Origin of the sequence: Sphingomonas sp. J344 (assembly GCF_024700005.1) — a bacterium.
In the GTDB taxonomy this organism is placed as follows: Bacteria; Pseudomonadota; Alphaproteobacteria; order Sphingomonadales; family Sphingomonadaceae; genus Sphingomonas.
The window spans coordinates 335,278-450,620 of sequence record NZ_JAJONB010000002.1 but is presented as its reverse complement, the minus strand read 5'-3'; the positions used below and the strand labels follow the sequence as shown (position 1 = coordinate 450,620).

Below are 115,343 nucleotides of genomic sequence, written 5' to 3'. Positions count from 1 at the left end.
TGAGCTGATCTACGCTAATACCGATGCCGGCTTCGCGCTCGCCTCGATGCGCTCGAAGACGCGCAGCCGCTATTATATCCAGGTCCCGCTGACCGATCGCGTGGAGGACTGGAGCGAAGATCTTTGTGGGACGAACTCGCGGCACGGTTCGACCCGATCAGCGAACATGGCGTGACGCGCGGTCGGGCGCTGGAGATGTCGATCGCGCCGCTGCGCTCCTATGTCTTCGAAACGATGCGGCATGGTCGGCTGTTTCTCGCTGGGGACAGCGCGCATATCGTGCCGCCTACGGGCGCGAAGGGGCTGAATCTTGCCGCTTCTGATGTCGCCTATCTGAGCGATGCGCTGGTCGGTGCGCTGAAGCAGGGGGGACGACGCAGGGCTGGATGGCTATCAGGCGAAGGCGCTGGCGCGCATCTGGAAGGCGGAGCGGTTCAGCTGGTCGCTGACCAAGCTGATGCACCGCTTCCCCGAGGATGGCGCGTTCGAACACCGGATGCAGGCGGCCGAACTGGACTATCTCGCCAGCTCGACCGCGATGCAGACCGCGATTGCGGAGAATTACGTCGGGCTGCCGCTTTAGGCCCTTGTTAGCTGCGGTCGGTTGGCGAGCAGGTGATCGACGACCGACGGATCGGCGAGGGTCGAGGTGTCGCCGAGGTTGCTGACGTCATTCTCGCCGATCTTGCGCAGGATGCGGCGCATGATCTTGCCCGAGCGGGTCTTGGGCAGAGCGGGGGGCGAACTGGATCACGTCGGGGGTGGCGATCGGCCCGATTTCCTGGCGCACCCATTTGATCAGCTCGGCGCGCAGCGCGGCGTCGGGCTCGACTTCGGCATTGGTGGTGACGAAGGCGTAGATGCCCTGGCCCTTGATGTCGTGCGACATGCCGACCACCGCGGCTTCGGCGACTTTGTGGTGGGCGACGAGTGCGCTTTCGATCTCGGCGGTGCCCATGCGGTGGCCTGACACGTTGATCACGTCGTCGATGCGGCCGGTGATCCAGTAATAGCCATCCGCGTCGCGGCGGCAGCCGTCGCCGGTGAAATAGCGGCCCTTGAACGTGCTGAAATAGGTCTGGAAGAAGCGGTCGTGGTCGCCCCACACGGTGCGCATCTGGCCGGGCCAGCTGTCGGTGATGACGAGGCAGCCGTCGCCCGCGCCGGTGATCTCGTTGCCGTCATTGTCGAGCAATGCGGGCTGGACGCCGAAGAACGGCTTGCTCGCCGACCCCGGCTTGAGCGCGGTCGCGCCGGGCAGGGGGGTGATCATCGCGCCGCCGGTTTCGGTCTGCCACCAGGTGTCGACGATCGGGCAGCGGCCCTCGCCGACGACGCGGTGATACCATTCCCATGCCTCGGGATTGATTGGCTCGCCGACGCTGCCGAGCAGGCGCAGGCTGCTGCGACTGGTGCGCGTCACCCAGTCGTCGCCCTCGCGCATCAGCGCGCGCAACGCAGTGGGGGCGGCGTAGAAGATCTCGACCCCGAACTTGTCGACCACCTGCCAGAAGCGACTGTGATCGGGGAAGTTGGGCACCCCCTCGAACATCACACTCGTCGCGCCATTCATCAGCGGGCCGTACACGACATAAGAGTGGCCGGTGACCCATCCGACATCGGCGGCGCACCAGTAGATCTGGCCGGGACGATAATCGAAGACATATTCGTGCGTCATCGACGTCCACACGGCATAGCCGCCGGTGGTGTGCAGCACGCCCTTGGGCTTGCCGGTCGATCCTGAGGTGTAGAGGATGAACAGCGGGTCCTCCGCGCCCATCGCCTCGGGCGCGCAGTCGGCGCTCTGGCTGGATGCTTCCGCCCAGTCGATATCACGGCCCGATATCATCGGCACGTCGGCACCGGTGCGGCGGAGCATGATGACCCGCTCGACCCCCGGACAGCGGGCGAGGGCCGCATCGACATTGGCCTTGAGCGGAATGCGCTTGCCGCCGCGCAGTCCTTCATCGGCGGTCAGCACGATGCGGCTGTCGCAATCCTGGATTCGCCCGGCGAGCGCGTCGGGGGAGAAGCCGGCGAACACGATTGAATGGATCGCGCCGATGCGCGCGCAGGCGAGCATCGCCACCGCAGCCTCCGGCACCATGGGGAGGTAGAGGGTGACGCGCTCGCCGCGCCTCACGCCCTGCGCTTTCAGCAGATTGGCGAAGCGGCAGACATCGACGTGCAGTTCGCGATAGGTGATGACACGGTGGGGCTCGTCGGGGCTATCCGCCTCCCACAGGATCGCGGTTGCGTCGCCGCGCTCGGCCAGGTGCCGGTCGAGCGCATTGGCGCTGATGTTGAGCGTGCCGTCGCTGAACCAGGCGATGCCGAAATCGGCCTCGTCGAAGCTGGTGTCCTTCACCCGCGTGAACGGCGTGATCCAGTCAATCCGCTGTGCCGCCTCACGCCAGAAGCCCTCGGGATCCTGGACCGAGCGCCGATACATGGCGTCATAGCCGTCCGCGTCGACCAGTGCATTCGCCGCCCATTGCTCGGGTACCGGGAAGATCGTCTGGGCCATCTCACTCTCCTGTTCGCGCCGGGCGCTTGGCTCCGCGTTAGCGCATCACGGGGCGCAGGTCAGTCCGACTCTCGTCGTAGAACTGCGACCTTTGTCGGGATAGCAGCGCGACACGGTCTGCGGCATGCTTCCCCGTCCGCGGCACCGTGCGCGGAAGGAATATAGGGGAGAAGGGCCGATGGCCACGGAAGCGGACGAATTGCCCAAGCATCACAAGGCGACCCAGAGCGAAAAGCTGGTCATCACCGCCTCCTCCCTCGGTACCGTGTTCGAATGGTATGATTTCTACCTGTACGGCCTGCTCGCCACGATCATCTCGGCGCAGTTTTTTTCGGGCGTAAACGAGACGACCGGTTTCATCTTCGCGCTCGCGGCATTCGCGGCGGGGTTCGCGGTGCGGCCGTTCGGCGCGCTGGTGTTCGGGCGGATCGGCGATCTGGTGGGGCGCAAGAACACATTTCTCGTCACCATGGGCTTGATGGGCTTTGCGACCTTCGTCGTCGGCCTGTTGCCGTCCTACGCCACGATCGGCGTCGCTGCCCCGGTGCTGCTGATCCTGATGCGGTTGATCCAGGGACTTGCGCTCGGCGGCGAATATGGCGGGGCGGCGACCTATGTCGCCGAGCATGCGCCGAACAACAAACGCGGGCTCTATACCAGCTTCATCCAGACGACCGCGACGCTTGGGCTGTTCGCGGCGCTGCTTGTCGTGATCGGCACGCGCACCTTGGTGGGTGAAGAGGCGTTCAGGGACTGGGGCTGGCGCGTGCCGTTTCTGATCTCGATTCTGCTGCTCGGCGTGTCGCTGTGGATTCGCCTTCAACTCGAAGAGAGCCCGGTGTTCGCGAAGATGAAGGCCGAGGGCAAGACGTCAAAGGCACCGCTGACCGAGGCGTTCGGCAAATGGGGCAACCTCAAATGGGTGCTGATCGCGTTGCTCGGCGCGGTCGCGGGGCAGGCGGTGGTCTGGTACACCGGCCAGTTCTACGCGATGTTCTTCCTTGAAAAGATGCTGATGGTCGATGGTGCGACCACCAATATCCTGATCGCCATCGCACTCGCCATCGGCACGCCGTTCTTCATCTTCTTCGGCTGGCTCTCGGACAAGGTGGGGCGCAAACCGATCATCATGGCAGGCTGCGCGCTGGCAGTGCTGACCTATTTCCCGGCGTTCCAGGCGCTGTCTTCGGCAGCCAATCCAGCACTCGCCCGTGCCGCCGCCGCCGCGCCGGTCACGGTGGTGACGAACGACGCCGATTGCTCGCTCCAGTTCGATCCGGTCGGCGGCAACAAGTTCGACAGCAAGAGCTGTGACATCGCCAAGGCATTCCTTGCCAAGAATGCGATCAGCTACAGCACGGTCGAGGCGGCGGCGGGGACGATCGCGCAGGTCAAGATCGGCGATGCGACATTCACCGCACCCGATCCGGCGCAGGTGACCGGAGCCGACCGCAAGGCTGCGATCAGCACGTTTCAGGGCGAGCTGAAGGCTGCTCTGACCGCTGCCGGCTATCCGTCCAAGGCCGATCCTGCGGCAATCAACAAGCCGTTGGTCGTGGCGATCCTCACCTGGCTCGTGCTGCTGGTGACGATGGTCTATGGCCCGATCGCGGCGATGCTGGTCGAACTGTTCCCGACCAATATCCGCTACACGTCGATGTCGCTGCCATATCATATCGGCAATGGCTGGTTCGGCGGGTTCCTGCCGACCACGGCGTTCGCGATGGTCGCGGCGACCGGGGATATCTATTACGGCTTGTGGTATCCGATCGTGGTCGCCGGGCTGACGCTGGTGGTCGGTCTGCTGTTCCTGCCCGAAACGTTCCGAAAGAATATCGACGATTAGGGTGTATGCCGACTTCCCCTCCCTGAAAGGGAGGGGCTAGGGGCGGGTTTAGCGGCGGACGAGGCTCGATGCCTTGTCCGCCGCTTCTGTTTCAGGCGACGAGTCTTTGGAGCGCGCAGACGCGCGCACCCACCCCCGGCCCCTCCCTTTCAGGGAGGGGAGCTATTGGTCAGCAGCCGCGCTCACCAGCCACCCGTTCGACCGCGCCCAGCTGGCGAACAAGCGGGGCCATGCTGCGACCGGCTCGCCGGGCTTGCCCAGCCCCCCAGCTATGCCCGCCGCGCTGGAACAAATGCATCTCGACCGGGCGCTTTGCCGCATGCATCGCCGCCGCGAGCCTCAGGCTGTGCGCGACATCGGCGGTTGGGTCGTCATAGGCATGGGCGAGGAAGATCGGCGGGGTCGTGCCAGTCACCTGCGCCTCGACCGAGAAGGCATTGCGCCAATCGGGCAGCTTGCTGACATAGCGCGCGGTCCGCGTCGTATCGATCGGCGCGCGCATCGAGATCACCGGATAGATCAGCCCGGCAAAGTCCGGCACGGCGCTGACAGTGTCCACCGCGTCGATCGCGGGGTAGAAATCATGCGCCCCGCGCGTCGCCAGCGTCCCCGCGAGATGCCCGCCCGCCGAGAAGCCGATGACGCCGATCCGCTTGGGGTCGATTCCCAGCGTTTTCCAGTTGCCGCGCAGCAGTCGCATGGCGCGCTGCCCGTCCTGGAAAGGCACCTCGGAGGCCCACCCGTCACCCGGGAGGCGGTAATAGAGCACGAAGGCGGTCACCCCGCGCTTCGCCAGCCACTCGGCCGTCGGCATTGCCGCACTGCCGATCTGGATGCGGAAATAGCCGCCGCCGCCGATCACCAGCACCGCCGCCCCGTTGGGCTTTTTCGGCCGCACCACCACCATGCGCGGGACGGTGACATTGGAGACCGCGCCGGTCGCAGCGCCCTCATTGCCGGTCTTTTTCCGGCCCCGCAGCGGTCCCACCGCCCGGCATCGCGCCCGGCCACAGCGTGATGACCTCACTCTGCGCCGCAGCCGGAACCGCGACGCAGAGCAGGGCAAGCGCGACGATCCAGCGCATCAGAACCGCTTGCCGATCGATGCGTAGAGATAGCGGCCATAGGGAACGTAGAGCGATCCCAGATAGCCATCAGCGACGATCGGCGGATCGGTGTCGAACACGTTACGTGCGCCGATGCGGAACCGGGTGTCCTCCAACGGTCCCTTGCGGATGCGATACTGGGCGTAGAGATTGAAGAACGCCTTGCCCTCGACCTTGTACGGGTTGCCGTTGGTGTCGAGGAAGTTGGTATCGTACACCGTGCCGATATAATTGCCGAACGCGCCGATCTGGAACCCCTGGTGGCTCCAGGTGAGCGATCCGGTGACGCGCCACTTCGGGCGCCCGCGCTGCTCGATCAGGTCGCTGGCGTCGGTCAGCGGAGTGGCGGCGTTGATCTGTCCCGCCGCGCGCGCGTCGAACAGCGCCTGCACCGCCGGCGGCGTCTCACGCGAGAACTTCGTCAGGCGCGCCGCGTTGAACGCCACATCGAACCGCCCGATATCGGTGCGGACATTGTAGAGTACGGCGAGATCGACGCCCTGCACCGTCTGGGGCAGCAAATTGACGAACTGGTCATTGATCCGCGTGACCGCACCTGCGGCGGGCAGATTGGTGCCCGCGAACACCGGTGTGTCATCGGCGGTGGGTGCGGCGCGGATCACGTTCGGGTTGCTCGACCCCTGCAGCCGCAGCAAATAGTCGAGCACCAGCGCGTTCTGTGCGCCGAACTGGCCGACGATCCCGGTCTGCTGGATCGACCAGAAATCCGCGGTCAGCGTCAGGCGGCCGAGATGGCTGGGGATGAACTTGGGCTCGATGACTGTGCCGACCGTCCAGTTGGTGCTCTCCTCCGGCTTCAGATCCGGGTTGCCGCTGATGAAGATCGCATAGCTGATCCCCCGGCTGCACGCCGAATAGGTGGCGATCCGTCCGGCGCGCAGATCGGCTTCGCAGCGATAATAATCGGTGTTCGAGTTGAGCCGCGAGTAGGCGACGGTCTTGGTCTGCTCCAGGTTCGGTGCGCGGAAGCCCTGCGACCACGAACCGCGCAGCCGGAGTCCGTCGACGATATCCCACGCGGCCGCGACCTTGGGCTTTGCCACCGATCCAAAGTCCGAATATTCCTCGGCCCGTCCTGCGATCTGCAGGTCGAGACGGTGGACCAGCGGTACGTCCATCTCCGGCGATACCAGCGGCACGGCGAGTTCGGCATAGGCGGACAGCACGGTCCGGCTGCCGAACACCGAAGGGGTCGGGCTGACCGCGGCGACGTTGGACAGGTTGGTTTCGCCGGTCACCATGTCGGTGAAGGTGATCTGGCCGTTGAGATTCGGATCGCGAATATCCCGCTGCGTCTCGCGCCGCCCTTCGACGCCGAACGCGATGCCGACGCCGCCGCCGGGCAGGTCGAACAGGCTGGAGTTTGACAGCTTGAAATCGCCGAGCAGCAGGGTCGTCTTGGACTTTCGGACGAGGTTGAAGCTGATCGCGTCGATCGTCGCCGCGCTGGCGGGCGAACAGTCGCCGAGCGAGGGCGTGGCCGAGCAGCCGCCGCTGAACGGGTTGTAGGCATCCGGGGTCGACAGCGCGAGGTTGCGCTGAAGCGCGGTCATGTCGATCGCGTTCGAACTGTCGCGCGCCTGCGCCTCCGAATAGAGGATGCCGGTGTCGTAATCGAACGTCCCGATCTTGCCGCGCGCTCCCAACAGGAAGCGCGACTGCCAATTCTCGACCTCGACCAGCTGATTGCCCGCATCGACGAAACGATAGGTTGTGAGGCGCACGGGCAGGCCCGCGGCGGGCACGTTGGTCAGGCCGGGAATGCGGTTCGGGTTGGCCTGTCCATTGGCGAAGGTCACCGGGCCGAACGGGTTCCAGTAATTGCTTGCCGGAATCACGATCGCGTTGAGGTTGATCGTCGGCGGCTGAATGCGCTGCGTGTCGGCGAGGTAATAGCCGAGTTCGGTATAGAGCTCGACTGCATCGCTCACCTCGTACCGCCCGGTGAAGAAGGCGTTGTAGCGGTTGAATGACGGGGTGACGGTGGTGCCGGGGCGGGTGTCGAACCGCTCGTTGCGCAGCGTCGTTGCAGTCGCGCGGGTGCCGGTGCCGAAGCAGACATCGGTGTTGACCGTGACCGCGCAACCGGGGTTGAGCGACGACTGGGTGTGGAACGCGCCCGCCGAGGAGGTCAGCGCCTGGTTGCCCGGGCTGCGCCGGATCGTGCCGGGGCCGCCGACCACCGCCAGGTTCGCCCACGGGCTCTGCGTGGCGCGTCCGTCTGCGGCGAGGTTGCCGGCATAGGCGGGATCGTTGGCGAAGAAGGACAGGAGATTGTCGGTTGCGGTATAAGGCTGGTCCTCGGCCAGCTGCGCGGTGCGGCGGACATAGTTGACGAAAAGCGAGAAATTCCCGCGCCCTTCGTCGAACGTCTTGCCGATCAGGCCGGTGCCCTCGAACTCCTTTCGGTGCGTCCCCTCGGCATAGCCATAGCGCAGGTTCAACTCGCCGCCGTCATAGTCACCCCGCGTCACGGTGTTGACCACGCCCGCGACCGCGTCCGCGCCATAAATCGCCGCCGCACCGTCGCGCAAAATCTCAAGCCGTTCGATCCCCGCGACGGGGAGCGCGTTCGAGTTGTAGCCGAGCACGGGCACGTTGCCGTCACCGGCCTGGCTGGTCGGGTGGCTGACCATGCGGCGGCCGTTGAGCAGAACCAGCGTGTTGCCCACGCCGAGATTGCGCAGGTTGATCGAATTGACGTCGCCGCGCGCGGCGTTGCTGGTCTGCGGGTTGTTGGCTTCGTTGAAGGTCACGTCGCCCGCCTGGGGGATCGACCGGATCAGGTCGTCGCCCGACAGCGCGCCGGTCGCGTCGATCTGCGCGCGGTCGATAACGGAGACGGGGAGGGCGGTGGTGATGTCCTTGCCCTTGATCTGGGAGCCGACGACGACAACCTCCTGCGCGGGCGCGGCTTCCTCGCTTGCCGGATCGGCGGGGAGTGCGTCCTGTGCGTGTGCGGGCAGTGCGATCGCCAGCGCGGCAAGTGCGGAGCCGGTAGCCAGCATGCGGAGCCTGTTGCGGTCGGTCATTGTCTTCTCTCCCTGTCCTGAGAAGGCGGCTTCGACGTCCGCCATTCCCCTTGTCTTCGATCAGTCCGGATCGGTTTCAGCGGCCGGCCATGCCGGTCCCGAGGGAGCATGGCCCGACAGCGCGCGGTCGAGCGCATCCTTGTCCAGGGCATTGTCCCAGCGCGCGACGACGACCGTCGCGACCGAGTTGCCGATGAAATTGGTGAGGCTGCGGCACTCGCTCATGAAGCGATCGATGCCCAGGATCAGTGCCATGCCAGCGACCGGAACCGACGGCACGATCGACAGCGTCGCGGCGAGCGTGATGAACCCCGCACCGGTCACACCAGCCGCGCCCTTGGACGAGATCATCGCGATCAGCAGCAGCGCGATCTGATCGCCCAGCGTCAGATCGACATTGCATGCCTGCGCGATGAACAACGCCGCCAGCGTCATGTAGATGTTAGTGCCGTCGAGGTTGAACGAATAGCCGGTCGGTACGACCAGCCCGACGACGGACTTTTCGCAACCGGCGCGCTCCATCTTGTCCATGAGGCTCGGCAGCGCGCTTTCGGACGATGAGGTACCGAGCACCAGCAACAGCTCGGCCTTGAGATAGCGAATCAGCTTGAAGATCGAGAATCCGGCGAGCCTCGCGACGATGCCCAGCACGACGACCACGAAGATCAGCGAAGTGAGGTAGAAGGTCGCGACCAGACCGGCGAGATTGGCAAGCGATTCGATGCCGTATTTGCCGATCGTAAAGGCCATCGCGCCGAATGCGCCGATCGGTGCCGCCCGCATCAGGATCCCGACCAGCTTGAATACCACCAGCCCGATCCGCTCGAGCATGTCACGCACTGGTGCTGCAGGTTCGCCGACCATCGACAGCGAAATTCCGAACAGGATTGCGACGAGCAGCACCGGGAGCAGCTGATCACCGGTCAGCGCCGACACCAGGGTCGTCGGGATGATCGCCATCAGAAATTCGATGATGCCGCTTTCATGCGCTTTGGCGACATAGCCTTCGACCGCCCCGGTATTCAGTGTGGCCGGATCGACATTCATGCCAGCGCCAGGCTGGACCGTGTTGGCGACGACGAGCCCAACGACCAGCGCCAGCGTCGAGAAGAACAGGAAATAGGCGAACGCCTTGCCCGCGACCCGACCGACCGAACGCAACTCGGTCATCCCGGCGATGCCCGTGACCAGCGTAAGAAAGATCACCGGCGCGATGATCATCTTGACCAGCTTGATGAAGGCATCGCCCAGCGGCTTGAGCGCTTCGCCAACGCCCGGCCAGAAGAAGCCGATTGCGACGCCTGCCGCGATCGCGATCAGCACCTGGACATAGAGCTGGGTGTACCAGCGCCCGGGCTTTGCGGGTTCCGCCGCGTAATCGAGTGCAACCGCCATCAACCATCCCCTCATGCGTGCCTTGATTGGCCCGTCTGGCTATAGTTGCTGCGAGTATGGTGGGGACAGGGGGGGATGGTGAAGCGTGGCATGATATCGCGCTAAAACAGATAGTTATGGCAATTGAGAGGGTCTCCTGCCTGAAAAAATGTGCGAATTTCCGCGCATTGATTTCTATCATTGTGTGATATCTCGCCCGCATGGAGATAGGGACGACTCGCCTTCCGCGCCGCCTGGCGCTCGTCGCGGCAATTGGATTGGCGCTGGTCGCGCTGGTCGGGTTCGGCGCGTCGCGCTGGGCACGGGGGCAGGCGGTCGCGACGACCGATGCGGCGGCGGCGGAGCTGGCGCGCGCCAACGCCGGGCTGTTGACCAGCGAGCTGCAAAAGTTCCGGTTGCTTCCGCTCGTGCTCACCGAATATCCCGATGTACCCGCACTGCTCGAAGCGCCGACGGCGGCGGTCGCCGGGCGGGTCAATGCGCGGCTTGAGCTGCTCGCCGAGCGAACCGACGCGGCGGCGATCTATGTCATCGATGCACAGGGCAAGACCGTCGCGGCGAGCAACCATCGCCTGCCGACCAGCTTTGTCGGCCAGAACTACGGATTTCGTCCCTATTTCCGTGACGCCATGCGCGACGGCAGCGCCGAGCTCTTCGCGCTCGGAACCGTCAGCGGGGTGCCGGGCCTGTATCTTGCCCAGCGGATCGGTAGCGCGGCGCGCCCGTTGGGCGTCGTCGTGGTCAAGATCGAGTTCGAGCGCGTCCAGTCCGCCTGGGCGGGGCAGCAGGGGGCGACAATCGTCACCGACCGGCACGGAGTAGTGATCGTCACCGGTCGCCCCGACTGGCGTTTCCGCACCCTCGCGCCGCTCTCCTCCGCCAGTCGTCAGGCGATCCGCACCACCCGCCAATATGGCAGCCTTCCGCTCGACCCGCTGCCGTTGACCATCGATGGCGCGGATGTGGGCGAAGGCGACGCGGCAGGGGATCGTCGCGTTGCGTCGGTCGCCGCTCCCCTGTCCGGTGCGCGGCTCCATGTCCTGATGCCGCTCCGCCCCGCGCTCGTCAGTGCCAACGCCAATGCCCGGCTCGTCACACTCGCTGCCTTCGTATTGATCGTCGGAGCGCTGTTGCTGTTGTGGCGCGCACGTGAACGGCAACTGCTCCAGGACGCCGCCCGTGCGGCGCTTGAAACCCAGGTTGCCGAGCGTACCGCCGAACTGCGCGACACCAACCGTCAGCTTGAGGCCGAAAGCGCCGAACGCGCGCGCGCGGACCAGCGCTACCGCGCCGCGCGGGAGGAGTTGGCGCAGGCCAGCCGCCTCGGCTCGCTTGGCCAGATCACCGCTGGCGTCGCGCATGAGATCAACCAGCCGGTCGCGGCGATCCGTACCTTTGCCGATAATGCGCGCCAGCTGCTCAACCGGGGCGATGCGGCTCGGGCGACCGACAATCTCGGCCGGATCAGCGCATTGACCGAGCGGATCGGCGCGATCACCGGCGAGCTGCGCAGCTTTGCGCGCAAGCGGACGCCCGAAGTCGGCGCGGTCGAGATCGGATCGGCGATCGACTCGGCCATGCTGTTGATCGGCGACCGCGTCCGCGCCGTCGGCGTTGCGCTGGATCGAACCGGGGACCCTGCGATCCGCGTCATCGCGGACCGCGTGCGGCTGGAACAAATTCTGATCAACCTTGTCCAGAACGCGCTCGATGTGCTCGCCGGGCAATCCGACCCGCGCATCTCGATCGCGGTGGAGGGGCAGGAGGACCGCGCGCGTATCGTCGTGACCGACAACGGACCTGGCGTGCTCGCAGACTTGCGCGACCAGCTTTTTACCCCCTTCGTCACCGGGCGTGAGGAGGGGCTCGGCCTCGGCCTCGCCATCTCGCGCGATATTGCCCGCGATTTCGGGGGTGAACTGACCTTGGCTGAGACGACGGAGGGCGCGCGGTTCGAGCTGACGCTGTTGCGCGCATGATTGCCGAAGCCGATCAGACCGTCTTTTTCGTCGATGACGACGCCCAGCTGCGCGAGGCGAATGTCCAGACGCTCGAACTGGCGGGGCTGCCGGTGCGGGCCTTTGCCGATGCAGCCTCGCTGCTCGCCACGATCGGTCCAGACTTTGCCGGCGTAGTCGTCAGCGACATCCGGATGCCCGGGATGGACGGGCTGCAGCTCTTCGCCCGCCTGCGCGCTCTGGATGTCGAACTGCCGGTCATCCTCATCACCGGCCATGCCGATGTGCCGATGGCGGTCGGTGCACTGCGTGACGGCGCGTTCGATTTCCTGTCCAAGCCGTTCGCGGCAGATCACCTCGTCGCCGCCGTCCGCCGCGCGCTCGCGCATCGCCGGCTGATCCTCGACAACCGTGCACTTCGCGCCGCTGCCGCCAGCCCGCCGGACAGCCCATTGATCGGTGACAGCCCGGCAATCGTGCGGTTGCGCGAAAGCGTCGCGCAAGTCGCCCGCGCCGAGGTCGACGTGCTGATCGAGGGAGAGACCGGAACCGGCAAGGAACTCGTCGCGGCAATGCTTCACCGCGCCTCCCCCGCGCCGCGCGCACCTTTGTCGCGGTCAACTGCGCAGCGCTGCCCGAGGCGCATGCCGAGATCGAGCTGTTCGGCCACGCCGCCGACGCCGTACCGCATGGCCGGTTCGAACGTAGCGGCCGGATCGAGGCGTCGAGCCGGGGCACGTTGTTCCTCGACGATATCGACGGCATGCCGCTCGACGTCCAGCCGCGCCTCCTGCGCGTGCTGGAAGAGCGCGAGGTATTGCCGGTCGGTGCCGAGCGTCCGATCCCGCTCGACTTGCGCGTCATCGCGTCGGCGAAGCGCGATTTGATGGCGCTATCGCGGGAAGGGGCGTTTCGCAGCGACCTTTATTTCCGGCTCAACGTCGTGCGGCTGTCGATCCCGCCCTTGCGCGAACGCCGGTCTGATATCGGCCAGCTGTTTGCCGCCTTCGTCGCCGAGGCGGTGGCGCAGACCGGGCAGACGGGATTCCGCATGACCGACGCGATCCGCCGCCATTTGCTCGACCATGACTGGCCGGGCAATGTGCGCGAGCTGCGCAATTTCGCGTTCAGTGCGGTGCTTGACCTGGTCGACGGCACCGGCCCCGTCGCGGCGAGCCAGAGCCTGCCCGATCGCGTGGCGGCCTATGAGGCGATGCTGCTGCGCGAAGCGTTGCAGGCGACGCGCGGCAATGTCGTCCGCGCGATCGAACTGCTCGGCATTCCGCGCAAGACCTTTTATGACAAGATGGCTCGCGCTGGCCTGGCGGCGGCCGACTTTCGGAAGGGACGTTGAGGCTGGTACGGGCGGGGGACTTGAACCCCCACGGGCCTTGCGGCCCAACGGATTTTAAGTCCGGTGCGTCTACCATTCCGCCACGCCCGCAGGATGAGCTGGCTCTATCCGTCTCAGGTTGATGTGCCAAGCACTTAGGCCGGGCACAGCGCTCAGACGTTGAGACGGACGCGCATTTCCTTGCCGGGCTTGAAATAGGGGACGCGCTTCGCATCCACATTGACCGCTTCGCCGGTGCGCGGGTTGCGACCGGTGCGGGCATCACGGGCGCGGGTGGAGAAGGCGCCGAAGCCGCGCAACTCGACTCGACCGTCCTCAACCAGACGTGTGGTGATTTCTTCGAAGAAGATATCGACGATCCGCTCGATCTCCCGCGCCGACAGGTCGGGATTGTCCGCGCCGAGCATGTGAACGAGTTCCGACCGAATCATGTGCGTCCCCAGTTTCCGCCGCGGCATGGTGCCGACCTGGCGATGTTAACATGGGTTTACGCGGGGTTTGAGCATCGCGGCAACGGAATATTGCTTGCCGCGACGGAATTTTTGAAACAATCGTCTGAAGCCGTTGAAAAGACAGGAAACGGGCGGGCGTCGAAACGCCCGCCCGCTGCCCGATCACTTCTTCTCTTCGCGCGCCTTGAGCGCTTCGCCGAGAATGTCGCCCAGCGACGCGCCCGAATCGGACGAGCCATACTGCGCCACCGCCTGCTTCTCTTCGGCGATCTGCATCGCCTTGACCGAGAAGGTCGGCTTCTTCGAACGGTCGAGGCCGGTGACCATCGCGTCGAACTTCTGGCCGACCTGGAAGCGCTCCGGACGCTGCTCGTCGCGGTCGCGGCCAAGGTCGGTGCGCTTGATGAAGCCGGTCACGCCATCGTCGCCCACCTGGACTTCGAGACCCGCGTCGCGGACTTCGAGCACGGTCACGGTGACCACCTCGTTCTTGTTGACGCGCGAACCTGCGCCGCCTGCTGCCGGGGTCGGCACGCCACCGCGCTCAAGCTGCTTCATGCCGAGGCTGATGCGTTCCTTGTCCGGCTCGACCGCCAGGACGACGGCCTTGACCATCTCGCCCTTGCGATGCAGCGCCAGCGCGTCCTCGCCCGAAATGCCCCACGCGATGTCCGACATGTGCACCATGCCGTCGACGTCGTTGTCCAGGCCGATGAACAGGCCGAATTCGGTGGCGTTCTTGACTTCGCCCTCGACTTCGGTGCCGACCGGGTGCGCAGCCGCAAAGGCTTCCCACGGATTCTGCTGGGCCTGCTTGAGGCCAAGGCTGATGCGGCGCTTGTCCTGATCGACCTCGAGCACCATCACATCGACTTCCTGGCTGGTCGACACGATCTTGCCCGGATGGACGTTCTTCTTGGTCCAGCTCATCTCCGACACGTGGACAAGACCCTCGATACCGGCTTCCAGCTCGACGAAGGCGCCATATTCGGTGATGTTGGTCACGCGACCGGTCAGCTTCGCGCCGACCGGATACTTCGAACCGGCACCATCCCAAGGATCGCTCTCAAGCTGCTTCATGCCGAGCGAGATACGCTGGGTGTCGCGGTTGATGCGGATGATCTGAACCTTGACGGTGTCGCCGATGTTCAGGACTTCCGACGGGTGGTTGACGCGCTTGTAGCTGAGGTCGGTGACGTGCAGCAGGCCGTCGATGCCGCCCAGGTCGACGAACGCACCGTAATCGGTGATGTTCTTGACGACGCCGTCGATCACCTGACCCTCGGCGAGGCTCAGGATCAGGCCCGAACGCTGCTCGGCGCGGTTCTCTTCGAGGACGGCGCGACGCGACACGACGATGTTGCCGCGCTTGCGGTCCATCTTCAGGATCTGGAAGGGCTGCGGCAGGTCCATCAGCGGCTGAACGTCGCGGACCGGACGGATATCGACCTGCGAACCCGGCAGGAACGCCACGGCGCCCGACAGGTCGACAGTGAAGCCGCCCTTGACGCGGCCGAAGATCACGCCCTCGACGCGGTTGCCCTGGCTGAATTCGAGCTCCAGCGTGTCCCATGCGGCTTCGCGGCGGGCGCGGTCGCGGCTGAGCATCGCTTCGCCGTTCGCATTCTCGACGCGGTCGACATAGACCTGGACTTCGTCGCCGACCTTCAGGTCGGCCTTCTGGCCCGGCGCTGCGAATTCGCGCAGCGGCACGCGGCCTTCGCTCTTGAGGCCCACGTCGATGACGGCGAGATCGTTTTCGATGCCGGTGACGGTGCCGATGACAACGCGGCCTTCAAAGCTTTCTGCGCCGCCGAGCGTCTGGTCGAGAAGCGCGGCGAAATCGTCGCGCGTGGGGTTTGCCGTAGAGGCCATAAAGGGTTCAGTCCTAACTATCGTTTTTCCGGCCGGCTGGTTGGATCCAGCGGTCTTTTAGGCCGAAATGCCGCGGCGGCCGAATGCCGGTCGCGGCATTCCGCAAACAGCCAAGGGGAGGGAGGAAACCGCTCTTTCCGAAAAAGCGAAAACGGCGCGTAGGCGTCAACGCCCCGCGCTTCCCTCCACAAGCACCGCTCGCAGAACGGGCGCGCCATAGACGGCGATTGCCCGAAAGGCAAGGAAATCTGGCAATTGCGCCCCGCACCCCGCTTACCGTTTGTTTACCACGCGTCGTCATGGTGCGGACCCAATACAACCTGTGGGGGAGAGGGCGTATGGTAACGGTAACAGTACCGGCCGCAGACGTGCAGGGGCGTGTCGTGGCATCCATTCCGGGGCAATATGAAATCGTCCGCGACGATCGTCTGGGCCTGATCCGGATCAGCTGCACCGGCCTGCGCCTTGGCGAAGAGGTCGATCGTTACCTCGCCGTGCTTGGGCCGATCGTCAACGACGTGCGCGCCTGCCATGGCCGCGTGCGCGTCCTTGCCGACCTGCGCAACGCGCCGGTCCGGACGCAGGAGGCGGCAGACCGGATGCGCGCGGGCAATCTGCGGCTCTATCGCGCCGGCGACCGCATCGCCTTGATCGTCGAGTCCAGCCTGCTCAAGATGCAGCTGCGGCGGACTTTGGTCGAGTATCAGAACATCTTCGTGTCGCCGAATGCGGCCGAGACCTGGGTTACGGCTGACGTCTGACCGGATGCCCGCCGTCCCCTGAAAGAGGGGGATCGGGGACGGCGAGCAAAATGATCAGGCGCTTATGCGCTCCACGCCTGGAAGGGCAGGTCGAGATCGTCGGCAACCGCCTTGAACGCGATCTTGCCCTGATAGACGTTGAGGCCGTTCGCGAGATGCGGATCTGCGGCCATTGCCTTTTCCGCCCCCAAATTGGCGAGCTTCATCACGAACGGCAGCGTCGCGTTGTTGAGCGCGAAGGTGCTGGTGCGCGCCACCGCGCCGGGCATGTTGGCGACGCAATAATGGATCACGCCATCGACTTCATAGACCGGGTCTTCATGCGTCGTCGCATGGCTGGTCTCGAAGCATCCGCCCTGATCGATCGCGATGTCGACGAGAACGCTGCCGCGCTTCATCGTCTTGAGCATCTCGCGCGTCACCAGCTTCGGTGCCGCTGCGCCGGGAACCAGCACCGCGCCGATCACCAGATGTGCGTTGGCCACCGCCGCCGCGATCGCCGCCTTGCTGGCATAGGCGGTCTTGATCTGGCTGCCGAAATGCATGTCGAGTTCGGCGAGGCGGGTGTTGTTGATGTCATAGATGGTGACGTCGGCGCGCAGGCCGGTCGCCATCTGCGCCGCATTGATGCCCGACACGCCGCCGCCAAGGATCGCGACGCGCGCAGGAGCGACGCCGGGAACGCCGCCCAGCAGCACACCGCGTCCACCCTGTTCCTTCTCAAGGTAATGCGCGCCGACCTGAACGGACATGCGGCCCGCAACCTCGCTCATCGGCTTGAGCAGCGGCAGGCTGCGGTCGTTGGCGGTCACGGTTTCATAGGCGATGCAGGTCGCGCCGGACTTCATCAGCCCTTCGGCCTGCGGCTTGTCCGCGGCGAGGTGGAGATAGGTGAACAGCGTGTGGCGCGGTTCGAGCAATGCGATCTCGCTCGGCTGCGGCTCCTTGACCTTCACGATCATGTCGCTCTGCGCGAACACTTCGGCCGGAGTGCCGACGATCCGCGCGCCCGCCGCCATGTAATCGGCGTCGCTGAAGTCGATGCCCATGCCGGCGTTGCTCTGGACGATCACCTCATGCCCGGCGGCGCTGAGTTCGGCGACGAGCGGCGGGGTCAGGCCCACGCGATATTCGTGATTCTTGATTTCCTTGGGGACACCGACGCGCATGGACACTCTCCGAATGATTTTGTTTCGGGGTGATCGTAGCGCAGGTTGCCACCGCAAATCCCTGCAAACTCATGCGCTGTTCAACGGCTTCATGCACGTTTATGACGTGGGAAGATCTTCAGCGGGAATTTTGTGCAAGATGGATCGAATCGACGGAGCAATCCTGAAACTGCTCGCACAAAACGCCCGCGCGCCGGTGAATCAGATCGCGGGCGAGGTCGGCCTGTCCCCCTCGGCCTGCACCCGCCGCATTCAGGCGCTGGAAGCATCGGGGCATATTCAGGGCTATGCAGCACGGCTCGGGTTGCGGCGGCTGGGCTATAGTGTGACAGCCTTTGTCGACATTACGCTGGGGACCGAAGTCGACGAGGACCTCGCCCGGTTCGAGGCTGCGGTTGGCCAGATCGACGGGATCGTCGAATGCGCGCTGGTGTCGGGCGGCTATGACTATCGGCTCAAGATACTGTGCCGTGATCTCGACGACTATGAGCGACTCCACCGCGAAAAAATGGGACGTCTGCCCGGGGTGGTGAAGATCAGCTCCAGCTTCGTCCTGCGATCGGTCCCGACGCGGAGTGAGGCGGATGCGCTGTTCGTAGGGGCGGACTAGGCGGTTGCGGGGCGTGCAGTTGCTACCCCATGCTGCACGTGCTAACCGCCCGCGCTGTTTCAACGGACAGGCATTGGTCGCATGACCCCTCGCTATCTCGCCACGGCACGCAAGTTCCTCCCGTGAGCGAGCCCAACGGTAGCCCCGAGCCGGCGGCCGACTCGACCCCCACCGACCAGCATCACACGCATGGCCGCGAGGCTGCGCTGTGGAAGCTCGCGGTCGGCGCGATCGGGATCGTGTTCGGCGATATCGGCACCAGTCCGCTCTATGCGTTCAAGGAAACCTTCGCGGGGCACCATCCCCTCGCGCTGGACCAGGAACATATCATGGGCGTCATCAGCCTGATGTTCTGGTCGATGATGGCGGTGGTGACGCTGAAATATGTCAGCATCATCATGCGCGCCGACAACAAGGGCGAGGGCGGGAGCCTCGCGCTGCTTGCGCTGATCAATCGGTCGAGCGGGCAGAAGCGCTGGACCGCAGGGATCGTGATCCTCGGCGTGTTCGCCACCGCGCTCTTCTATGGCGATTCGATGATTACGCCCGCAGTTTCGGTCCTGTCGGCGGTTGAGGGGATCGCGGTTGCCGCGCCGACCTTCTCGAACTGGATCCTGCCAATTGCGGTGGCGATCCTGGTCGCGCTCTTTTCGATTCAGCGCACCGGGACCGCGCGGGTTGGCGCGATGTTCGGGCCGATCATGCTTGGCTATTTTGCCACGATCGCGACGCTCGGCACGCTCAGCGTGATCAAGACACCCGAAGTCCTCTGGGCGCTGCTGCCGAGCTATGCAGTCCATTTCTTCGTGATTGACGGCTTTGCAGCTTTCCTTGCGCTCGGGTCGGTCGTGCTGGCCGTGACGGGCGCCGAGGCGCTCTACGCCGATATGGGACATTTCGGGCGCAAGCCGATCCGCGTGTCGTGGCTGTGGTTCGTGCTGCCCGCGCTGATGCTCAACTATATGGGGCAGGGGGCGCTGCTGATGCGCGACGCCAGCGCGCTGCAGAGTCCGTTCTATATGCTCGCGCCGGAGTATCTGCGGCTGCCGCTGGTCGGCATCGCGACGATGGCCGCGATCATCGCGTCGCAGGCGGTGATCACCGGTGCCTTTTCGGTGACTCAGCAGGGTATCCAGCTCGGCTTTATTCCGCGCCTGCGGATCAGCCATACCAGCGCGGATACCGCAGGCCAGATCTACATCCCGCTGATCAACTGGGCGTTGATGATCGCGATCATCCTGCTTGTGCTGACCTTCCAGACCTCGTCCAACCTGACCGCCGCCTATGGCATCGCGGTGACGGGCGCGATGCTGATCGACAATTTCCTGATCGCGGTCGTGCTGTTCGGGTTGTGGAAGTGGAAGAAGCGCTATGCGGTGCCGCTGCTCGCGCTCTTCTTCGTCGTCGACCTCGCCTATTTCAGCGCAAACCTGACCAAGGTGCCCGATGGTGGCTGGTTCCCGCTGCTGGCGGGTGTGGTGATCTTCACCCTGCTCACCACCTGGGCGAAGGGCCGCCGCCTGATGGTCGAGCGGATGCGTGAGGCGGCGATGCCGATCAAGGTGTTCATCCAGTCCGCCGCCAGCTCGGCGACGCGGGTGAAGGGGACGGCGGTATTCATGACCTCGACGCCGGAAGGCGTGCCGCACGCGCTGCTCCATAATTTGAAGCACAACAAGGTGTTGCACGAGCGGGTGATCCTGCTGACCGTCAAGATCGCCGACCAGCCCTATGTCGACGAAGCCGATCGCGTACATCTCGACGATCTCGGGCAGGGGTTCCACCGGATGAAGATCCTGTACGGGTTTATGCAGGAGGCCGACGTTCCGGCGGCGCTGGCCGCGTGCAGCGCGTGCGGCGGGGCGTTCAACATGATGGACACCAGCTTCTTCCTGTCGCGCCAGACGTTGCTGGCGTCGGACAATCCGGGGATGAAGCTGTGGCGCGAGAAGCTGTTCGCGTGGATGCTGCGCAACGCCGAAAGCGCGATGGAATTCTTCCGTCTGCCCACCAATCGCGTGGTCGAGCTGGGGAGCCAGGTGGAGATTTGAGGGCGTTTGTTTACGCGGCAATGCCGCGGCGGCACCAGCCCGCTCCCCCACCCCGCCACCCATATCATGCTACCGCTGGGTGGCCGGGTGGGGGAGCGGGCTGGTGCCGGAGACATCATGACTTCGGCACCTGTCATCGTGTCGGCGCTGTTCGGGCGGCAGGATCAGGCCGCGTTCGACGCGCTGCGGCGGGAGCATTTTCCGCCGTAGCGCAACGTCCTCGCGGCGCATCTGACGCTGTTCCATCACCTGCCGCCATCGGCGCTGGACGAGCTCAAGCACCGGCTCAACGCGGCGACGCGCGGCGTGCGTGCGCCGGCGGCGCGGGCGGCGGGGCTGATGTCGCTGGGGCGGGGCGTGGCGATCAGGATCGAGTCGCCCGGCCTGATCGAAATCCGGCGCGATCTGTGCGCGGCATTCGCGGGGTTGCTGACCCCACAGGACGCGGGCGGGTGGCGCCCGCATGTCACGATCCAGAACAAGGTGGCGCCGTCGATGGCAAAGCTGCGGCTTGGCGCGCTCAGCAAGGATTTCCAGCCGCGCGAGGTCGAGATCGCTGGCCTTGGCGCATACTATTATCGCGGCGGGCCATGGGAGCCGATTTCCCGCCACATGTTCGCTTGACCGGCCCGAAAACCCTGCCTATGTGCGCCGCTCTCGCCCGAAGGGGCCGCCTGGCATGGCGGAGTAGCTCAGTTGGTTAGAGCACGGGAATCATAATCCTGGGGTCGGGGGTTCAAGTCCCTCCTCCGCTACCATGCCATTATCCCCCCGCATCGCGGATTGTCTCCATCGCGACGAAGGTCGATGTGCTCGCGACATGCGGCAGGCTGGAGATGCGTTCGCCCAGCACTTCGCGATAGCGACGGATATCCGCCGTGCGGACCTTGAGCAGATAGTCGAAGCTGCTGGCGATCATGTGGCATTCCTCGACCTCGGGGATCCGCAGCACCGCCGCGCGGAACGCCTCCAGCGCATCCTCGCGCGTGTCGGACAGCTTGACCTCGGCGAAGGCGACGTGGTCGAGGCCGAGGCGCGCGGGGTCGACGATTGCGCGGAAGCCGCGGATCACACCGCTGGCGATCAGCCGCTTTACGCGCACCTGGCACGGCGTTTTTGACAGGCCGACACGGGCGGCGAGATCGGTGATCGAGATGCGGCCATCGACCCGCAAAATCTCGACGATCTTGCGGTCGAACAGGTCAAGATCGCTGTGATCGAGGATGTGAGCGCGCATTTCGCCTGCCAGATCGCCAAAATGAAGGCGAAATGCCAAGCATGGCGCGTTTCAAAAGTCCATCTGCCGCGACACTTTTTGATAGGATGCGCGGATGACCCAGCCCTTCGCCGATTTCGCTCCGCCCATTCGCCCCGCCACGCCGCTGCGCGCCGCGATCACCGCCGCCTATCGCCGCCCAGAGCCCGAATGCCTCGCCCCGCTGATCGAGGCAGCGACGCTGCCTACGGGCACCCGCGAGGCGGCCCGGGCGACCGCGACTGGGCTGATCACGGCGCTGCGCGCGAAGCACAAGGGCACCGGGGTCGAGGGGCTGGTGCAGGAATATGCACTGTCGAGCCAGGAGGGCGTCGCGCTGATGTGCCTGGCCGAAGCGCTGCTGCGCATTCCCGACGCGGCGACGCGCGACGCGCTGATCCGCGACAAGATTTCGGATGGCGACTGGAAGAGCCATGTCGGCGACGGGCGGTCGCTGTTCGTCAACGCCGCGACCTGGGGGCTGGTGGTCACGGGCAAGCTGACCGGTAGCGTCAACGATGCCGGGCTGGCGGCGGCGCTGACGCGGCTGATCGCGCGTGCGGGCGAGCCGGTGATCCGGCGCGGCGTCGACATGGCAATGCGGATGATGGGCGAGCAGTTCGTGACCGGCGAGACGATCGCCGAGGCGCTGAAGCGCGCCCGCCCGCTGGAGGCGCGCGGATTCCAGTATAGCTATGACATGCTGGGCGAAGCGGCGACGACGATGGCGGACGCCGACCGCTATTATCGCGATTACGAGAATGCGGTGAACGCGATCGGCACGGCGTCGCCGGGGCGCGGCGTGGTCGGCGGGCCGGGGATTTCGATCAAGCTGTCGGCGTTGCACCCGCGCTATGCCCGCGCACAGGCCGGGCGCGTGATGGCGGAGTTGCTGCCGCGGGTGAAGGCGCTGGCGGTGCTGGCGAAGTCCTACGACATCGGCTTCAACATCGATGCGGAGGAGGCCGACCGGCTCGAACTGTCGCTCGACCTGCTCGAAAGTTTGGCGCTGGATCCCGATCTGTCGGGCTGGGACGGGCTGGGGTTCGTGGTGCAGGCTTATGGCAAGCGCTGTCCGTTCGTGATCGACTGGATCATCGACCTCGCCCAGCGTGCCGGGCGGCGGATCATGGTGCGGCTGGTCAAGGGCGCGTACTGGGACGCGGAGATCAAGCGGGCGCAGGTCGACGGGCTGCCCGATTTCCCGGTCTATACCCGAAAGGTGCATACGGACGTCGCGTATATCGCCTGCGCGAAGAAGCTGCTCGCGGCCAAAGCCCATGTGTTCCCGCAATTCGCGACGCACAACGCGCAGTCGCTGGCGACGATCTATCACCTTGCCGGGCCGGACTTTACGATCGGCGACTATGAGTTCCAGTGCCTGCACGGCATGGGCGAGCCGCTCTATGACGAGGTGGTCGGTTCGTCGAAGCTGAACCGTCCGTGCCGCATATATGCGCCGGTGGGGACGCATGAGACTTTGCTCGCCTATCTCGTGCGCAGGCTGCTGGAGAACGGGGCGAATTCCAGCTTCGTCAACCGCATCGCCAATCCTGAAGTATCGATTGCCGAGCTGGTCACCGACCCGGTCGAGGTGGTGACCGCGATGGACGCGCCCGGAAGCAAGCACCCGATCATCGCGCTGCCCCGCGACCTTTATGGTGCTCGGACCAATTCGTCGGGGATCGACCTGTCCGATGAGACCGCGCTGGCTGCACTAGGCGATGCGTTGCGGGAGAGCGCGGACATCGGTTGGCTGGCTCAGCCTGCGAGTGGTTTGGGCAAGTCGCGTCCGGTCGCTAACCCGGCTGACGCGCTCGATATTGTTGGGACGGTGGTCGAGACGAGCGCAAAGGCCGCTGCGGACGCGGTGAAGAGCGCGCAGACCGTCGCTGCCGATTGGGCCGCTGTGCCGGTCGCCGAGCGCGCCGCCTGTCTCGACCGCGCCGCGGACATCATGGAATCGCGGATGCAGCTGCTGATGGGGCTCATCATGCGCGAGGCGGGCAAGTCCGCCCCCCAACGCGATTGCCGAGGTACGGGAGGCGGTCGATTTCCTGCGCTATTATGCGCAGCAGGCACGCGCGACGCTGGGCGTTGCCCATGCCCCGTTAGGTCCGGTGACCTGCATCAGCCCGTGGAACTTCCCGCTGGCGATCTTTATCGGCCAGGTCGCCGCCGCCTTGGTCACCGGCAACCCCGTGCTGGCCAAACCCGCAGAAGAAACTCCGCTGATCGCCGCGCAGGGCATCGCGATCCTCCACGCGGCGGGGGTTCCGGCGGACGTGGTTCAGCTGATCCCCGGCGACGGCAAGATCGGCGCGGCGCTGGTCGGTGCTGCGGGGACCCAGGGGGTGATGTTCACCGGATCGACCGAGGTCGCACAGAATCATCCAGAAGCAGCTTGCCACGCGGCTGGCCAGCGACGGCACGCCGATCCCGTTCATTGCCGAAACCGGCGGGCAGAATGCGATGATCGTCGATAGCTCCGCGCTCGCGGAGCAGGTTGTGGCGGACGTCATCGCATCGGCGTTCGACAGTGCGGGCCAGCGTTGCTCCGCGCTGCGTGTGTTGTGCCTGCAGAATGATGTCGCCGACCGGATCCTGACGATGCTGCGCGGCGCGCTGCACGAATTGTCGATCGGGCGCACCGACAGCCTGTCGACCGATATCGGCCCGGTGATCACCGCCGAGGCGCAGGGCAATATCCTCGCGCATATCGAGAAGATGCGCGCCAGGGGCCGCCGCGTCGAACAGATCGAACTGGCGGGAGAGACCGGGCAGGGGACGTTCGTGCCGCCGACGATCATCGAGATCGACGCGCTGAGCGACCTGGAGCGCGAGGTGTTCGGCCCGGTGCTGCACGTGATGCGTTACAAGCGCCGCGACCTGGACCGGGTGATCGATGCGATCAACGCTACAGGTTATGGCCTGACGTTCGGCCTCCACACGCGGCTCGACGAGACGGTCGAGCATGTCACCCAGCGGGTCGAGGCGGGTAACCTGTACATCAACCGCAACATCATCGGCGCGGTGGTGGGCGTGCAGCCATTTGGCGGGCGCGGCTTGTCGGGGACCGGGCCGAAGGCGGGCGGGCCACTCTATCTGGGGCGGCTGGTGAAGGCGCCGACGGTCCCCGCCGACCTTGCATCCGCAGCGTCCGATCCGGCGCTGCGCGATTTCGCGCTTTGGCTCGGCGATGCGGGCGAGTGCGCGCGCGAAGCGGGCGAGGCGTCGCTGCTGGGTGCTCAGGTCGAGCTGCCGGGCCCGGTGGGCGAGGCGAACCTGTACTCCATCCATCCGCGCGGGCGGGTGTTGCTGTTGCCGCAGACGCGCGCGGGGCTGATCGAACAGCTGTGCGCGGTGCTGGCGACGGGCAACCGCGCGGTGATCGGGAACATGGCCCTGCGCGTCTCGCTCGCGGGGCTTCCCGATCGTGTGGCGCAGCGGATTGACTGGGTCGCCGATTGGGGCAGTGCAGGGCCGTATGGCGGTGCGCTGATCGAGGGCGACGACGCCATCCGTTTGGCCGCGCTGGCCGACATCGCCGCGCTTTCAGGCCCGATCGTGCTGGCGCAGGCAGGAACGTCACGGCTCGACTGGCTGGTCGAGGAGGTCTCGACCTCGATCAACACCACCGCGGCGGGCGGCAATGCGAGTCTGATGGCAATGGCCTGAGGCGACCGGGCAAAAGCGCGGCTTTGGGCCACCCGAGCCGCTTTGTGTTGGCCATCGACGTAGCCGCTGCTAGCCGCACCGGAAAATACGGGAGCGGAAGATGCACTTCGATATCGTGATCGTGGGCGCGGGGCACGGCGGGGCACAGGCGGCGATCGCGCTGCGTCAGGCCAAGTTCGAGGGAACGATCGCGGTGATCGGCGACGAGCCGGAATTGCCCTACGAGCGCCCGCCGCTGTCGAAGGACTATTTCCAGGGCGAGAAGAGCTTTGACCGTATCCTGATCCGCCCGGCCGCCTTCTGGGTCGAGCGCAATGTCGAGATGCTGCTGAACCGCCGCGTCGTGTCGGTCGATCCCGCGGCGCACAGCCTGACCACTGCGGATGGTGCGACAATCGGCTATGGCCAGTTGATCTGGGCGACCGGGGGCAGCCCGCGCCGGATCGGATGTGCCGGCAACGACCTGACCGGCGTCCATACGGTCCGCATCCGCGCCGATGCCGACCGGATGTTGGCGGAGCTGGACGGCGTCGAGCAGGCAGTAGTGATCGGCGGCGGCTATATCGGACTGGAGGCGGCGGCGGTGCTTGCCAAGCTGGGCAAGAAGGTCGTGCTGCTCGAAGCGCTCGACCGGGTGCTGGCGCGCGTTGCAGGCGAACCGCTGTCGCGCTTCTTCGAGGGCGAGCATCGCGCGCATGGCGTCGATGTGCGGCTGGGCGCGGCGGTCGACTGTATCGAGGGGGAGGGCCGGGTGAGCGGCGTGCGGATGCAGGACGGTGAGGTGATCCCCGCGCAAATGGTGATCGTCGGCATCGGCATCATACCCGCCGTCGAACCGCTGATTGCGGCCGGCGCACAGGGCGGCAATGGCGTTGCGGTCGATCACCAGTGCCGCACCTCGCTGCCCGATGTCTATGCCATCGGCGACTGTGCGCTTCACGCCAACCGCTTCGCCGACGACATGCCGATCCGACTCGAATCGGTGCAGAATGCGAACGATCAGGCGACGTTGGTGGCCAAGATTATCATGGGGCAGGACCTGGCCTATGACGCGGTGCCGTGGTTCTGGTCGAACCAGTATGATCTGAAGCTGCAGACCGTCGGCCTGTCGACCGGCCATGACGCGGCGATCCTGCGCGGCGATCCGGCGAGCCGCAGCTTTTCTGTGCTCTATCTGAAAGAGGGCCGCGTGATCGCGCTCGACTGCGTCAACGCGACCAAGGACTATGTCCAGGGGCGCAAGCTGGTGATCGAACGGCTGTCACCGGACCCGGTGGCGCTTGCCGACGCAAGCGTACCGCTGAAGGAACTGGTCGGGTAAGGCGTTGGAGGCCCGAGCCGGAATCGAACCGGCGTGCAAGGATTTGCAGTCCTCTGCGTAACCACTCCGCCATCGGGCCTCGACAGCGAGGGCGCGCTCTGCGCGGCGCACGCGCAACTGTCAACCGCTGTTGCGAATTTTGCGGCGTAGCTTGCTTGGCGAAGGCGGCGGCACGCGATACAAGCGCGCGAGCAAACAAGTGTATTGCATGACTATAACAGTTATGCGAACAGGGCTGGAGTGATGATGACCGCGACCATTGAACCCCAGGGCCAGGAGGCCGCCCGCGCCGCGATGGTAGCGAGCCAGCTGCGCACCAGCGGCGTCAACGACGCGCGCGTGGTCGCCGCGATGGCGCAGGTCGCGCGTGAGGATTATCTGCCCGAATCGCAGCGTGCCTTCGCCTATCGCGACCGTTCGCTCCCGCTCGGCAACGGCCGGGCGCAGAATCCGCCGCTGGCCACGGGCTTGTTGCTCACCGAAGCGCGGATCGTGGCGGGGGAGAAGGCGCTGATCGTCGGCGCAGCGGGGGGCTATGCCGCCGCGATCGCTGCGGAACTTGGTGCGGTCGTGACGCTGGTCGAGGAAGATGTGAATCTGGTGGCGCTGGCGCGGGCCGCGCTGGGCAATGGCGTCACGCTGGTGGAAGGTTCGCTCGCCGCCGGTGCGCCGGCCGGTGCACCCTATGACCTGCTGCTCATCGACGGCGCAGTCGAAGAGATTCCCGAGGCACTTGCTGCGCAACTGCGCGAGGGCGGGCGGGTCGTCACCGGCCTGTCCGATCGCGGCGTTACCCGAATCGCGTCGGGCGTGCGTACCGGCGGCGGCGTCGGCCTAGCCAGCATCGTCGACAGTGAAATTGCCCCCTTGCCCGGCTTTGAAAAGCCGCGCGGCTTCCAGTTCTGAGGAAAGCGAACCTGATGCGATTGAGCCTGATCCTTGCCGGTGTAAGCGTTGCCGGCCTGACGCTTCCCGCGCTGGCGCAGACCACGCCGCCTGCGGCGCAGGCGCCCGCGCCGCAGCCGAACGAGACGCTGCGCGAGGCGATGGTCAAGGCGTATCGTACCAACCCCGATCTGACTGCGGAGCGCGCCAACCTGCGCGCGACGGACGAGAATGTGCCGATCGCCCGCTCGCGCGGGCTTCCGGGCGTAAGCTCGAACGCAGGCTATAACGAGAATCTGTACGATACCGATTCGAGCGGGCTGGCATCGCCGCGCACCGGATCGGTCGGGCTTGACCTCAGCGTTCCCGTGTTTTCGGGTGGCGCAGTACGCAATTCGGTTCGCGCGGCCGAAACTCGCGTCGAAGCGGGCCGCGCGGGTCTGCGCAGCGTCGAATCGGCGCTCTTCACCGATGTCGTCGCGGTGTACATGGACGTGATCCGCGACGAGGCGACGGTGCGGCTCAACCAGCAGAATGTCCGCGCGCTCGACGTCAACCTCCAGGCGACGCGCGACCGGTTCGAAGTCGGCGACCTGACCCGCACCGACGTCGCCCAGTCCGAAGCGCGGCTCGCGCTGGCGCAGAGCCAGTTGCGCGGCGCGGAGGCCCGGCTGATCTCCAGCCGTGAGAATTACATCCGTATCGTCGGCACCGCGCCGGGCGTCCTCGCGCAGCCGCCCGCGCTGCCGGGCCTGCCCGCCAGCCCGGATCAGGCCGTACAGGTCGCGCTGACCGACAATCCCGCACTGGAAGGCGCACGCAAGGCGCGTGAAGCGAGCACATACGACGTGCGCGTCGCGCGTGCTGGCCGCCTGCCGACGGTCAGTGTCGGTGTGGGCGGCGACTATTATAACCGCTTCGGATCGGTGCCCGCATTGGGCGTGAACAACGGCCTCAAAAATGACGGTTTCGCGACCTCGGCTGGGGTCAGCGTCAGCCTGCCTCTGTTCCAGGGCGGTCGCCCGGCGGCGCAGGTGCGTCAGGCGCAGGCGCGCGAATCGGCCTCGATCGAACAGGTCACTGCGACCGAGCGCGCCGTGATCGCGCAGGCACGTTCGGCCTACGCCGTCTATCAGTCCGCGCTGCGAGTGATCGAGAGCAGCCGGGTTGCGGTCCAGGCCAACCAGCTGAGCCTTGAAGGCGTCCGCGCCGAGAACAGCGTCGGGACGCGCACCATCCTCGATATCCTGAACGCCGAGCAGGAGTTGCTCAACAGCCAGGTTCAGCTGGTGACCGCCGAGCGCGACGCCTATGTCGCGGGCTTTGCGGTGCTGGCGGCGATGGGCAAGGCCGAGGCCGAGGATCTGGGGCTCGACGGTGGTCCGCTCTACGACCCGGTCGCCAACTATGATCGCGTGCGTGGCAGCCTGTCCGACTGGCGCGACAACCCCACCCCCGAGGCGGAGGCGACGCGCACCGTCGACACCCCCGCGCAGAACCCGAATGTTTCCGGTCCGATCGATCCCAGCCCGCGCTAATCGGTTGACAGCACCCCTGTATTTCTCACAGGTGGCGGCGGTTGCGATTCCTGGTTAAGGAACGATTATGGGGGACGTGAGCAACGAACCGTCGATGGAGGATATCCTTTCCTCTATCAAACGCATCATCGCCGAAGAGGGCGATGCCGCGACCGCTAGCCGTCCGCGTCGTCCGGCGCGTGCGGCGGCGCCTGCTCCCGCGCCTGCCGATGACGAAGACGAGATCCTGGAGCTGAACGAGCCCGCGCCTAGCGAGCCGCTGCAGCCCGAGCCGCGCCGTGCACCCCAACCCGTGCAGCGCGAGACGCCGCGCGTCGATCTGCGCGACGTGGAACCCGAGCCTCAGCCGGCCGCGCGCGCCGAACCGATCCTCTCGCAGACGACCGCCGAAGCCACGCGTGGCCCGCTCGAGGCGCTGTCGCGCATGGTGGTGAAGCCCGAGGCTGCGCCGGCCCCCCGCGCTGCCCGCTGGCGAAACTTCGCTGGAGGCCATGGTGCGCGAGATGATCCGCCCCATGCTGCGCGACTGGCTCGACGCCAATCTGCCGCGCATGGTCGAGGAAATGGTCCAGCGCGAGATTTCGCGGATTGCGGCGGGGCGGGACTGAGTCTTGCCTAAGCCGTCCCGCCCGTTAGAGGGCGGGGCATGAGCGAACTTCCAAAGACCTTCGACCCCGCCGATATCGAGCAGCGCTGGTACGCCTATTGGGAAAGCAACGGGCTGTTCCGGCCGGAACGTCCGGGCGCGCAGCCCTGGACGATCGTCAACCCGCCGCCGAACGTCACCGGCTCGCTGCATATCGGCCATGCGCTCGACAATACGCTGCAGGACATTCTCGTCCGTCATGCGCGGCTGAAGGGCATGGACGCGCGCTGGGTGGTCGGCATGGACCATGCCGGCATCGCGACGCAGATGGTGGTCGAGCGCCAGCTCAACGAACGCCAGCAGAAGCGCACCAACTTCACCCGCGAGGAGTTCGTCGCAAAGGTGTGGGAGTGGAAGGCCGAGAGCGGCGGGGCGATCACCGGTCAGCTGCGGCGCCTCGGCTGTTCGATGGACTGGTCCGACGAGCGCTTCACGATGGACGAGGGCTTTTCGAAGGCCGTGCTCAAGGTCTTTGTCGACCTCCACAAGCAGGGCCTGATCTACCGCGACAAAAGGCTGGTGAACTGGGACCCGGGCCTCGGAACCGCGATCAGCGACCTTGAGGTCGAGACGCGCGAGGTTGCCGGCAAGTTCTGGCACCTGCGTTATCCGCTCGCCGATGGCAGCGGCTTTATCCTTGTCGCGACGACGCGGCCGGAAACGATGCTGGCCGATATGGCGGTAGCGGTGCACCCGACCGATGAGCGCTATGCCGCATTGGTCGGCAAGCAGGTCAAGCTACCGATCACCGGCCGCCTGATCCCGATCGTCGCCGACGAACATGCCGATCCCGAACTGGGGTCGGGCGCGGTCAAGATCACGCCGGGCCATGACTTCAATGACTTCGAAGTCGGCCGCCGCGCCGGAATCGAGGCGCGCGACATGCTCAATATGCTCGATGCCAAGGCGATGCTTTGCCAGACTTCGGACGGGTTGATCCCGGCCGAGCTGATCGGCCTCGACCGCTTCGACGCGCGTGAGAAGGTCGTGGCACGGCTGAAGGACGAGGGTTTCCTCGTTCCCTGGACCGACAAGGACGGCAACGAACACGACGCAGAGCCGCGCAAGATCCAGACGCCGTTCGGCGACCGCTCGGGCGTGGTGATCGAACCGTGGCTGACCGACCAATGGTATGTCGACGCGGCGACGCTGGCGAAACCCGCGATCGAGGCGGTGCGGTCGGGCGCGACCAAGGTCGTGCCGAAGAGCTGGGAAAAGACCTATTTCAACTGGATGGAGAACATCCAGCCGTGGTGCGTCAGCCGCCAGCTGTGGTGGGGGCATCGGATTCCGGCGTGGTTCGCCGAGGACGGCAGCGTCTATGTCGCTGAAAACGAAGCCGAAGCTCAGGCGCAGGCGGGTGAGGGCGTTGCCCTGACGCAGGACGAGGATGTTCTCGATACCTGGTTTTCCTCCGCGCTGTGGCCGTTCGCGACGTTGGGCTGGCCCGAGAATGACGACCCGACGCTCGGCGGGCGTTATCCCAATGATGTGCTGATTTCCGGCTTCGACATCCTGTTCTTCTGGGATGCGCGGATGATGATGCAGGGTTTGCACTTCATGAAAGAAGTGCCGTTCAAGACCTTGTATCTGCACGGGCTTGTCCGCGCCGCTGATGGCGCGAAGATGTCCAAGTCCAAGGGCAATGTCGTCGATCCGCTGGGTCTGATCGACCAATATGGCGCGGACGCGCTGCGCTTCTTCATGGCGGCGATGGAGAGCCAGGGCCGCGACGTGAAGATGGATGAAAAGCGCGTCGAGGGGTATCGCAACTTCGCGACCAAGCTGTGGAATGCGGCGCGGTTCGCGCAGTCGAACGGGATTCGCGCAAGCGAACATGTCGAGGCTCCTCGCGCCACGCTCGCGGTGAACAAGTGGATTATCGCGGAGACGGTGTCCACGGTGCAGGCGATGGACATCGCCTTTGCCGACCATCGGTTCGACGGCGCGGCCAACACCATCTACCAGTTCACCTGGAGCCGCTTCTGCGACTGGTATCTGGAGTTGATCAAGCCGGTGCTCCAGACCGAAGGCGCCGAGGGAGCCGAGGAGACGCGGCAGGTCGCGGGCTGGGTGCTCGACCAGATCCTCGTCATGCTCCACCCGTTCATGCCCTTCATCACCGAAGAGCTGTGGTCGAAGATGGGCGAACGCCCGGATTACCCGATCATCGCCGCCAAATGGCCGATGGCGGATGCGCGCGCGCTCGATCCCGAGGCGGCGCAGGAGATCGACTGGCTGATCCGGCTGGTGAGCGAGCTGCGCGCGGCGCGGACCGAGCTGAACGTACCGCCGGGCGCACGGCTGGCGCTGCACGTGCGCGATGCGCATGCCGACACGCTGGAGCGGCTTGCGCGCCAGAATGCGGCGCTGAGCCGTCTGGCCCGCGTCGACCGCGCCGAGGGCGCGGCGCCGGCGGGCGGCGCATTGCAGATCGTGGTGGACGAGGCGACCTATGTCCTCCCGCTCGAAGGCGTGATCGATCTCGACGCCGAACGCGCGCGCCTGACCAAGGCGATCGCGGCGGCGGAGAAGGAGCGGGATAGCCTCAACGCGCGGCTGTCCAACCCTGCTTTTGCCGAAAAGGCCAAGCCCGAGGCGGTGGAGAAGGCGCGGGCGGACCATGCCGAGAAGTCGGCCGAAGCGGCGCGGTTGGGCGCAGCGCTGGGGCGACTGGGGTAACCATTAATCCTCCCCCGCCAGGGGGAGGTGTCAGCACAGCTGACGGAGGGGAGGAAGCACGACGCTCGAGAGATCGTCGCCGTCCTCCCCCTCCGTCGCCTTCGGCGCCACCTCCCCCTGGCGGGGGAGGATTGTGTGCTTGCCTCTCTCAACGCCGGGAGGCATCAGGTCGGGCATGTCCCACTATCCCGCGCTTCGCCTTCGTCGCACTCGCAGTTCGGCCTGGAGCCGGCGGCTTCATGCCGAGACGGTGCTCACCCCCGCGGACCTGATCTGGCCGCTGTTCGTGACGGAAGGCAACGCCGTCGAGGAGCCGATCGCCAGCCTGCCCGGCGTGTCGCGCTGGTCCGTCGACGCGATCGTCGCGCAGGCGAAAGGCGCGGCGGCGGCGGGGATCCCCTGCCTGGCGCTGTTTCCCAACACGCCGCCCGAGCTGCGCACCGAGGATGGCGGCGAGGCGCTCAATCCCGACAATCTGATGTGCCGCGCGATCCGGGCGATCAAGGATGCGGTGCCGGATATCGGCGTGCTGACCGATGTCGCGCTCGACCCCTATACTGCGCATGGCCATGACGGGCTGGTCGATGCGGCGGGCTATGTTCTGAATGACGAGACGGCGGAGGTGCTGGTCGGGCAGGCGCTTAACCAGGCGCGCGCCGGGGCGGACGTGATCGCGCCGAGCGACATGATGGACGGGCGGGTCGGGCTGATCCGCGAGGCGCTGGAGGATGAGGGCTTCGTCAACGTCCAGATCATGGCCTATGCCGCCAAATATGCCTCGGCCTTCTACGGCCCGTTCCGCGATGCGGTGGGATCGCGCGGGCTGCTCAAGGGCGACAAGAAGACCTATCAGATGGACCCCGCCAATGCCGAAGAGGCGCTGCGCGAGGTCGCGCTCGACCTCGACGAAGGCGCGGACAGCGTGATGGTGAAGCCGGGGTTGCTATATCTAGATATCGTCCGCCGCGTGAAGGAGCGGTTCGAAGTGCCGGTGTTCGCGTACCAGGTGAGCGGCGAGTACGCGATGATCGAGGCGGCAGCTGCGGTGGGCGCGGGCGACCGCGACGCGCTGGTGCTCGAAACTCTGATGGCGTTCAAGCGCGCCGGGTGCAGCGGGGTGCTGTCCTACCACGCGCTTCATGCGGCGCGGCTGATGGGCGGATGATCGAGACCGAGCGGTTATTGCTGCGCCCGCCGGTGGAGGCCGACCACCCGGCGCTCTACGCGATGTGGGCCGATCCGGCGGTGATGGCCGATCTGGGGGCGGTCAAGGACGATGCGGCGAGCGCGGCGGCGCTGGCGCGGCATGCGGGGTATCGGCACGAGGGGCTGGGGTTCCTGAGCGTCATCCGCAAGGAGGATAATGCGGTAATGGGCTTTTGCGGGCTCAAGCGCGGCGATCCACCCAACCCGATCGCGGGGCAGGTCGAGGCGGGGTGGATGCTCGCGCGAAGCTACTGGCGTCAGGGCTATGCGCTGGAGGCGATGGTCGCGGTGCTCGACTGGGGCTGGGTCAATCTTGATGTCGCGCACATCGTGGCGATCACCTCGCAGCGCAATGCCGCCAGCCGGGCGATGATGGAGCGGCTCGGCATGACCTATGTCGCGGGGGGCGATTTCGAGCATCACGCCTTTGCGGCGGATGACCCCTTGCGCCACATCGTCACCTACCGCATCAATCGCCCCGTCAGTATAGCGTGAGAGAAGGGGAGGCGATGAGCGCCGAAGCAGTCGCCGAACCACAGCCGGGCGCGCCCGGATGGCTGAAGGGCGTAGGCGGCCCGCTGTTCGTCGTCACGATCCTGCTCGGCAGCTTCCTGCTGTTCCTGGTCCAGCCGATGATCGCGCGGATGGCGCTGCCGCGGCTCGGCGGCGCGCCCGCTGTTTGGAACAGCGCGATGCTGATCTATCAGGCGCTGCTGCTGGGTGGCTATGCATATGCGCACTGGCTGGGCCGGGTGCCGGTGCGGCGGCAGGCGATGATCCATCTGGCGGTGCTTGCGGTTGCGGCGCTTTGGCTGCCGATCGGGCTGATGGCGATGCAGATGCCGGCGGATGCCGAGCCGGCGGTGTGGGTGCCGTGGTTGCTTGCCGCGTCGATTGGGCCATTGTTTTTCGCGATCTCGGCGCAGGCGCCGTTGCTGCAGCGCTGGTTCGCCGCAGCTTCGGGCGGGCGCGATCCCTACGCGCTCTATGCCGCGTCGAATGTCGGGAGTTTCGGCGGGTTGATCGCCTATCCGCTGCTGGTCGAGCCGGGGATGGCGCTGCATGCGCAAAGCTGGCTGTGGACCGGTGGCTATGCGCTGGTGTTCGTCGCGGTCGCGGCGTGCGCGCTGCTGTTGCCGCGCAAGGTGGCGGACGAGCCGCATGTCCATGCGACCAGTGCGCCGCCGTCGAAGCGGCGCGTGGCGCACTGGATCGCGCTGGCCTTTGTCCCCTCTGGGCTGATGCTGGCGACGTCGAGCTTTCTGACGACCGATATCGTTGCGGTGCCGATGCTGTGGGTGCTGCCGCTGGGCCTGTATCTGCTGAGCTTTACGATTGCGTTCGCGACGCGGCGCGCGGTGGCGGTGGTGCTGACCCGGTTCGCGCCGATCACGATCCTGTTGTTCGGCGGGCTGATGATCGCCGGGCACAACGCCAATCCCGAGCTGAATGCGCTGATGGCGCTGGCGCTGCTGTTCATGGTCGCGGTCGCGCTGCACACGCATATGTACGATCTACGGCCCGAGCCGGATCGGCTGACCGGATTCTACCTCGCGATGTCGGTGGGCGGGGCGTTGGGCGGGGTGTTCGCGGCTTTGGTCGCGCCCTTGGTGTTCGACTGGACCTATGAATATCCGATCCTGATCCTCGCCGCCGGGTTGCTGGTGCCGCAGGAATGGCTGTTGCCGTTCTTTCAGCGGCTCTGGGGTGAACCGGGGCAGGGGCGGCGGGTCCGTATCCTTGCCATTGCGCTGATCGTCGCGCTGATCGTCTGGTTCGGCGTCTCGAAGGGGTCGGACCTTCTTGGCGAGAGGCAGGCCGGGATCCTGTATCTGACGCTGGCGGTGATCGGGCTGTTCACCGTGGGCATGCGGGTACCGTTCATGATCGTGCTGGCCGGCGCGCTGTTCCTGTTCGGCGGGTTCCGCTCGATCGCGATGAGCTGGCAGGGCGATCTGCGGACGCGGTCATACTTCGGCGTCTATACGATCACCGACCTCGCCGATCAGAAGCGGCTGGCGCACGGCACGACGCTGCACGGCGTCCAGCTGGAGGGGAATCCCGAGCGGCTGAAGCTGCCGACTACCTATTATGTCCCCGGATCGGGGGTGGGGCAGGCGATGCAGGCGTTGCCGCCGCTTTATGGCCCCAACGCGCGGGTCGGCGTGGTCGGGCTGGGGACCGGGACGCTCGCCTGTTATGCCAAGCCGGGCCAGTCGTGGCGCTTCTACGAGATCGATCCGGCGGTGGTCGATCTGGCGCGCGGGCCGTTCCGATTCCTTGAGCAATGCCTGCCCGACGCGAAGATCATATTGGGCGATGCGCGGTTGCGGCTGGTGGAAGAGCCGGCACACAGTCTCGATCTGCTCGTGCTGGACGCCTTTTCCTCCGACGCGGTGCCGATGCATCTGATGACGCTGGAGGCGTTCGCGACCTATGATCGCGTGCTGGCCAAGGACGGGCTGTTGCTCGTCCATATCTCGAACCGGTTCCTGTCGCTGGAGCCGGTGGTCGAGCGCGCGGCGAAGCTGGGCGGATGGTCGGCAGCGCAGCTGACCTATCACCCGGCGCTGATCGAGGAGCTGAACGAGGCGGCTACGTCGGACTGGATCGCACTGTCGCGCTCGCCCGAGAAGCTGGCGCAGCTGACCGCACGCGGGGAAGGCTGGCGACGCCTGGAGGGTCGGGCTGACTTTACCCCCTGGACCGACGATTATGCGACGATTCTGCCGGTGTTGCGCAGCCTGAACAAGGATCTGCCCTGAGAGTTACTCGGCCAGGGCATCCTCGAGCGCCTGAACCTTTTCAGTCTGTTCGGCGGCGATGCTGGAAAGTTTGGCGATTGCCGCGTCGAGCGCGGGATAGGGGGCGTGCCGGCGCTCAGCCGTTCGGCGGCCGTCGCTTCAAGGCTCGTGACGATCGCCACGGTCTCACCGCGCACGCCATTGAGGTCGGCCAGTGCCACCTGAGCTGCGACCCAGCTTTCGCCACCCGGCGCGACCCCGCGCGCAATCGCGACCCGCGATTCGGTTTCCATCGCGAGCGAGCGGAAGCGCGTTGCGATCCTATCGGCTGCAGCGACCTGTTCCGTGATCCGGGACTCCAGCGCTGCGTCGGGCGTCACGACCGGGTCGGGGCGCACCACCTCACCCGCGTCCCGCGATTCGATCGGGCGAGGCAGGAGCGAGGGATAGCCATCGCTGACGGTGCTGCAGGCGCACAGCGCGAGGGGGAGCGCAAGGAAGACCAGGTGTCGCATCGCGGCGGGTGTATGCCGCGAAGAAACTCTGCGCAACGGGCTTGCGTTTCGCGAAAACCGCTTCTATCAGCGCCCCTCCACTGCGCACCCGTAGCTCAGCTGGATAGAGCATCAGACTACGAATCTGAGGGTCGGACGTTCGAATCGTTCCGGGTGCGCCATTCAAAGCCCCGCCATCCCAATGGGTTGGCGGGGCTTTGTTGCTTGTTACCCAAATCGACAAATACATGAATTGGCTTCGTGGAGATCGTGTTAAGCATCTCCATGGCCATTTTTCATAGCTTTGCCTGTCTGATTCGTGGGCATAGCTGGAATCGCAGCCGCGCACGCGAGGGGTATCGAACCTGTCGGCGGTGCAAGCGTCGCGAGCCGGACCCCGGCTATACCCCGCCGACCGAGCGAACCGAATAGCCGGGCCTAGAAGATATAGGGCACTGGCGCGCGGACATCCGGGTCGATCCGAATCTCGCTTGCCGCCGGGGGAAGGCGCGCTGGTCGCACTCCGCGCGCGGGCAGATGCGGCAGCTGGTCCCGATCGGTGTCGCGAGTCCGCCCGGGCGCAGGCCATCGGCATAGACGAACTCGCCCGCATGCGCCTCCTCGCATCCCAGCGCCACGGCATAGCGGCGCGGGGGGCGGTCGTAGCTGGCCGAAGGCTTCACCAGCCCCTTGGCCATGATGACGTAGCGCGCGCCATCGGGCGTCTCCGCCAGCTGAGTCAGGATTCTGGTCGGGAATCGCAACCGCCTCATGCACCACCCAGAGCGGGCACGCGCCGCCGAAACGGGCGAATTCCAGCCGCGTCGCCGAGTGCCGCTTGGTGATGTTCCCCGCCATATCGACACGGCAGAAGAAGAAGGGGGTGCCCAGCGCGCCCGGCCGCTGGAGCGTCGAAAGGCGATGGCATGCCTGTTCGAAGCTGGTGCCGAAGCGCTGACGCAGCCGGTCGATATCGTGGCGCAGCGCACGTGCCGCCTCACGGAAGCGGGTGTAGGGCATCAGCAGCGCGCCGGCGGCATAGTTGGCGAGGCCGAGCGCGAGCAGTTCGCGTGCAGCGGGTGTGGCAAGCCCGCTTGCGTCGGCGACCGCGCGCATTTCGTTGGAAAATTCGAGGCGTGCGAGCCTCTGGGCCAGCAGGAATGCGCGGCTTTCGGGCGTCACGACCCCGCTGATCACCAGCCGTCGCGCATCGGGATCGAAGTGCGACAGGCGCGTATCGTCGTCACGTGCCTCATCGATCGCGATGCCGTGCCAGGTGCGCAGCCGATCCTCGATCGCGCGGGGATGGTCGAAGCTGTCTGCCAGCGTCTCCGCCGCGCGGTCGAGCGGATCGATGTAGTTTCCTTCGGCCTGATACCAGTCGCGCACCGCCTCCCATGGCAGCGCGCCCCCGCGCCCGGCACCGCTCTCGACCTTGTCGTCGAGCACGCGCAGCTGCGCCTGGGCGCGCCGCCACGCATCGTGCAGCGCGACCATGCGGCGGGTGAGGCCGGGGTGTTTCTCGACCCCACGCTGCACTGCGGCTTCGTCGAGCGTCCCTGCTGCGATGCTGGTGTCGGTCGCTGCCTCGATCGCGCGGATCAGTTCGGCGGTTCCGTCGTCGCTGCCGACTTCGCCCCATAGATCGGGAAACTCGCGGCTGAGCGCGACCAGCACCGGCGGGGTGAGCGGGCGTTCCTCATTCTCGATCTGCGAGAGGTAACTGACCGAGACGCCGAGCCGCGCGGCGAGCGCCGCCTGGGGCAGGGACAGGCGCTTGCGCAGGTCGCGGACCCGCGTTCCGGCGAAGAGGCGGCGGCGTTGCTCCATGACTTCACCATATATGCGGAGTTGTAAGATGCAACTTCGCAACATTGCATTTGCATGTGCGCGGGTGTCCTGTGCAGGGACGCGGGGCAGGGGGTAGAGCCCAGGGAGCAAGGCAATGTCTTCGACGATCGAGGAACTCGAACGCCGCCGCGCCGCGGCCCGGCTGGGCGGCGGGCAGAAGCGGATCGACGCGCAGCATGCCAAGGGCAAGCTGACCGCGCGCGAGCGGCTGGAAGTGCTGCTCGACGAGGGATCGTTCGAAGAGCTGGACATGTATGTCGAGCATAATTGCGTCGATTTCGGGATGCCCGATCAGGTTGTGCCGGGTGACGGCGTGGTCACTGGCAGCGGCACGATCAACGGCCGCCTCGTCTTCGTGTTCAGCCAGGACTTCACCGTGTTCGGCGGGTCGCTTTCCGAACGGCACGCGCAGAAGATCTGCAAGATCATGGACATGGCGATGAAGGTCGGCGCGCCGGTGATCGGCCTGAACGACAGCGGCGGCGCGCGCATTCAGGAGGGCGTCGCGTCGCTCGCCGGCTATGCCGAGGTGTTCCAGCGCAATGTGCTGGCGTCTGGCGTGGTGCCGCAGATTTCGCTGATCATGGGTCCTTGCGCAGGCGGGGCCGTTTATTCTCCCGCGATGACCGACTTCATCTTCATGGTGAAGGATTCATCGTACATGTTCGTCACCGGCCCGGATGTAGTGAAGACCGTTACCAACGAGATCGTCACGCAGGAGGAACTGGGCGGAGCTGTGACGCATACCACGAAGTCGGGCGTTGCCGATGTGGCGTTCGAGAATGACATCGAGGCGCTGCTGGCGGCGCGCGACTTCGTGGACTTCCTTCCCGCGAGCAATCGCGAGAGCGTGCCCGAGCGGCCGTGCACCGACCCGTGGGATCGTATCGAGGACAGCCTCGACACGCTGATCCCGCCGAGCGCCAACCAGCCCTATGACATGCATGAGTTGATCCGCAAAACGGTGGACGAGGGCGACTTCTTCGAAGTGCAGCCGGCGCATGCCGGCAACATCATCATCGGCTTTGGGCGGATCGAGGGGCGGACCGTCGGTATCGTCGCGAACCAGCCAATGGTGCTGGCCGGGGTGCTCGACATCAATTCGAGCAAGAAGGCGGCGCGGTTCGTGCGCTTCTGCGATGCGTTCGAGATCCGATCGTGACCTTTGTCGACGTGCCGGGCTTCCTGCCGGGCGTCGGGCAGGAGCATAGCGGCATCATCAAGCATGGCGCGAAACTGCTGTTCGCCTATGCCGAGGCGACCGTGTCCAAGATCACGGTGATCACGCGCAAGGCCTATGGCGGCGCGTATGATGTGATGGCGTCGAAGCATCTGCGCGGCGATCTGAACTATGCCTGGCCGACGGCGGAGATCGCGGTGATGGGCGCCAAGGGCGCGGTCGAGATCATCTTTCGCGGGCGCACGCCGGAAGAGATCGCCGAGAAGACGGCGGAATATGAGGCGCGCTTCGCCAACCCGTTCGTCGCGGCGAGCAAGGGGTTTGTCGACGAGGTGATCATGCCGCATTCGACCCGGCGGCGGATCGCGCTGGGGCTACGGAAGCTGAGGAACAAGAGCCTCGAAAATCCGTGGAAGAAGCATGACAATATTCCGCTTTAGGGTGTGGTGATGGAACTCTTTGCACCATTCTATTTGGCCCTCGGTAGCGGTTTTCTGGCGTTCAAATTGCTTCGTACAAACGAGCGGACGGTGCGCCTTGGTATTGGAGAAGGCGAGGAGTCCTACCCTTGGCTTTGGTGGGCTGGAGTGGTTGGCGGAACCGCTGGTTTTCTCGTTTTTGCGGCATTCGGCATGCTGCTTGTTGCGGAGAAGGTCTGATGACTCCCCGTCGGCTCACCTATGTCCTTTTCACTCTAGCGGGCGCGGTAGCGCTGCTGGCGGGCTGCCAGCAGGAACCCGATAGCGGCAACGCGACCGCGGCGACGCCGTCTGCGACCCCGAGTGCAACCGGTGTGCGCGCCTTGCCTGAGGCGGAACAGCTCAAGCTCGCCTTCCGCACGACCTATGGCAAGGATGGTGCGGCGCAGGTGCAGGAGGACGATGCCGGGGTCATCAACGTGACGCCGGGTCAGTTGCTGTGGATCGGCGACATTGCGGTGCTGCTGAGCCCCGGGGCGAATGAGTCCGACTGTCATGCCTGTTCGGGGGCGCTGGCGATTGCCTATCTCAAGCCTCAGGGCGACGGCTTCGCGGTGACCGGGAAGTGGCCGACGCTGGTGCGTGGCTCGGGCTGGGGTGCGGAGCCGGAATGGCGGGTGACGAATGAGTTCACCGACAATCCCGCCATCTATGTCGAAAGCGGCGACACCGCGCAGGGCTATTCGTGCGGTGGCGCGTCGATCACCGAATTGAAGCCCGACGGGCCGGTCCAGTCGGAGCGCATCTGGCTGTCGGCGTCAAACGAGGGCGCGGTCGATGAGGCGACCGGCAAGACCTTTGGCGGCGAACCGCTGAGCAAGCTGGAGGGCGAGATCGTCGATATCGTGAAGGGCAAGTCGTTCGCGGTGCAGGCGAGCGGGACGGCGAAGTTCGTCGAACGCTATGAATATCGCGATGGCAAGTTCGTCCCGCTTCAGAAGGAGTCGCGGCTGTCGTGCTGAACCCGGGAATGATGCCATGAAACTCGGCCGCCTCAACCATATCGGCGTTGCGACGCCTTCGATTGCGGACAGCATCGCTTTCTATCGCGACGTGATGGGCGCGGGGACGATCCACGAACCCTTCGACCTGCCCGCGCAGGGGGTGAAGGTGTGCTTCGTCGATACGCCGAATACGCAGATCGAGCTGATCGAGCCGCTGGGCGCGGACTCGCCGATCCACGGGTTTCTGGCAAAGAACCCGGCGGGCGGGCAGCATCATGTCTGTTACGAGGTGCCTGACATCCACGAAGCCAAATCGTGGTTCGAGGCTAGGGGCGCGCGGGTGCTGGGTGAGCCGCGGATCGGGGCGCATGGGACGCCGATCTTCTTCGTCCACCCGCGCGACATGGGCGGGGTGCTGACCGAGATCATGGAAACGCCGAAGGGAGAGGCGCATTGACCGACGAGACCGTCCTTTACAGCCTCGACAGTGGCGTCGCGACGATCCGGCTCAACCGGCCCGACCGGCTGAACGCGGTGACGTTCGACATGCTCGACCTGATCCGCGCGTCGCTGCTGCGCGCGGTGAATGAGGGCGCGCGGGCGGTGCTGCTGACCGGGGAGGGGCGGGCATTCTGTTCGGGCGCGGACCTGGCCGGGCGGATGGATCAGGGGCCGGTCGACCCGGCGGAGAGCCTGGAGTTCCACTACAACCCGCTCGCCGAGACGTTGTCGAAGCTGCCGATCCCGATCGTGACCGCGATCAACGGGCCGGCGGCGGGGGCGGGCGTCGGAATCGCGCTGGGCGGCGATATCGTGGTGATGGCGAAGAGCGCCTATCTGCTGCTGGCATTCAGCAATATCGGGCTGGTGCCCGATTGCGGCGCGACCTGGCTGGTCGCCAAGTCGGCGGGGCGGGCCAAGGCGCTGGAGATGGCGCTGCTGGGCGAGAAGATGTTCGCCGATGACGCCAAGGATGCGGGGCTGGTCGCGCGCGTGGTCGCGGACGATGCGCTGATGGCGGAGGCGGGGAAGCTCGCCGCGACGCTTGCCGCCAAGCCGACTGTCGCGCTGGGCCTGATCCGGGCGCAGGTGAAGGCGGCGCTCAACAACACGCTGTCGGAGACGCTGAGCGTCGAGGCGGCGCATCAGCGCATCGCGGGCAAGACCGAGGATTTCCGCGAAGGCGTGATGGCGTTCCTCGGCAAGCGCGCGCCGGAGTTCAAGGGTAAGTGATGATGACGCTGACGATGTGCCAAGCCTCCCTCTCCGCTTGGGAGAGGGAGGGGGCCCGCCCGGCGCAGCCGGGTGGGAAGGGTGAGGGTGACCTCGCGATCGTCACCCTCACCCTTCCGCCGCTGCGCGGCTCCTTCCCTCTCCCAAAGGGAGAGGGAATTTGACCGACAAGCCCACCCCCGCCGACTGGAAGGCGCTGGCCGACAAGGAAGTGAAGGGCCGCGACCTGACGTGGCGCACGCCGGAGGGGATTGACGTCAAGCCGCTGTATACGGCCGAGGACGTGACCGCCGATCCGGGGCTGCCCGGATTTGCGCCGTTCACGCGCGGGGTGCGGGCGTCGATGTATGCCGGGCGGCCCTGGACGATCCGGCAATATGCGGGCTTTTCGACCGCCGAGGAATCCAACGCCTTCTACCGGCGCAACCTGGCGGCGGGGCAAAAGGGGCTGTCGGTCGCGTTCGATCTGGCGACGCATCGCGGATATGACAGCGACCACCCGCGCGTGACGGGTGACGTCGGCAAGGCGGGCGTGGCGATCGACAGCGTCGAGGATATGAAGATCCTGTTCGACGGCATCCCGCTCGACCAGATGTCGGTTTCCATGACGATGAACGGCGCGGTGATCCCGATCCTCGCTTTCTTCATCGTTGCGGGGGAGGAGCAGGGGGTCGACAAGAGCCTGCTCGACGGGACCATTCAGAACGACATTCTGAAGGAGTTCATGGTCCGCAATACCTATATCTACCCGCCCGAGCCGTCGATGCGGATCATTTCGGACATTTTTGCATATACGTCGGCTAAAATGCCGAAATTCAACAGCATTTCGATCTCCGGCTATCATATGCAGGAGGCCGGGGCGACGCAGGTGCAGGAGCTGGCCTTCACCATCGCCGACGGCATGGAATATGTGAAATACGGCGTCGCGTCAGGCCTCGACATCGACAAGTTCGCCGGGCGGCTCAGCTTCTTCTTCGCAATCGGTATGAACTTCTTCATGGAAGTCGCTAAATTGCGGGCGGCGCGGGTGTTGTGGCATCGCGTGATGACGCAGCTGGGCGCGAAGGACGAGCGCAGCAAGATGCTGCGCACCCACTGCCAGACCAGTGGCGTGTCGCTGACCGAGCAGGACCCGTACAACAACGTCATCCGCACCACGATCGAGGCGATGGCGGCGATGCTGGGCGGGACGCAGAGCCTGCACACCAATGCGCTGGACGAGGCGATCGCGCTGCCGACCGATTTCTCCGCGCGCATCGCCCGCAATACCCAGCTGGTGATCCAGGAAGAGACGGGCATGACCAATGTCGTCGATCCGCTGGGCGGAAGCTACTATGTCGAGGCGCTGACCAACGAGCTGGTCGACAAGGCGTGGGTGATTATCGAGCGGGTCGAGGCCGAGGGCGGGATGGCCAAGGCGGTTGCCGCCGGCTGGCCCAAGGCGATGATCGAGGAAGCAAGCGCCGCCACCGCCGCGCGGATCGACCGCGGCGAGCAGGTGATCGTCGGGGTCAACAAATACCGCAAGGCCGAGGAAGACCCGATCGACATCCTCGACGTCGACAACCATGCCGTGCGCGAGGCGCAGGTGGCGCGGATCGCGCGGGTCAAAGCATCGCGCGATGATGCCGCGTGTCGCGCGGCGCTCGATGCGCTGCGTGAGGGCGCGCGGGGCGATGCCAACCTGCTCGAGCTGGCGGTCGCGGCGGCGCGGCATCGCGCGACGCTGGGCGAGATCAGCCTGGCGATGGAGGATGTGTTCGGCCGACACGGCACGGTGCCGACGCCGGTCAAGGGCGTCTATGGCGGCGCCTATGATGCGGACGCGCGCTGGGAGCGGCTGAAGGACGGCGTCGCCGCGACCGAGCGGAGGCTGGGGCGCAAGCCGCGCATGCTGGTCGCGAAGATGGGGCAAGACGGACATGATCGCGGGGCGAACCTCGTCTCCTCGGCGTTCGGCGACCTTGGGTTCAAGGTCGTGCCCGGCCCGCTGTTCCAGACGCCGCAGGAGGCCGCCGAGCTGGCGGTGGCGGAGGATGTCGACGTTGTCGGCGCGTCGAGCCTTGCCGCGGGGCACAAGACGCTGATCCCCCAGCTGATCGGGCATCTGCGCGACGCGGGGCGGCCTGATATCAAGGTGATCGCGGGCGGAGTGATCCCGGCGCAGGATTATCAGGTGCTGCGCGACGCGGGGGTTCAGGCGATCTTTGGCCCCGGAACGAACCTTGTGAACGCCGCTGAAGAAGTGCTTACGCTGCTCGGCCACAATATGCCGCCCGAAGAGGATGCCGCAGAATGACTGCCCGTACCGACTGGACCCGCGAAGAGATCGCCGCGCTGTTCGACCTGCCGTTCATGGAGCTGGTCTATCAGGCCGCGACCGTGCACCGCGCACACTTCGCGGCCAACGAGGTGCAGCTGTCGACGCTGCTGAGCATCAAGACCGGGGGGTGCCCGGAGGATTGCGGCTACTGCAACCAGTCCACCCATGCCGAGACGGGCCTGAAGGCGACCAAGCTGATGGATGTCCGCGCGGTGCTGCAGGCGGCGGCGCAGGCCAAGGACAATGGCTCGTCGCGCTTTTGCATGGGTGCGGCGTGGCGCAACCCCAAGGACCGCGACATGCCCGCCATCGTCGAGATGGTGAAGGGCGTGCGCCAGATGGGCATGGAAACCTGCATGACTCTGGGCATGCTGACCGAGGGGCAGGCGGCGCAGCTCGCCGATGCGGGGCTGGATTATTACAACCACAATATCGACACCTCGCCCGAGCGTTATGGCGAGGTGATTACCACGCGGACGTTCGAGGACCGGCTGGAAACGCTGGACCATGTGCGCGAGGCGGGGATCAACGTGTGCTGCGGCGGGATCGTCGGGATGGGCGAGACGCGGGCGGATCGCGTCGGCTTTATCCATGCGCTGGCGACGCTGCCCAAGCATCCCGAGAGCGTGCCGGTGAACGCGCTGGTGCCGGTCAAGGGCACGGTGCTGGGTGACATGCTCCATGACACGCCGCTGGCGAAGATCGACCAGATCGAGTTCGTGCGCACGGTCGCGGTGGCGCGGATCACGATGCCGGAATCGATGGTGCGGCTGTCCGCCGGGCGCGAGAGCATGAGCGATGAGACGCAGGCTTTGTGCTTCATGGCCGGGGCGAATTCGATCTTCACCGGCGACAAGCTGCTGACCACCGGCAATGCCGGGGACGACAAGGACGCGGCACTGTTCGCGCGGCTGGGGATGCGGGCGATGCAGGCTGAGATGAAGGCGGAGCTGGAGGCGGCGGAGTGATCTACCGCCATGACGCCTCTGCGAACGCCAATGTCGATCGACGTGCTTCTGAGTTAGATGCAGTTTCTCAGGCTGTCCCCGTATGGGGCAGGGTGGTGCTGGGCATCATTGGTAGCGTTTTGTGGCTTGGTATCGGGGCGATGGCCTACTTCGTTCTGGTCGTGAGCGGGGCCCTATTCACCCCAGGCTACGGTTGGGTTTCGATCCTCGCACTCGTGGTCTGGCTTCTACCGCTGTCGTTGTTGTGGCGCTGGGCGCTTGTTCCTCATCAGGTGGCAAATCCGGAAAGTAAGTTCTGATGTTCAAGAAAATCCTGGTCGCCAATCGCGGCGAGATTGCGTGCCGCGTGTTCCGCACCGCCAAGCGGATGGGGATTGCGACGGTCGCGGTCTATTCCGATGCCGATGCGCGTGCGCCGCATGTGTTGATGGCGGATGAGGCGGTGCGGCTGGGGCCGGCGCCGGCGGCGGAGAGCTATCTCAAGGCGGAGCTGATCCTTGCCGCGGCCAAGGCGACGGGCGCGGACGGGATCCATCCGGGTTACGGATTCCTGTCGGAGCGCGAGAGCTTTGCCAAGGCGTGTGCGGAGGCGGGGATCGCCTTTGTCGGGCCGCCGGCGAATGCGATCGCGGCGATGGGGGACAAGATCGAGTCCAAGAAGCTCGCCAAGGCGGCGGGGGGTCAATGTCGTCCCCGGCTATCTGGGCGAGATCGCCGATACCGACGAGGCGGTGCGGATCGCTACCGATATCGGCTATCCGGTGATGATGAAGGCCTCGGCCGGCGGCGGCGGCAAGGGGATGCGGCTGGCGTGGAGCGAGCAGGACGTTCGCGAGGGCTTTGAGGCGACCAAGCGCGAGGGGCTGGCGTCGTTCGGCGATGATCGCGTGTTCATCGAGAAGTTCATCGAACAGCCGCGCCATATCGAGATCCAGCTGATCGGCGATCAGCATGGCAACATCGTCTATCTGGGCGAGCGCGAATGTTCGATCCAGCGGCGGCACCAGAAGGTGGTCGAGGAAGCGCCCTCGCCCTTCGTCACGCCCGAGATGCGCCGCAAGATGGGCGAGCAGGCGGTCGCGCTGGCGCGGGCGGTTGGATATTACAGCGCGGGCACCGTCGAGCTGATCGTTTCCGGTGCCGACAAGACCGGGGAGGGCTTCTACTTCCTTGAGATGAATACCCGGCTTCAGGTCGAGCATCCGGTAACCGAGGCGATCACGGGGCTCGATCTGGTCGAGCAGATGATCCGCGTGGCGGCGGGGGAGAAGCTGGCGTTCACGCAGGATGAGGTCACGCTGACCGGCTGGGCGATCGAGAACCGCGTCTATGCCGAGGATCCGTATCGCGGGTTCCTGCCGAGCACCGGGCGGTTGGTGCGCTATGCGCCGCCTGAGGCGCAGGAGACGCCCTATGGCGATGTGGGCGGTGAGGGGTACGTCCGGGTCGACGATGGCGTCGTCGAGGGGGGCGAGGTCAGCATGTTCTATGACCCGATGATCGCCAAGCTGATCACCTGGGGTCCGACGCGCGACGCGGCGGCGGATCTGCAGGTGGCTGCGCTCGATGCGTTCGAGATCGACGGGCTTGGCCATAGTGTCGATTTCCTCTCCGCGCTGATGCAGCATCCGCGCTTCCGGTCTGGCGCGCTGACCACCGGGTTCATCGCCGAGGAATATCCCGACGGGTTCGAAGGCGCTCCTGCCGACGCGGGACTGACGCGACAGCTCGCGGCGGTGGCAGCAGCGGTACACTGGCGTCAGGCGGAGCGCGCGGCGCAGATTTCGGGGCAGTTGGGCGCGAATCCGGCGACTTCATGCGACTGGGTGGTGCGGATCGGTGGGATCGACCATGCGGTGACACTGGGCGATGGCGCGGTGGTCGATGACGTGCTGGTTGCGGGCGATATCGAATGGTCGCCAGGCGATCGGCTGGCAGTGGCGCGATCGGGCGATGCTTCGTTAGCGGTGCGGGTTGCACGGACGCGGGCGGGCTGGACGCTGGCCACGCGCGGGGCGACGCACAAGGTGACCGTCCATTCCCCGCGCGTCGCCCAACTGGCGCGGCACATGATCGAGAAGATCCCGCCCGACATGAGCCGCTTCCTGCTCGCGCCGATGCCGGGGCTGCTGACCCGGATCGAGGTGGGCGAAGGCGAGAAGGTGGAGGCCGGACAGCCGCTGGCGGTGGTCGAGGCGATGAAGATGGAGAATATCCTGCGCGCCGAGAAATCGGGCGTGGTCAAGGCGATCAACTTTGCCGCTGGCGACAGCCTGGCGGTGGATGCGGCGATCCTGGAATTCGAGTAAGGCGCGGAGACGCGCTCTCTACGAAGAAACAGAAGAAGACCCTCCCCACCCTCCCGCAAGCGGGAGGGGCTGAGAAGATGCATCAGGCCATTGGCGGGCTTGCGGGCAGCACTACGGTGATGCGCAGGCCGCCGATCGGGGGAGTTGCTCGCCTCGATCCGGCCGTGATGCCCCTCGACGATGGCGCGCGCGGTGGCGAGGCTGCGGCCAGAGCCGCCCGGCGTGTCCTTTGCATTGGCACGGTAAAAGGGCTCGAACAACTGTTGGGCGAGGTCGACGTCGATGCCCGGGGCGTTGTCGTCGACGATCAGTCGCCACGCATCCTTCTGGCTTTCGAGGCCGAGGACGATCCGTCCGCCACGCGGGACATAGCGCATCGAATTTTCGATCAGCGCCCCGAACAACTGCTCGATCCGCTCGGCGTCCCACTTCACCAGGATGGTGTAGGGCGGCAGGTTGCTCGTTTCGAGCCGCACGCCCGCCGCCTCGGCGCGCTTGCCGTGGCTCCAAATCGTGTTGTGGATCAGCGCGCGCGGATCGACATCGGCGAAGCGTAGCGGCAGGCGGCCGAGATCGGCGAGCGCGACCGCGTGGAGGTCCTCGGCCATGCGGGCGAGGCGGTTCTGGTCGGATTCGATCGCCGCCTTGAACTCGGGTTCGGCGGTGAGCGCCTCCTGCAGTTCCGCGAGATGGCCGCCGAGCGAGGCGATCGGCTCGCGCAGCTCCTCGGCGATCATCACCAGCCAGGTGCGGCGCGCGGTCTCGATCCGCTCGAAGCGGTTGGCGATGCGGCGCAGATTGCGCATCGTGCCGACGATCTCACGCGGGCCGTGCTCATCGAAATAGATGTCGCCATCGCCGTCGGCGACCTCATGACTGAGGCGCAGCAGCTCACGCTGCGGCTTCGCCCAGCGCCCGGCGAGCCAATAGGCCGCGCCAAGCAACAGGGCGAGGACGCCTGCCAAGATCGCGCCAATGCCGATATAATGGTCGCGCATCAGCGTGCGGTCGCGGTCGGTCAACAGCGGCGGGCGAACGACGCGCGCGCGCGCAACGGTGCGGCCATCGACCACCACAGGACGCTCGACCAGCGCGGGGCCGGCGGCGGGGCCGGCGAGAAGGCGATCGCCATCGCCGACAAATGCAACGCGATTACCGAGGATCAGGGGGTCGCGGCGGTCGAGGTCGGCGATGATCCGGTCGAATGGCTTGCCCGCCGCCGCCGCTTCACCAGCGAGCGCGGCAAATGTCTCGAGATGCTCGGCGTCGCGATTGCGCAGCAACCGTTCGCTGCTGGTATGGACGTTCCACAGCAGGCCCCCGCCCGCCACGGCCACGATCAGCAATGCCTGCGCCGCCAGCGCCGTGAACATGCCCCGAAACAACCGCACCTTTGTCTCCCCATTCCGGCCGCCCCCACGGCCGTTCAAACTCTATTCGATCCCGGCATCGAGCGAATCGAGGATTCGTCCGCCGGCCATGAACACCGCGATGGGGCAGAGCGCGAAAAGCACCCATCCGCCCCAGCCCGGATATTGCTCCAGATAATGCGTCCCGCGGTCGACCGCCCCCAGCCCGAGACCATAGATGACGAGGAACGCCTCGAATCGGGTCTTGATCGTGAACAGGCGTTTGATGCGCGCGAACATGCTAGCCTTAACGCAAGAGCCGGGCCAAGTGCGGAATTGGCGGGGTTCGGGTTAAGGCTTATGGTTACCTGTCAATTAACCCGACAGCTCCGAAGGCGCGATCGCAAGGGCTCCGAGTAAAGCTGTTCGGGCCGCTTCGACGCGTGCGATGAGCGTGGGATCGCCAATCTCGTCCTGAGCGATCCGTTCGGGCCAGTGCGCCTCGATCACTGCGGCAATCCGGTCGAGCTTGGTGGCATCGACGAGAAAGCGGGGATCGACCGTCGCGGGATCGGCGACGACGCGCAGGCGCAGGCAGGCGGGGCCGCCGCCATTGGCCATCGACTGGCGGACATCGACCACCTCCAGATGGCGGATCGGGCCATTGCCGGCGACATGGCGCTGGAGCCAGGTCCACACGCTGGGCGTGTCGCGCGCCTCGGTCGGCAGGATGAGGCCGGTCTCGCCGCCGGGCAGCGTCACCAGCTGGGCGTTGAACAGATAGGAGCTGATCGCATCGGCCAGGCTGACTTCAGCTGCGGGTACTTCGACGATCTCGACGCGCGGCAGCAGCTTGCGCAGATCAGCGTAGAACGCATTCTTGTCCGCAAAGGCCAGTTCGTGCGCGAACAGGACATTGGCGTTCGCGACCGCGACGACGTCGTTGTGGAAGGCACCAGCGGCGATGGCTTCTTCCGATTGCTCGACGAACAAGGTGCGGGCGGGGTCGAGACCGTGGCGGCGCGCGACCGCCGCGCTGGCCTCGCGATGCTGGCGCGCGGGGAAGGGGCCACCGCTGACGCCATAGACGAAGATTTCGACGCCGGGTGCATCATGCTCCGGGGCGAGGCGCATATGGTTGGCAGCACCTTCGTCGCCGAACGGGGCGGGGACTGGGCCGTGCACGCGGAAGGCGTCATGCGCAAATGCGAGGTCCAGTTGGGCGAGGGTTTCGGGCCATTCATGGCTGCGATGCGGCATCGTCACGAGGTTGGCGACGCTGAGGTGGCAGCGTCCGTCCGCCGTGTCTGGCGCGGGGGAGACGGTGGCGGCGTTGGCGGCCCACATCGCGGAGGCGGACAGCGCCTGCGCCTGAAGATGCGCCGCGGCGTCGGCGTAGCGGGTGGCGAGACTGTCCAGCCAGCGATGATCGGGGCGGGCGTGGGGCAGTAATATGCCCTGGGTCAGCCCGAGCGCGAGGTTGGCGCGCATCTTGGCGATGCCCTGCAGCGCGGCGGCGCGAGGTTGCGACACCGCGCCCTGATTGCGGGTGGCGGCTAGGTTGCCGTGGCTCAGGCCCGCGTAGTTGTGGCTGGGGCCGATGATTCCGTCGAAATTGATCTCAACGCGGGGCATGGTGGACCTGCTGGCCGGGTTGGACGTTGAGCAAGGCAGCGGCGGCGGGATCGAGCGTTGCGCCCGTGTCGGACCGGCCGATCCGGCCGTGGCACGCGCGGAAGTCGGCGAGCTGGCCGCGCGCGATGATGCTTGCGTCGCCCCCCGGAGCCAGCGCGGCAACCGCTTCGGCGCGGCAGTCGCGGATCGTCATCACATTGTCGGTGCGCGCGGTCATGGTCGGGCCGCCGTCGAAAATGTCGATGTAATTCTCGAACGCGAAGCCTTCATGCTCCAGCATCCGCATTGCCGCGCGGCCCGAGGGGTGGGGGACGCCGATCACACTGCGCGCATGGTCGGTCAGCATCGCGGTATAGACCGGGTGGCGCGGCATCAGGTCGGCGATGAACTGGTTGCCGTGGATCGCGTTGAACTCGTCCGCCTGCTGGAAATTCATCCCGAAGAAGCGGCCCGCGACCCCGTCCCAGAAGGGCGATCCGCCCGCCTCGTCGATCACGCCGCGCAGTTCGGCAAGGATGCGGTCGGCGAAGCGCGCACGGTGCATCGCGATGAACAGATAGCGGCTGCGCGCGAGCAACATACCGAGGCCCCCCGGCGCGTTCGCCGGGGTGGAGGAACAGCCCGCCGACCTCGCTCGATCCTTCGAGGTCGTTGACCAGGTTGAGGATTTCGGCGCGAAAGGTGCGATTGAGCGCCTCGCTATGCTTGGTCACCGTACCGATGCGGTAGGAATAGAAGGGCCAGCGCTGGCCGACCTGGGTGAATATCTGGCAGGTGCCGCGCACCTCCTGCGTGTCGGTGTTTTCGAGCACGAGGACGAACAGTTCGTCCTTCTTGGCATCGTCGGTACGCGCAAAGGCTTCGGCGCTGCGTTCGAGCTTGGCCTTCAGCGCCGGTTTCTCAGGCGGGAGATTGGTGAAGCCGCCGCCGGTGAGCTTCGCCATCTCATAGAGATGCTGGAGGTCGTCGGCGCGGGCGGGGCGGATGATGAAGGTCATACGCCACCCTTTTCGATGATGCGCAGGATGGTCAGCGCGGACAATGCCGCGCGTTCGGGCAGGCTGTCGGGGATCAGAAATTCCTCCTGCGAATGAATGGCGCCACCACGTGCGCCCATCGTATCGACGACGGGGACGCCGCACGCGGCGATGTTGTTGCCGTCGCACACCCCGCCGGTGGCCTTCCAGGCGACGGGGATGTCGAGATCGGCACCGGCCTGCTTGACCAGACCGAACAGCCGCTCGGCGCCGGGGTCGAGCGGCTTGGGCGGGCGGTTGAAGCCGCCATGGACATGGACCGCGACGTCGTGCGCGGTGGCGATGCTCTCAGCGAGGGCATGGACCGCTGCTCCGGCGCGCTGGATGGCGTCGGGCGAGGCGGGGCGGAAATTGACGCGCAGGATGGCGAGATCGGGGACGACATTGTTCGGTCCGCCCCCCTCGATCCGCGCCGGGTTGACCGACAAGTCATCGGTCATCAACTGGGACAGGCGCAGCGCGAGATCGGCCGCAGCGACAAGTGCGTTGCGTCCGTCGCGTGGGTTGCGGCCGGCATGGGCGCTGCGTCCGCGCACGACGATCGAGAAATTGCCGGTCCCACCACGCGCGCCCGCCAGCGTGCCATCGGGGAGCGCGGGTTCGTAGGTGAGCGCGGCAACCTTGTTCTTCGCGGCCTGAGCGATCAGCGCAGCGGAGGCGAAGGATCCGGTTTCCTCGTCGGAGTTGATGACGACTTCATAGCCGAAGCGTGCTGAGGCGGGGGTGGCCTCGACCGCGCGCAGGGCGGCGAGCATAAGCGACAGCCCGCCCTTCATGTCTGCGGCGCCGGGGGCATTCAGGCTGCCATCGGGCAGCCAGGTCGCGGTCTGGAAGGGGTGATCGGCGGGGAACACCGTGTCCATGTGGCCAGTGAACAGCATCTGCACCGGTGCATCGGGACGCACGCGCAGGTGGAGGTGGCGGCCATCGGACAGTGACTGGGCCGTGCCGCTGGTGTCGACCATCTCGACCGGGGCGGGCTCGACCAGCGCCAGCTCGCCGGGCAAGGCGGCGAACGCATCGGCGAGCAAATCCGCCATCGTCGCCAAGCCGGTCAGGTTGCGCGTGCCGCTGTTGACCGCGACCCAGCGTTCGACCTGCGCCAGCATCGGCGCGGCGCGGGCCGCCTCGACGGCGGCGGCTTCGATTGCGGTCAGCCCCATGCAGGGGGTGTATCGGCTCCCGCGCGTCGGGTGAACCCCTTGTGGCCGGAAAAGTAACAATAGTTACGAGTTAGAACAATCGCGTGAGCATGTAGAACAGCGCGCCGACTGCAGCCGAGGCGGGGATGGTGATGACCCATGCCGCGATCACATTCTGCGCGACGCCCCAGCGCACGGCACTGGCACGCCGAGCGGTTCCTGCGCCGATGATGCTGCCGGTGATGGTGTGGGTGGTCGAAACCGGAATGCCGAGCAGCGAGGCGGTGAACACCATGATCGACCCGCCGGTCGACGCGCTGAACCCCTGATGCTGCGACAATTTTGTGATCCGCGTTCCCATCGTTTCGATGATCTTCCACCCGCCGGATAACGTCCCCAACGCGATTGCGATGTAGCAGGCGATGGCGACCCAGTGCGGCACATGGAATTCGCCCGAGAGATAGCCGGTCGAATAGAGCAGCACGGTGATGATCCCCATCGTCTTTTGCGCGTCGTTGAGGCCGTGCGCGGTCGAATAGGCAGCGGAGGAGACGAGATGGAGCCAGCGGAAGCTCTTCTCTGCGTTGCGGTTGCCGACGCGGTGGAGCGCCCAGCTCGACATCAGCATCACCAGCATCGCCAGCAGCATGCCGAGCAGCGGCGACAGCACGATAGCGATCAGCGTCTTGTTGAGGCCGCTCCACTGGATGCCGGTGAAGCCGGCATGCGCGACGCCCGCGCCGACGATGCCGCCGACGAGCGCGTGGCTAGACGAGGAGGGAATGCCCTTCCACCAGGTGACGACGTTCCAGAACATCGCGCCGACCAGCGCGCCGAACACGACGGCGGGGGTGACCAGATCCTTGTCGATCAGCCCCTTGCCGATCGTCTCCGCCACCTTGTGCAACTCGGGCCAGGCGAGGGTGAGGAAATAGGCGGCGAAGTTGAAGAAGGCGGCGAATCCGACGGCCTGTACCGGGCCGAGCAGCCGCGTGGCGACGACCGTAGCGATCGAATTGGCGGCGTCGTGGAGGCCGTTCAAGAAGTCAAACGCCAGCGCGAGGATGATCAGGCCGACGAGCAGCGGGAAAGCGAGTTCGTGCATGGGATGCGATCAGGCGTGGTCGATGACGATGCCGTCGATCTCGTTCGCGACATCCTCGAGCGCGTCGGTAATCCGCTCGAGATGCTTGTAGATCTCGCGCGCGATGAAGAATTTCATCGGATCGTCGCCATAGGTCTTGAATGCGCGGCGGACGCCGGCGTCGTGGATGTCGTCGGCATGGCCCTCCATCCGCACCAGGCGCTCGGTCAACTCGTGCAGGCGCACGCCGTTCTTCGCGACATCCCGCAGCAGCGGCATCGCTTCGGCAGTCAGCCGCGCGGCATCGACAATGATGGCGACGATGTCACGCATTTCGGGCTCGAACGCATCGACCTCATACAGGTCGACCGCAGCGGCGGCGGCCTGCATTTCGTCGATCGCGTCGTCCATCGCACCGATCAGGCTGGTGATCGCGCTGCGGTCGAACGGGGTCAGGAAAGTCTTGCGGACCGTCTGCAGCACCTCACGGATGATGCCGTCCGCATCATGCTCACGCTCCATGATCTCACGGATATGGTCCTGCGTCGGGCCTGCGCCCTGGAACAAGCGCGATAGCGCGTCAGCGGCGGCGGTGATCGTTACCGCATGCGCCTCGAACAGATCGAAGAAATTTCCGGTCTTGGGAAGAAGGCGCTGAAACCACGCAAACATTTGACTTGCTTTCGATCTTTGCGCGACGACGGCGAGCATGCTCGTCCGCCGCGCGGCGGCATTGAATTCGGTTGGGCCGAAGCTGCGGATCAGGTCGCTGAGATCGGGTTCGTCGACCGCGTCGGCCGCCTCCTCCAGCGTGAACCAGCGGCGTTCGCGCTGGTCCTGTTCCTTCCAGCGGGCGAGTTCTTCGGTGACGGCGAGCGGGAATACCTCGACATCGGCCATCAGGTGCGCGCCATTGCCGCGCCGCTTGCGATAGCGATAGGCGCCGATCGGCGTGGGGCAGGCTGCGCCGACGACTCCTGCCTCTTCCTTGGCCTCTTCGGCGGCGGCGAGGTGTGGCGGTGTGCCGTTCGCGACATTGCCCTTGGGGATCACCCAGCGACCGGTGCCGCGCGACGTGACGAGCATCACGCGAACGGGGGCATCAATGGCGGTCCCTTCGGTACGATAGGGCAGGGCGGCGATCTGGCGAATGGCGATGGCTCCGGGTTGCGGCCCGATGCCCGATTTCGCCGAATGTTACAATCTTGTGAAGTTACTGTGACAGTCATTTGCTGTGTTCAGCTTCGCTGAAACGTCAGCGGCCGGCTCCCCCGCCCGGCCACCTATAGGATGCTGGCGCTGGGTGACCGGGTGGGGAAGCGGTCGGTGCCGAAAGCGACCTAGAAGTCCACCAGCAGTGACGCGCGTGTCGTAGTATCCGTCGACTTGCGCCCGTTCGGCGGCGCGCTTTCATAGTTCACCGCATAGGACATCTGGGTCGAGAAGGGGCCGAACAGCTTCACGCGCAATGCCGACTTGCCCGTGATCGTGCTGTTCTGCTGCTCGACGAACGCCGACGCATCCTGACTGAAGGTGACGCCCTTGCTCAACTTCCAGTCGAGGTCGATCTTGCCGCGCGCTGCGATCTGGCGTTCAGTCGCAGCGGTGATGAAATCGGTATAGCGAAACGCCGGGCCGATTTCGAGATCCAGAGTCAGCGCCGGAGATTTGACCGCCGAGTAGCCTGCCCCTGCCGACACCGAATAGCGTTCGTCAAATCCCAGGAACCGATCGCTCTCGAACTGCGCCGCGCCATAGACATAGGCGCGGTCGTCGATCTTCCAGTTGGGTTCATAGGCAGCGAGATAGCGTTCGCGCACCGTTCGCCCGAACGTCTCCTGATAATCGGCCTGGATCCGCAGCTTGTGGCGCCAGCGGAGCGCTTCGCGCTTCAAGTCGACAATGCCGGTGAGGCCCAGCGTTTCTGTGTTGCCAGTGGTGAAGTAGCCGCCCAGTTCGGCGCGCCCCTTGATCAGGTCGAGGAACTTGGCCTCGCGGATGCGGCGTTCGGCAGCCTCGCGTCGTTCGCGCTTCCAGGTCGCGGCTGCCTTCTCGAATTGCGCGGCGCGCTCCTTGTCGGCGGCCTTGGCATATTTGACGATCGCATTGACCGCGCCCTCGTCGCCCGCCTTCATCGCGGCGTCGAGCATCGCCTTCACCTCCGACGAGCGTTCGACCGATTGGTTTGGCGGCGGCGGGGGAGCCTCCTGCGGCGCGGATGCGGTTACGTCTGCGTTGGCAAGTAGCAGCGGAGCGAGCAAAAGGGGGAGGAGGCGGCGCATGTAACCGGTTACTACCCTTTCTTGGTTAAGGAATCGAGTGCTGCACTGCATCAATCGACCTCTAGCCCAAGAGGTTGGGCGAAAATGTGGAGCAGACGGACATACAGGTCGCGTTTGAACGGGACGATCACATCGGGCAGCTCGCGCGGCTCAAGCCAGCGCCAGGCACGGAATTCCGGCTCGGCGGTGGCGATGTCGATCGCCTCGTCCCCTGCGGTCAGGCGGAACAGGAACCAGCGCTGGCGCTGGCCGCGCCATTTGCCCTTCCACACCTTGCCCAGCAGGTCGTCGGGCAGATCGTACTCCAGTTCGATCTCGGGCGCGGCGAGCAGTTCGACATGGTTGCGGGCGACGCCGGTTTCCTCCCATAGCTCGCGATAGGCGGCATCGAGCGGGTCTTCGCCCGGATCGATCCCGCCCTGCGGCATTTGCCATGCCTCCAGCGTCGAATCGAGACGCTGGCCGACGAACACCTGACCTTGCCTGTTGAGCAGGATGACCCCGGCGCAGGGGCGATAGGGAAGCGCGTCGCGGTCGATCATGCCGCCGCCTGGATCATCACGCGGTTCGCCTCGGCCTCGGTCAGCAATGCGCGGAAGGCGACGAGCATCCCGGCGACGTCGCCTTGCGCTGAAGGAATGGCGCGGCGCAAGGTGATGAAGCCGTGGATATTGCCTACCGCCTCGCGGAACACGACCGGCACGCCTGCCGCCGCCAGCGCTCCGGCATAGGCGCGGCCCTGATCCCGGATTGGATCGAGGCTGGCGGTGATGACCAGTGCCGGGGGCAACCCCTCCAGCGTTGCATGGCGCATCGGCGAGGCGCGCGGGTGCGCGACATCGGCGGCATAGCATTCGTTAAACCACGCCATGCCCTTGGCGGTGAGCAGATAGCCCTCCGCGAAGTGATCGGCGGAGGGGTAGCTGCCCCCGAAATCCGCGGCGGGATAGATCAGCAACTGGCCGATCACCGGCACGGCGGCGGGTGCGTCGCGCAGGTCGCTCGCGGCGACCGCGGCGATCTGTCCGCCCGCGCTGTCGCCCGCGAGCGCGATGCTGGTCACCGCGCGGCCGAGTTCGGCGGGGTTGGAGGCGACCCAGCGCGCCGCTGCCTCGCAATCGTCGGACGCTGCGGGCCAGGGATTTTCGGGAGCGAGGCGATAGTCGACCGAGACGACGGGAAGGTCGAGCAGGCGGCTCATCTCGGCGGTGAAGCTCGCATGGCTGTCGATATTGCCGATGACGAAGCCGCCGCCGTGGAAGAAGACCACGACCGGGCCGGGTTCGCGCTTCTCGCGCACATCGAACAGGCGGGCGGGTATATCTCCGGCGGGCCCAGGGATGGTGAGGTCCTTGACCGTCGCGAGCTCACCTAGCGGCAGATCGACCATATCCTTCATCGCCAGATATTGCGCGCGATAGGCGGCGGGGTGGGGCGGCCAAGGCATTTCCGGCATCGCGGCCAGCATGTCGAGAAAAGCGCGGGTGTCGGGACGGACGAAATGGTCGGCCAAGGAAGGTCTCCTGTCGTGCGACCGGGTTCATAGGCGAGGGAGCATCGCCGCGTCCACCGACCAACCCGCGCTTTGCCGTAAGGAAAGAAGAATTTCGCTGTTCTCCGCGCAATCATGCTGCTAGAGGCGCGGCCATGTTTCGAAAACGGGCCATTATCACCACCCGGACCGTGACGCGCCGCTAGAGGCCGGTCGCGCGGGTCCGGGCATCCGCCGCGAAACATTTCTCTCAGCGCGCCGAACCGGGCGCTGACTTCCCACCGAAGAATGACTATGTGGCTGCCCGTACTCCGGGCGGCTCGACCGCATGAAAGGGTCTATTGATGGGTTACCGTGTCGTAGTCGCAGGCGCCACCGGCAATGTCGGGCGCGAAATGCTCGCCATTCTGGCGGAGCGCGAATTTCCGATCGATGAGCTGGCCGTGCTCGCGTCCTCGCGCTCGACCGGCGACATGGTCGATTTCGGCGAGACCGGGAAACAGTACAAGATCCAGAATATCGACCATTTCGATCCGACCGGATGGGACATGGCGCTGTTCGCGATCGGGAGCGAGGCGACCAAGGTTCACGCCCCGCGCTTTGCCGCTGCCGGCTGCACGGTGATCGACAATTCGTCGCTCTATCGCATGGACCCCGATGTGCCGTTGATCGTGCCGGAAGTGAACCCGGAGGCGATCGACGGCTACAAGGCCAAGAACATCATCGCCAACCCGAACTGCTCGACCGCCCAGATGGTGGTGGCGCTGAAGCCGCTGCACGATGCCGCCAAGGTGAAGCGCGTCGTCGTCGCGACCTATCAGTCGGTGTCGGGCGCGGGCAAGGAAGGCATGGACGAGCTGTTCGAGCAGTCGCGCAACATCTTTGTCGGCGACAGCGCGGAGGCGAAGAAGTTCACCAAGCAGATCGCGTTCAACGTGATCCCGCACATCGACAGCTTCCTGGACGACGGGTCGACCAAGGAAGAGTGGAAGATGGTGGTCGAGACCAAGAAGATACTCGACCCCAAGGTCAAGGTGATCGCCACCTGCGTCCGCGTGCCGGTGTTCGTGGGGCATAGCGAGGCGGTGCATGTCGAGCTGGAGAATGAGCTGTCGGCGGAGGATGCGCAGAATATCCTGCGCGAGGCGCCGGGCATCATGTTGGTCGACAAGCGCGAGGATGGCGGGTACGTCACCCCGGTCGAATGCGTCGGCGACTATGCGACGTTTGTCAGCCGCGTGCGTGAGGATTCGACCGTCGAGAATGGCCTCGCCTTCTGGTGCGTCAGCGACAATCTGCGCAAGGGCGCGGCGCTGAACGCAGTGCAGATCGCGGAGTTGTTGGGCCGCCGGCATCTGAAGAAGGGCTGACGGCTGCTGACAGGTCTCCCCGCCGCGCAAATTTGGTGGCTGCTCGCGTGCCTTGCGGGCGTGCCGTTGAGCGCGGTGGGGGCGGCCTATCCGCCGAATACCTGGTTGCAGATGGGGCCGGTGGTGGCTGGCGTGCCGCTGGCCTGGTGGGCGCTGAGGCGCTGGCCGCTAAACAATGCCAGCGTGGCCTGTGGCTGCGCCTTCGTTCTCCTCCATTTGTTCGCGGCGCGCTGGACGTACAGCAGCGTGCCCTATGACGCATGGAGCGTGGCGCTGACCGGGGTCAGTATCGACGCAACGTTTGGATTCCACCGCAACATGTTTGACCGGCTGGTCCATTTCGCCTTCGGCCTGTGCTTCGCCGCGCCGCTGGTCGAGATCGGCACGCGCCATGCTGGGCTGACGCGGCGGATGGCGGTGCTGTTCATGGTGCTCGCCGTGCTGGCGCTGGGCGCGCTCTACGAGATTTTCGAATGGACACTGACGCTGGGCCTCAGCCCGGAGGCGGCGGACCAGTATAACGGCCAGCAGGGCGACATGTTCGACGCGCCCAAGGATATGGCGCTGGCGCTGCTGGGGTGTTTGATCCCGCTGCCTTGGCTTAATGCCCCGCCGCAGCCGGATCGTTCGCAATCCGGGCCTTTGGACGCTTGAGGAAGAGCACCAGCGGGATTGATGCGGCGGTGACGATCATCATCGCGTGGAAATCGTTGAGATAGGCGATCATCGCCGCCTGTCGCGTCACCTCTGCATTCGCCATGGCCAGCAGCGTGTCTGCCTGTCCGCCGAGATTGGTGAGCAGACTCGGGTCGAGCGTTTGCAGCCGTTCCGCCGTGATGTTCGGGGCAAGGTCGGCATGGCTGATTTGCGTGCTGCGCGCGAGGATGGTTGTGACCAGCGAGATGCCGATCGACGCGCCAATATTGCGCGACAGGTTGGTGAGGCTCGCCGCCTCGGTCCGCTGATGCGCGGGGAGGGTGGCGAAGGCCATGCCGTTGAGCGGCATGAAGATCATGCCCATCCCCAATCCCTGCACAAGTCCCGAGATGATGAACGGGGTCGATCCCATCTGGAGCGTCCAGGTGGTCATGTCCCACAGCGACCAGGCGGCGAGCGCGAAGCCGGTGCCGACCAGCAGCCGCGGATCGACTCCCCGCGCGACCAGCCGCGCCGACAGCCCCATCGTGATCAGCACGCCGACGCCGCGCGGCATCAGCAACAGCCCGGTGTCGATCACGGGATATCCGTAGAGCGTCTGGAGCATCGGCGGGAGCAGCGCCATCGTCGCCATCATCACCACGCCCACCACCTGCATGAAGGCGAGCGCGGTGACGAGGTTGCGGTTTTTCCACAGGCTGCGCTCGAACATCGGGTTCTTGCCCATCGCCATATGCACGACGAACATCCAGATCGCGGTGCCGGCGATCAGCGTCTCGATCCAGATTTCGGTCGAGGAGAACCAGTCGGCATGCTGGCCCCGGTCGAGCATCAGCTGGAGCGCGCCGATGCCGATCGCGAGCAAGGAGAAGCCGAATATGTCGAACGTCCGCTTGCGCACCGGGCGGCTGGGCAGCAGCCACCACAGGATCGCGAGGCAGATCACGCCCAAGGGCAGGTTGACGTAAAACACCCAGCGCCAGTTGAAGTTCTCGGTCAGCCAGCCGCCCAGCACGGGGCCGAGGATCGGGCCGATCATGATGCCCATGCCCCACACCGCCATCGCCTTTTGCTGGTCCTGTGGGCGGTTGATGTCGAGCATCACGGTCTGGCTGAGCGGGTTCATGAATGCCGCCGCAACCCCCTGAAGGATGCGGAAGAACACCATCTGCTCCAGGCTCTGCGCCGCGCCGCACAGGGCAGAGGCCGCGGTGAAGCCGATGATCGAGATCAGAAACAGGTTGCGTGACCCGATCCGGTCGGACACCCAGCCGGTGATCGGGATCGCGATCGCCGACGCGACGATATAGCTGGTCAGCACCCAGGTGATCGTATCGGCCGTCGCGCCGAGCGAGGTCTGCATATGCGGCAGCGCGACGTTGGCGATGGTGGTGTCGAGGATCTGGATGATCGTCGCCAGCATCACTCCGAAGGTCAGTAGGCCCTTGTTGCGCACGGGGAGGGCGGCTTCGGTGGCAGGAGTCGGGGCAGTCGCCATCAAACTGCTCCCATCGTCACCCCCGCGAAAGCGGGGGCCCATCTCCCAAGCGCGCCGCGAACCGCGCCGGTGCGGCGGATCGACAGTCCGGGAGATGGGCCCCCGCTTTCGCGGGGGTGACGGGTTGGGAGACGCATCAGGATTACTTGCGCGTATCGACGGTGACTTCGGCGGAGAGGCCGGCGATCAGCTGGCGCGGACTTTTCTCGTCGATGGCGATGCGGACGGGCACGCGCTGGGTCACCTTGACCCAATTGCCATTGGCGTTCTGCGCCGGAAGGACCGAGGTTTCGGAACCGGTCTGCGATCCGATCGACGCGACATGGCCCTTGAGCTTCAGGCCGGGATAGGCGTCGAAGCGCACTTCGGCGGGTTGGCCGACGCGCATGTCGGCGAGGTCGGTTTCCTTGAAATTCGCCTCGATCCACGACCCGCCGGAGCGGACCAACGTGACGGCGGGCAGGCCCGACATCATCATCTGGCCGACCTGAAGCCGGTCGGCCTGGCTGACCACGCCATCGACCGGGGCACGGCGTGCGGTGCGTTCGAGATCGAGCAGCGCCTTGGCACGTTGGGCGCGGGCGGCGGCAATGGCGGGATTGATCCCTGGTACCGCGCTGCCGCTCGAAAGCTTGGCGCGGGCCTCCTGTGCATCCGCGAGCGCGCTCTGATAGCTGGCGCGGGCCTGTTCGACCGAGTGCTGCGCTTGTTCGAAGCGTGCGCGGGTGGTGAAGCCGCGATCCATCAACGCCTTTTGCCGCGCATAATCCTCCTGCGCCGACGCGATCCGGTCCTGCGCGGCCTGAATGTCCGCGCCGGTGCCGACATAGCTGGCCTGCATCGTCGTCACCTGAACCTGCGCATTGGCGATGGCGGCGTCGGCCTGTGCCAGCGCGATGCGATAGGGTTCGGGGTCGATGCGGAAGAGGATGTCACCGGCCTTGACGCTCTGATTTTCCTTCACCGCGACCTCGACGATGCGGCCCGCGACATCGCTCGCCACCGACACCTTGTCCTGCTGGACATAGGCATTGTCGGTCGAGACGGTGCCGCCAGACAGCGACCACCACAAAGCGATGGCGGAGATGACCACTAGCGGCACGCCGAACATCAGGATGGGGCGGAGCAGACTACGCGTAGGCTTTGCTGGCGGCGCTTCGGATGCGGTCGTGGTTTCGATGCGGGGGTCGGCTTCAGCCATTGGCGGCCTCGTTGGACTGGCCGGTCGAGAGATTGTCGCGCAGCTGTTCGAGCAGCGCGTGAAGCTTTGCCTGATCGTCGGGAGCGATGCCCTCGGCGGCGTCGATAAACAGCGCGTCGGCAATAGACTTGAGCTGGAGCAGGATCGGCTGGGCGGCGTCGGTCAGGTGGATGCGCCAAACGCGGCGGTCGCCCGGATCGCGGCGGCGTTCGACCCAGCCGGCTTCCTCCAGCCGGTCGATCATGCGGCCTAGGGTGATCGGTTCGACCTCCAGTAGTTCGGCGAGCATGCCCTGGTTGCTGCCTTCATGCCGCTTGAGCACGCTGAGCGTTCGCCATTGCTGGCGGGTGACGCCGATGAGACGCGCGCGTTCGTCGAAGCGCTTGCGGAGCAGGCGGGAGACGTCGCTGATCAAGAACCCAAGTGAGTCGGTCATAAGCGGCGACATAATAAGCCTGCTTATAAAATGCTAGTGATATAAGTTGCGAATTGCGACTGATTCGATTGCGTTCAACGCAACCGCCGACGCTTTCGCGCGGGGCCAATCCGGTGCAGAGAACTGCGATGACCGAGACTTTCGAGAGCTTCGACGGCCAGACCCTGGCCTGGCGCGAGATGGGGCAGGGGCGGCCGGTGGTGCTGATCCACGGCTATTTCTCCGACGCGCAGACCAACTGGATCAAATATGGCACCGCCGCGAAGCTGGTGGATGCGGGGTTCCGGGTTATCATGCCGGACCTGCGTGCGCATGGAGACAGCGCGCGACCGCATGATCCCGCCGCCTATCCGCCCGACGCGCTGGCGCAGGATGCGGAGGCGCTGATCGCGCATCTGAGGCTGACCGATTATGATCTGGGCGGCTATTCGCTCGGTGCGCGCACCACAATGCGGGTGTTGGCGCGCGGCATTGCGCCGACGCCGCGGCGGGTGATCCTGTCGGGGCTGGGCGACGAGGGGGTGACCGATACCGGCCGCCGCGCGGGGATTCTTCCGCCGCGTGCTGACCGGCTTCGGCAGCTTCGTGCGCGGCGACAAGGAATTCATGTCGCAGGCATTCCTCAAGACCACCGGCGGCGACCCGGTGGCACTGCTCGGTATCCTCGATACGTTCGTCGATACGCCGCCCGAAGCGGTGGCCATGCTCGACGTGCCGGTGCTGGTGGTCGCGGGGGCGGAGGATGACGAGGTGGGGTCGTTCACCGGCCTAGCCGCGATGCTGCCCGACGCGCGCTTCGTCGAGATTCCGGGCAACCACATGAGCGCGGTGACGCGGCCCGAACTGGGCGATGCGATCGTAACATTTCTGACCGCTTGACCCGGTCGGGGGCCGGGCGCAGGTTGCGCGCCATCCAAACTAGACAATCGAGGGATTGATGATCCGCACCGGAATTTCGACGATCGCGCTCGCCCTGTTGCTGGCCGGGCCGGGGGCTGCACAGAGCCAGAAGGCCGCTGCACCGAGCGCGGGGGCGGCGACCCCGGCCGGAGCCGATGCGTTCCTGAAGCGCGCCGAGGCCGAGTATAAGGAATACTCGCTCGATGCCGCGCGGATCGCATGGCTGTACGCCACCTACATCAACGACGACACCTCCGCGCTGGTCGCGAAGAGCGGAGCGAAGGGGACCGAGATGGCGGTCCGCTTCGCGCTGGAGGCGGCGAAGTATGACAAGGTTCAGGGCCTGTCGCCCGACACGCGGCGTCAGCTGAACATCCTGCGCTCGCGCATCACCTCGCCCGCGCCGACGCGCGAGGGCGCAGCGTCGGCACTCTCGCAGCTGCAGACCGACATGCAGACCGTCTATGGTACGGGCAAGGGGACGCTGAAGGGCCAGCCGATCAGCGGCAGCGACATCGAAGCGGCGATGGGCACCAATCGCAATCCCGACGAACTGAAGGAGATGTGGACCAGCTGGCACGACAATGTCGGTGCGCCGCAGCGTCAGGACTATCAGCGCGCGGTCGGGCTGCTGAACGAGGGTGCGCGCGAGCTGGGCTACAAGGATGTCGGGTCGATGTGGCGGTCGAATTACGACATGCCGCCGGAGGAGTTCGCCAAGCTCACCGACAAATTGTGGAACGAAGTTAAGCCGCTGTACGAGTCGCTGCACACCTATGTCCGGTGGAAGCTCAACGAGAAATATGGCGACGCGGTTCAGTCGAAGACCGGCCCGATCCGCGCCGACCTGCTCGGCAACATGTGGGCGCAGGAATGGGGCAATATCTATGACGTGGTCGCGCCGCCGGGATCGGGCGATGTCGGCTACGATATTGGCGAGCTGCTGGTCGCGAAGGATTATGACGCAATCAAGATGGTGAAGACCGGCGAGGCGTTCTACTCCTCGCTCGGGCTCGATCCGATGCCGGAGACGTTCTGGAAGCGGTCGCAGTTCTTGAAGCCCGCCGACCGTGAAGTGCAGTGCCATGCGTCGGCGTGGAACCTCGACGATGTCGACGATCTGCGCATCAAGATGTGCATCAAGGTCAATTCTGACGACTTCATCACGATCCAGCATGAGCTGGGGCATAACTATTATCAGCGCGCCTATAACAAGCTGCCGATCCTGTATCGCGACGGGGCCAATGACGGCTTCCACGAGGCGATCGGCGACTTTGCGGCGCTGTCGATCACGCCGGACTATCTGGTTCAGGTCGGCCTACTCGACGAGAGCAAGGTGCCGAGCGCGGACAAGGATACCGGGTTGCTGCTGCGTCAGGCGATGGACAAGGTCGCGTTCCTGCCGTTCGGACTGCTGATCGACAAATGGCGCTGGGGCGTGTTTTCGGGCGGCATTCCGGCGGGCGGCTATCAGGGCGCATGGGACGCGCTGCGGCTGCAATATCAGGGCATCGTCCCGCCGGTGAAGCGCGACGAGACGAAGTTCGATCCCGCCGCGAAATATCATATCCCGGCGAATGTGCCCTATACCCGCTACTTCCTCGCGCGGCTGCTGCAGTTCCAGTTCTACAAGGCGGCGTGCGATCAGGCCGGGTGGCAAGGGCCGCTTCACCGCTGTTCCTTCTATGGGAACAAGGAGGTCGGTGCGAAATTGAACGCGATGCTGGAGATGGGATCGTCCAAGCCCTGGCCCGACGCGCTCGAGGCGTTCACCGGCAGCCGCGAGATGTCGGGCGCGGCGATGGTCGAATATTTCGCGCCGCTCAAGGGATGGCTCGACGAGCAGAACAAGGGCAAGCCGACGGGCTGGTAACAGAAAGGGCCGCCCCGAGATGCTCGCGGCGGCCCTTTCCTTTTGACGGGTGAGCGCGGCTACTTGCCCGCCTTGTCCTTGGGCTTGGGCGCGGCGGCATCTTCCGGCCCGCCCTGACCCTTTTGCACCGCATAAAAGATACCCGCGACCGCCGCACCGATCGCGGCGACGCCGCCGATCACGGTCGCGAAGAAATTGCGGTCGCCCATCTTCTCGCGCGTTTCCGACACAAACTGTACGGGCGTTGATTCGGTAACGGTCTGCGCGGCAGTCTGCGCGGCCGACGAGACCTTGGCGGCAGCGGCCTCGACGGCGGCACGGGGCCGGCTGGCGGCGCTATTGCGAGTCGAGGCGCGCGGCTTTGCCGTCGCGGCAGGCTTGCGCGCGGCGGCGGTGCGGCGCGGTGGCGGGGCCTTGTCGGCGACGGCAGGAGCCTTGGCGGCCGGCTTGGGCGCGGTGGTCTTCTTGGCCGGCGTGGCGGGCTTCTCCGCAACAGCCTTTTCGGCCACAGGCTTCGGCGCGGCCTTCGGCTTGGCCGGAGCCTTGGCTTTGGTGGGCGCCTTTGCCTTGGCTGGAGCGGCTTCCTTGGCTTCAGTCGCCTTGGCGGCGGCGGGCTTGGCGGCGGCCTTGCGCGGCCTGGCCGGAGCCTTGGCCTTGGTTGGGGTGCCGTCTTCGTTCGATGTGGTCGGGGCTTTCGCCATCACGCAACTCCAGTGGTTTCGTGTCTGTAACCAACCTGAGGCAATTCGGTTTCCCGCGTCAATCTTTTCCGGTTCCAGTTCCACTGGAACGTTGCAGCACTGGCCCGCGCGAGCGGAAAACCTAACGGAACGGCGGCTCGTTGAACGCGCGCAATTTCCGGCTGTGCAGCTTCGCCCCTTCGCGGCGCAGCTCCTCGCACGTCTCGATCCCGATCTTGAGATGCTCGGCGATTGCGCGCTCGTAGAAGCGATTTGCCTGGCCGGGGAGCTTGAGTTCGCCGTGGAGCGGCTTGTCCGACACGCAGAGCAGGGTGCCGTAAGGAACGCGGAAGCGATAGCCCTGAGCCGCCAGCGTCGCGCTCTCCATGTCGACGCCGACCGCGCGGCTCAAGGAGAAGCGCAGCGCAGAGCGCGAGAAGCGCAATTCCCAGTTGCGGTCGTCGGTGGTGACGATCGTGCCGGTGCGCAACCGGCGCTTGAGCTCGTCGCCCGACTGGCCCGACACCGTCTCCGCCGCGCGGGCGAGCGCCTGTTGCACTTCCGCAATCGCGGGGATCGGGATTTCGGGGGGCAGGACGTCGTCGAGCACATGGTCGTCGCGCAGGTAGGCGTGCGCGAGAACGTAGTCGCCGATCCGCTGGCTCGGGCGCAAGCCGCCGCAATGGCCGATCATCAGCCATGCTTCTGGGCGGAGCACGGCGAGGTGGTCGGTGATCGTCTTCGCGTTCGACGGGCCGACGCCGATATTGACCAGCGTGATCCCGCTGCCGTCCTCCGCCATCAGGTGCCAGGCGGGCATCTGGTGGCGCCGCCAGGCGCTGTCGGTCAGCAGCATCTCGGGATCGTCGCCGGCCTTGAAAATCATGCCGCCCGGCCCGGACACGCCGGTAAAGCGGCTGCCTTCGCCAACCTGCTCCGACGCCCAGCGGACGAATTCGTCGACATAGCGGTGATAGTTGGTGAACAGGATATACTGCTGCACATGCTCGGTCGGGGTGCCGGTATAGTGGCGCAGCCGCGCGAGGCTGAAATCAGTGCGCAGAGCATCGAACAGTGCGAGCGGACGGGTGCCGTCCTGGCTGATCCAGCTGCCATCGGCGATCTCGTCGCCGATATGCGCCAGCTCGGTCGCCGGGAAATGCCGCGCGAGTTCGAGCACCGACACCTGATCCATCTTCAGCACATGGCTGGGGTCGATGACATAGGGGAAGGGGATTTCCTGCCGCCCGGTGGTCGCACTGACCTCGACGTCATAATCCTCGATCAACAGGGTCAGCTGTTCGACCAGATAGTCGGCGAACATCGCGGGGCGGGTGACGCTGATTGCATAGTCGCCGGGTTCGACCAGTCGGCCGAAGCTGCGCGCCGGGGTCGGGCGGTCCACTTCGTTGCGATAGCGGACGCGGATTTCGGGATAGGCGAAGCTGCCGTCGGTGCGGCGCTCCGGATCCGGGGCGATCCCCTGGGTCAGATAGAGATCAAGGGCCTCACGCAGGCGGGTGACGGAGGCGGTGTGCAGCCGATCCAGTTCGGCGACGATTTGTTCTGCTTGTGTCATCTTCAACGGCTAATTTGCCGCGATGACGTTGGCAAGACAGGATGGGGACAAGACATGATGGGGCACGCAGATCCGACAGGACCGGCGTGCCCCAGCGCCTCACTTGGTTTCGTCGTCCTTGTCCAGCAGCTTGCTGACGCCGAACGCGGCACCTGCAACTGCGGCAGCCGCGCCTGCGGCGATCGCCGCAGCCGCGACGGGGGTTCTTCTTCGCTGCGTCGACGACATCGTCGAACGCGCCGCTGATCGCTTCGCCCGCGTCGGTCAGGGCTTCTTTTGCCTGGCTGAACAGCGACTCGTCGGCTGCGGCTTCGGTGGTGGTTTCGGTGGTCGCCGGGGTGGCGGCGGGCTTGGTCTCGGTGGTCATTTCGGGGTCTCCCTTCCACAGTGACAACAGCTTCGCCGCACGCCGGTTCCCCCGTCAACGGCGAACCGGCGCGCGACCGAAACCGTTAGAGGTTTTCGAGCAGATGTTCGGCCGAGCTGACCTTGAACTCGCCGGGTGCTTCGACGTGCAGCTGCTCGACGATGCCGTCGTTGATCAGCATCGAATAACGCTGGCCGCGCATACCCATGCCGAATTTGCTGCCGTCGAACTCGAGGCCGACTGCCTTGGCGAACGCGCCGTTGCCGTCCGACAGCATCGTGACGTCGCCCGCGTCGGCGCTCTTTGCCCACGCACCCATGACGAAGGGATCGTTGACCGCAGTGCATGCGATCTCGTTCACGCCCTTGGCCTTGAGATCATCTGCCTTCTCGACATAGCCGGGCAGGTGGCGCGCCGAGCAGGTCGGGGTGAAGGCACCGGGAACCGAGAAGAGCGCAACCTTGCGGCCCGCGAAATATTCGTCCGAGCTGACCTGCTCGGGTCCATTCTCGGTCGCCTTGACGAAATTGGTGCTGGGTACGCGATCGCCGATCTTGATCGTCATCTGGGTCTCCTCTCGCTCCGCGGAACTGCGGGTTGGCGTCCAAGTGGCATGATCGCGGCGATTTTCAAGCGTGGCGGAGCCGATCGCACGGGACTATGTTGAAGCAGACATGGAAGAGACCAGCTTTCTGACCGGGCAAATCCTGCTCGCACTCCCGGGAATCGGCGACCCCAGGTTCGAGCGGGCGGTAATCGCAATCTGCGCGCATGACGCGGAAGGGGCGCTGGGCGTCGGTATCGGTCGCGAGCTCGACGGGCTGAGCCTGCACGACTTGCTCGGCCAGTTCGAAATCGATCCGGGCGTCGCGCCCGATGCGCCGGTCCATTTCGGCGGACCGGTCGAGCCGCAGCGTGGGTTCGTGCTGCATTCGACCGATTGGGGCGGGCAGGACACCATTGACGTGGCGGGCCGCTGGGCATTGTCAGGGACAATCGACGTACTGCGCGCGATCGCGGATGGCACGGGGCCGTCGCGCTGGATCGTCGCGCTGGGCTATGCCGGCTGGGCCGAAGGGCAACTCGATGCGGAGTTGACGCGGCATGGCTGGTTCAATGTGCCGGGCGACGCGGCTTTGCTCTATGACGTGGCGGCGGAGCGTCGATGGGAGCGTAGTTTTGCGCGTGCCGGGATCGACCCGCGCCTGCTGGCGAACGACGCGGGCACCGCCTGACTGCGTGCGCACAAATGCCGGGCTGACAGACGGCGCGCGGCAGTGCAGGAGCGGCGCATGAGCCATCCACTCGACCGTCCGATCTGGTCCTCACTCGCCACCGGCTGGGCAGCTATCGCCGAGGGAACGCCTGCGGCGTTGCGGGTCGACCGCAATATCGGGCTGTTCGGTGCGACCGCGGACGAGTCGCCGGAGAGCCTGGCCGCGCTGGATGCGCTGGTGCCCGAGGATGGCGAGCTATGGCTCGTGGAGCGCCAGCCGTGGAAGGTACCCGACGGCATCCGCCTGGCGAAGGAGGGGCTGGCGGTGCAGATGGTGCTCGACGCGCTCGTTCCCGACGATCGCGCGGTGCCGGACATCGTCCCGCTCGACGATGCCGATGGTGCCGAGATGTTCGCGCTGGCCACGCTCACCGAGCCCGGCCCCTATGTCCGCCACAGCAACCGGCTGGGCGGTTTTGTGGGGGTCAAGGTCGATGGACAGCTTATCGCGATGGCGGGCGAACGGATGCGATTGCCGGGCTATGCCGAGATCAGCGCCGTGTGCACCCATCCTGACTGGCGCGGCCGCGGGCTGGCGGGGCACCTTACCCGTCATGTCGCCAACGTGATCCTGGCGCGCGGGGAGACCCCCTTTCTGCACTGCTATGCCAGCAATCGCGCCACCATCGCGCTGTACGAAAGAATGGGGTTCCGCATCCGCACAGACATCCGCGCATTGATCCTTGCGCGAATGCCGACGGTCTGAACGCCTATTTCCGGGCCTTCGCTTCTGCCGCGCTTGGGGATCGCGCGACAGCCCACCGATCATCTCATCCGGGCTCACCCCGGTGCGCAGCCATTTGGTCACTTCGACCACGCTGCCGAACCGCCGCTTGCGCCAGTGCGGGGACATATCCCGCGCTCGCCATCAGAAGCGCCAGCGCGGCAGTGCCGGTGTTCGACCAAATCTTCATCGGAGATCCCCCAAACCCCTTCGCGCTCAGTCGTCACAGCGGGATATTTCGCTGTCAACACGGCCATTTAGTGCAGGGTGCCGCGTATCATATAAAGATATCTTTATGTTTCATTTGCGCATCGCGCGCCGATCGGCTAGGGGCGCGTGCACAGTCGCGGGCATGCCGCGGCGAATCATTTCACTATCCGGAGAACGATCGTGGCCACCGTGCTCGACAAGACCGATTACGTCATCAAGGACCTCAGCCTCGCCGCGTTCGGCCGCAAGGAAATCGAGATCGCCGAGACTGAGATGCCGGGCCTGATGGCGCTGCGCGAAGAGTTCGGCGCGAGCAAGCCGCTCGCCGGCGCGCGCATCACCGGTTCGCTGCATATGACGATCCAGACTGCGGTGCTGATCGAGACGCTGAAGGAACTGGGCGCCGAACTGCGCTGGGCGACCTGCAACATCTATTCGACCCAGGACCATGCCGCCGCTGCGATCGCCGCCGCCGGCATCCCCGTCTTCGCCGTCAAGGGCGAGACGCTGGAGGAATATTGGGATTACGTCATCCGCATCTTCGACTGGGGTCAGGACCAGACCTGCAACATGATCCTCGACGATGGCGGCGACGCCACCATGTTCGCGCTGTGGGGCGCGCGCGTAGAGGCCGGTGAGGAGCTGTTCACCCCGTCTAACGAGGAAGAGGAAATCTTCGTCGCGACGCTGAAGCGCTTCCTGGCCGAGCGTCCCGGTTACCTCACCAAGACCGTCCAGAACATCAAGGGCGTGTCGGAGGAGACCACCACCGGCGTGCATCGCCTGTACGAGCTGTCGAAGAAGGGTAAGCTTCCTTTCCCGGCGATCAACGTCAACGACAGCGTGACCAAGTCGAAGTTCGACAACCTCTATGGCTGCAAGGAATCGCTGGTCGACGCGATCCGTCGCGCCACCGACGTCATGCTGGCCGGCAAGGTCGCCTGCGTCGCCGGTTTCGGCGACGTCGGCAAGGGTTCGGCGGCGTCGCTGCGCAACGGCGGCGCGCGCGTTCTGGTCACCGAAATCGATCCAATCTGCGCGCTGCAGGCGGCGATGGAGGGCTATGAAGTCGTGACGATGGAAGAGGCCGCGACCCGCGCCGACATCTTCGTCACCGCGACCGGCAACGAAGGCGTGCTGACCGTCGATCACATGCGCGCGATGAAGAACATGGCGATCGTGTCGAACATCGGTCACTTCGACAGCGAGATCGAGATCGCCGGCCTCGCCAACTTCAAGTGGACCGAGATCAAGCCGCAGGTCGACGAGGTCGAGTTCCCCGATGGCAAGAAGATCATCGTCCTGTCGAAGGGCCGCCTGGTCAACCTGGGCAACGCGACCGGTCACCCTTCGTTCGTGATGTCGTCAAGCTTCACCAACCAGGTTCTGGCGCAGATCGAGCTGTGGACCGGTGCGGACAAGTACGGCAACGACGTGTACGTCCTGCCCAAGCACCTCGACGAGAAGGTTGCGGCGCTTCACCTCGACAAGCTGGGCGTCAAGCTGTCCAAGCTGACCCAGCGTCAGGCCGATTATATCGGCGTGCCGGTCGAAGGCCCGTTCAAGCCGGACCACTATCGCTACTAAACGGTAGAGCCGAAACAGAAAGGGGGCGCTTCCGGGATCGGAAGCGCCCCTTTTTCGTTCAGGCGTCGGCGAGCGGGCCGAGCACATCACGCAGCGGATCGAGCCACTGCGCATAGGGTTTCCAGATATCGACGCCGTCGCGGTTGAGCGGGCGGCGAACCTGCTCACTGCTGGGCGTGCGGACCACGCGGTCGAGCTTGTGGAATTGCAGGATTGCCGGATCCCAGTGCAGGCCGAGATAGGCGAGGGCAGGGCGCAGCTGCGGTTCGGGATCATCGACCATCGCGGCATAGTCGATATGGTGGACCAGACCGGGCGCGACGCCGTCGAGATGCGCCATCAGCCGCACATAGTCGACATAGCTCCGTCCGATATGGGTCAGGTCGAACGACGAGGCGTGCGCGCTGGAAAACAGCTGGGTGTAGTTTGAAAAACAGCAGTCCATCGCGTTGCGCCGGATGTCGAGGAAGCGCGCCTGTGGCAGGATTTGCTTCAGGAACAGGAGGTTGCTCCAATTATGGGGCAGCTTGTCGATAAAGAAGGGAGAATCGCTGCGGCGGTGCTCGGCCGCGCGGCGCAGATAATCTTCGCCCAGCACCCGTGCCTGATCGTCGGTAAGGGTCCGGGTCAGCTGCGGCACGGTCATGGAGCCGCGGCGGGTTGCGAGCTCGATCGCGGAACGCAGGATGGCGGGTCCGTAGGGAAGCTCGCCCACCGGCTCAAGCGCGGGATGGCTTCCCAGCATCTGTTCCAGCAGGGTCGAACCGGAGCGCGGCAGGCTGACGATGAAGATCGGAATTGCCCCGTCCCCGACGGGTTCTTGCGGGAGCCGGGCGATGAAATCGGCGTCAATCGTGCGCTCAATCTCGGTGATCTCCGCGGTCAGTTCGGCCGGGTCATATTTGAGGCTCTCGGCACGTTGGGCGTTGCCCTTTGCATAATGGGCGAATGCCTCCGCATGGCGCTCCCGATCGTGCAGCGCCTTTGCCATTGCGAAATGTAACGGCGCACTGTTCCGGGGATCGATCGCGACTTCGATCCCGCGTGCGATCATTTCGAGATCCTGATCGGTAAGGACTTTGCGCTTGATGCTGGCCAGGCCCCACCACGCCTCGCCGAACTCGAAATCGGCCCCGGCGGCGCGGCGGTAGGCGGCGACTGCCTCATCGACCCGGCCCATCGCGCGCAGGATGTGGCCGAGCGGAATCAACAGATCCGGATGCGTGTCGCCGGCCTGCTCGACCAGTTGTTGTTGCAGTTCCAGCGCCTCATCGTGCCGGCCGAGCTTGTCGAGCAATGCGCTTCGTGCGGATGGAATTGCGAGGTCGGAAACCTCTCGTTCCAGCTCCTCCATCAATGCCAGCGCCTCAACCGGGCGTTGCTGCTGATTGTAGACCGCAGCAAGTTCGCGTCGCGCGTCAGGGCCGCGCGCGCCGGCTGCGATCGCCTGGCGCAGGAATTGTTGCGCCTGTTCGAGCGCGCCGAGGCGGTTCGCGATCGACCCCAGCATCGTCAACCCCTCCGGGTCGCCGGGGTGCCGGCGGAGATGGTTCATCACTTCCCGCGCCGCAGCCTCCGGCTTTTCCGCCGAGAGCAGGTTGCGCGCACGTGCGAGCGCGGGGCGGGACGAGATCAGCGGATCGGTCTGGTTCATCCGGTCAGCCTAGCGATATCCGAGCAGGGCGCGAAGGCCAGGCGCATGGAAATCGACGAGCGCGCGATGGCGATCCCCCAACCGATCGGGCAATTGCTTGGCAACGCCAGTGAGGTTGTCCCGCGCGGTTCCGCTCTGCGCAGGGTCGGCACCGATACGGACGCGCGCCTGCCAGTCCGTCGGCACCGCGATGCCGCATGCTTCAAGCAATGCGGCGAAATAGGCAGCCGCCGCGTCGGTCTCGGGTTGCCGCGCATGCGCGACCAGATCCTCGAACCTGATCGGATAGACGCTGGAGCCGAGCCAGGCGGCGACGTTCAATTCATACATGCCGTGCAGCGAAGGCTGTTTTCCCGGGATGCCGAAGATCATCATCGTCAGCAGTTCATCGATGCCGAGCGCTCCCGATTTCAGAAATTCGACATTGCCGCTGAACTGTTCGGACAGGAAAAAGCGCGCCTGTGCGATCACCCAGTCATACGGGTCGCGATAGAGAAGGATGCGCCGCGCCGATGCGGTCTCGATGACTGACGCATCGGCGAAAAACAGATGGCCCCAGCTCAGCCTGGGATGTGCCGGATCGAACGCGACGCGGTGGCGCTGGAGCGTCGGCCACTGGATGAAGTCGGCCTGATATTGCTGATCTACGGGAACGAACATTCGCAGGATGTTGCGCAACAGATGGCTGCCGCTTTTGGGCAGGCTGTTGAGAAACACCGGATGGGTCAGCGGTGCCTGGGTGAACTGACGGTTCGCATCATCCAGATTGTCGGGGGTTACGAGGACTTGCGGCATTGCGCGGCCCGACTCCTTTCGTTCGACAAAATGAAAACGGGCGACATGTTACCATGACGCCCGTTCCCAATCATTGATCTTCCTGGATCAGAATTTTGCCGAGACGTTGATGAACGCGCGTCGGCCGACAAAGCTGTACTGCGACGCGGCGACGACCGGGCCGAGCATGCTGATCTGACCGCCGTTCAGCACCGACACGCGCGGCGGGCGGGTGTTGAACAGGTTGCTGACACCCAGCGTGATCTCGAACTTGTCCGCGACTTCCTGGGTGATCGACGCATTGTGGTAGAAGGTCGCGTTGGTGGTCAGCACCGGGCAATAAATGCCGCGGATCGCAACGCCGTCTCCACGGTCGCCGTTGATGCACGGATTGCCGTTATTGTCGGCGAGGAACTCATCCACGTTCGACGTCGCGCCGATCACGTTCATGCCGTAGAACAGCGTGGTCCCGCTGCTCGGCAGGTTCCAGGTCAGGCGGAAGTCGCCGACCCAGCGCGGCGATCCGGCTTCCCCATTGTCGGTCTGAATCGGCGACGTCGGGAGCAGCTGGAAGGTGTCGCGGGTCTGCCAGGTCATGTCGGCGGTGAAGCTGATATTGCCCCATGCACCCAGGTCGCTGCGCACATTCGCGGTGAGGTCGACACCGCTGTTCTGCTGACTGGCAATGTTGATGTACTGATCCGACACCGTGTTGATGTTGAACGGTGCGCCGGTCTGGCCGCGCGTGAAGAGCGAGCAGAGCGGATCGGTCGGGAAACTGGCCGAGTCATAGCAGCCGAAGATGATGCTTGCCGCGCCGAGCTGAGCGACCTGGCCCGACACCTTGATGTCGAAATAGTCGACCGCGATGTTGATGCGCGTGCGGCTGCCCAGGAAGCCCAGTCGCGGAGTCAGGACGCCGCCGATCACGAACGCCTTCGAGGTTTCCGCTTCCAGCTGGCCGATGCCGCCCTGCGAGGAGACCGTCGCCGAGACACCCGACCCGTTATAGGTAGCCGGAATACCCTGTGCGATGCAGTTGTCGCGCTGACGCTGGTTGATCCGACCGGTGAGGAAGCCATTGGTGTAGCCGGCGCACGGGTCGATATTGCGCGAGAACTGGAAGCTCGTCTCGTTCGCCAGGAACTGTTCGAACAGAGCAGGCGAGCGGAACGACGTGCCATAGCTGCCGCGGACGCGGAACCACTCGGTCGGAGCCCAGTTGCCGCCGAGCTTGTAGGTCCAGTTGCCGTTGTCGCTGTCCGAGAAACCGTCCGACGTGCGCGTCGACGTCACGTTGGTGACGCGACCGGCAGCCGAGAGGGACAGTTCGTGGACGAACGGCAGATCCTTGAGCAGGGGCACGTTGATTTCGCCGAACGCTTCCCAGGTCTTGCTGGAGCCGGCAGTGATGCCCGAGGTCGAGGCACCCCCATGCGTTGCCCGCACGGGTGATCTCGCCGGGCGTATCGTTGATCTCGTCCCGACGGAAGGCTGCGCCGATCGCGACGCCGAGCATACCACCCGGCAGCTTGAACAACTCGCCCGTGAGCGCGGCTTCACCGGTCCACTGGGTGTAGAGCGTGCGGCCCTCCTCCCAATCGAACAGATAAGCCTTTTGCGCATCGGTGATCTCGCCGCGCAGGAAGTAGGGGTTGGTCCAGGGAATATCGACACACTGGCGACCCGAAACCGGGGTTACCATGCCGACGCACGAACCAATTGATCCAAAGCCCTGCTGGGTGCTGATGTCGTAGGCGTCCTGCAGGATCTGCTGGGTGCGGTAGCGGCCGATGCTGCGGCTGTACTGGCCGTAAACTTCCCACTTCCAGTTGTCGGTCGCGCCGAACGAGCCGCGCAGACCGGCGACGCCGCGATAGTAATCCACCTTCTGGCTGGTATCGCTCTGATCGGTGATCGCGGTCGGGCTGATCAGGTTCACACCGCCGAAGCCGCCACCCCAGTAATTGTAGAGGTTGCCGCCCGGATTGTAGCCGTAGAGGTCGCCCGTGTAGCCAAAGCTCCAGAACTGGCGCCAGCCATTCTGGTAGGTTTCACGACGGTTGAACAGGAATTCACCGAACAGCTCGATCGAGTCGGTGATCTCTTGCGACCCTTCCGCGAACACGGTGTAGAGGTCGGTCTTGGGGACGATGGTCGACTGCTCGACGAACGGGTGATAGGCGTTCTGCACCGCAAGCGATGCGGTGTCGTATCCGGTCGGGAACCAGCCCGCAGGGGCGCTGAAGTCGCCGGGATATGCGGGGGCGCCATAGGCAGGAATGCCCAGCGTTTCACCGGGATACTGGTACTGAAGCAGCACAGTCGAGCGGTTGAACGACGTGTTGCGCCCGGTGTTCGGGCCGCCCGGCCCGTCGAGCTGCAGGTTGTCGATCAGGTTGTAGGTCCAGATGTGACCCCAGCGCAGATCTTCGCACGCGAAGCTGCCGGTGCGCGGATCGACCAGATCTGCGCGCGTCCCGTCCTGACGGAAGGTGTAGGCTTCAGGGCAGGCGAGATAGTCGCGGTCGCCGCGGGTCAGTTCGTTCTGATGCCAATAGTCGGCACCGATCAGGAAGTGGCCCGTGTCCCACTTCTTGCCGAAGATCGCGTTGATGCGGTAGGTTTCGCCGCCGCCGTCGAACGGGGTGGACACGTTCCCCGACAGCTGCAGACCTTCGATATCGGTCTTGGTCGTAATGTTGACCACGCCCGCGACTGCGTCCGACCCATAGACCGACGAGGCACCGGTCTTGAGGATGTCGATGCGCTGCGCGAGCGACGAGGGCAGCACGTTGAGGTCGAAGGACGAGACGCCGCCGCGCGTACCGGCCGGGCCGGCGCGACGGCCATTGAGCAGGACCAGCGTGCGGTTCGCGCCGAGACCGCGAAGGTCGATCGTCTGCGCGCCCGGCCCGCCATTGGTCACGAAGTTCGACGAAAGTGCCGACGTGATCTGGGTCGAACCTGCTGCGATCGGGCTGCTCTGGAGCATCGAGGCCAGGTCGGTCTTGCCTTCCTTCGCGACCAGCTCGGGGTCGATCTGGCTGATCGGATCCGGGCTGTTGAACGGCGTAATGCCGCGAATGCGCGAACCGGTCACGACGACTTCGGCCTCCGACGAGGCCTGAGCGGTGGTCGGTGCCTCCGGTTCCTCGGTTGGCGCTTCCTGCCCGAACGCGGGAGCGGATCCGGTGATTACAAGACCGAATATCGCGATGGAGCGGAGCGCGGTCGCGCTCAAAAAGCTGGATTTCGCCATGACTTGTGTCCCCTGTTACACAATAATCGCTGGATTGTTGCTGCATTGCAGGAAGATGACAACCCGGTTTCGGGCGTGACCACCGATATGGGGCGAGGCTGGAGGCAGGTGTTGCCGCAGGGCCACAGGCGATCGTCGGCGCGCGGGCGTTGCCGGGCGCGGCGCGACTTCGTAAGAGCGACGATAATGAGGGATTCCGCGCGTTGATCGAAATCACTGAAACGGCAGCGACACTGGCCGGCGCGGCGATCGCCGTAACGCTGGCGGGCGGGGCCGCGATGCTGTTCGCCGGACTTCGCGCCCGCGCGCGTGCGGCGCAGTTGATCGATGCAAATGCCCGGCTGCTGGCCCTGGCTGCGGGATCCCCCGCGCTGGCAATGATCGTGCGCGCCGACGGGCGGATCGAATTGCCCATCGCGCTTGCCAATTTGTTCGGGTTCGATGCCGTGCCGACGCAATTTTCCGACCTGATCGACAATGACGCGGTGCTTGCGCCGGAAGATGCGCGGGTGCTGGAGATCGAGGTGAGCGCGACGCAGCGGGCGGGCAAGCCGTTCCGGATGATCCTGCCGGTGCGCGGGGCGAGCCGGACCCTGCTCGCCACCGGAATCCGTGCGCCTGACGCGGTCCGCGCACCGGGCGGGGCGGTGCTGTGGTTCCTTGATGCGACCGAGTCGAGCGAAGAGGTGGCGCGCTTCGCCGCAGAGGCGGACCGTTACCGCATCGCGTTCGACGCGCTGACCGGCCTGATCCAGTCCGCGCCGATGCCGATGTGGTATCGCGATCCCGAGCTGCGCATCGCGATGGTCAACAACGCCTATGTCGAGGCGGTCGAGGGCAAGGATGCCGAGCAGGTCGTCGCGTCCGGCGTCGAACTGGTCGATGCTTCCGCGCCGGGCGGTCCGCTGGCGAGCGCGGCGCATGCGCGCGAGGTCGGCGCGCCGCAGATGGTCAAGCTGCCCGCGACAATCGGGGGCAAGCGTCGCACGCTGCACATCCATGACGTGCCGCTGCCGACCGGCGGGGTCGCGGGCTTTGCCGTCGATGTCGAGGAACTGGAACAGGCGCGCAGCGGGATCAAGCGCGCGAGCGAGGCGCAGCGGTCGATGTTCGACCGGCTGTCCGCCGGAGTCGCGCAGTTCGGGCCGGATCGCGCGCTGGTCTTTTGCAACCAGCCGTTCCGGCGCATCTTTGAGATGAAGAACGAATGGCTCGCTGATCGTCCCGAGTTCGACCGCATTCTGGAGCGGATGCGCGAGGCGAACCGGCTGCCGGTGGTGCGCGATTTTCCGGGGTGGAAAAATGAGCGGCGCGAGTGGTTCGTCGCGGCGGAGGCGGCGCATGAGGAGAATTGGACGCTGCCCGGCGGCACGCATCTGCGCGTCGTTGCCCAGCCGCTGCCCGAAGGCGGGCTGCTGACGATCTTCGAGGACCTGACCGAGCAGGTTCAGCTGGCGAGCGCGCGCGATACGCTGCTGCGGGTGCGGACGGCGACGTTCGACAATCTATTCGAGGGGCTCGGCGTGTTTGCCGCCGACGGACGCCTTCAGCTTTGGAACAACCGGTTCAAGACCGCCTGGGGCTTTTGAAGAGACGTTCGTCACCAGCCATCCGCGTGTCGATGCACTGGCAAAGGAAGTCGCGAACAAGCTTGCCAAGCCGGGTCGCGCGTCACTGATCGGTGATCTGGTGCGTGCCGCGACGGTCGAGCGGCAGCAGCGGGGCGGATCGATCGAGTTCGCCGATGGGCGGCATTTCGAGGTGGCGGCGGTGCCGCTGCCAGATGGCAACGCGCTGTTCACGATGCTCGACATTTCCGACCGTCGGCGGATCGAGAATGCGCTGCGCGAACGCAACGACGCGCTGGAAGCGGCCGACCGGATCAAGACCGCGTTCGTCGCGAGCATGAGTTACGAGCTGCGCACCCCGCTGACCTCGATCAAGGGCTTCGCCGAGATGCTCTACAACGGCTATGCGGGGGTCTTGCCCGAGACGGCGGTCGATTATTCGGGGGCGATCCTGGAGTCGGTCGGGCGGCTCGGCGATCTGGTCGACGATGTGCTCGACCTGACCCGCGACGGCGGTGTGCTGGCGCGCGAGGCGGTTGATCTGGAACTGGTCGCGGGCGCGGCGGTGGAGAATGTCCAGCCGTCGATCAAGACCAAGAAGATCGAGCTGGCGGTGGAGATTCAGGGCAGCGCGGGCAGCGTTCAGGGCGACCCGCGCCGTATCCGCCAGATCGTCGAAAACCTGCTGCGCCATGCGGTGAGCGGAACGGGTGAGGGTGGCCGGGTGCTGCTGCATATCGACGGGTCGGATGCCAGGGCGCGGATCGTCGTGTCGGACGACGGCGCGGGGCTGGCACCGGAGGTCGCGGCCAAGGCGTTCGACCGGTTTGCGCAGGCGGGGATCAGCCGCAATGGCGAACGCGCGCTGCAGCTGGGTCTGCCGCTCGCCAAGCAGTTCGTCGAGGCGCATCGCGGGACGATCGAACTGGTGTCGGAGCCGGGGCAGGGGACGATGGTGGTCGTGGAGCTGCCCCGCGCATGATCGCGCTGGCGGATGCGGCGGCGACCGAGGCGTTTGGGCGCGCGCTTGCCGCACGGGTGCGACCGGGCGATGTCGTGGCGCTGTCGGGGCAGCTGGGCGCGGGGAAGACCAGCATTGCGCGCGGGCTGCTCGCGGCTTTGGGGCTGGAGGGCGAGGCGCCGTCGCCGAGCTTTGCGATCGTCCAACCCTATGAACCGCCCGAAACCGCGATTCCCGTGCTGCATGTCGATCTGTACCGGATCGAATATCCCGATGAGGCCGACGAGCTCGGTCTCGACGATGCCCGCGGCGATTCACTGCTGCTGGTCGAATGGCCGGAGCGATTGCCCGAAGGCACTTGGGCGGACGCCTTGTGGCTGACACTGACGATCGAAACCGACGGTTCGCGCGGCTTGACAGCGCGGGTGCCGGCGGCATGGAAGGACCGATGGCCCCTGTAAGCGACGGCGTGATTTCGCCCCCCGACATGAACCCGCCCGAACGGGCACCGCATTTCCTGGCCGAGATCGGGTGGGGCGATGGAGAGATCCTGCCGCTCGCTGGGGATGCGTCGTTCCGTCGCTATTTCCGGGTGCAGGCACCGGGGCGCAGCGCGATCCTGATGGACGCGCCCCCGCCGCATGAGGACCCGCGCCCGTTCATTTCGATCGCGCGCTGGCTGACCGATCGCGGTTTCGCGGCGCCAACGATCTATGGCGAGGACCTCGATGTCGGGCTCGTCCTGATCGAGGATTTCGGCGACGCGCGGCTACGGGAGACCGCCGACGCCGCGCCCGAGAGCGAGCTTCGCCTGTACGAGGCGGCGATCGACGTGCTGATCCGGCTGCGCGGGCATGAAGCGGCGGACATCGATCCCTATGATGCCGATACCTGCCAGCGCGAGGCGGCGCTGCTCACCGAATGGTATTGCCCGGCGATTGGCGTGGATGCTGATGTGGAGGGGTATCGCGCGGCGTGGGACGCGGTGCTTGCCCCGGCGCTGGAGGGGCAGCGGGTGACCGTGCTGCGCGACTATCATGCGGAGAATCTGATGCTGATCGAGGGGAGCGAGACGCTGGGCCTGCTCGATTTCCAGGACGCGCTGGCAGGGCATCCGGCCTATGACCTCGTCTCGTTGCTGCAGGATGCGCGACGCGATGTGCACCCCGATCTGGAGGCGGCGATGCTCGACCGCTATCGCCGGATTACCGGGGCAGATCAGGCGTTTGTCGACGCCTATCATGTGCTCGGCGCGCAGCGGAATGCGAAGATCATCGGCATCTTCACTCGGCTGTGGCAGCGCGACGGCAAGCCGCGTTACCCCGGGCTGTGCCCGCGCGTATGGGGCTATCTGGAGCGCGACCTTCAGCATCCCGCACTGGCTCCGGTGAAGGCGTGGTTCGACGCGAACATTCCGGCGCAGCTGCGCGGTGATCCGATGGTGGTGGTGCAGGCGTGAGCACGAAAAAGACGCTGGCGATCCGGCCCGTTCCGGCCGGTGCCGTGCCGCGCACCGCGATGGTGATGGCGGCGGGGCTGGGCAAGCGCATGCGCCCGCTGACCGCGACACGGCCCAAGCCGCTGATCGAGGTCGCGGGCAAGCCGCTAATCGACCATGTGTTCGACCGGCTGCGCAGCGCGGGCGTCGCGCGCGCGGTGGTCAATGTCCATTACCTCGCCGATGCGCTCGAGGCGCATGTCACGCACCGGGTGAAGGATATCGAGGTGCTGGTCTCCGACGAGCGCAAGCAGCTGATGGAGACCGGCGGCGGGCTGGTGCAGGCGCGTGACATGCTGGGCGATGAGCCGTTTGTCTGCGTCAACAGCGACAATCTGTGGGTCGATGGTCCGATCGACGCGATCCGCCAGCTGGCGGCGGCGTGGGACGATGAGCGGATGGATGCGCTGCTGCTGCTCGTACCGCTGGCGCGTGCGCATTGCCATGGCGGGCAGGGGGACTTCCACCTCGATCCATTCGGCAAGATTGTGGGACGGCGCAAGCCGGGGCGGCTGGCACCGTTCGTTTACACCGGGGTGCAGATCCTGTCGCCGCGCGTGATCCGTGACTGGCCGGAAGGACCATTCTCCACGAACCTGTTCTGGCAGCGTGCAATGGAGGCCGGACGGGCGTTCGGCGTGGTGCACCAAGGGCTGTGGTTCGATGTCGGCAGTCCGCCGGCGATTGCGGCGACCGAGGCGGTGCTGGCGGACGGGTGAGTGTGTACATTCGGGTTTCCGGGTGGCGGCTGTTCTGTGCAATATAACCAAATAGGTTCTTGTAGGAAAGCTGGGGGCTGAAAGGCGCAGATTTCTGGCGGTTTTTGGCGTCTGCAAGATTCCGAAGGTGGCGTGATCGCACGAGATGGGGCGGGGCGGTCGCATGAGGCGATGCGAACATGTCGCCGAAGAACGCGCCATCGGTGCCAAAGTGGTCGTGTCGGTCTGTGCGGGAAAAGGCGAGCATGTCTTTTCGGGCGGCTTCGGGGGGGATCGACGTTGACCAGAACAAGAAGAAGACCCTCACCCAACCCTCTCCCGCAAGCGGGAGAGGGCTAAGAAGAAGCGGCGCAACGCGTTGTCCTTGCTTGCCTCTCTTTCGTCGCGCGCTACGGTCGGCGGACCGATGACCACCCGCCTCAACCTCTACACCGTCCCGCCGCATCGCGCCTTTGCCGATGCGCTCGCGCAGGGGTTAATCCGGCGGCATGGGGGCGATCCCCTGCGGCTGGCGCGGGGCGTGGTGCTGGTGCCGACCAATCGCGCCAAGCGGACGATCACCGATGCGTTCGTGCGGGCGAGCGGGGGCGGGTTGTTGTTGCCGCGCATGGTGGCGATCGGCGATCCCGAGCTGGACGAGGCGGCGGGGCCGTTTCTCGATCCCGCCGACGATGACGCGCCGATCCCGCCCGCGGTCGATCCGTTGCAGCGGCGGATGATCCTGGCGCGGTTGATCGAGGCGCATGACCGCAGCGTCGATGCGGCGGAGGCGGTGCGGCTGGCGGGCGATCTGGGGCGGACGCTCGACCAGATGCTGGTCGAGGAAATCGCGCCGATTGCGCTGCGCGACGTGGTGCTGCTCGATCATTTGACCGTGCATTGGCAGCGCGCGCTCGACCTGTTCGAAATCGTTCTGGAGAAGTGGCCGCAAGAGCTTGAGAAGCTGGGCCGGATCGATCTGGCCGAGCGGCGCAACCGGTTGCTCGACCGGGTGGCGGGGCGGTGGCGGGCGGAGCCGCCCGGGCGCTTCGTCTGCGCCGCGGGGATTACGACGAGCGCGCCCGCGATCCGCGCGGCTGCTGCGTGTCGTCGCGGGACTGCCGCAGGGGCAGGTCGTGCTGCCGGGCGTCGATCTGGCGATGGCGGATGAGGAATGGGCGATGCTGGGGCCGTTTCCCGCCGATCCCGCGAGCGGACGACGGCGGCGCAGCCTGGAGACGCATCCGCAATTCCATCTGAAGCTGCTGATCGACCGGATGGGGGTGCAGCGCGGGGAGTTCGAGAATTGGCGGGTCGCGACCGAGCTGGATGCGCCGCCCGCGCGCAGCAAGGCGATTGCGAGCGCGATGATGCCGGCCGAGCGCACGACGTTGTGGAGCGACCTGCCCGCGGGCGAGCGGCGATTGGCGGGGGTGCGCGCGCTGGAAGTCGCGACCCCGGCGGAGGAGGCGCAGGGGATTGCGCTGGCACTGCGGCAGGCGCTGGAGGAGCCGGGGCGGACGGCGGCGCTGGTGACGCCGGATCGCGCGCTGGCCAAGCGGGTGGCGGCGCATTGCGCGCGCTGGGGCATTGCAATCGACGATTCCGCCGGGTCGCCGCTGGCGATCCTTCCGCCGGGGACGCTGCTGCTGGCGCTGGCCGAGGCGGCGGCGCAGAATTTTGCGCCGATGGCGTTGCTGGCGCTGCTCAAACATCCGCTGGTGCGCGCGGGCGAGGCGCGGATCGGCTGGCTGGAACAGGTGCGCAGCCTCGATCTGGCGGTGCGCGGGCCGCGACCGCCTGCCGGGCTGGCCGGAGTGACGGCGCATCTGGCCGACCCCGAGGGGTATGACGCGCGGACGCGGGCGCGGGCGATCGAGCCCTGGGCGGAGATCGCGGCGCTGCTGGAGCCGATCGAGGCGGCGTTTGCGGCGGAGTTGGTGCCGCCCGCGATGCTGTTGGCGCAGTTGCGTGAAGGAGCGGAGCGGTTGTGCGGCGAGCGGCTGTGGGCGGGCGTCGATGGTCGCGCGGCGGCGGCGTTGCTCGACGATCTGGAGCGTGAGGCGGTACATGGCCCCGCGCTGATCGCCCCGGCGAGCCTGCCCTCATTGCTGCGGACATTGATGGACGAGGTGGCGGTGCGGCCGCCGCAGGGCGGGCATCCGCGTCTGGCCATTCTTGGCGTGATCGAGGCGCGGCTGCATGCCGCCGACCTGCTGGTGCTGGGCGGGCTCAATGAAGGGGTGTGGCCGGGGCTGCCCGCGCCCGACCCGTGGCTGGCACCGCGTATCCGCAGCGAGCTGGGGTTGCCCGGGCTGGAGCGGCGGATCGGGTTGGCGGCGCATGACCTGGCGCAGGGGCTGGGTGCGCGCGAGGTGCTGCTGACGCGGGCGAAGCGCGATGCGGGGGCGCCGACGATTGCGTCGCGCTTCTGGCTGCGGCTGGAGGCGCTGTCGGGCGGGTTGGAGCGGGCGACCGAGCTGGAAGCCTGGGCGCGTGCGATCGATGTGCCCCGTGAGCACAAGCCGGTCACGCGGCCCGAGCCATGCCCGCCGGTGGCGATCCGGCCGCGATCGATTCCGGTGACCGATGTCGATCGCCTGAAGGCCGACCCCTATGCCTTCTACGCCAAGCGGATGCTGCGGCTGCGTCCGCTCGATCCGGTCGATGCCGATCCGAGCGCGGCGTGGCGCGGGACGGCGGTGCATGACGCGCTGGAGCAATGGGCGCGGCATGATGGCTGTGACCCCGACGCGCTGGAGCCGCGCGTGCTGGAGATGCTGCGCGCGGCGCACCCGATGATGCGCGCGCTGTGGCAGCCGAGGTTGATCGAGGCGGTGCGCTGGATCGTGCGCGAGACGGCGGCGCATCCGGCGCGGCGCATCCTGGCAGTGGAGCAGGAGGGCGGAATCGACATTGCCGGCGTGCGGCTGACCGGCAAGTTCGACCGGATCGACGCGATGGGTGACGGGACGATCGGGATTGTCGATTACAAGACTGGCCAGCCGCCGAGCACGCGAGCGGTGCGGGCGGGCTATAGCTTGCAGCTGGGGCTGTTGGGCCTGATCGCCGAGCGGGGCGGGTTTGCGGGGATTTCCGGGCGCGCGAGCTGTTTCGAATATTGGTCGCTGGCGCGGAAGAATGGCGAGTTCGGCTATGTTGCGACGCCGGTCGATCCGGCGGAGAAATATGGGCGGATGAAGCCCGAGGAATTCGTGCCGACCGCCGCGGAGAATTTTGCCGATACGGCGGGGCGCTATCTGACCGGGGGCGAGGCGTTTACCGCGAAGCTGCACCCCGAATATGCGCCCTATTCGGATTATGATCAGTTGATGCGCCGGGACGAATGGTATGGGCGGGAGCGGCGGTCGTGAGCCTGTCCGCTATCACCCTCACCCTTCCGGCGCTTCGCGCCTCCCTCCCTCTCCCAATGGGAGAGGGAAGGGGGCCCGCCGCCGCAGGCGGTGGGGAGGGTGAGGGTGACCAGCTTGAGTGACGACCGTGAGCGGCGTTAATATCTCCGCTCTCCCCCGCTCGCCGGGAGCCAGGGCGCGGCGTCGCAGCCCGAGGCGAGCGTGTGGCTGTCGGCCAGCGCGGGGACGGGGAAGACGCAGGTGCTGGCGGCGCGGGTGTTTCGCCTGTTGCTGCGCGGGGTCGATCCGGGGGCGATCCTGTGCCTGACCTTCACCAAGGCGGGCGCGGCGGAGATGGCGGCGCGGGTCAGCGGGCGGCTGGCCTATTGGGTGCGGGCGAAGCGGACCGAGCTGTTCGCTGATCTGGAGGCGCTCGGCGAACCCGCCGATGATGCGCAGATTGCGCTGGCGCGGACATTGTTCGCCAAGGTGCTGGATGCGCCGGGAGGCGGCCTTCGCATCCAGACGATCCATAGTTTCTGCCAGACATTGCTGTCGGCATTTCCGGTCGAGGCGGGGCTGACGCCGGGGTTCCGGCCGCTGGAGGCGCGCGAGGAAGCGGCGCTGGCGCGCGAGGCGCTGGCGGAAATGCTGGTGACGGCCGAGCGCGAGGGGCGCGGCTGGGTGATCGACGCGGTCGGGGCGCTGAGCCTGCGGCTGGGCGAGGGCAAGGCGGAGGCGTTTCTGAGTGCCTGTGCGCGCGCGCCCGAGGCGATGGCGGCGCTGCCGAGCGGGATCCAGCCATGGTTGCGGCGGGCGTTTGGGCTGCCTTCGGGGGATGTCGCGGCCGAAGCACAGCGCTGGTGCGATGACGAACATTTCGACACAGACGCGGTGCGCCGTCTCGCGGATGCCAACCACGCTTGGAAAACGGCGACCGGAGACAAGGATGCTGCGATAGCCGAGCGCTGGCTCGCGGCTGATCCCGCCGGGCGATTTGAGCAGCTGCGTGACCTCAGCCTTATCGCCCTGAAGAAGGACGGCGATTTCCGGGTATTCAAGGGCAAACTGCTCACACTCGAACCGGATTACGCAGAACTGGCGGTCGCGCTGGGTGAGGCGTGCGTTGCGGTGCAGGGGATGGTCGCGCGGGCGGGCTATGTCGATTGCCTGGCGCAAGGGCTGGCGGCAGGGCGCGAATATGCAGCGACCTATGCGGCGGCGAAGCGGCGCGCGGGGGCGGTCGATTTCGACGATCTGATTGGCAAGGCGGTTGCGCTGCTCGAACAGCCGGGGATGGGCGACTGGATCCGCTACAAGCTGGATCAGGCGACCAGCCATGTGCTGATCGACGAGGCGCAGGACACCAATGTCGCGCAATGGCGGATCGTCCGCGCGTTGGCCGACGAGTTCTTTGCCGGCGAGGGCGCGCATGGCGAGGAGGTGCGCACGATCTTTGCGGTCGGGGATTACAAGCAGGCGATCTTTGGCTTTCAGGGCACCGACCCGGTCAATTTCCGCGCGGCGCAGCAGCATTTCGACACGCGTGCGGCGGGGGCGCTGGATACGCTGTCGCTGGTGCACAGCTTCCGCTCGACCGCGCCGGTGCTGGAATTTGTCGATGCGGCGATCGGCGCGCTGCCGCCGCCGGGGATGGGCGAATTTGCCGAGCCTGAGCCGCATGCCAGCCGGGTCGAGGGGCCGGGCACGGTGACCTTGTGGCCGCCGGTGGTGACGGGCGGCGACCCGGAGGATGAGGAAGGCTGGATCGACGATGCGACCCGCGAACTGGCCAACCGGATTGCGCGGCAGATCCGGGAGTGGATCGGTACGCTGGAGCTGGAGAGCAAGGGGCGGACGCTGCGGCCCGAGGATGTGATGATCCTGGTGCGGCGGCGCGGCGAGCTGGCGGGGCTGATCGTCGCGCGGCTGTATGCCGAGGAGGTGCCGGTCGCGGGGGTCGACCGGCTGCGGCTGAATGCGCCGCTGGCGGTGCAGGATTTGCTCGCGGCGGTGCGGTTTGCGTTGCAGCCGGACGATGATCTGTCGCTCGCGGCGCTGCTCGTGTCGCCGCTGATCGGGTGGACGCAGGACGAGCTGATGGTCGCGGCGATGCGCGAGCGCGGGAGCCTGTGGCGGCATCTGCGCGCGACGCAGACGCCGGAGCGGCTGGAGCCGCTGTTCGGGCTGTTGGCGCGGGCGGATGTCATGACGCCGCACCGGTTTCTGGAGGCGATCCTGACCGGGCCGATGGACGGGCGGCGCAAGCTGCTGCACCGGCTGGGGGCGGAGGCGCTCGACCCGATCGAGGAGTTGCTGACGGCGGCCTTGGGGTTCGAGGGGGTGGCGACGCCGACGCTGCAACGCTTCCTCGACTGGTTCGATCGCGGCGATGTCGAGATCGTGCGCGACGCGGCGCAACCGCAGGCGGCGGTGCGGGTGATGACGGCGCATGGAGCGAAGGGGCTGCAGGCGCCGCTGGTGATCCTGGCCGATGCGACCGCCGATCCGGTGGCGGGCAATCGCGGCGATTTTGTCGAGTGGCAGCCGGACGGTGAGGCATTCAAGCTTCCGGTTTTCCGCCCCGGCAAGACCGAGCGGGGCGGGCCGGTCGATGCGGCGGTGAGTGCGGCGGAGGCGCGCGAGCTGGAGGAGCATTGGCGGCTGTTTTATGTCGCGGCGACACGTGCGGAGGAGCGGTTAGTGATTGCTGGAGCGCTGGGGCCGAAGGCGAAGGGTGAGCCGCCGGAGTTGAGCTGGTACACGGCGGCTGCTGCCGGGCTGGATGCGCTGGGCGTGCCGGAGAGTGAAGGCGAGCGGAGCTTTACCGGGCTGGCACCCACGCGAGCGGTGCCGCGCAAGGCGGTTGTTGCCGATGCAGGTGAGGCGGCGGGCGCAGTGCCGGATTGGGCGCGGCGTGCGGCGCCGGTTGAGGCGCGGCCGCCGCGACCGCTGGCACCGTCTTCGCTGGGTGAGGATCTGGTGGCCGATCCGCCTCCCGCTGCGGCGCTGCGGGCGGCGGCGGAGCGGGGGCGGTTGATCCATGCGTTGCTGGAGCGGCTGCCGGTCGTTGCTGCTGAGCGGCGTGAAGAGGTGGCGGAGCGCTGGCTGGCGGGTGCGGGCGGCGTTGATGATGCGGGCGAACGTGCGGAGCTGGCGCGCGCGGCGCTGGGGGTGCTGGCCGAGCCGCGCTTTGCCGATTTGTTCGGGTCGGAGGCGCTGGCCGAGGCTCCGGTCGCAGCAGTGGTCGGGGGCGGGCATGTCGTGTCGGGCACTGCCGACCGGCTGCTGGTGACCGACAGCCGCGTGCTGGTGGTGGATTTCAAGACCGGGCGGCGCGCGCCGGGTTCGCTCGGCGATGTGCCGCCCTATCACGTCAAGCAGATGGCGGCCTATGTCGCGGCGCTGGAGGTGATCTTTCCGGCGCGGGAGGTGGTTTCGGGGCTGCTCTACACCGCGGGGCCGGTGCTGTTCGAACTGCCGGGCGATGTGGTCGCTGCGCACAAGCCGGGCTTCGCGACCGGGGAGCAAAGCTTGGCACTCGATGCTTGAGACGCGCGGCTGCCGACCCTAGTTAAGCAGCAACAGACAGGAGATTTGAGACATGGCGAAGGCCGTTACCGACGAGAGCTTTGCAACCGACGTGCTGCAGTCCGACAAGCCCGTGATCGTGGACTTCTGGGCGGAATGGTGCGGCCCGTGCAAGATCATCGGCCCGAGCCTGGAAGAGCTGGCCGAGGAGCTGGCCGACAAGGTGACGATCACCAAGCTCAACATCGAGGAAAATCCGGACACGCCGGGCCAGCTCGGCATTCGCGGCATCCCGACCCTGTTCGTCTACAAGGACGGGCAGAAGGTCGCGCAGCAGGTGGGGATTGCCGAGATCAACACCAAGTCCAAGCTGAAGGCGTGGATCGAGAGCGTCGTCTGACAAGATCGCGGGGGCCGGGATTCGGCCCCCGCTTCCTAACTATTCGCGCCAATAATCATGCCGTTCCGCGCCGTCGAAACCGGCCCGAATGCATGCAGCAGCGCTTGAAATCTCTTCCCCGAACCGCACGGGCAAGGGTCGTTTCGACCGAGTTTTTCGATCAGCTCGACGTCGCCATGGACGAAGCGCAGGCCGCGCTTCACATGCGTTTCGGAGGGATAACCCCGCCGCCGCTTTGAGCTACGCTCGAAAGCAGGGGAGGTCGGCGAAGGTGTCGATGCGTGCCATAATGGCCTCCTGTCGCTGACGCGCGATGAGCCGCGCGGGAGGGCCGATAGCAGGCTGACCTCAGCTGCGATAGTCCGCGTTGATCGAGATGTAGCCGTGCGTCAGGTCGCAGGTCCACACCGTGGCGCGGCCTTCGCCGAGGCCGAGGTCGACGCCGATTTCGATGTCCTGGCCCTTCAGATGCGCGGCGACGGGGGTTTCGTCATAGCCTTCGACCGCGAGACCGCCTGACGCGACCTGGACCCCGCCGAAGGTGATCGCGAGCTTGTCGCGGTCGGCGGGTTCGCCGGCCTTGCCCACCGCCATCACGATGCGGCCCCAATTGGCATCCTCGCCCGCGATGGCCGTCTTCACCAGCGGCGAGTTGGCGATGCTGAGCGCGATGCGGTGCGCGCTGGCGTCGCTTTCCGCGCCCTCGACATCGATGCGGATGAATTTCGACGCGCCCTCGCCGTCGCGGACGACGAGGTGGGCGAGCTGGAGGCAGAGATCGGCGAGCGCGGCGCGGAAGGCGTCGGCGCCGTCGCTGTCGTCGTTGGTCAGCGGCGCATTGCCCGCCGCGCCGGTGGCGAAGGCGAGGACGGTGTCGCTGGTCGATGTGTCGCTGTCCACGGTAATGCACGAGAAGCTGGTGCGGTTGGCGTCGGACAGGGCGTGCTGGAGGAAGGCGGGATCGACGGCGGCGTCGGTGAAGACATAGCCGAGCATCGTCGCCATGTCGGGCGCGATCATTCCGCTGCCCTTGATGATGCCGACGAGGTTGACCGTCTTGCCGTCCACGACGGCTGAGGTCATCGCGCCCTTGGCAAAGGTGTCGGTGGTGCCGATAGTGATTGCGGCATCCTCCCAGGTGCAGGGTTCTGCGGCGAAGGCTGCTTCGAGCCCGGCTTCGGCCTTGTCGATCGGGAGCGGGACGCCGATCACGCCGGTCGAGGAGACGAATACGTCCGACGGCTGGCAGTTCAGGTGCCCGGCCACGCGCGCGGCGATGGCTTCCACGGCGGCGCGACCGCGATTGCCGGTGAAGGCGTTGCTGTTGCCGGCATTGACCACCAGCGCGCGGGCCTTGCCCAGCGGGAGCGCTTCGCGGCACCATTCGACTTCGGGCGACGGGCATTTGCTGGTCGTCGTGACGCCCGCGACCGCCGTACCCTCGTCCAGCGTGACGAAGGTCAGGTCGCAGCGGTCCCATTGCTTGTAGCGCGCGCGGGCGACGCGGAGCGTGACTCCCGGGATGGCGGGCAGGGCGGGGAAGGCGGCGGGGGCGAGGGGGAGCGGGTCATGGAGGCGACCTAGCTTCCCCCGCGGCGCGGATCAAAGCGATTCGCATTGCCTGCACACCCTGATCCGATTTGTAGAGCATTGATCTAGAGCAATAATCCATTTCTTCTTGACGTAGGCGAAACGAAGCGCTTCGCTGGCCCTCGACAGGGAGCGATTGGGAGACGGGACATGAGCAAGTTGAACTGGATCGGCGGACTGGTGGTCGCGGGCGCGGCGTTCGTCGCGGTGCCTGAGGTACAAGCGAATACACAGCGCAATTGCGCGGTGGACAGTGTCGCGGTGATCGACGCGCGGATGCACATCAAATGTGCGCCCATCCCCGGCATCGGTCATACCCACGCGATTTACTATTTCGCGCTCAACCTGACCGAAGGGCCGGCCAAGGTGCAGAGCCTGATCGCGCTTGCCATCGCCGCCAAGCAGCAGGGCAAGCCGATGGTGCTGTGGTTCGACATGAACGATTACAAGAGCGTGCCGGGGTGTGCGGGCAGCAATTGCCGCAAGCTGCGCGGCGCGGCGATGGAGTAGCTTCCTAATCCCCTCCGGCAAGGGAAGTGTAAGCGCAGCTGACAGAGGGGGATGCAGGGTATCGGATTGAGCCGGGAAGGCTCAGCCGTCCTCCCCCTCCGTCGCCTTCGGCGCCACCTCCCTCTGGCGGGGGGAGATCGATTTATCACCCCAGCGCCCCCGCCGCGCTCAGCACCGCGCGGACGCTGGCGGTGGCGACGTCCTCGTCGATGCCGACGCCCCAGACGGTGCGGCCGTCGGGAGTGCGGCATTCGACATAGGCGGCGGCCTGCGCGGTCGAGCCATGGCCGATCGCGTGTTCGGCATAGTCGGCGATGTCGAGATCGACGCCGAAGCCTTCGCGGATCGCCGCGACGACGCTGGAGATCAGGCCGTTGCCGCGGCCGCTGACCGAGCGCGCGACACCATCGACCTCGATCGCGCCTGCGAAGATGCGTTCGCCATTGGTGGCGCGGGTCTCGTCATAGGCGCCGAGCGTGAAGCGCTGTGGCTGCATCAGGCGGTAGGCGGACTGGAAGGTCGCCCAGATATCCTGCGCATTCAGCTCGCGGCTGGTTTCGTCGGCCATGCGCTGGACGTGGCGGCTGAAATCGGCCTGGAGGCGCTTCGGCAGCTTCAGCCCCTTGTCCTGTTCCAGCACCCAGGCGACGCCGCCCTTGCCCGACTGCGAATTGACGCGGATCACCGCCTCGTAGCTGCGGCCGAGATCGGCGGGATCGATCGGGAGATAGGGCACCTCCCACAGATCGTCGTTGCGCGCTTCCTGCGCGGCGAAGCCCTTCTTGATCGCGTCCTGATGGCTGCCCGAAAAGGCGGTGAAGACGAGGTCGCCGGCATAGGGCGTGCGCGGGTGGACGGGGATGTTGGTGCAATATTCGACCGTCTTCACGACTTCGTCGATGTCGTTGAAGGTCAGGCCGGGGTCGATGCCCTGCGTGTACATGTTCATCGCCACGGTCACGAGGTCACAATTGCCGGTGCGCTCGCCATTGCCGAGCAGGCAGCCCTCGACCCTGTCGGCACCCGCCATCATCCCCAGCTCCGCCGCTGCTACGCCGGTGCCGCGGTCATTATGGGTGTGCAGCGAGATGACGACGCTGTCGCGATTGGGGATGTGGCGGCAGAAATATTCGATCTGGTCGGCATAGATGTTGGGTGTCGCCGCCTCGACCGTCGCGGGCAGGTTGAGGATCAACGGACGCTCGGGCGTGGGCTGGAGCACGTCCATCACCGCGGCGCAGACCTCGATCGAGAAATCGAGTTCGGCGGTCGAGAAGGTCTCAGGCGAATATTCGAACTGCCAGTCGGTGTCGGGCTGTGCCGCAGCACCGTCGCGCAACATGCGTGCGGCGTCGGTGGCGATCGTCTTGACCTCGTGGCGCTCCATGCCGAACACGATGCGCCGCCAGGCCGGGCTGACCGCGTTGTAGACATGGACGATCGCCTGTTTCGCGCCGCGCAGGCTCTCGAAACTGGTTTCGATCAGGTCGCGGCGCGCCTGGGTGAGCACCTGAATGGTGATGTCTTCGGGAATGCGTCCGTCGCGGACAAGGCCGGAGATGAAGTCGAACTCGGTCGCGCCGGCGCTGGGGAAGCCGACCTCGACCTCCTTGATCCCGACGCGACAGATCAGGTCGAAGAAGCGCGTCTTCTTCTCCGCATCCATCGGGTCGATCAGCGCCTGATTGCCGTCGCGCAGGTCGGTCGAAAGCCAGCGCGGCGCCTTGGTGATCGTGCGGCTTGGCCATTGGCGATCGGGCAGATCGACCTGGGGGAAAGGGCGGTATTTGACGCTGGGGTCGCGCAACATCGGACTTCTCGCTTCGGGTATCGGGCGGTCGGGGGAGGGGGATTGCTCTGCCCTTAGGCCGTGTGCGCGGCGCATGGCCACGCGAATCCACGCCCTAAGGGCGGGTAAGTCGAAGCAGAAGAAGGCTGCGATACGGCAACATTATGCGAGCCGCTTAGCCCGAAGGCGCAACAAAAGTCCAGTCCCCCCTTGTGGTGATACTTAGAAACGGCGATTGTAAGCTCGTTCCGACCCCGCAACGGACGGGCGGAGCGAGAGGATGCGCATGACCCGACCAACCTTGGCGCGCGTGCTGACGATCATCGGCGCGCTGCTGCTGCTCTACGCGCTGCTTGGCAATTATCTGGTTTTGCCGGGCTATCTTCGCTTCCTCGCGCGGGAGGGGAGCGGCGACGCGCCCTCGACCGCGGCGTTCGTGATCGGTGCGGTGAAGACAATCAGCTGGATGCTGTCGGTCCAGCTGGCGGTTCTGTGTCTCGGTACCGCGCATGCCTTGCGCGCGGGGTTGCGGGCCGGGTGGTTTGCGGGTGCGATGGTCGTTTGGATCGGCCTGTGGTCGATCCCCAGCCTGCCTGCGCCGGGCGGCTGGTTCTATGCCGGGTTCGGCGCGGTGCTCCTCGTCGCGATTGGCTGGACGCTCGCGCAGGGGCGTGCACCCGAGCGCGCGGATCGGGGGCGGCTCGCCTTCCTGTTCGCGATGTCGTTCTTCGCTTTGGCGACGTGGGAGGTGTGCGGGCTCGGCAGTGCCGGGCGGATGTTGCGCCCGGATGAGGCGACCGATTTCTCGCTCAACCTGCTCGTCACGCAAAGCAGCAAGCTGATGATCGAGCTGGTCATTGCATGGATCGCGCTGGCGCTGAGCCTGCGACGCTAGGGCGTAATGGTGCGACCGGAGGTGCGCGCTATCATTCTCTAAACCTTTGAGGTGTAACGATAGTCCCGGGCGGGGGCGAAGGGACAATCATGTATCAGCTTATGTATATCAGCAGCGTCCGTGCCGGCACCCAGGTCGAGGTGGCGCCGATCCTGCTCGCCTCGCGCCGCAACAACGATCGCCACGGGATTACCGGCTTTCTCTACGCCGACGGGCGCCGGTTTCTGCAGGTGCTGGAGGGGCCACAGGACGCGGTCGAGCAGACCTTTGCCCGGATCGCGGCGGATCCGCGCCATTGTGCGATCGTCATCCTGTCACGCCGGGCGATCGAGATGCGCGAATTTGGCGACTGGGCCATGGCGCATCGCGTCCCCGGAGCGGAAAGCGATGCGCTGATGGCGCAGATTGCCGACCGGCTGAGCACCGCTTCGCCGAATGTCCGCGCCACGTTTGAGGGCTTTGCGAAGATCCGGCGCGCGGCGTGACGCCTACTTCTGGAAGGCGGCGGCGATTTCCAGCTTGACCTCGTCGCTGACCAGCGGGACGGCATAGCCCAGGCCAAAGTCGCTGCGCTTGATCGTCGCCTCGGCCTCGAACCCGACATTCTCCTTGCCGCCCATCCGCTCGGGCGCCTTGCCCGCGCCGTAGAAGTCGACGTCGAGCGTCACCGGCTTGGTGATGCCGTTGAGGGTCAGATTGCCGTGCACCTTCGCCTCGTCGCCGTCGGGATCGACGACGACATGGTGCGAGACGAACTTGGCGTCAGCGGGGGCGGAGCCGAAGAAATCGGGCTTGCCGCCGTCCTTGCCGTCACGCAGCAGATGCGCGGTGAAGCCGGGGACGCCGGTGACCATCTTCGACACCGGGATCGTCACGTCTACCTTCGACGCGCCGGGGTTCTTGGGATCGAGCTCCAGTGTACCGGTCACCTGACCGAACAGGCCCCAGAGGGGCGAGAAGCCGAAATGGTTGACCTCCCACTTCACCAGCGTGTGGCTGGCATCGACGGTGTAGCTGCCGCCGGTGATTGCGGCCTTGTCCTTCGATCCGGGCATTTGCTGCGCGACGATCGGGGTGGCGATGGCGGTGGCGGCGATCAGGCTGGCGATCACGAGGCGCATGGGTCGGTCTCCGGATAGCGGGAAGGCGTCGCGACAATGCGCGACGCCCTCAAGATGTTCAAATGGCGATGTGCGAACGCAAGGTTTCCCGAACTGCGATCAAAGCTGCGGGAGGATCAGATATTTCTCCCCCGTGGCGCGGCGATTATAGGCGGCGATGGTCGCGGGCTGGACCGCGTCCTCAAGACTGATCCGGTTGCTGTAGCTGCTGGCGAAGGTGGTGCGGATTTCGGCGGCGACCTTGGCGCGCATCCGCATCACTTCCTCCATGCCGGCTTCCATCAGGTACGGGGTGAGCAGCCAGCCGCCGATGCCCCATTTCATGCCAAAGCCGCGGGTGATCTCGGTCGGGGCCATGCTGAGCCCGCCATAGATATAGACCTGCTTCATCGTCGACGAGCCATAGGGGCCATTCGCCGGGTTGGTGCGGACTGCTGCAGCCTCCATCGCCGTGAGGATCTGGCCGGCGAGTTTGCCGCCGCCGATGGCGTCAAAGGCGAGGAACGCCTGGGTTTCGGCGATGGCGTCGGTGAGCTGGGCCATGAAGTCGGGCGCGCTGCTGTCGATCACATGCGTCGCGCCGAGATCGCGGAGCAGCAGCGCCTGGGTCTGGCTGCGCACGATGTTCACCAGCGGCACGCCTTCGGACAGGGTCAGCTTGACCAGCATCTGCCCAAGATTCGAGGCGGCGGCGGTGTGGACGAGGCCGGTATAGCCCTCGCGCCGCATCGTGCCGACCATGCCCAGCGCGGTCATCGGATTGACGAAGGACGAGGCGGCTTCCTCCGCGGTCACGCCATCGGGGAGCACCAGGCAGTCGCGGGCGCGCAGCAGGCGATATTGGGTGTAGAAGCCGCCGCCCGCCGCCGCGACGGTCTTGCCGACCAGCGCCTGGGCCGCGGGGTCATCGCCCGCCGCGACGACTGTGCCCGCGCCCTCATTCCCGATCGGCAGCGGCTTTCCGAGGCGCGGCGCGACATGGCGGCGCAGCGCTTCGGGGATTTCCGCGCGCGCGCCATAGCCCAGCGGGGCGAAGGCATTGGAGTCGGCGACGCTGAGCATGACCGCGAGGTCCGAGGGGTTGATCGGCGTTGCCTCGACCCGGATCAGCACTTCGTCGCCACTCGGCTGCGGGACCGGCATGTCGCGGAGCGCGAGTTCGAGGCCACCATCGTCGGTGACGGTCGAAAACAACTGCTTCGCCTGTGCGGGGATCGGGTGGGTCATGGCATCCTCCTTATGTCGTTGCATGCGGCATACCGTGAATTCGAAACAGGGATCAATGGGGTGGCGTGGATTTGCGCGGCAGGGGCATTGCCCCTCGCATCCCGTTCCAGTTTACGTTAAGGTGAAGCTATGACGCGCGCAGCCATTCCGTTCGAAGTCCCGATCCCGGTCGATCCCGCCGACATCGATTTCATGGGGCATGTCAACAACGCCAGCTACCTCAAATGGGTGCAGGAAGCGGTGTTGACGCACTGGCAGAAGCTGGCCCCCGCCGAAGAGGTCGCGAAGCATCTGTGGGTCGCGCTCAAGCACGAGATCACCTATCGCAAGCCCGCTTTCCTCAACGATGAAGTTGTCGCGACGGTTCTGCTTGAAAAGGTGCAGGGCGTCAGCGCTTTTACGAGACGATCATCCGCCGCGGCGACGATGTGCTGGCCGAGGTCAAGTCACGCTGGTGCTGTGTCGACGCGACGACGCTGCGCCCGGCGCGGATCGCGGAGCATATCGTCGAGCATTTCTTCGGCAAGCGCGAGGGTTAGAGCCAGCGCGGAACGCGGTGCGCGTAGTTGATATAGGATACGCCGAACTTGTCCGCCATGTAGCGTTCCTCGCGGGCGATCACGCCGTAGTGGATCGTGAGGATCAGCGGGATGAACAGCCACAGCACGACAGGTGCGTTGGCGGCGACAGCAAGACCGAGATAGATCAGTGTCATGCCGAGATACATCGGGTTGCGCGTCCAGCGATAGACGCCCTGCACGACAAAGGCGGTGGTCGGCTGCCAGGGCGGGGCGGGGGTGCCCGCCGCCTTGAACCGCACGAGCGCGGCGGCGATCAGTCCGAGACCGGACAGGAGAAACAGCGCGACGACGGTCCAGCGAAGTGAATCGGGCATATCGAGCCCCTGCGTCCTCACTACCAGATACTCGAGCGCGATTCCCGCGATCAGATAGCCGAGAAAGATCAGCGGCGGCGGCGCGATCACGCCGGGAATGTCGGACTTGGTGTCGGTCATGGGCCGTTCCTAACCTTCAGATCGAACTTGTCGCGCTTTCGCTTGCCGAACAACAGGCGGCGTTCGAGATGGCGGCGCGCGGCGGCGTAATAGGCGTCGAGAAAGGCGCGGTCCTCGCCGACATGGCTGCCATGATCGGGACGGCCGATCTTGCGCCGGATCACGCCGGCGACGGTGACGATCGTGTCGGCATCGTCGCGATGGAGGACCTCGGCGAGTCGCTGGACCTCCATCTGGCCATAGGTTTCGAGCTCTTCGGGGGTGAAGGCATAGCGCTCGACATGCTCGGTTTGCGTCTCCGCGAGGAGATCGGGGGCGATTTTCGGGCGCTCATTCTCGACCACCCAGGTTCCCGCGATCAGGTCGCCCGCGCGCAGCCGGTCGCGGTTGAACAGCGGGAAGAGCATGAAGATCGCGGTCCAGCCAAGGCCAAAGAGCGTCATCCAGCGACTGCTGAACCCCTCCGCCTGCGCCGTAAGCAGGAACAGCAACGGCATGAACACCTCAATCTCGCGCGTCAGGTTGCGCGCGAGAATCGCGCCGCCGGTCAGCCGACCCCCGTCGCGCGCCACCACCCGGATATTGAGCGCACGCTTGCCAATTGTCGCCGCGCGCGCGCCGCTTTCGAACAAGGTGAAATAGAAATTGCGCAGCAGGAAGAAGCCGAGCAGCCACAGGATCGCCGCCACATTGCCCGATCCGCGTTCGCTGAGCAGTCCCACCGCCGCGATTGTCAGCGCGATCAGCGTGCCCAGCATGATCCCCGCGTCGATGGTGAATGCACCGGCGCGCGCACCCGCGCTGGCCAGACGGAGGTGCAGCACGGCCCCTCCGGCGTCACCAGTTCGCGTACCAGCCGATCCTTGCGATCAGCCATGGCGGCGGCGTCCGCCGAGCGCGAAATAGACGACCCACAGCGCGAACATCCCCGCCGCGATCGCGAAACGCGCGGCATCGACGGTGATCAACTGGCGCGCAAATCCCTCCAGCAACCCTGCGGCGAGCAGCATGATGACCACGCCGATCATCACCAGCGCGCCGCGCCGTCCAGCTTCGCCAGCGGCCGCGAGGCGGCTGCGCACCCCGGGAAATGCGACCGCGCGCCCGATATGCAATCCGGCAGCGCCGGCAAGGATGATCGCGCTCAGCTCGGTGGACCCGTGGATCATCAGCCATCCGGTAAACCCGACCCCCAGACCCTTGGAGACAAACACGGCGTAAAAGGCCCCGAGCAGCACGCCGTTGCTCGCGATCAGCAGCAGGGTGGGGATGCCGAAGGCGAAGCCGAGCGCGAAGGCCATGATCGAGACTCGACTGTTGTGCGTGAACAGCTCGGTAGCGAAGACCTCCAGCCCCCCTGCTTTGGGGACACCGTAGATCGACTCGCGCAGGGTTTCGACGCTCGCCTGCATGTTGCGACCGGCGGCGAACTCGCTGGGCACGATCGCGCCGAACCATGCGGGGTCCGCCATCACCAGGAAATATCCTGCCAGCCCGCTGCCCATGAACAACGCGGCGATGATCAGGATTTCGGGGACAAGCCCCCGTACCGCAGCGGGCCAGCCATGGGTGAAATAGCCACCCAGCTGTCGCCACAGCGAGTCGCGACAGCCGTAGAGAATAAAATAGGCGCGGTTGGACAGGCTCTCCAGATAGGCGATCATCGACCCGTCGAGCGAGGTTTCGCGCGCGATCGACAACGCCGACAGCGTCGAGCGGTAGAGGCGGGGCAGCTCGAACAGATCGTCGCTGGTCAGCCGTCGCGGAGACTTTTTCTCGACGAGGTCCAGCAGGGCTTCGAGCCGCTTCCAATCGGCCTCGCGCTCGGCGCGGAACTGGCTGACGCCGAATACGGTGCTGGTCATGGGCGTTCGCGGTCCCGGACATAGCGCTCGGCGAGCGCAAGGGCGAGGTCGTCGGGGCCGGCTTCGAGCACTTCGATGCCCAGCCGCTTCAACCGTTCGATGACGATCCGCCGTTCGCGCAGCAGTGCATGGGCGACATTGGCGCGGATGACGTCGTCGGCGCTTTCGGGGCGCGCCTCCAGAAACGCCTCAAGCTCGACGTCGCGGAACAGAACGAACAGCACGCGGTGGCGTTTGAGCATCCGCGCGGCGGCGCTGAGCATCAGTTCGGCGCTGGTCGGATCGGTGAACTCGCTGAACAGGATGATCAGGCTGCGGCGCTGGAGCCTTTGGTCGAGCGTGACGAGCGACAATGTGAAATTGCTCTCCTGCGCGGCATAGTCCAGCTCGGCGGCGGTGCGGTGTAGCGACGCGAAGCTGCGCGCACCGGTCATGCTGCCCGAATCCGCCGTGGGACGCCCGGCGATCCGAACAGGCGCACGGTATCGCCCGATTTGAGCGCGACGAAGGCGGCGAGCAACGCAGCGGAAACGGCGCGATCGATGCGCGGCACCCCGGCGACCGGCTCGCTCATCGTCCGCCCGCAATCGACCGCGAAGACGACGCTGTTGTCGCGTTCGGTGCGATATTCGCGGGCGAGCAGCGACAAATGACGCGCGGTCGCCTTCCAGTCGATCGCGCGGCGTTCCATGCCGGGCTGGAAATCGGTCAGCGCCTGAAATTCGGTGCCGTCGCCGCTTTCGGGGCGGATGCGCGTGCCGAACTGGCGGCTGCGCAGGAATTGCCGCATCCCCTGTTCGCGGACCGGGCGCAGGTCGGGGAGGACGCGCATGCTATCTTCAGTTGCCTTGCTGCGCTGGCGATAGGCGAGTCCGAGCGGCCCGGATGCGCGCGCCCAGATGCGGGAGAGGCGCGCGGTGCCGCGCCGGGCGGCGGTGTAGGCGAGTGGCGCCGGAGCAGGATCGAGCGGGGCGCTGAAGTCGGCGGCGTAGCGCAACGCTGGGTTGCTCCCCGCGAGCGCGACCGTCGCACCGACCTCGGTCGAACCCGGCCCCTCCAGTCGCAGATCGTCCTTGCGGATGCGCGGCGCGAGCAGGCCGTCGAGCAGTACCAGCAGCGCGATGCCCAGCGCCCAGGCGACGCCGAGCAGCCAGCCATCCGGACGCCACACGCCGAGCAGCAGCGCCATTGGCGCGGCCACCAGCGCGAGCGCGACCGCACGCTGGCTGGGAACGATCAACGCGGTGCCTCGACCCGGTCGATCAGCTGGGCGACGATGTCGTCGGCGCTGCGGCCGTCGATCTCGGCGGCGGGCGACAGGACCACGCGGTGGCGCAGCAAAGGCTGGGCGAGCAGCTTCACATCGTCGGGGATGACATAATCGCGCCCGTCCAGCGCAGCAGCAGCGCGCGACGCGGCGGCGAGCGCGGAGGCGGCGCGGGGCGATGCGCCATGCGACAGGTCGGCATGGTCGCGGGTCGCGCGGATCAGGTCTACGACATAGGCGATGATCTCATCCGCCAGCCGCACGGTCAGCACCGTGTCGCTCGCGGCCTTGAGCGCGTCAGGAGTGGCGACCTGTTCGACGCCGCTATCCTCCGGGCGCTGCGATCCGGTGCGGGTGCCGTACTGCGCGACGATCGCGCGCTCGGCCTCTGCATCGGGATAGTCGATCGCGAGCTTGAACAGGAAGCGGTCGAGCTGAGCCTCGGGCAGCGGATAGACGCCCTGTTGTTCGATCGGGTTCTGGGTCGCGACCACGGTGAAGCGGTCCGACAGCTGTTCGGTCGTGCCGTCGATCGTCACTGCGCGTTCCTGCATCGCTTCGAGCAAGGCGGCCTGGGTCTTGGGCGGGGTGCGGTTGATTTCGTCGGCGAGCAGCAATTCGGTGAACACCGGACCGCGCCGCAGCTCGAAGGACGAGCTCTGGAAGTTGAACAGGCTAGCCCCGACGATATCGCCAGGCATCAGGTCGGGGGTGAACTGGATGCGGCCGAAATCGAGGCCGAGCGTGCGCGCGAAGCTTTGCGCCAACAGCGTTTTGGCAGTGCCCGGTGCGCCTTCGAGCAGGACATGGCCGCCCGAGAGCAGGGCGATGGTCAGCAGCCGCGTCGCGCGACCCTGTCCCACCACCGCCTTGGCCACCTGGCCGTCGATCGCCGCACCGAGGTTGCGGACGTCGTCGAGTGTCATGCCTTCACTTCCTTTCGCCAATCATCGAGCGCCTGTGCGGCGTGGAGCAGTTCGGTTTCGGTCTTTGCGTCGCGGACCCGTTGGGCCGTCGCGGTATAGGAGGTCGTGGTCGGGATTGCGTCGAGTTGTGCGTCGAGCGCATCGCCCTGTAGCGTGCGGGGCAGGGCGAGGCGGCGCGCGGCCCAGTCGCGGATCGCGTCGGCATAGGCGCTGCCGCCCTCGCGCGTGCGGCGGGCGCGGCGGGCGAGGCTGACGATATTGTCGATCAGCGCCGCTTTGCCGAACGGGACCGCGAGCTGTTCGCGGCGGACCGGGCCGAACCGCGCGAGGGTGGCGATCCCGGCGAGCAGGGCAGCGATCAGCAGCGCGATGCTTACCCCGGCGAATGGCGGTTCGAAAGCGAGCTGAAGCAGATTGCGCCCGCCGCTGCCATAAGGAAGCATCGTGTCGAAGATGACCGTGCCAGGCGTATCGGGATCGAGCGCGGCAAGCAGGGCGAGCGCGGCGCGGGCATTCTCCCGGTACGACAGACCCTGATTATTGAGCAGATCGGGATCGGCGAGGATGTAGGTCCCGGTATCCCCGACCTGCGAAAGAACCGACGCGCCGTCCGGCGCGACAATCAGCGGCACCAGCTTGTCGCTTTCTACCGCCTGAATCTCCCCTTGGAGGCGAAACGGCGGTAGCTCCAGCCCGGAGGCATAGCGCAGCAGGGTTCCGCCCTTTTCCGAATGCGGCGCAATATCGACGGTCTGCTCGAGCATCGAAATCAGGGGTTGCGGCATGACGGTCGTGACCCGCTGCTCGCGGTTGCGACGGTCCTTGATCGGGGCGGCCACCCATTTGGGGAGGATCACCAGAATCGGGCCATCATGCGCCCCTATCGCGCGCTGAATCTCATCGGACTTGGTACCGATATTGGGGGTCAGGATCAGCAGTCCATCGCCCGGTCGCTCGTCTGGCGAACCGTTGAGCGTGACCGTGCCGCCGGCAAGCTCGACCAGCCGGGCGAGGCCGTGGAAGCCGGTGGCGAAACGCGAGGCCGGGCTTGGGACATTGCCGCGCTGGCGGTCGAAGCGGTCGCCATAGGCGCTGACCAGCAGGAAGCCGAGCGCGAGGATGAACCCCGCCCCAATGAGCAAGAGTACCGTGCGGGTGCGGAATGGGTTGGCGCTGCTCGGGGTCATCGGCCGAGCGCGAATCCGGAATAGTCGGCGCGCGCGCGGGTCCAGTCGGCCTCGCCCAGCGGCTGGCCGGCGAACAGGCTGCGTTCGACATCGGCGACGATGCGTCCGAACAGCGCGCGTGCCGTTTCGGGCAGCGCGTCGATCCGGGCGATGTCACGGCTGGTCCAGGACGGACGCAGCCGGTCGCCACGCCACCGTTCGATATCCTCGACGCTGCGATGGAGCAGCAGGCGGACGGCTTCGTCGTAGCGCCCTGCGGCGGCAAGCTGGTCGGCCTCTACCAGCAGCGCACGCGCGACCGATGCTTCGGGAATCCAGCCCGGTGCCGCCTCGACCCCGCCGCGCGACCCGAACCGGTCGAATAGCCAGCCGCGCAGCGGCGGGAAGATCGCGAAGGCGAGCGCGATCACGACCAGTGCGATCGCGATCCACATCAGCACCGTCCACCCGCCGCCGACCCATTCGATGAAATTGCCGAGCGCACCGAACAGATCCCTGAGCCATTGCGGCATCTCGCGCTGCTCGGGGACGAACCAGGGGAAATCGAACTGGATGGTCGGGTCGGCCTTCAACGACTTGTGCGCGGCATCCGCTGTGGCGGGATCGCCGAACGGCTGCGGGGCATTGCCGGCGACCGCGCCATCGCGCGCGGTGGCGCTTGCGCCCTGTGCCGTCATTGCCGTGAATCCCCCGGAAGCTGTTCATACCCTTGGAGCAAATCGGCAAATTGCGCGCAACGATTTTCATCCCTAACGTCGCGGGCATGGCGCGGCGGACGACCGTGCATCATCATCGGGCAGGGAGATTTTCGCGTTGATCCGGATCATTATCGGCACGGCCGCAGCGGCGACGCTGGCAGCCTGTAGCGCGAGTGCGGGGGGCAAGGCCCAGAGCGCGTCGTCGGAGGCCCCGCGCAAGGGGCCGGGCAAGAACAAGGGATATGACCACAATCCCTATCCCTCGACCTACAAGCCCTATCCCGGCGTCCCGACGCTGTTGACGAACGTCACCATCCTCGACGGTGAGGGCGGCAAGATCGAGCGCGGCGCGGTGTTGTTCCGCGACGGCAAGATCGTCGAGGTCGCGCAGAGCATCGCGGCGCCCGAGGGCGCGGTGGTGATCGATGGCGCCGGCAAGTACGTCACGCCGGGCGTGATCGACGTGCACAGCCATCTCGGCAACTATCCCACCCCCGGCGTTCAGGCGCATTCGGACGGCAACGAGGCGACCGGGCCGGTCACCGCCGAAGTGTGGGCCGAACATAGCGTGTGGCCACAGGACCCCGGGTTCAGCCGCGCGCTCGCCAATGGTGGTGTGACCACGCTGCAGATCCTGCCGGGCTCGGCGAACCTGTTCGGTGGGCGCAGCGTGACGCTGAAGAATGTCTATGCGCGCACGATGCAGGGAATGAAATTCCCCGGCGCGCCCTATGGCCTCAAGATGGCGTGCGGCGAGAACCCCAAGCGCGTCTATGGCGGCAAGGGCCGGATGCCGTCGACCCGCATGGGCAATATCGCGGTCGATCGCCAGACCTGGACGCGCGCGCAGGATTACAAGAAGCGCTGGGACCGGTACGAGGAAAATGGCGGCGAAGCGCCATCGCGCGACATGGCGATGGACACGCTGCGCGGCGTGCTGGCGGGCGAGATCATCGTCCACAACCATTGCTACCGCGCCGACGAAATGGCCATCGTCCTCGATATGGCCAAGGAGTTCGGCTACAAGGTCGGAACGTTCCACCATGCGGTCGAGGCGTACAAGATCGCCGACCTGCTCAAGGCCAACGGCACCTGTGCGGCGGTGTGGGCCGACTGGTGGGGGGTTCAAGATGGAATCCTATGACGCCGTTTCGGAGAACCTCGCCATCCTCGAGCGCGAGGGCGCGTGCGGGATGATCCATTCGGACGACGCCAACGGTATCCAGCGGCTCAATCAGGAAATCGCCAAGGTCCGCGCCGCCGCCAAGCGCGCCGGTTTCGTGATCCCCGAGGAGATTGCGTGGAAATGGGCGGCGATCACGCCGGCCAGGGCGCTGGGTGTCGACAATGTCACCGGTAGCCTGAAGGCGGGCAAGATGGCTGATGTCGTCCTGTGGAACGGCAATCCGTTCAGCGTCTACACCCGTCCCGAGAAGGTGTGGGTCGACGGCGCATTGCTGTTCGACATGCACAACCCCAAATTGCGGCCGGTATCCGACTTCGAGCTCGGCCAGCCCGGATCGGGAGACGTGAAATGAAGGCGCTGTTGCTAGCCGCTGCGGCGATGGGTGCCGCGTTCCCCGCCGCCGCTCAGACGGTCGCGGTCACCAACGCGCGCCTCGTCATCGGCGACGGTTCCGCTCCGGTCGAGGGCGGGACGGTCGTCGTGCGTGACGGGCGTGTGGTTGCCGCCGGGGCAGGGGTCGCCGTTCCAGCCGGCGTTCCGGTGGTGGACGCCGGTGGACGCTATGTCACGCCAGGGCTGTTCGCAGGGTTCACCCGCATGGGCATCGTCGAGGTCGATGGGGTCAGCGAGACGGATGACAGCGCCGCGAGCGGTTCGCCGTTCAACGCCGCGATCGATGTATCGCCTGCGGTGAACCCGAAGACGAGCGCGATCACGGTCAACCGCGCCGAGGGCATTACCCGCGCCGTGGTCGCACCCGAGGCGCGCGGTTCGGTGTTTGCCGGGCAGGGCGCGATCATCGACCTGGGTGCCGACATGGATGCGGTGAGCAAGCCGCGCGCGTTTCAGTTCATGGTCTATGGCGAAGAAGGCGCTCGCCGCGCCGGGGGCAGCCGCCCCGCCGCGATAGCGATGCTCAGGAATATCCTGTTCGAGGTGCGTGACTATGCCCGTGCGCCCGCCAGCTTTACCGATCGCGGCAAGGACGCGCTGCTGACCCGCGCCGATGCGCAGGCGCTGGTGCCGGTGGTGAACGGACAGGTGCCGCTGCTGGTGCATGTCGAGCGTGCGTCCGACATCCTGGTGATGCTCGACCTGAAGCGAGAAGTGCCGGCGCTCAAGCTGGTACTGGTCGGCGCGAATGAAGGCTGGACGGTGGCGCGCCAGATCGCGGCGGCGAAGGTGCCGGTGCTGGCATCGGCATTGGCCGATCTGCCCGCATCCTTCGAGCAGTTGGCGGCGACGCAGTCGAATATCGGGCGGATGCAGGCTGCGGGCGTCATGGTGGGCATCGGCATGATCAACGACGACGAGGCGCGGCAGGCGCGGCTGGTCAAGCAATATGCGGGCAATCTGGTCGCGCTGACCAAGGTTCCGGGCGCGTCTGGGCTCGACTGGGGTCAGGCGTTCGCGACGATCAGCTCGAAGCCCGCAGAGGCGATGGGGGTGGGCGGCGAATATGGCTCGCTGCGCCCCGGGCGGCGTGGCGATGTGGTGGTGTGGGACGGCGACCCGCTGGAAATCGGGACGGCCGCAGTGCGGGTGTTCATCGACGGCGTCGAACAGCCGATCGAGACGCGTCAGGATCAACTGCGCAAACGCTATTTCGATCCGAAGGAAGGCGCCTTGCCCAAGGCGTACCAGCGCTGAGCACCCCCTTTCACACGGCTTGCGCGGGTGAGGAACCACGCCGCGCAGGCCGTCCGCGCGATCCCGCAAAATATGCGGCGATCATCGAGGCGGCACGTCAGGCGTTCTTCACGCGTGGATTCCACGCCGCGACGATTGAGGAGATCGCCCAGGCGGCGGGTGTGTCGAAGGTCACGGTCTATAGCCGCTTTGGCGACAAGGAGACACTGTTCGAGGAGGTGATTCGCGTGGAAAGCGCGCGGATGGCCGAGGTATTCGACGCGCAGGTTGCCGACCAGCGGACACTGGAGGATCAGCTCAACGCCTATGGCGTCGCCTTGCTCAGCTTCATGTTCAGCGAGGATCATGTCGCGATCGACCGGGTGCTGCTCAACGAGATTTCGCAGATCCCGAGCCTTGCGCGCCGTTTTTACGAGGCGGGGCCGGGGGTGTGCTTCGGACGTCTGGCTGAGGTTCTGGCCGAAGCGGCAGCGCGCGGCGAGGTCGAGGTGGATGATCCCAGTCTGGCTGCACAGGATTTGTGCGGGCTATGGAAGGGCGCGGCGGACTTGGGAATGAAGCTGGGACTTGAGCCGCTCCCGTCGCCCGAGGCGATCCGCGCACGGGTCGAACGCGCCACGCGATTGTTTCTCAAGATGATCGGATCGAAGCCGTGACGATCGGCGTTGTACGAGAACGGAGGTGCTGGCCATGCGAATCTTGATGGCGGTTGTGGCAGGTGCGGCGGCGTTGGCGGGATGCGGCGGCGCACCCGAGGCCGATAGCGAAACGAACGTGGTGCAGCCCAATCTGGCAGCTGATCTGACCAACTATCAGGCCGAGGTAATCGCGCTGCCCAAGCGGCTGCAGGATGGGGTCATGCTTCGGGCGATCCGTGACGCGAAGCTGACCTGTCAGACTGTTACCGAGCTGACGCGGGTCGAGGATCGCGGCGGCAAGCTGCGCTGGCGCGTGGTGTGCGACAATACCGAACCTTATGTAGTCGAAATCACGCCGGACGGCACCGCGCGGATCCGCAGTCGCCGTTGAGACCGTTTGAGCGGCGCGTGGTGATCCGAGTGGCGGCGTGATCGAGGCTGGGCAGGCGCGAGCGGCTTCGCTAGACGCCGAGGCATGACCGAGCCGCGCGACAGCCTGACCGACCGGCTCGCCCGGAACGCGTTGCATGCCGCATGGGTCCGTTCCCCCTGGACGGCTGTGGATCTGCGTTTGGCTGCGGCGCTGGTCGGGATGTTGGCGCTGGGTCCATTGCTGACGATTATGGGTGCGACCTTGCTACGTGCGGGTGTCGAAGCCGAGAATCGCGCGCTGGAGGCGCAGTTGCGCGTGCGCTCCGCGCCGGAAGCGGCGCGGGACGGTGCTGCTCGCGCGCTGCGCGACGCCGTTCGTTCGCCCACCTTGACCGCGACGCTCGAACGGCTCGCGCGGGCGATGCCGGACGACGCCCGGCTGGTCTCGGCCGCGCGGGGAGCGGATGGACTGTTGCAGGTCGAGGTTTCGGCAAGCGATCCCGATCAGTTGCGCGATGCGCTGCGCCGCGACGCGGCGCTCGCGGCGATGCGCGAGACCGGGCAGCGCCGGACTCAGGATGCGCGGGTCGTCGTGACTCTACGGGCGCGCGGGTGAGGCGGGGTGGTATCGTGGCTGGCCTGGTCGGCGGGGTGCTGGCCGGTGCAGCATTGATGCTGCCGGGGCTGGAGGCGTTGAGCGAGCTATGGTCCGCGCGCGCGATGCGCAGCGATCTTGCCGCGCAGATCACGGCTCCGCCGGAACCGCTGCGCCCGATCGTCGCGCCGGGTCTCGCCATCCGGGCGCAGGACCGGGCGGCCGCCGGGCGTGCCCTTGCCACGCATGTCCGGGGGCGCGCGGCGTCAGCCGGCGTGCTGGTGGAGACGCTGACACCCACCGCGCCGCAACCCGGCATCGTGACGCTGGGGATAAGGCTGTCGGGACCGGAGAAGGCGGTGATCGCGATGATCGATGGGGTCGAGCGCGGGACGCCGCTTATCCGACTTCGCTGGTGGCGGGCGACCGCGCTTGCCGACGGTGGAGTGCGCGTCGAAGGGGAAATGGCGGCAGCATGGGAATGAGCCGCCACGAGAAGATGTTGTTGGGCGCCCTGGCGCTGGTCGCGGTGGCGGTACCCTGCGTCGCGCTCTATCCCTATGCCTCGACCCCACGATCGGCCGATCGGCCGGCGATCGCGCCGATCGTGCCGCCGCCCTTGCCGACACCGGTGCGGGTCTTCGCGCGGCCCTTGTTCGCCACGGCCGAAGTCGAGGCCGGTCCTCCAGATGCGCCCGTTCTGACGGGCATTGCCGGGCGGCTGAACCGCGATGCGGTCGCGCTGGTACGGATTGCCGATGGCAGCGCGCGGACCTTGAAGGTGGGGGAGAGCGTCGATGGCTGGCGGCTGGAGAGCCTGGCAATCGATGCGGCGTTCTTCACCCGCGGACGCGAGCGGATTCGGGTGGAGATCCCGGAGGAAACGCCGCCCGCAGGCTGACTAATGGTCGCAGGTCTTCAGCGCTTCAGCCCGCGTCGTGCGTCCGCTGGTGATCCAGCTTTCCGGAATCACGCCCAAATTCTGCTGGGTGATGAGATAGGATCCCGGACGCTGGCGATAAATGACCAGCGTGCCGCAATAGGTCGCGATCTTGGGGTAGGTTCCGGTCACCTTCACGAAGGCATAGCGGCCCGGGTGTGACGCACCCTCCGGATTGTTGACCCAGCCGAGCGTCTGGAGCGTCCAGCGACCTTTCCCGCCCGCATATTGCTTGAGCATGTTCGGGACGCTCAGCCATTCGTCCTTTTCGATCTCCAGCATCGGCTCCATCATCGGCATGCCCGCAACGTAATCGGCGCGGTCGAGCAAGCCCATATAGCGTTCGGCGAAGGCGGTCAGGTCGGCCTGATCCTGTGCGCTCGGCTTCCAGTCGGCGGGCGCGCGCTCATAGGGATCGGTCGCCGGGTCGTAGCAGGTGAAGCTCGCGCGATACTGGGTCAGCGCTGCCCGGCCCTGCGCATCGGTGCTGGTGAAGTATTTGTAGCGGCCCATGCGTGCCGACAGGCGGCCGCAGCGCTGTTTGGCGAGCGCGCTGATGCGGTCGCCGACCGACGTGAGCTGGCTCACCGGGAAGGTGTCGACGACTGCGGCATAGCCCTTGCCGGGCACTGTCTCGATTTTGATTGCGGGCTGCGACGGGGGCGCGGGCGGTGCCACGACCGGCGTGCTGGTCGTTCCGCCGCATGCGCGGACCAGACGGTCGATGGCGGCCTTCAACGCTGCCGCGGCCGTGCCGGCGTAGAGAAACCGGCCGCGCTCAGGCAGGCCCGGCCCCACCACCACGACATATTGATCGCCATTGGAGAGCCGGGTCGATCGGACCTGCCCCCACGAGAAGTTCGTCGTATCGGCCCGCGCCGGATGCGATGTGGTGCCAATCTGGTGAGAGGGGTAGCTCACCTCAAGCCGCGTGCTGCACCCTGCTCCCGAGATCGAATAGGTTGCCGTCTTCCCCGGAACCGTCGCGCCAGATGCGGCATACATCGGTGCTCGGACGCGCTCCAGCAAAGCCTTGATTTCACCCTGCGCGCTGGTCTGGTTATTCTGCGCCGACACCATTGCGGGAAGCAGTGACGCGATCAAACCGGAAACCAAGATACGCATATGAAGTTCCCCACGGCAGACGTAGACTATTGCCCGGAAGCTTCACTCTATTTGACGCGCGCATTTCTTCAAACGAAATCTGACAGTTGCACCTTGAAGCTACGCGGTCAGTAGATCCCGTCTATCTCCAGCGTCAGGCGTGGTGCAAGCGGCTTGAGCAGCAGGTTGCTGGGCTTGTCGAGGTCGAGTTCATCGGCGCGCAGCCGCGCATATTTGGCCTTGGCTATCGCCGCCGCATCCTCGCCATTGCGCAGGATCGTAGGCTTGAGGAAGATGAACAGGGTGCGCTTCTGGCGGCTCTCGCGGCGGCCCTTGAACAATTCCCCCAGGATCGGGATGTCGCCGAGGATCGGGACCTGGCTCTTGATCTGGCCGTAATCGTCCGAGGTCAGGCCGCCGAGCACGATCGTCTGGCCATTGTCGGCGAGGACGGTGGTGTTGATCGCGCGGCGATTGGTGATGAGGTCGGTCGCCTGGCTGAGCTGGGTCGCGGCGATCGACGATGCCTCCTGTACGACTTCCAGCCGGATCGTGTCGCCGGCGTTGATGCGCGGCAGCACCTTGAGCGTGATGCCGACATCCTTGCGCTCGACCGAGGTATAGGGGCGCACGTTGCTGGAATCGGTCAGGATCGACCCGGTGATGAACGGTACTTCCTGTGCCACCACGAACTCGCCGACCTTGTTGTCGAGCGTGGTGATCTGGGGCGTCGAGAGCAGGTTCGACTTGGACGACGTGCCGAGCGCCTGGACCAGGATCGAGAAATCATTGCCGATCGCGACGTTGCCGGTCAGCCCCTGGCCCAGGATCGACCCGGCAGGAACGCCCAACGCGGTGAGGATCGCGCCGAGCGACGGGCCGGCGGTCCCGAACGACGTGCCCGCACCTTCGACCTGGCTGAGCACCGCGCCGCTGGTACCGAGCTGGACGGCGAGCGCCTCCGCCTCCTCGCCGGTGATCTCGGCGATGGCCGCTTCGATCAGCACCTGAGGGCGGCGGACGTCGAGATCGTCGATCAACGCTTCGATCGCTGCGACTGCACTGGGGGTGCCGCGCACGACGACGGCATTGATGTCGGGGGGAGGGCTGTACGGTGATCTCGGGAGTCGAGAAGCCCTGAGGCGTCGCGTCCTGCTGCTGGCCGAGCTGTGCGGATTGCGCGGTTGCGGCGGTGGCAGCAGCGGCTGCGGTTTCGGCCGTGCTGGTCCCGCCCGAGGCAATCAGGCCGCCGAGCACGCCGGTCGGGCTGCGCGGATTGCTGCGCGATCCCGACAGGCTGCGGGCGACGGGGTTGGTGGTGCCCGATTCCTGGCCGAGGATGCCACGCAGTACCTCGGTCACCGACTCGGCGTCGGCGTAGTTCAGGCGAAACACGCGGGTCATCGGCGTCGCGCCGCCCGGAGCGTCGAGCGAAGCGGCCATGCGGCGCGCATCCGCGACGGCGGCGGGCGAACCGCGCACGATGATCGTGTTGCTGCGGGCGTCCGCCGCGACCCGCGCGCCGCCCGATGCGGCGTCGCCGAGCACGGTCTGGAGCGCCTGGGCCACTTCGGGCGCGCTGCCGTTGCGAAGCGTAATGGTGGCGAAGCTCATTCCGCTGCCATTGCCGTCGAGCGAACGCAGGATCGCCTCCACGCGGCGGACATTGTCGGCATAGTCCGTGACGACCACGGCGTTGGGCTGGGCGAGCGGTTCGACGCTGCCGAAGCTGGCGACCAGCGGGCGGACGACGCGGGCGGCCTCGGCGCTGGGCACGTTGGACAGGCGGATCATCCGCGTCACCAGTTCCTGCCCCGATGCGGAGCGCGAGGAGACGCCGCCGTCACGGACGGCGTTGCCTGCGGGGACGATGCGCCACGCGCGGCCCGAGCGGACCGCCGCGAAGCCATTGGCGCGCAGGACGGAGAGGAACAGTTCCCACACGCCAGCCGAGGTCAGCGGGGTGGCGGAGGTGACCGTGACGCTGCCCTTGACCGCCGGGTCGAGGATCAGCGTGCGACCGGTGAGGCGCGAAATCTGGTCGGCGACGTCCGCGATCTCGACCCCGCGCATGTTGACGACGATGTCGGCGCTGTCGGCCTGTGCGGCAACAACCGGCTGGGCGGTCATGGCGGCGAGCGCGAGGGCGAGTGCGGTCTTGCGGATCATGTGCGGCACGGTGGGTTACCTAGCGGGTCGGGATGGTCAGCGTCACGGGCTTTCCATCGCGGGTGATCTGGACTTGGACGGAGCCGCGCGCTTGCGCCGCAGCGAAGGCGGAAGCTGCGCTGGCCGGGCTGGTCAGCGGGGTTCCGCCGATCGAGGTGATGACGTCGCCGGTCTGAAGGCCGGGCGGGGCGTTGGCGCCGACCTGCATTCCACCACCGGGCGCTGGGCTCATTGCGGCAAGTGCCGCTGCCGCGGCGCTCTCGGGCGGCGTTGCCTGGGGCGCCGACGCGGGCTGCGGGGGAGGCGCGGCAGCAGCTTGTTGCTGGTCGGCGGTCAGCGACGGATCGGGGAAGGCGAGATACTCGATCCGACCCGCGACGCGCAGGATCACGCGGTCGCGCAGGATCCCCTCGATCGTGCCGCCGCCGGGGGCTTCGCCGATGCGGAACGGCTTCGCGGCCTCACCGCCGACCTCGATATAGGCGACCGACAGGGTGGCGGGGACCGCTGCGAACACGCCCTTGAGCTTGAGCGGCAACGCGGTCGCCTGACCCGCGTCGGTCAGCGACCCCTTGCCGAACGGGGCAAAGGCGAGGGCGGGGGTGACATCGGTGACCACCGCGACCGGGCGCGCGCCCGACGGAACAGTGACCGCGCCGGTGCTGGCATGGCCCGCGATACGCCAGGTGAGCCCGGCGAGGGCGATCGCGACCGAGACGATTACCCCCGTCGTCACGATGTCGAGCGTGGTGCGCGCCTGACGCGGGGAAAGATCGGGGAATCGGATCATGCGCGTCTGCCCTCGACGAAGCCGTCGAGCGATGCAAGCGGGGAGCGTTCGCCCTGCGGCGTGACCCGAATGCGGACCTTGTCGATCGCGGGGTCTTCGGTGCGGGTGCGGGCGACATCGACCTGCCATTGCTGGCCGAGCAGCTCGACTTCGCCCTGCGCGGCGGCGGGGTCGGAGAGCTGGAGTTCGGCGAGGCGGTTTTCCGCGACCCACATCGCGGCGGCGCGGCGTTCGAGGCCGCGCGTGGAGTCGACATGGCTCTCGACCGCGCGGACAAGGCCGACGGTGGCGATGGCGAGCACCGCGAGCGCGACCAGCGCCTCGATCAGCGAGAAGCCCTGTTCGTTCTTCACGAAGCTTCGCTCCGGCTGGCAGTGGCTGTCATGCCGTCATAGTGCACGACCCAGATCTGCTCGCCATTGCTGATCGTTGCGTTGAGCGGTTTGCCCGCGCCGTCGACGCCCATCATCACCGGGGGGCACGTCGAGTTCGACCGCGATCCCGCCGGGCAGACGATGAAAGGCCAGGCCATCGGAGAGGGGGCCATCGACCCGTCTCGGCCGACTGCGGCGAACCCGTATCCATCCTTTTCGACGGTGAAGGCGATGATGCGGTCGCCGATCATGGCGTCGTCGGCGGCGGCCTGGAGACGCAAGGCGAGGCGGCGGGCTTCCGTCTCGACCGAGGGCGCGCGGGTCGCGGCACCGACGCCGAGCGCGACTCCGCCCGCCGCAACGCCGATGATGACGAGCACGATCAGCATTTCGATGAGCGTCATGCCGCGCTCACCGTTTCCGATGCTGCTCCCCCGCATGGTTTTTATCCGCCCTTGGCAGGCGTCGTCGCCGCGTCGCGCGAATCCAGATCGGCGTCGAGATCGGTCCCGCCGGGCTTGCCGTCGCGACCGAGGGACTTTAGCTCGAAGCTGCTGCCGGTCGAGCTGTAGCTGTAGGGATTGCCCCAAGCGTCGACCGGATCGGTCTTCACATAGCCGCCATCGGGCCATGCTGTCGGCAGCGGCGGGGTGGTGGGCTTTTCGACCAGTGCCTTCAGCCCCTGCTCGGTCGTCGGATATTGGCCATTGTCGAGGCGATAGGTGGTCAGGGCGCTCGAAAGCGTGACGAGGTTGGTCTTGGTCGTCGTCACCCGCGCCTGATCGGGTCGGCCGACGACATTCATCGTCACCAGCCCCGCGACGATCGCGATGATGACGAGGACGACGATCATCTCCAATAGGGTAAGGCCCGCTTCGCCGTGCGACACCGCCGGACGCTTGCTCTTCGCGGCGTCGACTGCCACGGTGTCATCGAACTGTTTCAAAACTATGCGCATCGCGGCCCCATGCGTTCCCATCGTGAAAGCCATGTTACAGCCGGAGCACCCCACAGCATGACCGGCCAAGCCATTTCGAGCGCCACGGAATCCCGCGCCACCGGCGTGTGGACGCTGGCGGGCGGTCGGGCGATCATAGCCGAGCCTGAAGGCCCTGCAACCATCCTCGTCCCGAGCGATCGGTCCTGCTGCTGCGCGTCGAGGCTGCCGCTGGCGAGTCGGGCGAGGCGACTCGAGGCGCTGCCCTTCGCCATCGAGGATCGCATCGCCGACCCGATCGCATCGGTCCATATCGCGCTGGGCGCCGAGGTGGCACCGCGAACCTATCTGGTCGCCGTGGTCCGCCATGCGCAGATGGCGAGCTGGGTCGAGGCGGCCGAGCTGGGCGGACTGGGGCATGCCGCGATGGTACCGGATGCATTGGCTTTGCCATTGCCGGAGCCGGGCGAATGGTCCGCCGAGGCGACCGATGGCCGCGTACTGGTGCGCAGCGGTGATGGCACGGG

90 protein-coding genes, 4 tRNA genes and 16 pseudogenes (2 of these 110 only partly in view) are annotated in these 115,343 nt (G+C 66.2%); 57 read left to right on the top strand and 53 right to left on the bottom strand.

Annotated elements, in window-relative coordinates; genetic code table 11:
- Positions 1-583 (top strand): annotated as a pseudogene (gene pobA, locus LRS12_RS18350) (4-hydroxybenzoate 3-monooxygenase); it begins 587 nt to the left of the window's first position.
- Here the strand turns inward: pobA and acs are convergent.
- Positions 580-2,527 (bottom strand): annotated as a pseudogene (gene acs, locus LRS12_RS18345) (acetate--CoA ligase). The pseudogenes pobA and acs sit on opposite strands and share 4 nt — an antisense overlap.
- 178 nt (positions 2,528-2,705) lie before the next feature.
- Here acs and LRS12_RS18340 point away from each other — a divergent pair.
- A complete protein-coding gene (locus tag LRS12_RS18340; RefSeq protein ID WP_257845915.1) occupies positions 2,706-4,373 on the top strand; it encodes an MFS transporter in 1,668 nt (555 codons plus the stop codon).
- Between the two features lie 169 nt (positions 4,374-4,542).
- On the opposite strand, the gene LRS12_RS18335 is transcribed toward LRS12_RS18340, so the two are convergent.
- The 4 genes from LRS12_RS18335 to LRS12_RS18320 are packed head-to-tail and all read right to left on the bottom strand — an operon-like array spanning position 4,543 to position 9,927.
- Complete coding sequence (locus LRS12_RS18335; protein ID WP_257845914.1) at positions 4,543-5,361, bottom strand: alpha/beta hydrolase; 819 nt, start codon at positions 5,359-5,361, stop codon at positions 4,543-4,545.
- Positions 5,324-5,458 (bottom strand): hypothetical protein, encoded by a 135-nt coding sequence (locus LRS12_RS18330; protein ID WP_257845913.1) that lies wholly within the window; start codon positions 5,456-5,458, stop codon positions 5,324-5,326. Before LRS12_RS18330 ends, LRS12_RS18335 begins: the two co-directional genes overlap by 38 nt.
- Positions 5,458-8,532, bottom strand: a complete 3,075-nt coding sequence (locus tag LRS12_RS18325) for a TonB-dependent receptor domain-containing protein (RefSeq protein ID WP_257845912.1) — start codon at positions 8,530-8,532, stop codon at positions 5,458-5,460. The genes LRS12_RS18330 and LRS12_RS18325 overlap by 1 nt, the downstream gene beginning before the upstream one ends.
- Positions 8,533-8,592: 60 nt before the next feature.
- Complete coding sequence (locus LRS12_RS18320; RefSeq protein ID WP_257845911.1) at positions 8,593-9,927, bottom strand: dicarboxylate/amino acid:cation symporter; 1,335 nt, start codon at positions 9,925-9,927, stop codon at positions 8,593-8,595.
- 200 nt (positions 9,928-10,127) lie between these two features.
- Between LRS12_RS18320 and LRS12_RS18315 the strand changes: the two genes are divergently transcribed.
- The 3 genes and pseudogenes from LRS12_RS18315 to LRS12_RS20475 all read left to right on the top strand — a co-directional run bounded on the left by LRS12_RS18315 (position 10,128) and on the right by LRS12_RS20475 (position 13,239).
- Positions 10,128-11,906 (top strand): ATP-binding protein, encoded by a 1,779-nt coding sequence (locus LRS12_RS18315; protein ID WP_257845910.1) that lies wholly within the window; start codon positions 10,128-10,130, stop codon positions 11,904-11,906.
- Positions 11,903-12,937, top strand: a pseudogene (locus LRS12_RS20480) (sigma-54-dependent transcriptional regulator); the annotation flags it as partial. The gene LRS12_RS18315 and the pseudogene LRS12_RS20480, both read left to right, overlap by 4 nt.
- A 161-nt stretch (positions 12,938-13,098) precedes the next feature.
- Entirely contained in the window at positions 13,099-13,239 is a 141-nt protein-coding gene (locus LRS12_RS20475) for a helix-turn-helix domain-containing protein (RefSeq protein ID WP_374581700.1), read from the top strand.
- Between the two features lie 3 nt (positions 13,240-13,242).
- Here LRS12_RS20475 and LRS12_RS18305 read toward each other — a convergent pair.
- The 3 genes from LRS12_RS18305 to rpsA form a co-directional block, all read right to left on the bottom strand.
- Positions 13,243-13,329: transfer RNA gene (locus LRS12_RS18305), tRNA-Leu, on the bottom strand.
- Between the two features lie 62 nt (positions 13,330-13,391).
- The gene (locus LRS12_RS18300; protein WP_257845909.1) at positions 13,392-13,670 is read right to left on the bottom strand and encodes an integration host factor subunit beta; all 279 of its coding nucleotides are present in this window, start codon (positions 13,668-13,670) and stop codon (positions 13,392-13,394) included.
- 183 nt (positions 13,671-13,853) lie between these two features.
- Complete coding sequence (gene rpsA, locus LRS12_RS18295; protein ID WP_257845908.1) at positions 13,854-15,566, bottom strand: 30S ribosomal protein S1; 1,713 nt, start codon at positions 15,564-15,566, stop codon at positions 13,854-13,856.
- A 383-nt stretch (positions 15,567-15,949) separates the two neighbouring features.
- Here rpsA and LRS12_RS18290 point away from each other — a divergent pair, with 383 nt between their 5' ends.
- Entirely contained in the window at positions 15,950-16,327 is a 378-nt protein-coding gene (locus LRS12_RS18290) for an STAS/SEC14 domain-containing protein (RefSeq protein WP_257845907.1), read from the top strand.
- A 62-nt stretch (positions 16,328-16,389) separates the two neighbouring features.
- Here LRS12_RS18290 and ald read toward each other — a convergent pair whose 3' ends face one another.
- A complete protein-coding gene (gene ald, locus LRS12_RS18285; protein WP_257845906.1) occupies positions 16,390-17,496 on the bottom strand; it encodes an alanine dehydrogenase in 1,107 nt (368 codons plus the stop codon).
- A 91-nt stretch (positions 17,497-17,587) separates the two neighbouring features.
- Between ald and LRS12_RS18280 the strand changes: the two genes are divergently transcribed.
- From LRS12_RS18280 to LRS12_RS18265, 4 genes and pseudogenes are all read left to right on the top strand, one after another.
- Positions 17,588-18,106 carry an Lrp/AsnC family transcriptional regulator gene (locus LRS12_RS18280; protein WP_257846192.1) on the top strand — a complete coding sequence of 173 codons (519 nt, stop codon included), beginning with the start codon at positions 17,588-17,590 and terminating at the stop codon, positions 18,104-18,106.
- 122 nt (positions 18,107-18,228) lie between these two features.
- Entirely contained in the window at positions 18,229-20,157 is a 1,929-nt protein-coding gene (locus LRS12_RS18275) for a potassium transporter Kup (protein WP_374581554.1), read from the top strand.
- 117 nt (positions 20,158-20,274) lie between these two features.
- Positions 20,275-20,781, top strand: a pseudogene (locus tag LRS12_RS18270) (2'-5' RNA ligase family protein).
- Between the two features lie 57 nt (positions 20,782-20,838).
- Positions 20,839-20,915: transfer RNA gene (locus LRS12_RS18265), tRNA-Met, on the top strand.
- 5 nt (positions 20,916-20,920) lie between these two features.
- On the opposite strand, the gene LRS12_RS18260 is transcribed toward LRS12_RS18265, so the two are convergent.
- On the bottom strand, positions 20,921-21,394 hold the full coding sequence (locus tag LRS12_RS18260; protein ID WP_257845905.1) for an Lrp/AsnC family transcriptional regulator: 474 nt from the start codon (positions 21,392-21,394) through the stop codon (positions 20,921-20,923).
- A gap of 94 nt (positions 21,395-21,488) precedes the next feature.
- Here LRS12_RS18260 and putA point away from each other — a divergent pair.
- Positions 21,489-25,090, top strand: a pseudogene (gene putA / locus LRS12_RS18255) (trifunctional transcriptional regulator/proline dehydrogenase/L-glutamate gamma-semialdehyde dehydrogenase).
- A gap of 100 nt (positions 25,091-25,190) precedes the next feature.
- Positions 25,191-26,411: an NAD(P)/FAD-dependent oxidoreductase gene (locus LRS12_RS18250; protein ID WP_257845904.1), complete on the top strand. Its 1,221-nt coding sequence runs from the start codon at positions 25,191-25,193 to the stop codon at positions 26,409-26,411.
- Between the two features lie 5 nt (positions 26,412-26,416).
- Here the strand turns inward: LRS12_RS18250 and LRS12_RS18245 are convergent.
- A tRNA-Cys gene (locus LRS12_RS18245) sits at positions 26,417-26,490 on the bottom strand.
- Positions 26,491-26,654: 164 nt separating this feature from the next.
- Here LRS12_RS18245 and LRS12_RS18240 point away from each other — a divergent pair.
- From LRS12_RS18240 to LRS12_RS18210, 7 genes are all read left to right on the top strand, one after another.
- Complete coding sequence (locus LRS12_RS18240; protein ID WP_257845903.1) at positions 26,655-27,317, top strand: protein-L-isoaspartate O-methyltransferase; 663 nt, start codon at positions 26,655-26,657, stop codon at positions 27,315-27,317.
- Between the two features lie 14 nt (positions 27,318-27,331).
- Entirely contained in the window at positions 27,332-28,834 is a 1,503-nt protein-coding gene (locus LRS12_RS18235) for a TolC family outer membrane protein (RefSeq protein WP_257845902.1), read from the top strand.
- 503 nt (positions 28,835-29,337) lie between these two features.
- Positions 29,338-29,442 carry a DUF2497 domain-containing protein gene (locus tag LRS12_RS20160; protein ID WP_308223069.1) on the top strand — a complete coding sequence of 35 codons (105 nt, stop codon included), beginning with the start codon at positions 29,338-29,340 and terminating at the stop codon, positions 29,440-29,442.
- A 38-nt stretch (positions 29,443-29,480) separates the two neighbouring features.
- Positions 29,481-32,162, top strand: coding sequence for a valine--tRNA ligase (locus tag LRS12_RS18225; protein ID WP_257845901.1), 2,682 nt, complete (start codon positions 29,481-29,483; stop codon positions 32,160-32,162).
- Between the two features lie 175 nt (positions 32,163-32,337).
- Positions 32,338-33,327, top strand: coding sequence for a porphobilinogen synthase (gene hemB / locus LRS12_RS18220; protein WP_257845900.1), 990 nt, complete (start codon positions 32,338-32,340; stop codon positions 33,325-33,327).
- Complete coding sequence (locus LRS12_RS18215; RefSeq protein ID WP_257845899.1) at positions 33,324-33,863, top strand: GNAT family N-acetyltransferase; 540 nt, start codon at positions 33,324-33,326, stop codon at positions 33,861-33,863. Before hemB ends, LRS12_RS18215 begins: the two co-directional genes overlap by 4 nt.
- A 14-nt stretch (positions 33,864-33,877) precedes the next feature.
- Positions 33,878-36,133, top strand: a complete 2,256-nt coding sequence (locus LRS12_RS18210) for a fused MFS/spermidine synthase (protein ID WP_257845898.1) — start codon at positions 33,878-33,880, stop codon at positions 36,131-36,133.
- Here the strand turns inward: LRS12_RS18210 and LRS12_RS18205 are convergent.
- Positions 36,082-36,627 (bottom strand): hypothetical protein, encoded by a 546-nt coding sequence (locus tag LRS12_RS18205; protein ID WP_257845897.1) that lies wholly within the window; start codon positions 36,625-36,627, stop codon positions 36,082-36,084. The genes LRS12_RS18210 and LRS12_RS18205 overlap by 52 nt on opposite strands.
- Positions 36,628-36,711: 84 nt before the next feature.
- Here LRS12_RS18205 and LRS12_RS18200 point away from each other — a divergent pair.
- A tRNA-Arg gene (locus tag LRS12_RS18200) sits at positions 36,712-36,788 on the top strand.
- 256 nt (positions 36,789-37,044) lie between these two features.
- Here the strand turns inward: LRS12_RS18200 and LRS12_RS18195 are convergent.
- Positions 37,045-38,436: pseudogene (locus LRS12_RS18195) on the bottom strand (short-chain fatty acyl-CoA regulator family protein).
- A 115-nt stretch (positions 38,437-38,551) separates the two neighbouring features.
- On the opposite strand from LRS12_RS18195, the pseudogene LRS12_RS18190 reads away from it, so the two are divergent.
- The 9 genes and pseudogenes from LRS12_RS18190 to LRS12_RS18150 all read left to right on the top strand — a co-directional run bounded on the left by LRS12_RS18190 (position 38,552) and on the right by LRS12_RS18150 (position 47,893).
- Positions 38,552-40,077: pseudogene (locus LRS12_RS18190) on the top strand (acyl-CoA carboxylase subunit beta).
- A 9-nt stretch (positions 40,078-40,086) separates the two neighbouring features.
- A complete protein-coding gene (locus tag LRS12_RS18185; RefSeq protein WP_257845896.1) occupies positions 40,087-40,296 on the top strand; it encodes a hypothetical protein in 210 nt (69 codons plus the stop codon).
- Complete coding sequence (locus tag LRS12_RS18180) at positions 40,296-41,078, top strand: hypothetical protein (protein ID WP_257845895.1); 783 nt, start codon at positions 40,296-40,298, stop codon at positions 41,076-41,078. Before LRS12_RS18185 ends, LRS12_RS18180 begins: the two co-directional genes overlap by 1 nt.
- 16 nt (positions 41,079-41,094) lie before the next feature.
- Positions 41,095-41,517 carry a methylmalonyl-CoA epimerase gene (gene mce, locus LRS12_RS18175; protein ID WP_257845894.1) on the top strand — a complete coding sequence of 141 codons (423 nt, stop codon included), beginning with the start codon at positions 41,095-41,097 and terminating at the stop codon, positions 41,515-41,517.
- The gene (locus LRS12_RS18170) at positions 41,514-42,293 is read left to right on the top strand and encodes an enoyl-CoA hydratase-related protein (protein WP_257845893.1); all 780 of its coding nucleotides are present in this window, start codon (positions 41,514-41,516) and stop codon (positions 42,291-42,293) included. The genes mce and LRS12_RS18170 overlap by 4 nt, the downstream gene beginning before the upstream one ends.
- 160 nt (positions 42,294-42,453) lie before the next feature.
- On the top strand, positions 42,454-44,592 hold the full coding sequence (gene scpA, locus LRS12_RS18165; RefSeq protein ID WP_257845892.1) for a methylmalonyl-CoA mutase: 2,139 nt from the start codon (positions 42,454-42,456) through the stop codon (positions 44,590-44,592).
- On the top strand, positions 44,589-45,584 hold the full coding sequence (bioB, locus tag LRS12_RS18160) for a biotin synthase BioB (protein ID WP_257845891.1): 996 nt from the start codon (positions 44,589-44,591) through the stop codon (positions 45,582-45,584). The genes scpA and bioB overlap by 4 nt, the downstream gene beginning before the upstream one ends.
- Positions 45,581-45,883: a hypothetical protein gene (locus LRS12_RS18155; RefSeq protein WP_257845890.1), complete on the top strand. Its 303-nt coding sequence runs from the start codon at positions 45,581-45,583 to the stop codon at positions 45,881-45,883. The genes bioB and LRS12_RS18155 overlap by 4 nt, the downstream gene beginning before the upstream one ends.
- A pseudogene (locus LRS12_RS18150) lies at positions 45,883-47,893 on the top strand (biotin carboxylase N-terminal domain-containing protein). The gene LRS12_RS18155 and the pseudogene LRS12_RS18150 overlap by 1 nt, the downstream one beginning before the upstream one ends.
- Before the next feature lie 191 nt (positions 47,894-48,084).
- Here the strand turns inward: LRS12_RS18150 and LRS12_RS20470 are convergent.
- The 10 genes and pseudogenes from LRS12_RS20470 to LRS12_RS18100 all read right to left on the bottom strand — a co-directional run.
- Positions 48,085-48,270: pseudogene (locus tag LRS12_RS20470) on the bottom strand (sensor histidine kinase); the annotation flags it as partial.
- A gap of 1,056 nt (positions 48,271-49,326) precedes the next feature.
- On the bottom strand, positions 49,327-49,542 hold the full coding sequence (locus tag LRS12_RS18140; RefSeq protein ID WP_257845889.1) for a hypothetical protein: 216 nt from the start codon (positions 49,540-49,542) through the stop codon (positions 49,327-49,329).
- 75 nt (positions 49,543-49,617) lie between these two features.
- A complete protein-coding gene (locus LRS12_RS18135) occupies positions 49,618-50,877 on the bottom strand; it encodes an N-succinylarginine dihydrolase (RefSeq protein ID WP_257845888.1) in 1,260 nt (419 codons plus the stop codon).
- Positions 50,864-51,875: pseudogene (locus LRS12_RS18130) on the bottom strand (arginine N-succinyltransferase). The gene LRS12_RS18135 and the pseudogene LRS12_RS18130 overlap by 14 nt, the downstream one beginning before the upstream one ends.
- Positions 51,872-53,077 (bottom strand): hydrolase, encoded by a 1,206-nt coding sequence (locus LRS12_RS18125; RefSeq protein ID WP_257845887.1) that lies wholly within the window; start codon positions 53,075-53,077, stop codon positions 51,872-51,874. Before LRS12_RS18125 ends, LRS12_RS18130 begins: the two are co-directional and overlap by 4 nt.
- 70 nt (positions 53,078-53,147) lie before the next feature.
- Entirely contained in the window at positions 53,148-54,161 is a 1,014-nt protein-coding gene (locus LRS12_RS18120) for an inorganic phosphate transporter (protein ID WP_257845886.1), read from the bottom strand.
- Between the two features lie 9 nt (positions 54,162-54,170).
- Positions 54,171-55,229, bottom strand: a complete 1,059-nt coding sequence (locus LRS12_RS18115) for a DUF47 family protein (protein ID WP_257845885.1) — start codon at positions 55,227-55,229, stop codon at positions 54,171-54,173.
- 251 nt (positions 55,230-55,480) lie between these two features.
- A complete protein-coding gene (locus tag LRS12_RS18110) occupies positions 55,481-56,422 on the bottom strand; it encodes a YdiY family protein (protein ID WP_257845884.1) in 942 nt (313 codons plus the stop codon).
- Positions 56,423-56,472: 50 nt separating this feature from the next.
- On the bottom strand, positions 56,473-56,964 hold the full coding sequence (locus tag LRS12_RS18105) for an RNA pyrophosphohydrolase (protein ID WP_257845883.1): 492 nt from the start codon (positions 56,962-56,964) through the stop codon (positions 56,473-56,475).
- On the bottom strand, positions 56,961-57,935 hold the full coding sequence (locus tag LRS12_RS18100) for an alpha/beta hydrolase (protein ID WP_374581542.1): 975 nt from the start codon (positions 57,933-57,935) through the stop codon (positions 56,961-56,963). The genes LRS12_RS18105 and LRS12_RS18100 overlap by 4 nt, the downstream gene beginning before the upstream one ends.
- Before the next feature lie 323 nt (positions 57,936-58,258).
- Between LRS12_RS18100 and LRS12_RS18095 the strand changes: the two genes are divergently transcribed.
- A complete protein-coding gene (locus tag LRS12_RS18095; protein ID WP_257845882.1) occupies positions 58,259-59,284 on the top strand; it encodes an aspartate-semialdehyde dehydrogenase in 1,026 nt (341 codons plus the stop codon).
- A gap of 75 nt (positions 59,285-59,359) precedes the next feature.
- Complete coding sequence (locus LRS12_RS18090) at positions 59,360-59,938, top strand: DUF2238 domain-containing protein (RefSeq protein WP_257846189.1); 579 nt, start codon at positions 59,360-59,362, stop codon at positions 59,936-59,938.
- Here LRS12_RS18090 and LRS12_RS18085 read toward each other — a convergent pair.
- From LRS12_RS18085 to LRS12_RS18075, 3 genes are all read right to left on the bottom strand, one after another.
- Positions 59,886-61,439: a DHA2 family efflux MFS transporter permease subunit gene (locus tag LRS12_RS18085; RefSeq protein ID WP_257845881.1), complete on the bottom strand. Its 1,554-nt coding sequence runs from the start codon at positions 61,437-61,439 to the stop codon at positions 59,886-59,888. The two genes, LRS12_RS18090 and LRS12_RS18085, sit on opposite strands and share 53 nt — an antisense overlap.
- 142 nt (positions 61,440-61,581) lie before the next feature.
- Complete coding sequence (locus LRS12_RS18080; RefSeq protein WP_257845880.1) at positions 61,582-62,640, bottom strand: HlyD family secretion protein; 1,059 nt, start codon at positions 62,638-62,640, stop codon at positions 61,582-61,584.
- Positions 62,633-63,076 (bottom strand): MarR family winged helix-turn-helix transcriptional regulator, encoded by a 444-nt coding sequence (locus LRS12_RS18075; protein ID WP_257845879.1) that lies wholly within the window; start codon positions 63,074-63,076, stop codon positions 62,633-62,635. Before LRS12_RS18075 ends, LRS12_RS18080 begins: the two co-directional genes overlap by 8 nt.
- Before the next feature lie 128 nt (positions 63,077-63,204).
- Between LRS12_RS18075 and LRS12_RS18070 the strand changes: the two genes are divergently transcribed.
- Genes LRS12_RS18070 through LRS12_RS18060 form a run of 3 tightly spaced genes read left to right on the top strand, consistent with a single transcriptional unit; the run spans position 63,205 to position 65,849 of the window.
- Positions 63,205-63,822: an alpha/beta fold hydrolase gene (locus LRS12_RS18070; protein ID WP_257845878.1), complete on the top strand. Its 618-nt coding sequence runs from the start codon at positions 63,205-63,207 to the stop codon at positions 63,820-63,822.
- On the top strand, positions 63,773-63,955 hold the full coding sequence (locus LRS12_RS18065; RefSeq protein ID WP_257845877.1) for an alpha/beta fold hydrolase: 183 nt from the start codon (positions 63,773-63,775) through the stop codon (positions 63,953-63,955). The genes LRS12_RS18070 and LRS12_RS18065 overlap by 50 nt, the downstream gene beginning before the upstream one ends.
- Positions 63,956-64,013: 58 nt before the next feature.
- Entirely contained in the window at positions 64,014-65,849 is a 1,836-nt protein-coding gene (locus LRS12_RS18060) for a M2 family metallopeptidase (protein WP_257845876.1), read from the top strand.
- A 59-nt stretch (positions 65,850-65,908) separates the two neighbouring features.
- Here the strand turns inward: LRS12_RS18060 and LRS12_RS18055 are convergent, their stop codons facing one another.
- Positions 65,909-66,550, bottom strand: a complete 642-nt coding sequence (locus tag LRS12_RS18055) for a hypothetical protein (RefSeq protein WP_257845875.1) — start codon at positions 66,548-66,550, stop codon at positions 65,909-65,911.
- A 121-nt stretch (positions 66,551-66,671) separates the two neighbouring features.
- Positions 66,672-68,108: an AMP nucleosidase gene (locus LRS12_RS18050; protein ID WP_257845874.1), complete on the bottom strand. Its 1,437-nt coding sequence runs from the start codon at positions 68,106-68,108 to the stop codon at positions 66,672-66,674.
- Between the two features lie 130 nt (positions 68,109-68,238).
- On the opposite strand from LRS12_RS18050, the gene LRS12_RS18045 reads away from it, so the two are divergent.
- A complete protein-coding gene (locus LRS12_RS18045) occupies positions 68,239-68,499 on the top strand; it encodes a hypothetical protein (protein WP_257845873.1) in 261 nt (86 codons plus the stop codon).
- A 61-nt stretch (positions 68,500-68,560) separates the two neighbouring features.
- On the opposite strand, the gene LRS12_RS18040 is transcribed toward LRS12_RS18045, so the two are convergent.
- Positions 68,561-69,040 (bottom strand): peroxiredoxin, encoded by a 480-nt coding sequence (locus tag LRS12_RS18040; protein WP_257845872.1) that lies wholly within the window; start codon positions 69,038-69,040, stop codon positions 68,561-68,563.
- 109 nt (positions 69,041-69,149) lie between these two features.
- Between LRS12_RS18040 and LRS12_RS18035 the strand changes: the two genes are divergently transcribed.
- From LRS12_RS18035 to ahcY, 3 genes are all read left to right on the top strand, one after another.
- Complete coding sequence (locus LRS12_RS18035; protein WP_257846188.1) at positions 69,150-69,710, top strand: YqgE/AlgH family protein; 561 nt, start codon at positions 69,150-69,152, stop codon at positions 69,708-69,710.
- A 57-nt stretch (positions 69,711-69,767) separates the two neighbouring features.
- A complete protein-coding gene (locus tag LRS12_RS18030) occupies positions 69,768-70,457 on the top strand; it encodes a GNAT family N-acetyltransferase (RefSeq protein WP_257845871.1) in 690 nt (229 codons plus the stop codon).
- Between the two features lie 408 nt (positions 70,458-70,865).
- Complete coding sequence (gene ahcY, locus LRS12_RS18025) at positions 70,866-72,272, top strand: adenosylhomocysteinase (RefSeq protein WP_257845870.1); 1,407 nt, start codon at positions 70,866-70,868, stop codon at positions 72,270-72,272.
- A 58-nt stretch (positions 72,273-72,330) separates the two neighbouring features.
- Here the strand turns inward: ahcY and LRS12_RS18020 are convergent, their stop codons facing one another.
- The 4 genes and pseudogenes from LRS12_RS18020 to LRS12_RS18005 all read right to left on the bottom strand — a co-directional run.
- Complete coding sequence (locus LRS12_RS18020; RefSeq protein WP_257845869.1) at positions 72,331-73,926, bottom strand: tetratricopeptide repeat-containing sulfotransferase family protein; 1,596 nt, start codon at positions 73,924-73,926, stop codon at positions 72,331-72,333.
- 9 nt (positions 73,927-73,935) lie between these two features.
- Entirely contained in the window at positions 73,936-74,721 is a 786-nt protein-coding gene (locus LRS12_RS18015; RefSeq protein WP_257845868.1) for a hypothetical protein, read from the bottom strand.
- Between the two features lie 87 nt (positions 74,722-74,808).
- Positions 74,809-76,326, bottom strand: coding sequence for a TonB-dependent receptor (locus tag LRS12_RS18010; protein ID WP_257845867.1), 1,518 nt, complete (start codon positions 76,324-76,326; stop codon positions 74,809-74,811).
- 1,093 nt (positions 76,327-77,419) lie between these two features.
- A pseudogene (locus LRS12_RS18005) lies at positions 77,420-77,962 on the bottom strand (TonB-dependent receptor plug domain-containing protein); the annotation flags it as partial.
- A gap of 203 nt (positions 77,963-78,165) precedes the next feature.
- Between LRS12_RS18005 and LRS12_RS20465 the strand changes: the two are divergent.
- From LRS12_RS20465 to trxA, 7 genes and pseudogenes are all read left to right on the top strand, one after another.
- Positions 78,166-80,512: pseudogene (locus tag LRS12_RS20465) on the top strand (PAS-domain containing protein).
- Complete coding sequence (gene tsaE, locus LRS12_RS17995; protein WP_257845866.1) at positions 80,509-80,952, top strand: tRNA (adenosine(37)-N6)-threonylcarbamoyltransferase complex ATPase subunit type 1 TsaE; 444 nt, start codon at positions 80,509-80,511, stop codon at positions 80,950-80,952. The pseudogene LRS12_RS20465 and the gene tsaE overlap by 4 nt, the downstream one beginning before the upstream one ends.
- Positions 80,953-80,978: 26 nt before the next feature.
- Complete coding sequence (locus LRS12_RS17990) at positions 80,979-81,950, top strand: aminoglycoside phosphotransferase family protein (protein ID WP_257846187.1); 972 nt, start codon at positions 80,979-80,981, stop codon at positions 81,948-81,950.
- Positions 81,951-82,009: 59 nt separating this feature from the next.
- Positions 82,010-82,708, top strand: coding sequence for a nucleotidyltransferase family protein (locus tag LRS12_RS17985; RefSeq protein ID WP_257846186.1), 699 nt, complete (start codon positions 82,010-82,012; stop codon positions 82,706-82,708).
- A 406-nt stretch (positions 82,709-83,114) separates the two neighbouring features.
- Positions 83,115-86,061: pseudogene (addB, locus tag LRS12_RS17980) on the top strand (double-strand break repair protein AddB).
- 153 nt (positions 86,062-86,214) lie between these two features.
- Positions 86,215-89,592, top strand: a pseudogene (gene addA / locus LRS12_RS17975) (double-strand break repair helicase AddA); the annotation flags it as partial.
- Positions 89,593-89,644: 52 nt separating this feature from the next.
- The gene (gene trxA, locus LRS12_RS17970) at positions 89,645-89,971 is read left to right on the top strand and encodes a thioredoxin (protein WP_066664623.1); all 327 of its coding nucleotides are present in this window, start codon (positions 89,645-89,647) and stop codon (positions 89,969-89,971) included.
- Between the two features lie 35 nt (positions 89,972-90,006).
- On the opposite strand, the gene LRS12_RS20460 is transcribed toward trxA, so the two are convergent.
- Both LRS12_RS20460 and argJ read right to left on the bottom strand, forming a co-directional pair.
- Entirely contained in the window at positions 90,007-90,174 is a 168-nt protein-coding gene (locus LRS12_RS20460; protein ID WP_374581532.1) for an SEC-C metal-binding domain-containing protein, read from the bottom strand.
- 145 nt (positions 90,175-90,319) lie between these two features.
- Entirely contained in the window at positions 90,320-91,504 is a 1,185-nt protein-coding gene (gene argJ / locus LRS12_RS17965; protein ID WP_257846185.1) for a bifunctional glutamate N-acetyltransferase/amino-acid acetyltransferase ArgJ, read from the bottom strand.
- Positions 91,505-91,711: 207 nt separating this feature from the next.
- On the opposite strand from argJ, the gene LRS12_RS17960 reads away from it, so the two are divergent.
- The gene (locus tag LRS12_RS17960) at positions 91,712-92,071 is read left to right on the top strand and encodes a hypothetical protein (RefSeq protein WP_257845864.1); all 360 of its coding nucleotides are present in this window, start codon (positions 91,712-91,714) and stop codon (positions 92,069-92,071) included.
- Positions 92,072-92,216: 145 nt separating this feature from the next.
- On the opposite strand, the gene leuA is transcribed toward LRS12_RS17960, so the two are convergent.
- On the bottom strand, positions 92,217-93,881 hold the full coding sequence (gene leuA / locus LRS12_RS17955; protein ID WP_257845863.1) for a 2-isopropylmalate synthase: 1,665 nt from the start codon (positions 93,879-93,881) through the stop codon (positions 92,217-92,219).
- Positions 93,882-94,146: 265 nt separating this feature from the next.
- Between leuA and LRS12_RS17950 the strand changes: the two genes are divergently transcribed.
- Both LRS12_RS17950 and LRS12_RS17945 read left to right on the top strand, forming a co-directional pair.
- Positions 94,147-94,755: a hypothetical protein gene (locus LRS12_RS17950; RefSeq protein ID WP_257845862.1), complete on the top strand. Its 609-nt coding sequence runs from the start codon at positions 94,147-94,149 to the stop codon at positions 94,753-94,755.
- A gap of 89 nt (positions 94,756-94,844) precedes the next feature.
- On the top strand, positions 94,845-95,240 hold the full coding sequence (locus LRS12_RS17945; protein ID WP_257845861.1) for a BLUF domain-containing protein: 396 nt from the start codon (positions 94,845-94,847) through the stop codon (positions 95,238-95,240).
- Positions 95,241-95,243: 3 nt separating this feature from the next.
- Here LRS12_RS17945 and LRS12_RS17940 read toward each other — a convergent pair whose 3' ends face one another.
- Positions 95,244-95,876, bottom strand: coding sequence for a YceI family protein (locus tag LRS12_RS17940; protein WP_257845860.1), 633 nt, complete (start codon positions 95,874-95,876; stop codon positions 95,244-95,246).
- Positions 95,877-95,975: 99 nt separating this feature from the next.
- Entirely contained in the window at positions 95,976-97,103 is a 1,128-nt protein-coding gene (locus LRS12_RS17935) for a zinc-binding dehydrogenase (protein ID WP_257845859.1), read from the bottom strand.
- A gap of 129 nt (positions 97,104-97,232) precedes the next feature.
- Between LRS12_RS17935 and LRS12_RS17930 the strand changes: the two are divergent.
- Positions 97,233-97,642, top strand: a pseudogene (locus LRS12_RS17930) (acyl-CoA thioesterase).
- On the opposite strand, the gene LRS12_RS17925 reads toward LRS12_RS17930, so the two are convergent.
- From LRS12_RS17925 to LRS12_RS17890, 8 genes are read right to left on the bottom strand one after another with little or no spacing between them, the layout of a single operon-like run.
- Complete coding sequence (locus LRS12_RS17925) at positions 97,639-98,118, bottom strand: isoprenylcysteine carboxylmethyltransferase family protein (RefSeq protein WP_257845858.1); 480 nt, start codon at positions 98,116-98,118, stop codon at positions 97,639-97,641. The pseudogene LRS12_RS17930 and the gene LRS12_RS17925 overlap by 4 nt on opposite strands.
- Positions 98,115-98,942, bottom strand: coding sequence for an RDD family protein (locus LRS12_RS17920; RefSeq protein ID WP_257845857.1), 828 nt, complete (start codon positions 98,940-98,942; stop codon positions 98,115-98,117). The genes LRS12_RS17925 and LRS12_RS17920 overlap by 4 nt, the downstream gene beginning before the upstream one ends.
- 45 nt (positions 98,943-98,987) lie before the next feature.
- Positions 98,988-99,983: a stage II sporulation protein M gene (locus LRS12_RS17915; RefSeq protein WP_257845856.1), complete on the bottom strand. Its 996-nt coding sequence runs from the start codon at positions 99,981-99,983 to the stop codon at positions 98,988-98,990.
- On the bottom strand, positions 99,980-100,417 hold the full coding sequence (locus tag LRS12_RS17910; RefSeq protein WP_257845855.1) for a hypothetical protein: 438 nt from the start codon (positions 100,415-100,417) through the stop codon (positions 99,980-99,982). The genes LRS12_RS17915 and LRS12_RS17910 overlap by 4 nt, the downstream gene beginning before the upstream one ends.
- Entirely contained in the window at positions 100,414-101,223 is an 810-nt protein-coding gene (locus LRS12_RS17905; protein ID WP_257845854.1) for a DUF58 domain-containing protein, read from the bottom strand. Before LRS12_RS17905 ends, LRS12_RS17910 begins: the two co-directional genes overlap by 4 nt.
- Positions 101,220-102,176, bottom strand: coding sequence for a MoxR family ATPase (locus LRS12_RS17900; protein ID WP_257845853.1), 957 nt, complete (start codon positions 102,174-102,176; stop codon positions 101,220-101,222). Before LRS12_RS17900 ends, LRS12_RS17905 begins: the two co-directional genes overlap by 4 nt.
- Positions 102,173-103,363, bottom strand: coding sequence for a DUF4350 domain-containing protein (locus tag LRS12_RS17895; RefSeq protein ID WP_257845852.1), 1,191 nt, complete (start codon positions 103,361-103,363; stop codon positions 102,173-102,175). The genes LRS12_RS17900 and LRS12_RS17895 overlap by 4 nt, the downstream gene beginning before the upstream one ends.
- Positions 103,360-104,040 carry a hypothetical protein gene (locus LRS12_RS17890; protein WP_257845851.1) on the bottom strand — a complete coding sequence of 227 codons (681 nt, stop codon included), beginning with the start codon at positions 104,038-104,040 and terminating at the stop codon, positions 103,360-103,362. The genes LRS12_RS17895 and LRS12_RS17890 overlap by 4 nt, the downstream gene beginning before the upstream one ends.
- Before the next feature lie 136 nt (positions 104,041-104,176).
- Between LRS12_RS17890 and LRS12_RS17885 the strand changes: the two are divergent.
- The 7 genes and pseudogenes from LRS12_RS17885 to LRS12_RS17855 all read left to right on the top strand — a co-directional run bounded on the left by LRS12_RS17885 (position 104,177) and on the right by LRS12_RS17855 (position 109,403).
- Positions 104,177-105,599, top strand: a pseudogene (locus tag LRS12_RS17885) (amidohydrolase).
- Positions 105,596-106,897 carry an amidohydrolase family protein gene (locus LRS12_RS17880; protein WP_257845850.1) on the top strand — a complete coding sequence of 434 codons (1,302 nt, stop codon included), beginning with the start codon at positions 105,596-105,598 and terminating at the stop codon, positions 106,895-106,897. The pseudogene LRS12_RS17885 and the gene LRS12_RS17880 overlap by 4 nt, the downstream one beginning before the upstream one ends.
- Complete coding sequence (locus LRS12_RS17875; RefSeq protein ID WP_257846184.1) at positions 106,894-107,553, top strand: TetR/AcrR family transcriptional regulator; 660 nt, start codon at positions 106,894-106,896, stop codon at positions 107,551-107,553. Before LRS12_RS17880 ends, LRS12_RS17875 begins: the two co-directional genes overlap by 4 nt.
- A 46-nt stretch (positions 107,554-107,599) precedes the next feature.
- A complete protein-coding gene (locus LRS12_RS17870; protein WP_257845849.1) occupies positions 107,600-107,926 on the top strand; it encodes a hypothetical protein in 327 nt (108 codons plus the stop codon).
- An 84-nt stretch (positions 107,927-108,010) separates the two neighbouring features.
- The gene (locus tag LRS12_RS17865) at positions 108,011-108,523 is read left to right on the top strand and encodes a hypothetical protein (RefSeq protein ID WP_257845848.1); all 513 of its coding nucleotides are present in this window, start codon (positions 108,011-108,013) and stop codon (positions 108,521-108,523) included.
- A gap of 14 nt (positions 108,524-108,537) precedes the next feature.
- Positions 108,538-108,987, top strand: a complete 450-nt coding sequence (locus tag LRS12_RS17860; RefSeq protein ID WP_257845847.1) for a hypothetical protein — start codon at positions 108,538-108,540, stop codon at positions 108,985-108,987.
- A gap of 14 nt (positions 108,988-109,001) precedes the next feature.
- Positions 109,002-109,403 carry a hypothetical protein gene (locus tag LRS12_RS17855; RefSeq protein ID WP_257845846.1) on the top strand — a complete coding sequence of 134 codons (402 nt, stop codon included), beginning with the start codon at positions 109,002-109,004 and terminating at the stop codon, positions 109,401-109,403.
- Here LRS12_RS17855 and LRS12_RS17850 read toward each other — a convergent pair whose 3' ends face one another.
- From LRS12_RS17850 to gspG, 7 genes are all read right to left on the bottom strand, one after another.
- Positions 109,404-110,567, bottom strand: coding sequence for a hypothetical protein (locus LRS12_RS17850; protein ID WP_257845845.1), 1,164 nt, complete (start codon positions 110,565-110,567; stop codon positions 109,404-109,406).
- Positions 110,568-110,674: 107 nt separating this feature from the next.
- Positions 110,675-111,397 (bottom strand): type II secretion system protein GspD, encoded by a 723-nt coding sequence (locus tag LRS12_RS17845; protein ID WP_257846183.1) that lies wholly within the window; start codon positions 111,395-111,397, stop codon positions 110,675-110,677.
- Positions 111,333-112,715: a secretin N-terminal domain-containing protein gene (locus LRS12_RS20455; RefSeq protein ID WP_374581521.1), complete on the bottom strand. Its 1,383-nt coding sequence runs from the start codon at positions 112,713-112,715 to the stop codon at positions 111,333-111,335. Before LRS12_RS20455 ends, LRS12_RS17845 begins: the two co-directional genes overlap by 65 nt.
- 19 nt (positions 112,716-112,734) lie before the next feature.
- Positions 112,735-113,505, bottom strand: coding sequence for a type II secretion system protein N (locus tag LRS12_RS17835; protein WP_257845844.1), 771 nt, complete (start codon positions 113,503-113,505; stop codon positions 112,735-112,737).
- Positions 113,502-113,858, bottom strand: a complete 357-nt coding sequence (gene gspI / locus LRS12_RS17830; RefSeq protein WP_257845843.1) for a type II secretion system minor pseudopilin GspI — start codon at positions 113,856-113,858, stop codon at positions 113,502-113,504. The genes LRS12_RS17835 and gspI overlap by 4 nt, the downstream gene beginning before the upstream one ends.
- Positions 113,855-114,319 (bottom strand): prepilin-type N-terminal cleavage/methylation domain-containing protein, encoded by a 465-nt coding sequence (locus LRS12_RS17825; RefSeq protein ID WP_257845842.1) that lies wholly within the window; start codon positions 114,317-114,319, stop codon positions 113,855-113,857. The genes gspI and LRS12_RS17825 overlap by 4 nt, the downstream gene beginning before the upstream one ends.
- A 5-nt stretch (positions 114,320-114,324) precedes the next feature.
- On the bottom strand, positions 114,325-114,837 hold the full coding sequence (gene gspG / locus LRS12_RS17820) for a type II secretion system major pseudopilin GspG (RefSeq protein WP_257845841.1): 513 nt from the start codon (positions 114,835-114,837) through the stop codon (positions 114,325-114,327).
- Between the two features lie 57 nt (positions 114,838-114,894).
- On the opposite strand from gspG, the gene gspL reads away from it, so the two are divergent.
- Positions 114,895-115,343, top strand: partial view of a type II secretion system protein GspL gene (gene gspL, locus LRS12_RS17815; protein WP_257845840.1) — the start only. It continues 628 nt past the right edge of the window; 449 of the gene's 1,077 nt are visible here — the first part of the coding sequence; its start codon is at positions 114,895-114,897; its stop codon lies beyond the right edge, outside the window.

Bases quoted from the DNA above. Each gene is read 5' to 3' on its own strand.
- LRS12_RS17870 (WP_257845849.1), top strand. From the start codon at position 107,600: ATGGCGGTTGTGGCAGGTGCGGCGGCGTTGGCGGGATGCGGCGGCGCA.
- tsaE (WP_257845866.1), top strand. From the start codon at position 80,509: ATGATCGCGCTGGCGGATGCGGCGGCGACCGAGGCGTTTGGGCGCGCG.
- LRS12_RS17990 (WP_257846187.1), top strand. From the start codon at position 80,979: ATGAACCCGCCCGAACGGGCACCGCATTTCCTGGCCGAGATCGGGTGG.
- LRS12_RS17945 (WP_257845861.1), top strand. From the start codon at position 94,845: ATGTATCAGCTTATGTATATCAGCAGCGTCCGTGCCGGCACCCAGGTC.
- LRS12_RS18320 (WP_257845911.1), bottom strand. From the start codon at position 9,927: ATGGCGGTTGCACTCGATTACGCGGCGGAACCCGCAAAGCCCGGGCGC.
- LRS12_RS17850 (WP_257845845.1), bottom strand. From the start codon at position 110,567: ATGCGTATCTTGGTTTCCGGTTTGATCGCGTCACTGCTTCCCGCAATG.
- LRS12_RS18180 (WP_257845895.1), top strand. From the start codon at position 40,296: ATGACTCCCCGTCGGCTCACCTATGTCCTTTTCACTCTAGCGGGCGCG.
- LRS12_RS18240 (WP_257845903.1), top strand. From the start codon at position 26,655: ATGATGACCGCGACCATTGAACCCCAGGGCCAGGAGGCCGCCCGCGCC.
- LRS12_RS18075 (WP_257845879.1), bottom strand. From the start codon at position 63,076: ATGACCGACTCACTTGGGTTCTTGATCAGCGACGTCTCCCGCCTGCTC.
- trxA (WP_066664623.1), top strand. From the start codon at position 89,645: ATGGCGAAGGCCGTTACCGACGAGAGCTTTGCAACCGACGTGCTGCAG.
- LRS12_RS17825 (WP_257845842.1), bottom strand. From the start codon at position 114,319: ATGCGGGGGAGCAGCATCGGAAACGGTGAGCGCGGCATGACGCTCATC.
- bioB (WP_257845891.1), top strand. From the start codon at position 44,589: ATGACTGCCCGTACCGACTGGACCCGCGAAGAGATCGCCGCGCTGTTC.
- LRS12_RS18015 (WP_257845868.1), bottom strand. From the start codon at position 74,721: ATGCCGCAAGTCCTCGTAACCCCCGACAATCTGGATGATGCGAACCGT.
- LRS12_RS18095 (WP_257845882.1), top strand. From the start codon at position 58,259: ATGGGTTACCGTGTCGTAGTCGCAGGCGCCACCGGCAATGTCGGGCGC.
- LRS12_RS18135 (WP_257845888.1), bottom strand. From the start codon at position 50,877: ATGCCCCGCGTTGAGATCAATTTCGACGGAATCATCGGCCCCAGCCAC.
- LRS12_RS18330 (WP_257845913.1), bottom strand. From the start codon at position 5,458: ATGCGCTGGATCGTCGCGCTTGCCCTGCTCTGCGTCGCGGTTCCGGCT.
- LRS12_RS18030 (WP_257845871.1), top strand. From the start codon at position 69,768: ATGAGCCATCCACTCGACCGTCCGATCTGGTCCTCACTCGCCACCGGC.
- LRS12_RS17915 (WP_257845856.1), bottom strand. From the start codon at position 99,983: ATGACCAGCACCGTATTCGGCGTCAGCCAGTTCCGCGCCGAGCGCGAG.
- rpsA (WP_257845908.1), bottom strand. From the start codon at position 15,566: ATGGCCTCTACGGCAAACCCCACGCGCGACGATTTCGCCGCGCTTCTC.
- LRS12_RS17895 (WP_257845852.1), bottom strand. From the start codon at position 103,363: ATGACCCCGAGCAGCGCCAACCCATTCCGCACCCGCACGGTACTCTTG.
- LRS12_RS18020 (WP_257845869.1), bottom strand. From the start codon at position 73,926: ATGAACCAGACCGATCCGCTGATCTCGTCCCGCCCCGCGCTCGCACGT.
- LRS12_RS17960 (WP_257845864.1), top strand. From the start codon at position 91,712: ATGAGCAAGTTGAACTGGATCGGCGGACTGGTGGTCGCGGGCGCGGCG.
- LRS12_RS18055 (WP_257845875.1), bottom strand. From the start codon at position 66,550: ATGGCGAAAGCCCCGACCACATCGAACGAAGACGGCACCCCAACCAAG.
- LRS12_RS18050 (WP_257845874.1), bottom strand. From the start codon at position 68,108: ATGACACAAGCAGAACAAATCGTCGCCGAACTGGATCGGCTGCACACC.
- LRS12_RS20455 (WP_374581521.1), bottom strand. From the start codon at position 112,715: ATGATCCGCAAGACCGCACTCGCCCTCGCGCTCGCCGCCATGACCGCC.
- LRS12_RS18120 (WP_257845886.1), bottom strand. From the start codon at position 54,161: ATGCACGAACTCGCTTTCCCGCTGCTCGTCGGCCTGATCATCCTCGCG.
- LRS12_RS18080 (WP_257845880.1), bottom strand. From the start codon at position 62,640: ATGGCTGAAGCCGACCCCCGCATCGAAACCACGACCGCATCCGAAGCG.
- LRS12_RS18105 (WP_257845883.1), bottom strand. From the start codon at position 56,964: ATGATCGACCGCGACGCGCTTCCCTATCGCCCCTGCGCCGGGGTCATC.
- LRS12_RS18210 (WP_257845898.1), top strand. From the start codon at position 33,878: ATGAGCGCCGAAGCAGTCGCCGAACCACAGCCGGGCGCGCCCGGATGG.
- LRS12_RS18340 (WP_257845915.1), top strand. From the start codon at position 2,706: ATGGCCACGGAAGCGGACGAATTGCCCAAGCATCACAAGGCGACCCAG.
- LRS12_RS18060 (WP_257845876.1), top strand. From the start codon at position 64,014: ATGATCCGCACCGGAATTTCGACGATCGCGCTCGCCCTGTTGCTGGCC.
- LRS12_RS20475 (WP_374581700.1), top strand. From the start codon at position 13,099: ATGCTGCTGCGCGAAGCGTTGCAGGCGACGCGCGGCAATGTCGTCCGC.
- LRS12_RS18085 (WP_257845881.1), bottom strand. From the start codon at position 61,439: ATGGCGACTGCCCCGACTCCTGCCACCGAAGCCGCCCTCCCCGTGCGC.
- leuA (WP_257845863.1), bottom strand. From the start codon at position 93,881: ATGTTGCGCGACCCCAGCGTCAAATACCGCCCTTTCCCCCAGGTCGAT.
- LRS12_RS18010 (WP_257845867.1), bottom strand. From the start codon at position 76,326: ATGCGCAAAAGGCTTATCTGTTCGATTGGGAGGAGGGCCGCACGCTCT.
- LRS12_RS17985 (WP_257846186.1), top strand. From the start codon at position 82,010: ATGGTGATGGCGGCGGGGCTGGGCAAGCGCATGCGCCCGCTGACCGCG.
- LRS12_RS20160 (WP_308223069.1), top strand. From the start codon at position 29,338: ATGATCCGCCCCATGCTGCGCGACTGGCTCGACGCCAATCTGCCGCGC.
- LRS12_RS17925 (WP_257845858.1), bottom strand. From the start codon at position 98,118: ATGACCGACACCAAGTCCGACATTCCCGGCGTGATCGCGCCGCCGCCG.
- LRS12_RS18260 (WP_257845905.1), bottom strand. From the start codon at position 21,394: ATGCGCGCTCACATCCTCGATCACAGCGATCTTGACCTGTTCGACCGC.
- gspG (WP_257845841.1), bottom strand. From the start codon at position 114,837: ATGCGCATAGTTTTGAAACAGTTCGATGACACCGTGGCAGTCGACGCC.
- LRS12_RS17950 (WP_257845862.1), top strand. From the start codon at position 94,147: ATGACCCGACCAACCTTGGCGCGCGTGCTGACGATCATCGGCGCGCTG.
- LRS12_RS18185 (WP_257845896.1), top strand. From the start codon at position 40,087: ATGGAACTCTTTGCACCATTCTATTTGGCCCTCGGTAGCGGTTTTCTG.
- LRS12_RS18300 (WP_257845909.1), bottom strand. From the start codon at position 13,670: ATGATTCGGTCGGAACTCGTTCACATGCTCGGCGCGGACAATCCCGAC.
- LRS12_RS18315 (WP_257845910.1), top strand. From the start codon at position 10,128: ATGGAGATAGGGACGACTCGCCTTCCGCGCCGCCTGGCGCTCGTCGCG.
- LRS12_RS17865 (WP_257845848.1), top strand. From the start codon at position 108,011: ATGACCGAGCCGCGCGACAGCCTGACCGACCGGCTCGCCCGGAACGCG.
- LRS12_RS17935 (WP_257845859.1), bottom strand. From the start codon at position 97,103: ATGACCCACCCGATCCCCGCACAGGCGAAGCAGTTGTTTTCGACCGTC.
- LRS12_RS18140 (WP_257845889.1), bottom strand. From the start codon at position 49,542: ATGTTCGCGCGCATCAAACGCCTGTTCACGATCAAGACCCGATTCGAG.
- LRS12_RS18110 (WP_257845884.1), bottom strand. From the start codon at position 56,422: ATGCGCCGCCTCCTCCCCCTTTTGCTCGCTCCGCTGCTACTTGCCAAC.
- LRS12_RS18040 (WP_257845872.1), bottom strand. From the start codon at position 69,040: ATGACGATCAAGATCGGCGATCGCGTACCCAGCACCAATTTCGTCAAG.
- LRS12_RS18215 (WP_257845899.1), top strand. From the start codon at position 33,324: ATGATCGAGACCGAGCGGTTATTGCTGCGCCCGCCGGTGGAGGCCGAC.
- mce (WP_257845894.1), top strand. From the start codon at position 41,095: ATGAAACTCGGCCGCCTCAACCATATCGGCGTTGCGACGCCTTCGATT.
- LRS12_RS18205 (WP_257845897.1), bottom strand. From the start codon at position 36,627: ATGCGACACCTGGTCTTCCTTGCGCTCCCCCTCGCGCTGTGCGCCTGC.
- LRS12_RS18070 (WP_257845878.1), top strand. From the start codon at position 63,205: ATGACCGAGACTTTCGAGAGCTTCGACGGCCAGACCCTGGCCTGGCGC.
- LRS12_RS18280 (WP_257846192.1), top strand. From the start codon at position 17,588: ATGCACGTTTATGACGTGGGAAGATCTTCAGCGGGAATTTTGTGCAAG.
- LRS12_RS18225 (WP_257845901.1), top strand. From the start codon at position 29,481: ATGAGCGAACTTCCAAAGACCTTCGACCCCGCCGATATCGAGCAGCGC.
- LRS12_RS18035 (WP_257846188.1), top strand. From the start codon at position 69,150: ATGGAAGAGACCAGCTTTCTGACCGGGCAAATCCTGCTCGCACTCCCG.
- LRS12_RS17910 (WP_257845855.1), bottom strand. From the start codon at position 100,417: ATGACCGGTGCGCGCAGCTTCGCGTCGCTACACCGCACCGCCGCCGAG.
- LRS12_RS18235 (WP_257845902.1), top strand. From the start codon at position 27,332: ATGCGATTGAGCCTGATCCTTGCCGGTGTAAGCGTTGCCGGCCTGACG.
- LRS12_RS17880 (WP_257845850.1), top strand. From the start codon at position 105,596: ATGAAGGCGCTGTTGCTAGCCGCTGCGGCGATGGGTGCCGCGTTCCCC.
- LRS12_RS17900 (WP_257845853.1), bottom strand. From the start codon at position 102,176: ATGACACTCGACGACGTCCGCAACCTCGGTGCGGCGATCGACGGCCAG.
- LRS12_RS17855 (WP_257845846.1), top strand. From the start codon at position 109,002: ATGTTGTTGGGCGCCCTGGCGCTGGTCGCGGTGGCGGTACCCTGCGTC.
- LRS12_RS18325 (WP_257845912.1), bottom strand. From the start codon at position 8,532: ATGACCGACCGCAACAGGCTCCGCATGCTGGCTACCGGCTCCGCACTT.
- hemB (WP_257845900.1), top strand. From the start codon at position 32,338: ATGTCCCACTATCCCGCGCTTCGCCTTCGTCGCACTCGCAGTTCGGCC.
- LRS12_RS18250 (WP_257845904.1), top strand. From the start codon at position 25,191: ATGCACTTCGATATCGTGATCGTGGGCGCGGGGCACGGCGGGGCACAG.
- LRS12_RS17890 (WP_257845851.1), bottom strand. From the start codon at position 104,040: ATGACGGCACAGGGCGCAAGCGCCACCGCGCGCGATGGCGCGGTCGCC.
- ald (WP_257845906.1), bottom strand. From the start codon at position 17,496: ATGCGCGTCGGTGTCCCCAAGGAAATCAAGAATCACGAATATCGCGTG.
- LRS12_RS17940 (WP_257845860.1), bottom strand. From the start codon at position 95,876: ATGCGCCTCGTGATCGCCAGCCTGATCGCCGCCACCGCCATCGCCACC.
- LRS12_RS17835 (WP_257845844.1), bottom strand. From the start codon at position 113,505: ATGATCCGATTCCCCGATCTTTCCCCGCGTCAGGCGCGCACCACGCTC.
- LRS12_RS18125 (WP_257845887.1), bottom strand. From the start codon at position 53,077: ATGGGGCTGACCGCAATCGAAGCCGCCGCCGTCGAGGCGGCCCGCGCC.